This is a genomic window from Actinoplanes sp. NPDC089786, from assembly GCF_040684855.1.
Taxonomy (GTDB): domain Bacteria; phylum Actinomycetota; class Actinomycetes; order Mycobacteriales; family Micromonosporaceae; genus Actinoplanes.
Map to the genome: position 1 here is coordinate 1,694,743 of NZ_JBFBGU010000001.1, position 112,395 is coordinate 1,807,137.

The following is a 112,395-nucleotide window of genomic DNA, read 5'->3' on the forward strand; positions in this document are numbered from 1 at the left end:
AGCCGCCTCACAGTTCTGGCTCAACCCTGGTCCTCAGTTGTCAGCTACGGTCGATCGTCGGGATCTTGAGCTCCGACGTGTCGTTCTTGCCGGCGGTGTCGTCCCACGCCTTCTTGTACGCACCGTCCTGGAACGCCTTCTCCAGGGTGTCGTTGATGAAGGTCTTGAAGGCGGTGTCGCCCTTCTTGAGGCCGATGCCGTACGGCTCCTCGGTGAAGGTCTTACCGGCCAGCTTGAAGGCGCCTTCGTTGGTGGCGACGAAGCCGGACAGGATCACGTTGTCGGTGGTGACCGCGTCGACCTGACCGCCCTTCAGGGCGTCCACGCACTTCTGGTAGATGTCGAACAGCACCAGCTGCTTGGTCTTGTCACCGAGGTACTTCTCGATGTTGGTAGCCGGCGTGGAGTTGGTCACCGAGCAGACCTTCTTGGTGCCGTCCTTGAAGGAGTCGGGCCCGGTGATCGAGGCGTCGTCGGCCTTCACCAGGATCGACTGACCGGCGATGTAGTACGGCCCGGCGAAGTCGATGACGGCCTTGCGCTTGTCGTTGATCGTGTACGTCGCCACCACGATGTCGACCTTGTCCTGCTGGAGCACCTGCTCGCGGACGGTCGACGGGGTCTCGGTGTACTCGATCTTGTCCTCGGGGACGTCGAGCGCCTTGGCGACCAGCTTGGCGATCTCCACGTCGAAGCCCTCGGGCTTGCCGCTGAGGCCCTTGAGGCCGAAGCCGGGCTGGTCGAACTTGGTGCCGACCCGGATCTTCTTGGCCTTGTTCAGCTTCTCCATCGTCGAGCCCGCGGCGAAGTTGCTGGTGCCGGACCCGCCGCCATCGCTGTCATCCCCGCCACAGGCGGTGAGAGTCAGCGCGAGGGTGATAGCCCCCAGCGCCGCCACAATGCGGGTTTTGCGCATCCTTGCTCCTTGATTGCTCCGAAATGGACGGTCAGGTCAGTGCGTCAGAATCTTGGACAGGAAGTCCTTGGCCCGATCCGACTTCGGGTTCGCGAAGAACTCCGTCGGCGCCGCCTCTTCGACCAGCTGGCCGTCGGCCATGAACACCACGCGGTTCGCGGCGTGCCGGGCGAAGCCCATCTCGTGCGTCACCACCACCATCGTCATGCCGTCCCGGGCCAGCGAGGTCATCACGTCGAGCACCTCGCCCACCATCTCGGGGTCGAGCGCGCTGGTCGGCTCGTCGAAGAGCAGGGCCTTGGGCTGCATGGCCAGCGCCCGGGCGATCGCCACCCGCTGCTGCTGACCGCCGGAGAGCTGGGCCGGGTACTTCTCGGCCTGGCTGGCGATGCCCACCCGGTCGAGCAGGCTCATCGCCCGGTCGCGGGCCACCCCGGCCTTCTCGCGCCGCACCTTGAGCGGCCCGAGCATGACGTTCTGCAGGATGGTCTTGTGGGCGAAGAGGTTGAACGACTGGAACACCATCCCGACCTCGCTGCGCAGCTTGGCCAGCCCCTTGCCCTCGGCCGGCAGCAGCCGGCCGTCGAAGACGATGGAACCCGAGTTGATCGGCTCCAGCCGGTTGATCGCCCGGCACAGGGTCGACTTGCCCGACCCGGACGGTCCGATCACGACGACGACCTCGCCCCGGCCGACCGACAGGTTCACGTCCTGAAGAACGTGCAGCGGCCCGAACCACTTGTTGACCTTGTCAAGGACGATGAGAGCCTTGTCGTCAGCCACTAGCGGACACCGTCCTGTTCGTCGGTTCACTCGGATGGGGCCACTCTAGGGGCGCTGGTGTATCGGTTCGCCCCGAGAATGGTCACGGAGAGGTAACACAGGGAGATGCAGGTCGGGAGTGTTGTCCACGATGAGCGGTATGGCGGACGTTGACCCGGTGGGCGGCATCTGGAACTGGTCCGTAGCCGGTCGGATCGATGAGGCCTTGGTCCGGTCTGTGATCTCTGACGTCCTCGGCCGCCCGGTGACCGGAATGGACGAGGACGCGGATGATTCTGCCGTCCTGGTCGACGTCTACCACGTCGGTGGCGATTTCCCGACAATGATTGATCTTTACCTCGTCCCGTCCGTTGCACCGGAGATCGAGGTCGCGGCGGCCGTCGCGGCCGGGCTGGGTGCGGCGGTCCTGCTGCCCGACGACACCCTCAACCCCACGCGGTACGTCCTGAGCGAGCCGGACGAGAGCCCACGGATCGTGCATGTCGACGAGGTCGAGACCGACGAGGGCACCGAGCGGCGCAACATGCGCCCGTGCACCGGATCCGATCCGGCCTGCGCGGTGGCCTCCGAGCGCAACGCCGCCTAGAGAAGGACTACCCTTTACCTCGCCATGACCAGTAATCCACGCACCTACGACGTGCGCACGTACGGCTGTCAGATGAACGTGCACGACAGCGAACGCATCTCCGGGCTGATGGAAGATGCGGGCTACGTGCGTGCCACCGACGCGGACGCGGCCGACGTGGTCGTGTTCAACACCTGCGCGGTCCGGGAGAACGCGGACAACCGCCTCTACGGCAACCTCGGCCACCTCCGGCCGACCAAGCTGAAGAACCCCGAGATGCAGATCGCCGTCGGCGGCTGCCTCGCGCAGAAGGACCGCGGCGACATCGTCAAGAAGGCGCCGTGGGTCGACGTGGTCTTCGGCACCCACAACATCGGCTCGCTGCCCACGCTGCTCGAGCGCGCCCGCCACAACGCCGCCGCCGAGGTGGAGATCCTCGAGGCGCTCGAGGTGTTCCCCTCCACGCTGCCCACGCGCCGCGAGTCGACGTACGCGGGATGGGTCTCGATCTCGGTCGGCTGCAACAACACCTGCACCTTCTGCATCGTCCCGTCGCTGCGCGGCAAGGAGAAGGACCGCCGGCCGGGCGAGATCCTGGCCGAGGTCGAGGCGCTGACCAGCCAGGGCGTGCTCGAGGTCACGCTGCTCGGGCAGAACGTGAACTCCTACGGCGTCGAGTTCGGCGACAAGCTGGCCTTCGGCAAGCTGCTGCGGGCGACCGGCGGCGTCGAGGGGCTGGAGCGGGTGCGGTTCACCAGCCCCCACCCGAAGGACTTCACCGACGACGTGATCGCCGCGATGGCCGAGACGCCGAACGTCTGCCCGTCGCTGCACATGCCGTTGCAGTCCGGTTCCGACGCGACGCTCAAGGCGATGCGCCGCAGCTACCGGTGCGACAAATACCTCGGCATCATCGACAAGGTGCGCGCCGCGATGCCCGACGCCGCGATCACCACCGACATCATCGTCGGCTTCCCCGGCGAGACCGAGGCCGACTTCGAGCAGACGCTCGAGGTGGTGCGCGAGGCGCGGTTCGCCAGCGCGTTCACCTTCCAGTACTCGATCCGCCCCGGCACCCCGGCCGCGACCATGGCCGATCAGGTGCCCAAGAAGGTGGTGCAGGAACGCTACGAGCGGTTGATCGCCGAGCTCGAGGACATCACCTGGGCCGAGAACAAGAAGCAGGTCGGCCGTACGGTCGAGGTGCTGGTCGCGGTCGGTGAGGGTCGCAAGGACACGCGTACGGGCCGGCTCAGCGGCCGCGCCCGCGACGGCCGGCTGGTGCACTTCGCCACCGGCGAGGTGACGCCCCGCCCGGGCGACATCGTGGAGACCGTGGTCACCTACGCCGCGCCCCACCACCTGAACGCCGACGGCGCCCCGGTCAGCCACCGCCGCACCCGCGCCGGCGACGCCTGGGAGGCCGGCCACACCCCGAAGATGCCCGGCGTCAGCCTGGGCCTCCCCACGATCGGCGTCCCCGCCCCGCTGCCCGCCACCACCGGCGGCTGCGCGGTCAACTAAGGCCCGCCACCACCGGCGGCTGCGCGGTCAACTAAGGCCCGCCACCACCGGCGGCTGCGCGGTCAACCAAGGCGCGGTCAACTGGTGAAGGTCGCCCCGGTTCGCGCGGCGCGCTCGACACCCCAGTCGTAGAGCGCCTGCAACACCGGGGCCAGGCTGCGTCCCTCGTCGGTCAGCTCGTACTCGACGTGGGGCGGGTTCGTGCCGAGGTCGCGGCGGCACACCAGGCCGTCCGCCTCCAGCTCGCGGAGCCGCTGGGTGAGCATCTTCTCGCTCACCCCGGGCACCAGCCGGCGGAGTTCGCCGTAGCGGTGCACGCCCTCCTTGAGCCGGGACAGGATGACGGTGCGCCAGCGGCCGCCCACCACGTCGACGGTGAGTTCGACCGGGCACGAGAAGGTCTTGGGCACGAACCATTATGTGCGTACTTGTGCTTCGGGCCGCCCCGGTGCTGGGCTGATCGACATGACGACACCCAGCCTGTACGAGTGGGCCGGCGGCACCGACGCGTTCGTGCGGCTGACCGACGCCTTCTACGCCAAGGTGGTCGAGGACGAGTTGCTGGCCCCGCTGTTCGCGCGGATGGACGCCCAGCACGCCCGGCACGTGGCGACCTGGCTGGCCGAGGTGTTCGGCGGCCCGGCGGCCTACACCGACCAGCACGGCGGATACCCGCACATGGTGGCCAAGCACATCGGCATGGCCATCACCGAGCCGCAGCGGCGGCGCTGGGTGAACCTGATCCAGGACGCCGCCGACGAGGCCGGCCTGCCCGACGACCCCGAGTTCCGGGCCGCGTTCCTCGGCTACGTCGAGTGGGGCACCCGCCTGGCCCGCCAGAACTCGCAACCCGGCGCCGACGTGTTCCGGAAGGCGCCGGTCCCCCGTTGGGGCTGGGGTGTGGCCCCGCCCTACCAACCGGGATGACGCGGAAGCAAGAAGCGGCCCGGACCATCTACGGTCCGGGCCACTGAGGTCGTGCAGGTGTTGCGCGCGTACCTGAAAATGCTCTTGATCTTTACGAAGCCTGCTCGGCCAGGGCCAGGAACTGACGCTTCGAGTCGAGCGCCTGCTGGGCCTCTTTGATGCGGCGCTTGTCGCCGGCCGCCTCGGCGCGGGCGAGACGCTGCTCGGCCTCGGCGACCTGCTCGCGCATCTGTTGGAGCAGCGGGTTTTCCTGCGGGGAGGTCTTGCGCCAGGCGGAATCCATGGCCACCCGGATGCGTTCCTCGGCGGCCCGCCAGCGACGGTCGAGGCCGGCCTGCGACTCGCGCGGCACCCGACCGGCGTCGTGCCAGGAGGCCTGGGCGTCGCGAAGCTTGTTCTGGGCCTGGCGCGGGTCGGCGTCGACGTCGAGCGCCTCGATCTCGGCCAGGATCGCCTGCTTGCGCTCGAGGTTGCCCTTGAACTCGGCGTCCCGGGCCGAGAAGACCTCGCTCCGCCGGGTGAAGAAGGCGTCCTGCGCGGCGCGGAAGCGTTCCCAGAGGCGCTGCTCGGCCTCCTTGGCGGCGCGCGGCGCGGCCTTCCACTCGGTCATCAGCTCTTTGAGCCGGTTCGCGGTCGGGCCCCACTCGGACGACTCGGACAGTGTCTCGGCCTCGGTGACCAGGTCTTCCTTGGCCGTCTGGGCCTGCTTGCGCTGACCGTCGAGGGTCGCGAAGTGGGCGCCGCGGCGGCGGGTGAAGCCGTCCCGGGCGGCCGCGAACCGCTTCCACAGCTCGCCGTCGGTCTTCTTGTCGACGCCGCGGATCGTCTTCCACTCGTCGAGGATCTCCTTGAGCCGGTCGCCGGCCGTCTTCCAGCCGGTGGCGTCGGCGGCGATCTTCTCCGCCTCCTCGACCAGCGCGGTCTTGCGGGCGATGGCCTCGCCCCGGGCCGCCTCGCGCGCCACCCGGGCCTCGCCCGCCTTCTCGTCGGCGAGCGTGGAGAGCCGGTCGAGGCGGGCGGCCAGGCCGTCGATGTCACCGACGACGTGTGCCTCGTCGAGCTGCGTGCGCAGCCGCTTGACGCTGGACAACGAGTGGGCGGCGTCGGCCGCGCCGGACTTGAGCCGGGCCTCGATCAGGTCGACCTCGGTCACCAGATCGGCGAACCGGCGGGCGAAGTGGGCCAGACCCTCTTCGGGTGTGCCCGCCTGCCACGAGCCGACCACCCGGTCGCCCTCGGCGGTCTTGACGTAGACCGTGCCGTCGGCGTCGACTCGCCCGAAGGTTGTCCAGTCGTTCATCAGCCCATCCTCGTTCATCCCGGCCCGCGTGAGCCCCTTCGCTCACACCCACCGCCACAGCGCAGTCAAGAATGCCGTACATCCCTTGACATTCTTTCTCGCGCATTGTCACAGGTCCAACCCGGTTACGACCAAGTGCCCGCCGATGACCGTGACCATACGGTGTCCTACCGTTGCTCCGTGCCGAACCACCCCCATCCCCGGGTGATCGCCGTCGTCGGTCCCACCGCCGCCGGCAAGTCGGCGCTGAGCATCGGTCTGGCCCAGGCCCTCAGCGGGGAGATCGTCAATGCCGACTCGATGCAGCTGTACCGCGGGATGGACATCGGCACCGCCAAGATACCGGTCGCGGAGCGGGCCGGCGTGCCCCATCACCTGCTCGACATCTGGGACGTGACGGAACCGGCCAGCGTCGCCGAATACCAGCGGCTGGCCCGCGCGGCGGCCGACCGGATCGTCACCCCGATCCTGGTCGGCGGTTCGGGACTCTACATCCGCGCGGTGCTCGAGGACTTCGAGTTCCCGGGCACCGACCCGGCGATCCGGTCCCGCCTGGAGGCCGAATGGTCGGACGGCGCCCCGCTGTTCGAGCGGCTCCGGGCGCTCGACCCGGCCGCCGCCGCCAAGATCCTTCCGTCCAACGGGCGGCGGATCGTGCGCGCGCTCGAGGTGATCGAGCTGACCGGGCGCCCGTTCACCGCATCCCTGCCGTCGCCTACGCCGGTGTACGACTCCGTTCAGATCGGTATCGACCGGGACGATCTGGACTCCCGCGTGGACCTCCGGGTGGATCTGATGTGGGAGGCCGGGCTGGTCGACGAGGTGGCCGGGCTCGACGGGCTCCGGGACGGGCTGACCGCGAGCCGGGCGCTCGGCTACCAGCAGGCGCTGGCCCAGCTCGACGGCCGGCTCACCGCCGCCGAGGCGCGCGAGGAGACGAAGCGGGCCACCCGGCGGTTCGTCCGGCGGCAGCGGTCGTGGTTCCGTCGTGACCCACGGATCCACTGGCTGGACGGGTCGTCGGACACGTTGTTGACGGACGCCCTCGCGCTTACGCGATGATGGACGGCGTGTTGTTCACCAAGGGCCATGGCACCGGCAACGACTTCGTGATCCTGCCCGATCCGGATGGCGCCCTCGACCTCCCGGCCGACCTCGTCCGCGAGCTCTGCGACCGCCACTTCGGCCTGGGCGCCGACGGCGTGCTGCGGGTGGTCCGCAGCGCCAAGCACCCCGACGCCGCCGATCTCGCGGCCGACGCCGAGTGGTTCATGGACTACCGCAACGCCGACGGCTCGGTCGCCGAGATGTGCGGCAACGGGGTCCGGGTCTTCACCCGCTACCTGGTCGACCAGGGCTGGGCGTCGTTCCCGGTCCCGGTGGCGACGCGATCCGGGGTGGTGCGCGCGGTGGCCGAGGCGGACACGATCTCGGTGCGGATGAAACCCCCGCGGGTGTACGCGGTCAGCACGGCGACCACCGGCGGTTTCACCCTGCCCGGCGTGGCCGTCGACTGCGGCAACCCCCACCTGGTCTGCGGGCTGTCCGCCCCGCTCGACTCGCTCGACCTGACCGTGGCCCCCGACCACGACGAGACGCTGTTCCCCCACGGCGTGAACGTCGAGTTCGTGACGCCGGTCGCCGACCTCCATGTCCGGATGCGCGTCCACGAGCGCGGCTCCGGCGAGACGCTGTCCTGCGGCTCGGGCGCCCTGGCCGTCGGCGCCGTGACCCTGCGCGACGCGAAACTGTCCGCCGGCCGGGTGACCGTCGAGGTGCTCGGCGGCACGCTCACGGTGACCGCCACCGAGTCGGGGGAGTGGTGGCTCGCGGGACCGGCGGTGCTCGTGGCGACGGGAGAGGTCACGCTCTGATGCACCGGGTGGCCCACCGCGGGTACTCCGCCGTGGCACCTGAGAACACGCTGCCCGCCCTGGCCGCGGCGGTGTCCGCGGGGGCGACCCATGTCGAGTTCGACGTCCGCACGACCGCCGACGACGTGCCCGTGGTCATCCACGACCGCACCGTCGACCGCACCACGAACGGGACCGGCCACGTCTGGGACCTGACCGTCGACGAGATCCGCGCGCTGGACGCCGGGTCCTGGTTCTCGCCGGCCTTCGCGGGGTTGAAGGTGCCGCTGCTCAGCGAGGTGCTGGCGCTGCCGCTGGCCGACGCCTCGCTGCTGCTCGAGATCAAGCCGCCGACCAACGCCGACCAGGTGAAGCGGATCCTCACCATGCTGGGTGACCTGGCCGGCCGCACGATCGTGCAGAGTTTCGACCCGTCGGTGGTCCGGCTGGTGCGCGAGGTCGCTCCCGACATCCGGCGCGGGCTGCTGCGCCTGCGCTTCGAGGCCGACACGGTCGCCCTGGTCAGGGATCTCGGCGTGGTCTGCTGCAACCCGTCGGTGGCCGATGTGGTCGGCGCCCCGGAGATGGTCGCCGAACTGGCCGCCGAGGGCGTCGAGGTGATGCCGTGGACGGCCAACGACATCACCGAGTGGCGCGCGCTGGCCGCCGCCGGCGTGGCCGGTCTGATCACCGACCATGCCGGCGAACTGACCGGCTGGGCGGCCAGTTAGAACGTCTCCTCGGGGGCCTCGTCGACCTCGATCGCGGCCGCGTTGGCCGGGGGTGGCGTGCCCTTGACGACCGCGCGGATCGCGGCCGCCACCGCCGGGGTGACCCGCGGGTCGAAGACGCTCGGGACGATCACCGTCGGGTTCAGCTTGTCCTCGCCCACCACGTCGGCGATCGCGCGGGCCGCGGCCAGCGCCATCTCCTCGGTGAACTCCGAGGCGGCGGCGTCCAGCATGCCGCGGAAGACGCCCGGGAAGGCGAGCACGTTGTTGATCTGGTTGGGCTGGTCGGAGCGACCGGTGGCGACCACCGCGGCGTGCTGCCGGGCCTCCCGCGGGTCGACCTCGGGGTCGGGGTTGGCCAGCGCGAACACGATCGACTTCTCGGCCATCCGGGCGATGTCGGCGCCGGCCAGCAGGTTGGGGGCGGAGACGCCGATGAAGACGTCGGCGCCCACGATGGCGCCGGCCAGGTCACCGGAGTAGTTGTCCTTGTTGGTGTTGTCGGCCAGCCACTGCCACGTCTCGTTCAGGCCGGCCATGCCGCGGTGGAGAGCGCCCTGCCGGTCGTACGCGACGATGTCGCCCACGCCCTGACGCAGCAGCAGCTTCATGATCGCCGTGCCCGCCGCGCCCGAGCCGGACACCACCACCTTGACGTCGGCCATGTTCTTGCCGACCACCCGCAGCGCGTTGGTCAGCGCGGCCAGCACGCAGATGGCGGTGCCGTGCTGGTCGTCGTGGAACACCGGGATGTCCAGCAGCTCACGCAGCCGGGCCTCGATCTCGAAGCATCGCGGCGCCGCGATGTCCTCCAGGTTGATGCCGCCGTAGGCCGGGGCGATCGCCCGGACGATGTTGACGATCTCGTCGGTGTCCTGGGTGTCCAGCACGACCGGCCAGGCGTCCACCCCGCCGAACCGCTTGAACAGCGCCGCCTTGCCCTCCATCACCGGCATCGCCGCGGCCGGGCCGATGTTGCCCAGCCCCAGCACCGCCGACCCGTCGCTGACCACGGCGACCGTGTTGCGCTTGATGGTCAGCCGGCGCGCGTCGTCCGGGTTCTCGGCGATCGCCATGCAGACCCGCGCCACGCCCGGCGTGTAGGCCCGGCTGAGCTCGTCCCGGTTGCGCAGCGCGACCTTCGAGCTCACCTCGATCTTGCCGCCCAGGTGCAGCAGGAAGGTGCGGTCGGAGACCTTGCGGACGTCGACGCCGTCCAGCTCCTCCAGCGTCTTGACGACCTGGTCGGCGTGGCCGGAGTCGGCGGTGTCGCAGGTGAGGTCGACGAGCACGCGTGAGGAGTCCGAGTCCACCACGTCGAGGGCCGTCACGATGGCGCCGGCCTCGCCGACACAGGTGGTGAGGCGACCGATGGACGACGCGTCGGCCGTCACGGCGATCCGGATCGTGATCGAGAATCCTGCGCTGGGCAGGCGGGTGGTCACCACGGTGGTCCCTCCGTCGTTGGCGGGTGAGTCACCGCATTCTTGCGCGTCCGGAATAGGAACTTCCAATTCGGTGGTTACAGATGCGTCAGGCACTGTCATTACAACTTCCGGACCGGTTATGTGGATGCGCTCGGTGCGCGGGTCTGCCACGATCGGTGCCGAGGAGGTCACACTTTTGCAGACTCAATTCTCTGAACCCGACGTCACCACCGGTGATCTTGAACTCGAGGAGCGCCACTCGCTACGGCGGGTCGCCGGCCTCTCCACCGAGCTCACCGATGTCACCGAGGTCGAGTACCGGCAGCTCCGGCTGGAACGGGTCGTCCTGGCCGGCGTGTGGACCGAGGGCGGCGTCACCGACGCGGAGAATTCGCTGGCCGAGCTCGCCCTCCTCGCCGAGACCGCCGGGTCCGAGGTCCTCGAGGGCCTGATCCAGCGCCGCAGCCGGCCCGACCCGGCCACGTTCATCGGCCGCGGCAAGGTCGACGAGCTGCGCGACGTGGTGCTCTCCACCGGCGCCGACACGATCATCTGCGACGGCGAGCTGTCCCCGTCCCAGCTCCGCAACCTGGAGCAGCAGATCAAGGTCAAGGTCGTCGACCGTACGGCGCTGATCCTCGACATCTTCGCCCAGCACGCGAAGAGCAAAGAGGGCAAGGCCCAGGTCGAGCTGGCCCAGCTGCAATACCTGCTGCCGCGACTCCGTGGCTGGGGCGAGACGCTCTCCCGGCAGAGCGGCGGTCGTGCCGGTGGCGCGGGCGGCGGCGTCGGCCTGCGCGGTCCCGGTGAGACCAAGCTCGAGACCGACCGCCGCCGGATCAACACCCGCATCGCCAAACTGCGTCGAGAGATCAAGGCGATGCGTACGGTGCGGCAGACCAAGCGTGCCCGCCGGTCGCGCAACGGCGTGCCCGCCGTGGCCATCGCCGGCTACACCAACGCCGGCAAGTCCAGCCTGCTCAACCGGCTGACCCAGGCCGGCGTGCTGGTGGAGGACGCGCTGTTCGCCACGCTCGACCCGACCACCCGCCGGGCCGCCGCCGAGGACGGCCGGGTCTACACGCTCTCCGACACCGTCGGCTTCGTCCGGCACCTTCCGCACCACATCGTCGAGGCGTTCCGCTCGACGCTGGAAGAGGTGGCCTTCGCCGACGTCGTCCTGCACGTGGTGGACGGCTCGCACGCCGACCCCGAGGGTCAGGTGAGCGCGGTCCGTGAGGTGCTGGCCGAGGTGGGCGCCGACAAGCTGCCCGAGCTGCTGGTCATCAACAAGGTCGACGCGGCCGACGAAGAGACCCTGCTGCGCCTCAAGCGCACCTGGCCCGACGCCGTCCTCGTGTCGGCCAGGTCCGGCCGGGGCATCGACGAGCTGCGGCAGGCGATCGAGGCGAACCTGCCCAAGCCCGCGCTCGAGCTCACCGTTCTGGTGCCGTACGACCGGGGCGACCTGATCGCCAAGATTCACCGCACCGGCCAGGTCCTCACCACCCGCCACACCGAGGACGGCACCGAGATGCGGGTCCGCGTCGACGAGCGACTCGGCGCTGAACTGTCCGCATTCGCGTCGTGATCGATGGGACTGATCGGACGCCTGAGCTGTGGTGATCCACGCGTAACAACAGCACGGGACGCCGCATGCGACACTGATCGGATGCGGCGTCTCGTGGTGTCGGTTCTCTGTGCCTCCGGGCTCGTGCTGACCGGCGCCGGCACCGCCTTCGCGGAGGAGGCCCCCGGGGGCACCGCGCAGGCTCAGGCCGGCAAGAAGGTGTGCAAGATCACCGATGAAAAGCTTCCCGGCCTGTCGGGTCTCGTGGCGACCGACGACGGGTTCGTCGTCATCAACGACAGCAACCCGCAGAACAGCCGCAAGCGTGTTTTCTTCCTCGACGCCAAGTGCAAGGTGAAGGACTCCGTCGCCTACAGCGGCCAGGGTCCGCTGGACACCGAGGACATGGTCCTCTCGCCGGACGGCAAGACGCTCTGGATCGCCGACATCGGCGACAACGACAGCAAGCGCCCCACCGTCGCCCTCTGGTCGATGCCGCTCACCGGCAAACAACAGCCGAAGATCCACCGGCTGAAGTACCCCGACGGCGGGCACGACGCCGAGGCGCTGCTGATCAACGGCGACGGCACCCCGATCATCGTCACCAAGGTGGTCGGGGTCGGCAAGGCCGCGGGCGTCTACACGCCGGCCGCCAAGCTCAAGACGAACAACTCGGCCGAGGACGCCGTCCCGCTCAAACGCGTGGGCGAGGTCGCGGTTCCGGCCAGCGAGACCCCGGCCAACCAGATCGCCTCGCTCGGCAGCCGCTCGATCGACGGCGGCGCGGTGGCGCTGAACGCGACCAAGGTGGCGCTGCGGACGTACACCGACGCCCTGGAATGGGATGTCACCGGCGGCGACGTGCTGGCCGCGCTCAAGGGCAAGCCACGGGTGACCCCGCTGCCCAACGAGCCGTTCGGCGAGGCGATCAGTTTCAGCCCCGACGGCAAGTACTTCTACACGGTCTCCGACATGGAGAACACGCCTGAGCAGGGTGCGGCCAACTACATCCTCCGCTACACCCCGTCCACGGCCGGGGCGCCGGTCGTGAAGAGCGCCGCGGGCTCCGAGACCGAGAAGAAGACCGGCCCGTCCTGGTTCCAGAGCCTCGACCTGAACGACATCACCTACCTGGTCGCCGGCGTCGGCGTCCTTGGCCTGATCCTGGTCGGTGTCGGCATCTTCGGCATCCGCCGGCACCGCAAGAACGCCCCGGCCGAACCGGTCGCCCTGAAGAAGTCCGACCCGGACGACGGCCCCAAGCCGTCCGACGCGGCCACCGAGTTGCTGGCGGTCGGCGGCGCGCCGTCCGGCCCCGGCGTCTACGGAGCCGGTGGCGCCGCCCGTGGTGGTGGCGCTCCCGCCGGTCCGGGCGTCTACAGCGGCAAGCCCGCGGCCGGTGGCCCGGGTGTCTACGGCGGCGGTCGTCCGCCGGCCGGCGCCGGGGCGGGTCGTCCGCCCGCCGGTGCCGGCGCCGGTGGCCGGCCCGCGGCGGGTCCTCGTCCGCCGGGTGGCGGGCGTCCGCCGGTGGTCAACGGCCGGCCGGGTGCCGGACGCCCGCCGGTGAGCGGCGCGCCCGGTGCTGGTGGTCGTCCTCCGGTCAGTGGTGCTCCCAGTGGTGGTGGTCGCCCTCCGGTCAGTGGCGCGCCGGCCGGCGGCGGTCGTCCGCCGCAGGGCGGTGGCCGCCCACCGCAAGGTGGCCGTCCGGCCCAGGGTGGTGGCCGTCCTCCGCAGGGTGGCCAGCCGAGGCCGCCGCAAGGTGGTCAGCCCCGTCCGGCTCAGGGTGGTCAGCCCCGTCCGGCTCAGGGTGGTCAGCCCCGTCCGGCTCAGGGTGGTCAGCCCCGGCCGCCTCAGGGTGGTCAGCCTCGCCCGGCTCAGGGTGGTCAGCCCCGGCCGCCTCAGGGTGGCCAGCCGAAACCGCCCCAGGGCGGCCAGCCCAGGCCCCCGCAGGGTGCGGCTGGTCGTCCCGGCGGTGGTGTCTACGGCGCTCCGCCGCCCGCCGGTGGTGGTCGTTCCCGTGACCTGGACGACGATCAGAACTACGGCCGCACGTACGGCCGCTGACCCCTACCGAAAGCCCGAACGGTCGGCTTCCCCGCGAGGGAAGCCGACCGTTTGATTGTCGCCCCCCGCAAGCGGGCGCCGTCGGACCACGGGTCCGGTCTCAGACCCGGCGCAGCACCGCCACCACACGGCCCATGATCGTCGCGTCGTCACCGGGGATCGGGTCGAACGCCTGGTTCGCCGGCATCAGCCAGACATGCCCGTCCCGCTGCCGGTAGGACTTGACCGTCGCCTCGCCCTCGATCATCGCGGCCACGATGTCGCCCGACGTCGCGGTCGGCTGCTGGCGGACCACCACCCAGTCGCCGTTGCAGATCGCCGCGTCGATCATCGAGTCGCCCTTGACCTCGAGCATGAACACGTCGCCCTCGCCGACCAGCTCGCGCGGCAGCGGGAAGAAGTCTTCGACCGCCTGCTCGGCCAGGATCGGCCCACCGGCGGCGATCCGCCCGACCAGCGGCACGTACGCCGGTGTCGGCCGGGCCTGGCGCAGCGTCTCGTCGTCGACCATCTCGCTGGGCGAGCGCACGTCGACCGCGCGCGGCCGGTTGGGGTCGCGGCGCAGGAAGCCCTTGGTCTCGAGCGCCTTCAACTGGTAGGCCACGCTGGACGGCGAGACCAGCCCGACCGCCTCGCCGATCTCACGCACGCTCGGCGGGTAGCCGTACCGCTCCACCCAGTCGCGGATGAACTCGAGGATCCGCCGTTGCCGCGCGGTCAGGTCGGCGGTCACCACCTCGGGGAACTGGCTGACCGACGCCGGTGTCACCGCCCGCAGCTGGGGCGCCTCGGCGCTGCGCGAACGGGCCGGCGACCGCCGCCGCATGCCGCCCGCGGGATTCTGCTGGTGCTGCCGGCTCGTTCGGTCGTCGGTCGACACGCCTGCCCTCCCAAATTCGTTGGCCATGTCTGTGGCCCAGTGCCGTTCCGGCGGCACGCGCTGCTTCACCGGGTCATCCGAAAACGACCCCTTCTGAGGAAAGACCTTATGTTCGCGGTACGACAGTTTCAAACATCTGTACGACTTTCCTGTCGGCGTGTCGCCCGGAAGTGCTCGACTTCCGTACACGTGTTCTGATAAACCGTCGTACGGGCGTTCGATAGAACAGCCGTACGAGGAAGGTGAAACCCATGGTCACGACCTCTTACCCCCGGCCGCCGCTCCGTCTGACGCGGCGCGGACGCGCCGTGGTCCTGGCTTTCTTCGTCGGGACGTCCACGATCGCGAGCGCGTTCCTGTTGTCGACCGCCTCGCGTGCCGATCAGCCCGCGCAGGGGCCGGCGGCGACCGTCATCGTCCAGCCGCACGACACCCTCTGGTCGATCGCGACCCGCACCGCGCCGCGCCGTGACCCCTACGCCGCCGTGGCCGACCTCAAGAAAATCAACCACATCGATGGGTACGTCGTGCACCCGGGCCAGACCCTCCAGCTTCCGAGGGACTAGTCCGCGGGCGTCGCGAACGTGACGACGACCACCCGTCCGGGTCGCACCGGCGGAAACACGACATTCCAAGGACGGCAAATCGGGCGCGGCCGACGCGCCAAGTGATCTCCTGTATACGGCTCGTGGTTGCACGAAATTCCCGGCGCGCCGACCCGCCGTCTGGCTTGCGTCGCGGTCGGCATCGGCCTAACTTTGACCCCAACATCTAGTAGTTACATGGCTGTAAGTCATCCACAGGTTGGGGTCACAGTCCCCAAGTTCTCCACACGTTATCCACAGCGCCGCGCTCTCGTGGGGCTTATTTGGCGTGTCCGGGGAGCCAGGAGAGGAATGGTTTCCGGTGCGCTGTCCGTATTGCCGCCACGCTGATTCGCGCGTGGTCGACTCGCGTGAGGCCGACGACGGCAAACTGATCCGTCGCCGTCGCTCGTGCACCGAGTGTGGCAAGCGGTTCACCACGGTCGAGGAGGCGGTTCTCGCGGTGGTCAAGCGCAACGGGGTGACCGAGCCGTTCTCACGCACCAAGATCATGAGCGGCGTCCGCAAGGCGTGTCAGGGCCGGCCGGTGGATGAAGACTCGATCGCGCTGCTGGCGCAGAAGGTCGAGGAGTCGGTCCGGGCGAAGGGCGCGGCGGAGATACCGAGTCACGACGTGGGACTCGCGATCCTCGGGCCGCTGCGCGAGCTCGACCAGGTGGCCTACCTCCGGTTCGCCAGCGTCTACAAGTCGTTCGACTCGCTGGACGAATTCGAGAAGGAGATCGCCGAGCTGCGCTCGGCGGCGACCGGCCGGGATTCGGCGGCCCGACACACCGTGACCCATACCCGGGCGGGCCGGCCGCCCAAGATCAATCAGTAGGGGACTGCCACAGCGACGGGCAGCGTTCAATCAGTAGTGGCACCAAATGAGGGGGAGCACCATGGCCGGGGACGGCATTACAGCAGGTCGGCAGCGCAGCCGCAGCAACGGCTCCAGCGCGCCCGCGGGGGGTCTGCGCGTTGAGCGGGTGTGGACGACCGAGGGCGTCCACCCGTACGACGAGGTGGAGTGGGAGCGCCGCGACGTCGTCATGACGAACTGGCGGGACGGCTCGATCAACTTCGAGCAGCGTGGCGTGGAGTTCCCGGTTTCGTGGAGCGTGAACGCGGCGAACATCGTGACCACCAAGTACTTCCGCGGAGCGGTCGGCACCGACCAGCGCGAGTGGTCGCTCAAGCAGCTCATCGACCGCGTGGTGCAGACGTACCGCAAGGCGGGGGAGAAGTTCGGCTACTTCACCACCAAGGACGACGCCGAGCTGTTCGACCACGAGCTGACCTGGATGCTGCTGCACCAGGTGTTCAGCTTCAACTCGCCGGTCTGGTTCAACGTCGGCACGGCGTCGCCACAGCAGGTCAGCGCCTGTTTCATCCTGTCGGTCGACGACTCGATGGACTCGATCCTGGACTGGTACAAGGAGGAGGGGCTGATCTTCAAGGGCGGCTCCGGCTCCGGGGTCAACCTGTCCCGCATCCGCTCCAGCCGCGAGCTGCTCTCGTCCGGCGGCACGGCCAGCGGCCCGGTCAGCTTCATGCGCGGCGCCGACGCCAGCGCGGGCACGATCAAGTCCGGTGGCGCCACCCGGCGCGCGGCCAAGATGGTCATCCTCGACGTCGACCACCCCGACATCGAGGAGTTCGTCTACACCAAGGCGCGCGAAGAGAACAAGATCCGCGCCCTGCGTGACGCCGGCTTCGACATGGACCTCGGCGGCTCCGACATCGTCTCGGTGCAGTACCAGAACGCCAACAACTCGGTGCGGGTCAGCGACGAGTTCATGCGCGCGGTGGAAGAGGGCACGACCTTCGACCTGCGCGGCCGGCTGCACGGCGAGGTCATCGACTCGATCGACGCCAAGAAGCTGTTCCGCGACATCGCCCAGGCCGCGTGGGAGTGCGCCGACCCGGGCCTGCAGTACGACGACACCATCAACGACTGGCACACCAACCCCGAGACCGGCCGGATCACCGCGTCCAACCCCTGCTCGGAGTACATGTCGCTGGACGACTCGTCCTGCAACCTGGCCTCGCTCAACCTGATGAAGTTCCTCAAGGCCGACGGCGGCTTCGAGGTGCAGAAGTTCGTCAAGAGCGTCGAGTTCATCATCACCGCGATGGACATCTCGATCTGCTTCGCCGACTTCCCGACCCCGCGGATCGGCGAGACCACGCGGGCCTACCGCCAGCTCGGCATCGGGTACGCCAACCTGGGCGCCCTGCTGATGGCGACCGGGCACCCGTACGACTCCGAGTCGGGCCGCGGCGTCGCCGGGGCGATCACCTCGCTGATGACCGGCACGGCGTACCGCCGCTCGGCCGAGATGGCCGGCGTGGTCGGCGCGTACGAGGGCTATGCCCGCAACGCCGAGGCCCACCAGCGCGTCATGCGCAAGCACGCCGCCGCCAACGACGGCATCCGCCCGCAGGGCGTCGTCGCCACCGAGATCGTCCGCGAGGCCACCAAGCAGTGGCAGGACGGCAACAAGCTCGGCGCGAAGAACGGCTGGCGCAACGCGCAGGCCTCGGTGCTGGCCCCGACCGGCACCATCGGCCTGATGATGGACTGCGACACCACCGGCATCGAGCCCGACCTGGCCCTGGTGAAGTTCAAGAAGCTGGTCGGCGGCGGCTCGATGCAGATCGTCAACCAGACGGTCCCGCGGGCGCTGCGCAGCCTGGGCTACCCCGAGGAGCAGGTCGAGGCGATCGTCGAGCACATCGCCGACCACGGCCACGTGGTGGACGCGCCGGGCCTCAAGCCCGAGCACTACAGCGTCTTCGACTGCGCCATGGGCGAGCGGTCGATCGCGCCGATGGGCCATGTCCGGATGATGGCGGCGGCCCAGCCGTTCCTGTCCGGCGCCATCTCCAAGACGGTCAACATGCCCGAGTCGGCGACCATCGAGGAGATCGAGGAGATCCACTTCCAGGGCTGGAAGCTGGGCCTCAAGGCGCTGGCCATCTACCGCGACAACTGCAAGGTGGGCCAGCCGCTCTCGGTGGCCAAGCCGGCCAAGGGCACGACCGAGGAGGCGCCGGCCGCGCAGGCCGAGAAGGCCGTCGAGAAGGTCATCGAGTACCGCCCGGTCCGCAAGCGGCTGCCGAAGAAGCGCCCCTCCGAGACGGTGTCCTTCTCGGTCGGCGGCGCCGAGGGTTACCTGACCGCGTCGTCCTACCCCGACGACGGCCTCGGCGAGGTCTTCCTCAAGATGTCGAAGCAGGGCTCCACCCTGGCCGGCGTGATGGACGCCTTCTCGGTGGCCATCTCGATCGGCCTGCAGTACGGCGTGCCGCTGGAGACCTTCGTCAGCAAGTTCACCAACATGCGCTTCGAGCCGGCCGGCATGACCGACGACCCGGACATCCGCATGGCGGCGTCGGTGATGGACTACATCTTCCGTCGCCTGGCGCTCGACTTCCTGCCCTACGACACCCGCGCCGAGCTGGGCATCTTCACCGCCAAGGAGCGGGCCGCCCAGATCCAGGCCGAGATGGCGGCCGAGGCGGCGGCGGCCGACCTGACCGCGACGTCGATGGCGGAGTCCGCTCCGGTCTCGGCCCCGGTCGGCGCCGTGGCCGCTCCGCTCGCCGAGGTGCCCAAGGTGGAGGCTCCGAAGACGGAGGCGCCGAAGGTGGCGCACTCGTCGACCGAGCTGCTCGAGGCGGTGACCGGCCACGCCTCGGACGCGCCGCTCTGCTTCACCTGCGGCACGAAGATGCGCCCCGCCGGTAGCTGCTACGTCTGCGAGGGCTGCGGCTCGACCTCCGGCTGCAGCTGACCTCAGGGTTGGCTGAGAAGGCCTCCTACCCGGCAACGGGTGGGAGGCCTTTGCCGTTTGTCGCATGACCGATAGGGCCGGCCCGACCCGACCGGGCTGGTCGCGGCGGTCCGGTCAACCCTCCGGGTCAGTGATGCATCACGCATCAAGCGGCGCCCGGCTGATCTACTTTAACGGTTAAGTTGAGATGGTGACCGCCACGCTCGAACCTGTCCGGCTCAACGCCGCCAAGATCGCCGTCGGCGTCACCTTCGCGGTCAACGGCCTCGCCTACGCCGGCTGGCTCGCGCGCGCCCCCGCCGTCCGGGACGACCTCGGGCTGACCGCGGCCGGCTTCGGGCTCCTCCTGCTCTGCATGTCCGGCGCCGCGATCGCCGCGATCCCGCTGGCCGGCCCGCTCGTGCAGCGTCTCGGCCCGGCCCGGGCGGTGCTGCTCGGCAGCATGTCGGTGGTGCTCGGGCTGATCGCCCTGGCCGCCGGCACGGCCACCGGCACCATCTGGCTGGCCGGCCTCGGGCTGGTCCTGGCCGGCATGGGCAACAGCACCTGGGACGTCTCCATGAACGTCGAGGGCGCCGATGTCGAACGCCGCCTCGGCCGCACCATCCTGCCGCGCTTCCACGCCGGCTTCAGCCTGGGCACAGTGCTCGGCGCCGGGGTGAGCGCCCTGCTGGCCGCGGTCGGCGTGCCGGTGTCCGTGCAGCTCACGCTGACCGCGGTGCTCGCCGCCGCCGTGATGGCGTTGGCGGTGCGCCGCTTCACACCGTGGTCGCCGCTGCCCGCGGGCGAGAAGCCGGCGATGAGCGTACGCGAAGCCTGGCGCGAACCGCGCACCATCATGATCGGCTTGATCCTGCTGGGTTTCGGCTTCACCGAGGGCGTGGCCAACGACTGGCTGGCGATCGCGCTGGTCGACGCCTACCACGCCAGCGAGACCATCGGCGCCGTAGGCTTCGGCGCCTTCGTCACCGCCATGACGGTGTCCCGCCTGTTCGGCGGCGTGGCCATCGAGCGCTGGGGCCGCGTCCGGACCCTGCGCGGCACGGTGGTCCTGGGCGTCGCCGGCGTGCTGCTGGTGGTCACGAACATCGGCGTGCCGGTCGCCCTGGTCGGCGCCCTGCTGTGGGGCGCGGGCGCGTCCCTCGGCTTCCCGGTCGGCATGAGCGCCGCCGCCGACGATCCCGTCCGGGCCGCGCTGAGATTGTCGGTCGCGGGCTCCATCGGGTACGGCGCCTTCCTGGCCGGCCCGCCCCTGATCGGCCTGGTCGCCGAGGATCTCGGCGTCCTCCAGGCCATCCTCTGCGTCTTCGTCGCCCTGGGCATCGGCCTGTTCGCCAGCCGGGCCGCAAAGCCGTTGGCTGAGATCCGCTGACCCGGTTTTTTCAAGATCGCGCGCGGCCCCGCCGCCTCCCCCACCCCTGTTGGGTGGGCAGGAATGTAGCGCGCCGGTATGACAGTCTCGCGAACTGTCCACAGCTCGTGGCGCTGGGCCGGCGACGCTAGGCCGCGGCCAGGAAGTCCGAGATCAGCCCGGCCAGCAGGTCGGGCTGCTCGATGACCATCGCGTGCGAGGCGCCGGCCAGCTGCACGTACCGCACCCCACTGTCCTCGGCCTGCTCCCGCACGAAGCGGCGGTGCGCCTCGTACAGCTCCGCAAACCCCTCCTGCTCCGGCAGGTCGCGCGTCGGCAGCACCACCAGCTCTGGGCACCGCGTGGCGCGATAGACCGGACCAAGATCAAGATCCTCCATCAGCGTACGCAGTGACGACGCCGTCTCGGCCGAAGGCCGGATCGACGTCTCCCCGTTCGCCTGGACCAGGTTCCGCCGGAACCCCTCGATCCACACCTTCTCGTTGGCCCCCATGGCATGGGCCGCCGCCTTCTGCCGCTCGACCAGCTCGGGCAACTGCTCGGCCGGGACGGTCTGGCCCATCTCGGCGCCCATCCGGTCGAAGATCGCCCGCAGCTCGGCCAGCTCGGCCGCCGCCTTCTTGAGATCCATCCCGGGCAGATGTTCGGTCCGGGTCGGGGGCGGGTTGCCGTCGAGGCTGACCACCCCGGGCGTCTCCGGATGCCGCTCGCCCCACAGCGCCGCGATCATCCCGCCCAGCGAATGTCCGACCACCGCCGGCCGCGCCAGCTCGAGCTGCACCACCACGGCCGCCACGTCGGCGAGCGCCGCGTCCCAGCTCCACGGCCCGTCGCCGGACCGGCCGTGGCCACGCAGATCCATCGTGATCACCCGATGGCGCGGCCGGAGCGCCCGCGCCAGCGTCGTCATGTGGGCCAGGTTCGCGCCGGCGCCGTGCAGCAACACCAGCGGCGGCGCCGAACCGCCGAAGTCGCGCACCGCGATCGGAAGGTCCCCGGCATCAACCAGTCGGTCATTGATCACGCCGTCCATCTTCCCAGGGGCGCCCGCCCACCCGTGCGGCGCCGCCACCGCCCAGAACGATCTTGAAATTTCGCGCGCGCGCCGCCGCCACCCCCACCCCTGTACTGGGTGGGTCTGAACGTAGCGCTCGAAAACGACAGACCTGAGAACTATCCACAGTTACCCAGCGTGTCCCACCGGTTTCAGAGTTCGGGCTTTCGTGACCCGCATCCGACCAAGTACGGTGTGCCCCGAATTCGTCGGGAGGACCCCACTGTGCGTTCGCGTCTGCTGACCCTCGGTGTGGTCGTTGCCACCCTGGCGGTAACCGGCTGTAACGCCAAGGATGACGCCCGGGTGGTCCTGCCTCCGATCGAGGTGGTCGAGCCGCCGGCCGCTTCGGGTGGTGGCGCCTGCATCCTGTGGGACTACGCGTTCATCGAGGAGATGATCGGCGTCCGGTTCACGGTGGCGGCCGGCTCCCAGGTCGACAACACCGCCACCTGCGTGGTGCAGACCGAGGAGGGGCCGGAGCCGTCGCTTCTGCTCACGGTCAGCGACTCGTCGGCCACCGCCGAGTTGTTCAACGACGACCTGATCCCGGACAAGGCGACCAAGCTCAAGGGCCTGGGCGTGGCCGCCTACAAGCAGGAGATCAAGGCGTCGAAGACGGCCGGGCCGTCGTACGAGATCGGCTGGCTCAGTGAGGGCCACCAGCTGCAGTCGTTGCGGTTCACGTTCACCAAGGCGGCGAAACCGGCCGCGGTCGCCGACATGGGCGCCAAGCTGCTCGCCATGGCCAAGACCATGACGAGCACCACCGGGACCGACCCGAAAAAGAAGACCGACGCGAAGAAGAGCTGACGGTCAGTGCGCGTCGACGAACACGCGTGACGCCACCTCGCGAGGCAGCCTGATCTTGTCACCGGACCGGTCGACGGTCACCGCGTCGCGTTCCTGCGCCACGGTCACGGTCACGCCCGGGTCGATGCCGGCCGCGTGGAGCTGGCGCAGCACGTCGGCGTTGGTCTGGACGCTCTCGCAGATGCGCCGCACCACGACGCTGCCGGTGAGACCGGGGAACGCCAGGTTGCGTTCGCCGGTGTCGAGCTGTTCACCGAACGCCGTGGTGCTGTCGAGCACCTCGAGGCCGGGGATCGGGTTGCCGTACGGCGACCGGGTCGGCTTGTTGAGCAGCTCGTAGACCCGCTTCTCGACCGAGTCGCTCATCACGTGTTCCCACCGGCAGGCCTCGTCGTGCGCCTCCTCGTAGGGCATGCCGATGACGTTGACCAGGAGCAGTTCGGCGAGGCGGTGTTTGCGCATGACCGAGATGGCGACCATGCGACCCTCCTCGGTGAGCAGGAGGTGTCGATCGTTCTCGACGGTGAGCAGGCCGTCGCGCTCCATCCGGGCGACGGTCTGGCTGACGGTGGGGCCGCTCTGGTGGAGTCGCTCAGCGATCCGGGCGCGCAGTGGAGGCACGCCCTCCTCCTCGAGCTCCAGGACGGTACGCAGGTACATCTCGGTGGTGTCGACAAGATCGTGCTTGTGCGCGTGGGCACCACTCGTCGTGTTGTGGGTCCTGGTTGCCATCGTCCTAACCCTCCGGAGCCGCAGCTGTCGACCAAGACTAGTCGGTGCCGCACCGGGCGACGAATCATCTCTGGTCAGAGCGTCGCGAATGCCGCACGATCGACATATTCGCCGTTCCTGGTGAACGTGAAGCCGCTCGGCCCCTGCTCGATCCGCAGTGTGCCGGATTCCAGCCCGCGCACGTACTTCCCGATCAGATCTCCGACACCGGCCGCGATGACCCGGTCGCCGAGGACGAGTCCCCGGTCGGTGAGGAGGAGCGGGTCGCCGTTGCGGGTGCGGGCGATCGCCACCTGCCCGTCCGGCCCGGGGGCCAGCTGGTCGATGGTGAGCAGGCTGATCTCCTCGGGCGGGAAGGTGATCAGCGATGGGTCGACCTCGTTGCCGGTCAGCTGGAGCAGCAGCGCGTAGTCGTCCGGCACGGGAAAGCCGAGCGCCTCGATCTGGGCGGGGGAGGCGCCCTCGCCGAAGGGGGAATCCGTCATTCCGGTCTGCGAGACCAGGAGCATCCCGAACCGTTCGTAGAGCGCGGAATAGTCGGTCACCCCGACATTGTGGGCACGGCCGGTCCGGCCTGACAACGTGCGACGATGGCGGCATGGACGGCTCTGCGGCGGTGGTGTGGGACAAGGCCCTGCTCGGGTACGACATGGGCGATCACCCGCTCAACCCGGTGCGGGTCGAGTTGACCATCGCGCTGGCCCGTGAGCTGGGCGTGCTCGACCGTCCGGGGGTCCGCATGATCACCCCCGAGGCGGCCGGCGAGGCCGCGCTGACCCGGGTGCACCGCGCCGATTACCTGGACGCGGTCCGACATGCGCCGATGGATCCGTTCTTCTCCGGCTGGGGCCTGAACACGCCGGACAACCCGGTCTTCGAGGGGATGCACGAGGCGAGCGCCCGGATCTGCGGCGCCACGCTGGCCGCGGCCGAGGCGGTGTGGAGCGGCGATGTGACCCGGGCGGTGAACGTGGCCGGCGGCCTGCACCACGCGATGGCGGCCCGGGCGGCCGGGTTCTGTGTCTACAACGACCCGGCGGTGGCCATCGCGCGGCTGCTCGACCAGGGTGCGGAGCGCGTCGCGTACGTGGACATCGACGTGCACCACGGCGACGGTGTCCAGGCGGCGTTCTGGGACGACCCGCGCGTCCTCACGATCAGCCTGCACGAGACGCCGCTGGCGCTGTTCCCGTGGGCGTCCGGCTTCCCCGAGGAGGTGGGTGGCAAGGACGCCGAGGGAACGGCGGTGAACATCGCCCTGCCGCCGGGCACCGACGACGCCGGGTGGCAGCGGGCCTTCGACGCGGTGGTGCCGTCGGTGCTGCGCGCGTTCCGGCCGCAACTGCTGTTCAGTCAGTGTGGCGCCGACGCCCACCGGCTCGACCCGCTGGCCGACCTGCGCCTGTCGGTGGACGGGCAGCGGGTGGCGTACATCAAGATGCGCGCGCTCGCCGACGAACTGTGCGAGGGCCGCTGGGTGGCCACCGGCGGCGGTGGGTACGCGCTGGTCGAGGTCGTGCCCCGGGCCTGGACCCATCTGCTCGCCGTGGCCACCGGCGACCCGCTCGACCCGCACACCCCGACCCCGCAGGCCTGGCGCGACCTGGCCGCCGAACGGTGCCCGGGCACGGAGATCCCCGACGATCTGACCGATTCCGTGGAGATCACGAGCAAGAAGTGGGAACCGACCGCGGACCCGGTCGACAAGGCGGTCCTGGCGACGCGGATGGCGGTCTTCCCGCTGCACGGCCTCGACCCCCACGACCCCCGGGACTGATCAGCCATGGCATCGGACGTCCTGCTCTCCGACGGCAGCACCGTCCACCTGCGCCCGATCAGGAAGGAGGACGCGCCGGCCATCGTGGACTTCCACGGCCGGATGAGCGAGCGCACCCGCTATCTGCGGTACTTCTCGCCGTACCCGAGAATCCCCGACCGCGACCTGGAACGTTTCGTCAACGTCGACCACGCCGACCGCGAGGCGTTCGTGATCGTCGCGGAGAAACGGATCATGGCGGTCGGCCGGTACGAGCGGCTGAGGCACGACAGCAACGAGGCCGAGGTCGCCTTCGTGGTCGAGGACGCGCACCAGGGCCGGGGCATCGGCTCGGTGCTGCTGGAACACCTGGCCGAGGCGGCCCGCGCCAACGGCATCGAGCGTTTCGTCGCCGAGGTGCTGCCCCAGAACGCCGGCATGCTGCGCGTCTTCGGCGACACCGGCTACCCGGTGCAGCGCCGCTACGAGGACGGCACGGTGCACCTGAGCTTCCCGATCGCGCCGACCGAGAAGTCCCGGGCCGTGCAGGAGGACCGCGAGCACCGCACCGAGTCCCGCTCGATCGCCCGGCTGCTCAGCCCGCGCGGGGTCGCGGTGTACGGCGCCAGCGCGAGTGGTCAGGGCATCGGCGCGGCGCTGCTCGGCCACCTGCGGGACGGCGGCTTCACCGGCGCGATCATCCCGGTGCACCGCAGTGCGGACCGCGTCGCCGGGCTCCCGGCGTACCCCTCGGCCGTTGATGCTCGCGTCGACGTCGATCTCGCGTTGATCGCCCTGCCTCCCGCCTCGGTCGCGGATGCCGTCACGGACGCGGCCGCGGCCGGCGCGGGCGGCCTGGTGGTGATCTCGGCCGGCTTCGCCGAGGCCGGGGCCGAGGGCCAGGCCGCACAGCGTGCGCTGATCGAGAGCGCCCACCGGGCCGGACTCCGGGTGGTGGGGCCGGTCAGCATGGGGGTGGCCAACACCGATCCGGGGGTACGCCTGAACGCCACGCTCGCCCCGCGGCTGCCGGCGGCGGGCCGGGTCGGCTTCTTCAGCCAGTCCGGCGCGCTCGGTGTGGCGCTGCTGACCGAGGCCGACCGGCGCGGGCTGGGCCTGTCGACGTTCGTGTCGGCGGGCAACCGGGCCGACGTCTCCGGCAACGACCTGCTCCAGTTCTGGCAGGACGACCCGGGCACCGACGTGGTCCTGCTCTACCTGGAGACGTTCGGCAACCCGCGCAAGTTCGCCCGGCTGGCCCGCCGGATGAGCCGCGTCAAGCCGGTGGTGGCGGTGGCCTCCGCGACCCGTCCGCCCGGGCTGGCGGGCGAGCTGCCCGGTCCCGACGAGCGCGCGGTGACGGCGTTGTTCGCGCGGTCCGGCGTGATCCGGGTCGACACCGTGGCCGAGCTCTTCGACGTCGGCCTGCTGCTGGCCCACCAGCCGTTTCCGGCCGGCCGGCGCGTCGCGGTGGTCGGCAACTCGTCGGCGCTGTCCGGCCTGGCGATCGCCGCCGCCCGCGCGAACGGGCTGGTCGTGGCCCCCGGCTACCCACGTGACATCAGCCCGCAGGCCGGCGCGCACGACTTCGCCGACGCGCTCGCCGAGGCGGCCGTGGACGAGGGTGTGGACGCGATGGTCGTGGTCTTCGCGCCGCCGCTGCCCGGCCAGCTCGCCGACGAGGACGCCGATTTCGCCGCGGCCCTGGCGAGCGTGGCCCTGGCCGGCGAGAAGCCGACCGTGGCGACCTTCCTCCTCGGACAGTCACCGGCCCGCGTGCCGTCCTACCCGTCGGTCGAGGAGGCCGTGCGGGCGCTGGGCCGGGTCGCGTCCTACGCCGACTGGTTGCGCCGCCCACCCGGCGTTCTCCCCGAGTTCACCATCGACCAGGAGAGAACGAACGTTCTTTCTCGCTACGGCATCGACGTCGTACCGTCGATCGCGGCCGGCGACGAGGAAGCCGTGCTGGCGGCGGCGGAGCAGGTCGGCTACCCGGTGGCGATCAAGGCCGCCGGCCGCGCGTTGCGTCATCGCATCGACCTGGGCGCCGTCCGCCTCGCGCTGGCCGGCCCCGACGCCGTGCGCGCGGCCTACGCCGAACTGCTGGGCGCCTTCGGCCCCGAGGTCCTGGTGCAGTCGATGGTCCCGCCCGGCGTGGCGTGCACGATCGAGGTGGTGGAAGATCCGGCGTTCGGCCCGGTGGTCGGCTTCGGACTGGGCGGGGTGGCCAGCGAGCTGCTGGGCGACCTGGCCTGGCGGGCCGCGCCGCTGACCGACCGGGCCGCCGAGGCGCTGGTCGACGAGCCGCGCGCCGCGCCCCTGCTGCACGGATACCGGGGTTCCCAGCCGGTTGACCGGGCCGCCCTGATCGACCTGCTGCTCCGCGTGGGCCGGCTCGCCGACGACCACCCGGAGATCCGCTCGCTCTCCCTGAACCCGGTGCTGGCCCGTCCCGACGGTTACTCGGTGCTGCACGCCCAGACGGAAATCGGCGAGGCCCGCCCCCGACCGGACACCGGACCTCGCCGCCTACAAACCCCCTAGTGGTAGGCGAGCGCGCCATCCGCGGAGCGGATGCCGCGCTGCGCTACCACCGAGGAAACCTCAGCCCGCGTACGCCTCCAGGCGACCGGCCCGCTCCGGCGCCCGCAGCTTGGACATCGTGACCTTCTCGATCTGGCGGATGCGCTCGCGGCTCAGACCGAACTCGCGGCCCACCTCGTCGAGGGTGCGCTGCCGGCCGTCGTCCAGGCCGAAGCGCAGCCGGATCACCGCCGACTCCCGCTCGGAGAGGGTGGCCAGCACGATCTCGACCTCGCTGCGCAGCTCGCCCTGGGCCAGCGAGTTGCCCGGCTCGGCGTTGGGGTCGACCGCGGCGACGAAGTCGCCCAGTGCGCTCTCGCCGTCCTCGCCGACCGCCTGGTCGAGGCTGACCGGCTCCCGGTCGTACGAGATCAGCTCGATGACCTGGAAATCGGGCACGTCCATGGCCTTGGCGATCTCGGCGATGCTGGGCTCGCGGCCGAGCTGGGCGGAGAGGTCGCGCCGGGCCCGGACCATGCGGTTGACCTGCTCGACCATGTGCACCGGGATGCGGATGGTGCGGGCCTGGTCGGCCATGGCGCGGGTGATGGCCTGGCGGATCCACCAGGTGGCGTACGTGGAGAACTTGTAGCCCTTGGTGTAGTCGAACTTCTCGACGGCGCGGATCAGGCCGAGGTTGCCTTCCTGGATCAGGTCGAGGAAGGCCATGCCGCGACCGGTGTAGCGCTTCGCGATGCTCACGACCAGGCGGAGGTTGGCCTCCAGCAGGTGGTTCTTGGCCTCGCGGCCCTCGGCCACGATGATCGCGAAGAGCGGCCGGAGGTCGTCGGAGGCGTCCCGCAGCTTCTCCTCGGCGTACAGGCCGGCCTCGATCCGCTTGGAGAGGTCGACCTCCTGGACCGCGGTGAGCAGCTTGGTCCGGCCGATGCCGTTCAGGTACGCCCGGACCAGGTCTGCCGACACCCCACGCTCGTCCGTCGCGTCCAGGTCGATCATGTGCTCGACACCATCGGTCATGATGTTCTCGTCAGCCCCTGCCACCGTGGACTCCGCCTTCAGCGTCTGCGCGACCATCCCGAGTCCCTCCCCGCGTTCCCGAATGTCCCTACGTCGTTTCCCAGCCGCATTCGTGCCGGTGATCACAAGCTTGGACCGGTGGGCGTTAAGCGGAGGTGAGGCAAGCGTCCGGGTGGCATGAATCCGGGAGAACCCTGAGGTCGCGAACCCGACACCTTGCCCGGATTGGTGGGACATATGACGAGAGCGGCGCAATTCCGTACGGGCTGGTAAGTGGCCGATAATCTGGACTCCAGGAATCCGAGAAAGGGAAGCCGACGTGGTCTTCAAGCGGTTGATGCAGGCGATGGGCGTCGGGGGCCCTTCCGTCGAGACGGTGCTCACGAACCCCAACTGCCGTCCCGGCGGTTATCTGGAGGGCAACGTCCACGTGATCGGTGGCGAGCATCCCACCGACATCGAGTACGTCGCGGTCGGCCTGATCACGCGGGTCGAGGTGGAGAGCGGCGACAGTGAGTACCACTCCGATCAGGAGTTCCACCGCCAGCGGCTCACCGGCTCGTTCCGGCTCGACCCGGGCGCGCGCCACGACGTCCCGTTCCGGTTCGACGTGCCGTGGGAAACCCCGATCACCGAGGTGTACGGGCAACATCTGCACGGCATGACGATGGGCCTGACCACCGAGCTCGAGGTCGCCCGCGCGGTGGACAAGAGCGACCTCGACGCGGTGGCGGTACACCCGCTGCCGGCCCAGGAGAAGATCCTCGAGGCGCTGCTGCGGCTCGGCTTCCGGTTCAGCCGCGCCGACGTGGAGCGGGGCCGGGTCTACGGCGTCCAGCAGGAGCTGCCGTTCTACCAGGAGATCGAGTTCTACCCGCCGTCGGCGTACGCGAGCGGCATCAACCAGCTCGAGCTGACCTTCATCGCCAATCCGCGCACCCTCCAGGTGGTGCTCGAGCTGGACAAGCGCGGCGGCGTGTTCACCGAGGGCCACGACTCGTTCGGCAGCTTCACCGTCGACTACCAGACCCTCGACCACACCGACTGGGCCCGCGAGCTGGACACCTGGCTCCGGCAGTCGGCGTCCCGCCGGGGCCTGTTCTTCTAGATCTCGATCAACAGCGTGTGCGGGCCCTCGTTCACGCTCTCGACCCGCATCATGGTCCGGAAGCGTCCGGTCTCGACGGTCGCGCCCCGCGCACGCAGGGCGTCCACGAAGGCCAGGAACAGCGGTTCCGCGACCTCCGCCGGGGCGGCGGCCGACCACGTCGGCCGCCGCCCTTTGCGTGCGTCGCCGTAGAGCGTGAACTGGCTGACCACGAGCAGGGGAGCGGCCACATCGGAGGCGGACCTCTCGTCGGGCAGCAGCCGCACCTCGTGCACCTTGCGGGCCAGCGTCGCCGCCTTCTCCTTGGTGTCGTCGTGCGTGACACCGACCAGCACCAGCAGACCGGCGTCGATCGCGCCGACCACCTCGTCACCCACCGTCACGCTGGCCCGGCTCACCGTCTGCACCAGTGCCCGCATCAGCTCACTCCTCGCAACCTGGTCAAGGCCGGCGGCGGAAGATCGTCGACCTTCAGCTGCCTCTTGCGTACGGCCACCGCGTCGTCCAGCAGCCGGAACGGGTCGCCGGGCGCCGCCGCCAGGAAGGCATCGAGAAAGACCCCGGCCGGCGCCGACCAGACGTGTTGGTCATCGGTCGCCACCATCGCCAGGATCAACGACGACAGGGCCACGTCCAGATCGGGCTCGCCGTGGCGGGCGTTCACCCAGTCGATCACCACCGGACCGCGGCCGGTGATCATGATGTTCTCCGGGTGCAGGTCGAGATGCAGGATCCGGCCCGTGTTCCCCGGCATCGGCGGCAGATCGTGCAGCCGGCTCAGGAGGCCGGCCAGCATCGTCGCGCCCTCGGCCGCCGTGACGTCGCCCGAGACCAGGGCCAGCGCCATGGTCGGACCGTGCAGGCGTTCCATCTCCATCTCGCCGCCACGGACGTCGTACACCGCGGGCACGGGATAGTCCAGCCCGCCGACGTACGCCATCACCTCGGCCTCGCCACTGACGTCGGTCATGTGACGGTGCCGGCGCACCACCCGGTGCTCGTCCAGGGCGTACACGTCGGCCTCGTTGCCGGAGGCCAGCAGCTCGAGGTCGCCAGTCACCCCGGCGAGGCTACCCGCCGGCCTTTGCTCTGAGCGCGTATAGGCAACACCTGGATACCGGCATCATCGAGGTGGTGCCTATACGCGCTCAGAGCAGAGGGGCTCCATGATGGTCCGATGGCCCGGAGACTGCGTTACGCCGATGCCGTTCGGCTGCTCGGTGGGAGCGGTCCGCTCGCGGCCGCCGTGGACAACCTGCTCGGCACGGCGTTGTCGCTGGCCACGGCCGGTGGGAGCGACGTCGCGCTGAGCCTGTTCGACGCCAAGACGGAGACGGTCCGGCTGGGCCGGCTGGCCGCCGGGCAGTTGCGGGAGCGATGGACCGGGTACGGCCGGTACGAGCGCAACCTGCGGCTCGAGGCGGCGCACGGTGTGCTGGTGGTGGTCGCGTTCTTCGAGGCGTTCGACGAGATCGTCCGGGTGGCCGAGTTCCCGGCGCCCGAGCTGAGCCGCGACGACCAGGTGCTGCTCGCCGGGGGCACCCCGCTGCACGGCGACTGGCTGCACGCCCTGCTCGACGCGCCGTTGCCGGTCCCGGCGGCCGAACGCGGCTACCACCGGCTGCTGGCCGAGCTCACCGACTGGTACACCACGGCCGGCGACTGGTTCCGCGGCTACCTCGAAGGGCTGACCGAGTGGGACCGGGCCGACGACCGGGCCCGCGCGGCGGTCGCCCGGCTGCTGTGCGAACGGCTGCCGCAGCTGGCCGTCCAGCACTACGAGGAAGGCCACCGGCGGCTGGCCGTGGATGTCCCCGAGTTCGCGATCTGGGTCGACCGGGCCGAGTCCCGGGCCGTCGGCCGGGGCCTGACCGAGCTGGAGGCGACGCTTCGGCGGACCACGGCCGGTCGCGACCCGGACCGGCATCGGGCCGCGCTGGCCGCGGCGTACCGGGCCGAGCTGGACCGGCCCATCCTCGGCGGCGACACCAGCGAGCTGACCATCCCGCTGCTCGGCGAGGCGTACGTGGACGCGCTGTTCCGGGCGCGGGAGTGTGGCCCGGGCTCCCGGCCCGGTGCGGAGGACTGGTGGGACGCCGCGCCGCTGCGCCGTGACCTGTCCGGCTTCCTGGTCCGCCACCTGATCACGGCGCGGGCCGCGGTTGCCCCGATGCTGCTGCTCGGGCACCCGGGGGCGGGCAAGTCGGCGCTGACCCGGATCCTCGCCGCGCGGCTGCCGGCCACCGACTTCCTGGCCGTGCGGGTGGTGCTGCGCGAGGTGCCGGCCGAGGCGGCGGTGCAGGACCAGATCGAGTACGCGCTGCGTGCCGCGATCCACGAGTCGGTGGCCTGGGCCGACCTGTCCCGGGCGGCCGATGGCGCGCTGCCGGTGGTCATGCTCGACGGCTTCGACGAGCTGCTCCAGGCCACCGGCGTGCACCGCTCCGACTACCTGGAACGGGTCGCCCGGTTCCAGCGCACCGAGGCCGTGCAGGGCCGGCCGGTCGCGGTGATCGTGACCAGCCGGGTGGCGGTCGCCGACCGGGCCCGGCTGCCCGAGGACTGCGTGGCGGTGCGGCTGGAGCCGTTCGACGACGCGCAGGTGGGGCGCTGGCTGGAGACGTGGAACGCGGCCAACCGGGGTTCGCTGGGGCGGCGCGGTCTGCGTACCCTGCCGAAAGAGGTCGTGGCCCGCTTCCCGGACCTGGCCCGGCAGCCCTTGCTGCTGCTCATGCTGGCGCTCTACGACGCGGGCGAGAACGCGCTGCAGGACGCCGGCGGCACCTTCGGCACCGTGCAGCTCTACGACCGGCTGCTGCACGGCTTCGCGCTGCGTGAGGTGCGCCGGTGGCACGAGGGCCGGCCCGAGGACGAGCTGCCGGAGCTGGTCGCCGACGAGCTGATGCGGCTGTCCATCGTGGCGTTCGCGATGTTCAACCGTGGCCGGCAGTGGGTGACCGAGCGTGAGCTGGACGACGACCTCACCGGCCTGGGCATCGAGCCGGTGCGTCCCGGCCGGACCGAGGAGTTCCGCAGCCCGCTGACCGTCGGCCAGGAGATCGTCGGGCGGTTCTTCTTCATCCAGCGGGCGCAGGCCACGCAGGACGGCCGGGCCCTGCAGACGTACGAGTTCCTGCACGCGACGTTCGGCGAGTACCTGGTCGCCCGGCTGCTGGCCGGCATCCTGCGGGAGAACGCCGGCCGGGAGCCGAGCCGGGTGGTCCGGCTGGGCGCCGGCGGTGGCGAGGACGAGTTGCTGCGCGGGCTGCTCGGCTACCTGCCGCTGACCGCCCGCCAGACCGTGCTGCCCTTCCTGGCCGAACTGCTCGCCCCCGTCGCCACCGGGGTGCGGTCCTGGCTGGTCGGCCGGCTCCGGGCCGCGGTGTTCCGGCCCGAGGCTTCGCAGCGGGCGTACGGGACCATGCCGAAGCGTGCCGACCACTGGATGGCTCTCTACTCCCTGAACCTGGTCCTGCTCGCCCTGGCCTGCGGCGAGCCGCTGCGCGGGAGCGACATCTGGGCCCACGCGCAGGAGCCGGGGCGCTGGTTGCAGGGCCTGTCACTGGGGTGGCAGGCCGCGGTCCCGCCGTCGATCTGGTTCGAGGTGACGGCCCACCTCGAGGTGCGGCGGACCTACACGCCCGACGGCCGCCCCGACGTGGAGCTGCGGCGCGACGCCGGTGCCCCGGCCGAGCGGGTGGACCCGTTGTGGTCGTTCCGGCAGGACGGCTCGCGGCCGTTCCGGACGGCGTACCGGATGGACGAGGCCCTGCGCTCGATGCACCTGAGCAACCACCGCAGCGAGGACGTCCTCCGGCACCTGGCCGAGCCGCTGCTCGACGCCATCCCCTCGGCGGTCACCCGGTTCACCGTGCACGGGCCGGGCGACGCCGAGTCGGCCGCCCACAGCCTGCTGACCCTGCAGATGAAATCGCTGGCCGACGACGACGATCTGCCCGGGTTGCGCCGGGCCTACGATCGCGCGGTCACCGCCACGGCCGAGCTGGCGGGCGAGATCACCATGGCCGAACTGGAGTCCACCGGCGCCGCGGCGGAGTGGTTGTTGCGCATGCTCGCGCACGACGCCGGGCGGCTCGGACCGGACGCTGTCGCCGGTTACTGCCGGTCGGTGGTGGCCGCCGGCTGGTTTCCCCGAGGCGCGCTCGACCGGTGTCTCGATGCCGCCGGCATCACCGGGCCCCTGCGCGCCGAGCTCCGGGCGGGTTGACCAGCAGGGCAGACTGTTCGCATGACCATGTCGCTGCCGATCGACGCCGCGGCCAACGAGCTGCTCTCCACCGACGCGCTGGCGCTCCTGATCGGGATGACCCTCGACCAGCAGGACAAGCTGGAGAAGGCGTTCAGCTCGCCGTACGTGCTGTCCCAGCGGCTCGGGCACGTGCCGACCGCCGAGGAGCTGGCCGGGTTCGACACCGATGAGCTGATCGCGGTGTTCGCGACGCCGCCGGCGCTGCACCGGTTCCCCAAGGCGATGGCCGGCCGGGTTCAGGAGGTGGCCCGGGTGCTGGTCGAGCGGTACGACGGGGACGCGGCCAACCTGTGGAAGGACGCCGACAGCGGGGTCGAGCTGGTCAAGCGGGTGGCGTCGCTGCCGGGGTTCGGCAAGCAGAAGTCGCAGATCTTCGCGGCGCTGCTCGGCAAGCAGTTCGGCGTGCGGCCGGCCGGGTGGCGTGCGGCGGCCGGACACTACGGCGAGGACGGGTCGTTCCGGTCGGTGGCGGACATCGTCGACCAGAGCTCGCTGGAGAAGGTCCGGGAGTACAAGAAGGCGATGAAAGCGGCCGCCAAGGCCTGACCCGCTCACGACCGGCCGAACCGGGCCGATCGGACCGGGGGTGAGCGACGCCGACGCCGCGCTCTACCGCGCCAAGGGCACGGTCGAACTCAGCCGGCAGTGACCCGGACGACCGGGTGAGAAGTGGGCAGTGGGGTGCGCACGGTGCAAGGATGAGGAGTCGATCGGAGAACAAAGCGTGAAGAAGCAGCCGGAGCGGCCGGTGGTGATCACCGACGCCGCCCGCAGCCAGGGCGACCAGCTCCGCAGCCGCGAGATCCGCTATGTGTCGATGATGGCCCTGCGCGCGGCCTGCCTGATCACCGGCGCCGTGCTGATCAGCGTCAAGCCCCCGCTGCTGCCGTTGTGGCTGGCCCTGTGTGCCGCCGGCATGGTCCTGCTGCCGTGGATGGCCGTGCTGATCGCCAACGACCGCCCGGCCAAGACCAAGGCCGAGCGCGCCGCCAGCCGGCACCAGCCGCCCGCCCAGCCGATGATCGAACCCACGGCGGCCGCTGAGAAGCCGCGCGTCATCGACGCCGACGACTGATCAACCCAGGGGCCGAGCGCCGATCTTCGTCACGGCGGCCGCACCCAGGGCCGCACCGGCGGCCAGCGACGCCTCCGGCGCAGCACCGCCCGTCCAGGCCTCGAGCAGCCCGGCCGCGAAGGCGTCCCCCGCCCCGGTCGGATCCACGACCACCACCGAGGCCGGCGGCGGCGCCTGCACCACTCCGTCCGGCCCGGCCCAGACCGCCCCGGCCCGGCCCAGCTTGACGACCACGTTGCGCGCGTGACCGGTGAGGCGGACGGCCTGCTCCAGCGGCGTGGACGGCCCCGCCAGCACCGTCGCCTCGTCGGCGTTGCAGAGCAGCAGATCGATCCGGCCGAGCCGGTCCAGGAACGACGGGTTCCGCCGGAGCGGCGCCGCCGACGACGCGTCCACGCTCACGGTGAGCCCACGGTCCCGGGCGGCCGCCAGAGCCGCCAGCCCGCCTGCCCGGGACCCCTCGTTGAGCAGGACATAGCCGGAAAGGTGCAGGTGAACCGCGTCCGTGGCGGCACCGACGGCAGTGGTGACGTCGTCGGGGGCGAGCCGGAGGGAGGCGCCCGGGTCGGTGATCAGCGTCCGCTCCTCCGGTGTGACGAGCACCACAACCGTGCCCGTGGCCGCGTCCGGATGGGCGCGCACCGCGCAGGTCACCCCGGCCGCCGCCAGCTCGGCGACGCGCGCGTGGCCGGCCACGTCGTCGCCCACCGAGGCGATCAGCGTGACCGGCGCGCCGGCGTGGGCCAGCCAGGCGGCCGTGTTCGCGCCCTGCCCGCCGCCGGACGGCGTGATCGTGGCCGTCGTGTCGGTGCCGTGCTCGATCGCGCCCGCCGGCACCACCACGACGTCGGTGACCAGGTCACCCACGACGAGGATGCGGCTCATGCGGGTACGGAGAAGCCCAGCTGGGCGGGGGCGGGCGAGGCCGCGGCGGCGATCTGGGCGGCGAGGGCCGCGTTGCGGAGGATGATGCGTACGTTGACCGCCAGGCTCTTGCCCTGCGTGCTGGTGTGGAAGTGGGCCAGCAGGAACGGCGTGACCGCCTTGCCGGTGACCCCCTCGGCGGCCAGCCGGGTCAGGCCCTCGGCCAGCGTGCGGTCGTGCAGGTCGAGGTCGAGCTGCTCGTCGACCGGCAGCGGGTTGGCCACGATCAGCGCGCCCCGGCTGACCTCCTGCTCGTCGCGGGCCCGCATGGCCGCCGCGATCTGCGCCGGCGACTCCAGCCGCCAGTCCAGGTCGAAGCCGCCGTCGGTGATGAAGAAGCCCGGGAACCGTCCGCTCCGATAGCCCGCCACGGCCACGCCGAGCGTCTCCAGCCGCTCCAGGGTCGCGCCCACGTCGAGGATCGACTTGACCCCGGCGCAGACCACGACGATGGGCGTACGCGCCAGAGTGGTCAGGTCGGCCGACTCGTCGAACGTGCTGCTCGCCTCGCGATGCACCCCGCCCAGCCCGCCGGTGGCGAACACCCCGATGCGCGCCGCGGCGGCCACGGCGCTGGTCGCGGCCACGGTCGTGGCGCCGTCGGCCCCGGTGGCGGCGGCCAGCGCCAGGTCACGTACCGACAGCTTCGCGGTATCGCCGGGCTGAGCCAGGTGGTCGATCTGCTCGGCGGACAGCCCGACGATCAGTTCGCCGGCGATCATCCCGATGGTGGCGGGAACGGCGCCGTTGTCCCGTACGGCCTGCTCGATCTCGTGGGCCACCCGCACGTTGTCGGGGTGCGGCAGGCCGTGCGAGATGATCGTGCTCTCGAGGGCCACCACCGGCCGTCCGTCGCGGCGCGCCCGGGTCACGTGCTCGCCGTACTGAATCGCGAAGTCGGTCACGAGGGCAACGGTACGGTGCCCCGATGTGCGCTGGTCGTTGGACCGACCAGGCGAGAGGTGTCAGACTTGTCGTTTGGAGCTTCGTCCCGCCGATCGGGGGCCCCGCTGCGCGCGGGCCGGCGGCACGCCAAAGCGATTGACCGTTACGAGAGGCAGATACCGTGAGCACGCAGATCCTGGAGCGCCCGGAGACCAAGGATGCGGACACCGGGCCGGAGATGTTCCACTATGTGCGCAAGGAGAAGATCGCCGAGAGTGCCGTGATGGGCACCTACGTGGTCGCGCTGTGCGGGGACAAATTCCCGGTGACGAAGACCCCCAAGCCAGGTTCGCCCGTGTGCCCGGCGTGCAAAGAGATCTACGACGCCATGAAGCACTGACCAGGGACGACCCGCGCGGCGGTTGCACGCTCGATCCATGATCGGGCGGCGCCGCCGTTCGTGTGTACAAGGGCACACCGCACGCAACAACCCGCACACACGGGTCACTCTCGTTATGCTGGGTTCCGCCTCCGCCGGGTTCTCCGCGGGGGCGGTTTTGTGAGAAGGGAACGTCGCAGCTTGAGCCCGCCGCCACCGGACCTGGAGACCTTCCCGCCCCTGCGGGCCTGGCAGCGCAAGGCACTGGTGGAATACCTGCGCCGGCGCTCCCCGGACTTCATGGCGGTCGCCACACCCGGTGCCGGCAAGACCACGTTCGCGCTGCGCATCGCGGCCGAGCTGCTGGCCGACGGCACCGTCGAGGCGGTCACCGTGGTCTGCCCGACCGAACACCTGAAGACGCAGTGGGCGGTGGCCGCGGCCCGGGTCGGCATCCAGCTCGACCACTCGTTCCGCAACGCCGACGTGCACTCGTCCCGCGACTTCCACGGGGCGGTCATCACGTACGCGCAGGTCGGCATGGCGCCGGCGGTGCACCGGCGGCGGACGATGACCCGGTCGACCTTCGTCATCCTGGACGAGATCCACCACGCCGGCGACTCCCGCACCTGGGGCGACGGGGTGAAGAACGCCTTCGACGAGGCCGAGCGGCGGCTGATGCTGACCGGGACCCCGTTCCGGTCGGACGAGAACCCGATCCCCTTCGTGCTCTACGAACGGGGCCAGGACGGCCTCCAGCGCTCCCGGGCCGACTCGATCTACGGCTACTCCGACGCGCTCCGCGACGGCGTCGTGCGGCCGGTGCTGTTCATGGCCTACTCGGGGGAGACCCGGTGGCGGACCAACGCCGGCGACGAGCTGGCGGCCCGGCTGGGCGAGCCGATGACCAAGGACCTGATCGCGCAGGCCTGGCGTACCGCCCTGGACCACCGGGGCGACTGGATGCCCCAGGTGATGCGGGCGGCCGACGCGCGGCTCACCAAACTCCGAAGTCATGGCATCCCGGACGCCGGCGGCCTGGTCATCGCCAGCGACCAGCAGACCGCCCGGGCGTACGCGAAACTTCTGGAGACCATCACCGGCGAGAAGGCCGTCGTGGTCCTCTCCGACGACGCGGGAGCCCCGGAGCGGATCGCCACCTTCGCGCTCTCCGAGCAGCGCTGGATGGTCGCGGTGCGGATGGTGTCCGAGGGCGTGGACATCCCGCGGCTGGCCGTCGGCGTGTACGCCACCAGCGCCTCCACCCCGCTCTACTTTGCCCAGGCGATCGGCCGCTTCGTGCGGGCCCGCCGCCAGGGTGAGACCGCGACGGTGTTCCTGCCCAGCGTCCCCCACCTGCTCGGCCTGGCCAGCGAGATGGAGGCCCAGCGCGACCACATCCTGGGCGCGCCGAAGGACCCGGACGGCCTGGACGACGACCTGCTCGAGCGCGCGCAGCGCGAGGAGAAGGCCGACGGCGACCTCGAGAAGCAGTTCGAGGCGCTGTCCGCGACGGCCGAGCTCGACCAGGTGATCTTCGACGGCACGTCGTTCGGCATGGGCGCGCTGACCGGTACGCCCGAGGAGGAGGAATACCTCGGCCTGCCCGGTCTGCTCACCCCCGACCAGGTCACCACGCTGCTGAACCGCCGGCAGACCGAGCAGCTGAACGCCGAGAAGAAGGCGAAGCGCAACGCCCCGGCAGCCGAGGTGCCGGCGCCGCGCGAGCCGGTGATCCTGAGCGCGGGGGAGAAGCGGGTCAGCCTGCGCCGTCAGCTGAACACCCTGGTCGCGGCCCACCACCACCGCACCGGCCTGCCGCACGGCAAGATCCACGCCGAGCTGCGCCGGATCTGTGGCGGCCCACCGAGCGCCCAGGCCACGATCGAGCAGCTCGAGGAGCGCATCGCCACCGTGCAGACGCTCTAGCTTTCGCCAGGGCACGGCAAAAGGGGCGCCCACACCGAGGCGCCCCTTTGTGAAGCTCGCTTGACCGGGATTGTCAGTTGGAACTCGAGGACATCTTGTCCGCGCCACGCCAGTCGAACTCGGGATCAGCCTTGTACTGAACCGCGATCTTTACCAGGTCCTCGGCGTAGCGGTTGGCGTGGTGCCCGCAGAACACCAGTTCGCCACCACCAGCGAGGGTCAAACGGAGCTTCCCTGCTGCATTGCAGCGGTCGCACCGTTCATCGGCAGCTGTGCCGGCCAAACTTCCCGCCGGCGGCGTGAGAGTCGGGGTCATCGCCTTCCTCCTCTGGTCGTCACCGATGAACTTGTTCCTCGGTTAGTGCTCACCCATGGTGCAACATCGGTGCTCGTCGGCGCCTTCCCACTGTGCCCCGGGGGGACCCAAGTCACACGTGGTCCGGCAAGTGTTCCGTCCTCCAAGGGTGCCACGTCAACGATCTCGTCTGTACAACGGTCTGATCACCACCATGTGTTGTACGTGTGGTGACCATTCCGACACGAAAGGTTGACTAAGAACCCTAGTCCAGGTAATCCCGCAGAACCTGCGAACGGGAGGGGTGACGCAGCTTCGACATCGTCTTGGACTCGATCTGCCGGATCCGCTCGCGCGTCACGCCGTAGACCTGCCCGATCTCGTCCAGCGTACGGGGCTGGCCGTCGGTCAGGCCGAAGCGGAGCCGGACCACGCCCGCCTCGCGCTCGGACAGCGTCTGCAGGACCTGCTGGAGCTGGTCCTGCAGCAGCGAGAAGGACACCGCGTCGACCGCGACGACGGCTTCCGAGTCTTCGATGAAGTCGCCGAGCTGGCTGTCGCCCTCGTCGCCGATGGTCTGGTCGAGCGAAATGGGCTCCCGCGCGTACTGCTGGATCTCCAGCACCTTTTCCGGCGTGATGTCCATCTCTTTGGCCAGCTCTTCCGGCGTGGGCTCGCGGCCCAGGTCTTGGAGCAGCTCACGCTGTATGCGGCCGAGCTTGTTGATGACCTCCACCATGTGCACCGGGATGCGGATGGTGCGGGCCTGGTCGGCCATGGCGCGGGTGATGGCCTGGCGGATCCACCAGGTGGCGTACGTGGAGAACTTGTAGCCCTTGGTGTAGTCGAACTTCTCGACGGCGCGGATCAGGCCGAGGTTGCCTTCCTGGATCAGGTCGAGGAAGGCCATGCCGCGGCCGGTGTAGCGCTTGGCCAGCGAGACCACGAGCCGGAGGTTGGCCTCGAGCAGGTGGTTCTTGGCCCGCTCGCCGTCGCGGCCGATCCAGCGCAGGTCGCGCTCCATCGTCCGCTCGAGCTTCTCCTCGCCCTCGTCGAAGCCGCGCAGCCGCTCGGCCGCGTAGAGCCCGGCCTCGATCCGCTTGGCCAGCTCGACCTCCTGCTCGGCGTTCAGCAGGGGGACCTTGCCGATCTGCTTGAGGTAGGCCCGGACGGAGTCGGCGGAGGCGGTCAGCTCGGCGTCACGCCGGGCCTGCTTGAGCGCCTCGGACTCTTCGTCGTCCCACTCGAAGTCGCCGTCGGTGGCCGAACTGGCGGCGTCCTTGGCGGCGGCGGTGACCAGCGCGGCCGGCTCTTCGACGACGACATCCTCGATGTCGGCGGCGAGCTCCTCGGGGTCGATCTCCTCGCCCTCGGCGGGCGGCTCGCCGTCGGCGCCCTTGGCGCCGGGAGCGGCCTTCTTGGCGGGCACGCCCTTCTTGGCCGGCGCCTTCTTGGCGGCGGCCTTCTTGGCCGGGGCGGACGCGTCGCCCTCGGCGGCGGGCGCGGCGGCCGGCGCCGCCTTCTTGGCCGGTGCGGCCTTGGCGGTGGTGGCCTTCGACGCGGGCGTCGCGGCCCGGGCGGCGGCGACCTTGCGGCGCGGCGCGGCGGCGGAGCCGTCGACGACGACCGTGACGCCGGCGTCGACCAGCGCCCGGACGATCTTCTTCGCCTGGAGCGGGGTCACCTCTGCGGACTCAACAGTCTTCGCGACCTGGGATGCCGTGATCTGCCCGCCCGCGCCCTGAGCATGGGCGATCAGGGCCTCGGTGAGGGAGCGAACGTCGGCACCGGTCTGGTGGGCTTCTGTCACGAATGACCTTCCGGAGGGCGAGAAACGGCCTGGTGCCCAGCACAGCGCACGGCGAAGAGGCTGGCCGGTGGTTGGTGGGAGCCCCCGAAATCCCGGACCCGGCCCGTCGCTGGGAGCCCGTTCATCGGTGGCAGGGGTGAATTGTAGCGCCGTCGGACGAGATCCTCCCGTCGCCGCACGCCACCGGCCCGTCGCGAGGGGTCTTGCTCCGTGCCGGCGGCAGAATGGTAATGCCAAATCACGCTCGAGGGGGCCGACATTCCCGGGACATCGACATCTGACGAGCTTTTGTCACTCGCGGTGCGGATCGCGCGCGACGCCGCCGCGACCGCGCGGCGGATGCGCGCCGAGGCGATCACCGACGTGCAGACCAAGAGCACCGACACCGATGTGGTCACCGCGGCCGACCGCGCGGTGGAACGCCAGGTGGTCGAGGCGCTGCGGGCCGAGCGGCCCGGCGACAGCGTGCTGGGCGAGGAGTACGGCGACAGCGCCGAGCCGGTGGCCGGTGCGGTCCGCTGGATCCTCGACCCGATCGACGGCACCGTGAACTACCTCTACGGGCTGCCCTCCTGGGCCGTGTCGCTGGCGGCCGAGGTGGACGGTGCCGTGGTGGCCGGCGTGGTGCACAACGCGGCCACGGGTGAGGAGTGGACGGCCACGCTGGGGGGCGGTGCCTGGCGTGTCGTAGCCGAAACCGGTCGGGCTCGGCGGCTCAGCGGCTCGGTGCGTACCGAACTGGGTCAGGCCCTGGTTGGGACCGGCTTCGGCTACGACGCGGCTCGACGGGCCCATCAGGGGGCGGTGGTGGCCGGTCTGATCACCCGGGTGCGCGACATCCGGCGGATCGGCGCCGCCTCGGTCGACCTGTGCATGGCCGCCGAGGGGATGCTGGACGCGTACTTCGAGAAGGGCCTGAACCCGTGGGACCACGCCGCGGGCGGGCTGGTCGCCACCGAGGCCGGTCTGCTGGTGTCCGGACTCGCCGGGGCACCGGCGGGCCCGGAGATGCTCATCGCCGCGCCACCGGCGCTCTGGGGGCCGCTGCACGACGCCCTCAGCGACCTGGACGCGGCCGGCGGCCCCTGATCGGCGAGGACGCCTACTTGGCGTCCTCGTCCTCCTTCTTCTTCGGGGGCGGCGGGGCGGGGCAGGCGCCCGGCGGCAGCTCGGGCTCGCTGAGCTCGACCAGCGACTGGTTGACCTCGGTGCTGGTGGCCAGCTGGCGGTACTGGTCGCCGATGATCACGTCGATCACGTCGGTGGTCCGCTTGGCGCTGTACTCCGTCTTGGCCTGGCCCAGGAAGTACGCCCGGATCAGCTGGGCGTTGCCGACCGCCTTCGGTCCGTACTGAATGATCGCGACGCGCGGGAACTTGGTCTTGCTCTCGCGCGGCGGCTGCACCTGGAAGCCGCGGTTCTTGAAGTCGTCGCTGACCCGGTCGGCCACGCCGGCGGTCTTCGTGCCGTTGAGCACCCGAATCTTGACCTCGTCGGTGTCGTCGGGGAGCGTGATGTTGGCCAGCGGCGCCCCCTTGGGACAACCGCCGTCGGCCGAGGCACCGCCCTGGGTGTCACGTACCAGCGCGACCACGACGAAAACGATCGCGGCCACGCCGAGGACGCCGATGACGACGAACGCTCGGACGCGCGCAAAGCTCATGCTGCCGGCTCCAGTAGGTATGCCTCGACGGGGAACGAGGTGAGGTTAGCGTCTGCCCGCCAACCCTGCGGAAACAGGAGATACTTCCGGCGCGCCGACGATGATCCACCCGCCCGGGACCCTACTTTGATGTCGCCTCAGTCACATCGGGAACAATGAGCCGCCTGCGTGCGTACAACCGTCCTACGGGAGCGGTAAGGTACCGCGCTCGCCGGGGCATAACCACGAGGGGGTGGAAGCGTCCCGGCGGCAGTCGCTCTCCACTGAACGGATGAGTAAGAAAAGTCCGCGCGAACCGGGAACCAGGAAGACGTCACCGGCGTTACTAACGCCAAGTGACACATCGATACAGGAGAGTGAAAACCGATGGCCACCGACTACGACGCCCCGCGTCGCGACGAGGTCGACCTCGGCGAGGACAGCCTCGAGGAGCTCAAGTCCCGCCGGGCCGACTCGCAGTCGGGCGCAGTGGACGTCGACGAGGTCGAGGTCGCGGAGAGCTTCGAGCTCCCGGGCGCTGACCTGGCCGACGAGGAACTCACCGTGAAGGTCCTGCCCATGCAGACCGACGAGTTCCGCTGTTCCCGTTGTTTCCTCGTGCATCACCGCAGCCAGCTGGCCGCGGAACGCAACGGGGATCTGATCTGCCGTGAGTGCGCCTGACCCAACGGTTTGGCGCAGGCCTGTTTGACCGGGTCTGTGCGCGGTGAAGTAGAGGACGGGGAGGACAACAATGACCACACCCGAGACCGGAGCCATGAGTCCGGACCCGTCCGAGACGCCCGCGCAGCCCGACCAGCTCGACGACGGCATCGGCAAGACGGTCGCTGAACTCGCCCGCAGCGACCTCGAGCCGGCCGGTCGCCGGCGACTGCTCGGCCGGCTCGTGGACGATGTCCGCGGTCGCGGGCTGGGCAAGGTGTTCCGGCCCAAGGCGGCGTTGCGCTGGATGGCCGACGTGGTGGGCGACATCGCTCAGCACGTGCCCATCCGGGACATCGACACGCTGCGGGCACACTTCGACGGGCTGGACGGCGACGAACTCGCCGACCGCCTGATCCGCAACGCCGCGCGATCCACCGCCGGGATCGGCGCGGCCGGTGGCGGCGTCGCGTCGCTGCAGTGGGCTGTCACGCCGACCCTGCTGTCGGCGCCGGTGCTGCTGACCGCCGAGACGATCGCGGTCGTGTCGATCGAGCTGAAGCTGATCGGCGAGCTGCACGAGATCTACCGCCGGCCGATCACCGGGCCGGGCCCCCAGCGCGCCACCGCCCTGCTCCAGGCCTGGGCCGGTCAGCGCGGCGTCAACCCGCTGCTGCCCGGGGTCGGGGTGGCCTCGGTGCTGGGCACGGCCGCCCGCAAGGAGCTCCAGACCACCCTGCTGAAGCGCTTCGGACGCAACCTGACCACCCTGGGACCGTTGCTGACCGGCGCCGCGGTGGCCGGCTACCTCAACCGCCGGGCCACCAACAAGCTGGGCGAGGAGCTGAAGAAAGACCTGCGCAAGGGCCGCAAGGCGTTACCGGGCGGCTGATTCCCGCAGCGCGGTGGCCAGCTCGACCGGGTGCCGCGAGCTGATCACCCAGAACGGCGTCGGGTCGGCCGGGTCGTCGAGCACGACCTGCACCGCCCCGCCGATCCAGGGGCGCTGGATCACGAAGGCCAGCGGGTGCGAGCCGACCCCGAGGGCCTCCCGTTTGCCGGCCGCGTCGAGGGCGACCACCTCACCGATCGCCGACAGCGGGAGCCGGGCGTCGTCGACCTGGAACTCGGAGCCGGTGACGGCCACCCGGAGCCGGCCCACCCAGAACATCAGGGCGAGGGTCAGCGGCAGGATCACGGCGAACGGCGCCCAGGCGCGGACGCCGCCGGCGCCCATCCAGATCTCCACGCCGACCAGCCCGCCCCCGGCCAGCCCGAGCGGCCAGGCCCACCAGGGGATGGTCAGGCGCTCGGCGTAGGTGACCGTGGCCGCGTCGGTTGTCACCCGGTGAGGGTACGGCGCGTCTTCGCTCCGGAGTGCGGCAGGATGGCATGGTAAACGCCGCTCACCCACCGACGAGAGGCCTGACGCTGTGGACGTGATGGTCCGCCGGCTCGATCCGGACCTGCCGCTGCCCGCGTACGCACACCCCGGCGACGCCGGCGCCGACCTGGTCGCCGCCGAGGACGTGGTGCTCGCGCCGGGCGAGCGCCGCCTGGTGCCGACCGGCATCGCGATCGCGCTCCCGGAGGGTTATGTCGGGCTGGTCCACCCGCGTTCCGGTCTGGCACACCGCCTCGGCGTCACGGTGCTCAACGCGCCCGGTACGGTCGACTCCGGATATCGCGGCGAGATCCTCGTGAACCTGGTCAACCATGACCCGGCCGCCACGGTCAAGATCTCCCGTGGTGACCGCATCGCCCAGTTGCTGGTGCAGCGGGTCGAGCGCGTCGCCTTCCACGTCGTCGACGAGCTGCCGGACACGGTTCGCGGCGCGGGCGGGCACGGCTCGACCGGCGGCCACCAGGCTTTCGTCACGCCCCGGCGTGCAGAGAGGTGAACCACCGATGTTCTCCCGTAAGCGGCCCCGGCACGTCCGGCAGGACGACGCCCCGCAGTCCGACGCGCTGGCGTACAGCATGACCGCCGGCGACCCGCAGAAGCCCGAGTTCGGTCCCTGGGACGAGCAGTGGGCGCCGGAGGGCGTGGCCCGGCTCGACCTGGGCAGCATGCAGATCCCGGCGGTCGAGGGCGTCGAGGTGCGGGTGCAGGCCGGTCAGGACGGCAGCGTCGAGCACGTGGTGCTGGTGTCCGGTGCGGGCGCGGTGGAGTTCGGCGTGTTCGCCGCCCCGCGTACCGACGGGATCTGGGACGAGGTCCGCGCCGAGATGCTCCAGGAGATGAAGGCGGGCGGGCTGACCGTGCGCGAGGAGCACGGGCGGTACGGCACCGAGCTGGTCGCCCAGCTGCCCGACCCGCAGGGCCAACTGGTCGACGTGCGGTACGTCGGGGTGGACGGGCCGCGCTGGTTCGTCCGGGCCACCTTCCAGGGTCCGGTGGCGACCGACAGCGCCGTCTCGCCGGTGCTCTGGGAGTGCCTGGAGGGCCTGGTGGTGGCCCGCGACGACGAGCCGCGGCCGGTGCGTGAGCCTCTGCCCGTGCGTCTTCCGGCCGAGATGGCCGACCAGGCTCAGCAGCAGCAACCGGACTGAACTTCAAGAGCGTGAACGGCGTACCGTGAGATGATGTCGACCGAACGGACCACCGGCCTGCGCCGGTTCTTCGAGCGCCTCACGGCCTCGGAGGACGAACTGCAGGCGGAGGAGCTGCAACGGGAGAGCGCCAAGTGCGGCGCGATCCCGGCGGGTCAGTGCACCCGCGGCCAGGTGGTGTCGGTCTCCGGCCGGCTCAAGACGGTCGCCTACACGCCGCGTACCAATCTGCCGACGCTCGAGGCCGACCTCTACGACGGCAGCGACGTGGTGACCCTGGTCTTCCTCGGCCGGCGTTCGATCGCCGGGGTCGAGCCCGGGCGGCAACTCACCGCCCGCGGGCGGATAGCGATCCGGGATGAGCGCAAAGTGATCTACAACCCGTTCTACGAGCTGGAGGCGCCGCGTTGACTTCCGGGAGCGAGCCCCGACACGTCGCGCCGCCGGACGAGGGCATGGACCGGGTCGCCGAGGAGATCGTCGAGGCCCAGGACCTGCATCCGGTGTCACCCGACCAGGCGAAGGCGGACGACGAGGAGGAACCGCTCCCGTCCATGTCCGAGATGCTCTCGGAGCAGCTCGGCGGGGTGCGCGGGCTGATCGAGTCGGGCGTCCCGGTGGCGGCCTTCGTGCTGCTCAACGTCATTCTCGGCGAGAACGCGGCCGGGCTCGACAAGCGCACCGCGCTGTACTGGGCGATCGGCGGCGCGGTCGGCACGGCGGTGCTGATCGGCGTCTACCGGATCATCCGCAAGGAGCCGATCCGCCACGCGATCAACGGCATCTTCGGCATTGCCCTGGGCGCCTGGCTGGCCTGGCGGTCCGGCGAGGCCAAAGACTTCTACCTGCCCGGCATCCTGCTCAGCCTGGGCCAGGTGGTGGTGCTGATCGCCTCCGTGGTGATCCGCAAACCCATCATCGGGTACGTCTGGGGCGTGCTGGTCAACAAGGGCAGGCACGACTGGTTCGACAACCGTGAGCTGTTCCGCGCGTTCCAGTGGCTGACCCTGGTCTGGGCCGGCTCGCTGTTCATCCGGGCCGGCATCCAGGGCTGGCTCTACCTGGCCGATCAGGCCACCGCGCTGGGCGTGACCCGGGTCGTGATCAGCTGGCCGATGTACGCCGCCACGTTCGCGTTCACCGCCTGGTACATCCACCGGATCACCCGGCGCCAGGCGACCGAGGCCGACCCGGTCAGTCCGTGAGGTCGTCGGTGCCGAGGATGACCGCGCGAACCTGATCTTCCACCTCGGCGGTGCAGACGAAGATCAGCTCGTCGGCCGCCTCGAGCGGGTCGTCCGGCGTCGGCACCAGCACCCGCTTGCCGCGCAGGATCGTCACCAGGGCCGAGTCGCGGGGCAGCGGCACGTCGCGGACCGGCAGGCCCACGTAGGGCGCGTCGGCGGGCAGGGTGATCTCGACCAGGTTGGCCTCACCCTGCCGGAAGGTCATCAGCCGGACCAGGTCGCCGACCGTGACCGCCTCCTCGACCAGGGCGGCCATCAGGCGCGGCTTGCTGACCGCCACGTCCACGCCCCACTGCTCGTTGAAGAGCCACTCGTTCTCGGCCCGGTTCACCCGGGCCACCACCCGCCCGACCGCGAACTCGGTCTTGGCCAGCAGCGACACCACCAGGTTGGCCTTGTCGTCGCCGGTGGCGGCCACCACCACGTCGCAGCCGGCCAGGTCGGCCTCCTCGAGGCTGCTCACCTCGCAGGCGTCGGCGAGGACCCATTCGGCGTCCGGCACCCGTTCCGGGCGCAGCTGGCGCGGCTGGCGCTCGATGAGCATCACCTGATGCCCGTTGCCGATCAGCTCCTGGGCGATGGACCGGCCCACGTTGCCGGCCCCGGCGATGGCGATCCGCATGTCACTGGCCTCCCTGGGCGGCGGAGGAGGCGATTCCCAGCACCGATCCGACGGTGTCGTCGGTGACCAGCACGAAGACCTGGTCGCCGTCCTGGAGCACGGTGGAGGTGGTGGGCAACGAGCCGATGCCGAAGCGCATCAGGTAGGCCACCCGGGCCCCGGTGGCGTCCTCGAACCGGCCCACGGTGATGCCGACCCAGTCCCGGTGCAGCGGGGTCTCGACGATCGAGATGGAGCTGGTCGGGTCGCGGAACACCTCGACGGTGCCCTCGGGGACCAGGTGCCGGACCATCCGGTCGGCGGCCCAGCGGATGGTCGCCACGGTCGGGATGCCGAGGCGTTCGTAGACCAGGGCCCGGCGGGAGTCGTAGATCCGGGCGACGACCCGGGACACGCCGTACGTCTCGCGGGCCAGCCGGGCCGAGATGATGTTCGAGTTGTCGCCGCTGGAGACGGCGGCGAAGGCGTCGGCGCGCTCGATGTCGGCCTGGCGGAGGACGTCGCGGTCGAAGCCGATGCCGGTGACCGTGGTGCCGCTGAACTCGGCGCCCAGCCGGCGGAAGGCGTCGGCGTTCTGGTCGATCACCACCACGGTGTGTCCGCGCGCGTCGAGCTTGTGCGCGAGGGTGGACCCGAGGCGGCCACACCCCATGATCACCACGTACAACGTCGTTGCCTTCCGAAGACCCGTCCGAGCTGTCCTGGGTAGCTTGGCACGGCCCCGCCAAGCGTGTGGGCCGGGGCGGCCGACGACGCGTTCGATACCGCCGTACGCTTTGCGCTTGTGGTCAGTCCCACCTCCATCGTCAAGCGGCTGCTGGTCGGCCGGCCGTTCCGATCCGACCGGCTCCAGCACACGCTGCTGCCCAAGCGGATCGCGCTGCCGGTGTTCGCCAGCGACGCGCTCTCCAGCGTCGCCTACGCCCCGGACGAGATCCTGCTGACCCTCTCCATCGCCGGCGCGGGGGCCTATCTCTATTCACCCTGGGTGACGCTGGCGGTGGCCGTGGTGATGGTCACGGTGGTGGCCAGCTACCGGCAGAACGTGCACGCCTACCCGTCCGGCGGCGGCGACTACGAGGTCGCCACGGTCAACCTCGGTCCCCGGTTCGGCGTCGCGGTGGCCTCGGCGCTGCTGGTCGACTACATCCTCACGGTGTCGGTGTCGATCAGCGCCGGCGTGAGCAACCTGGGCTCGGTCGTGCCGTTCGTGGCCGAGCACAAGATCGGCATCGCGCTGGTCGCGGTCACCGTGCTGACCGCGCTGAACCTCCGCGGCCTGCGCGAGTCGGGCACCGCGTTCGCCGTCCCGACCTACGCGTTCATCATCGTCATGGTCGGCATGGTGCTCACCGGGCTGGTCCGGGTCTTCGTGCTCGGCCAGGACCTCCAGGCGCCCAGCGCCACGCTGCGGATCGCGGCCGAGGAGAGCCACCTCACCAGCTTCGCCTTCGTCTTCCTGCTGTTGCGAACCTTCTCGTCCGGCTGCGCGGCGCTGACCGGGGTCGAGGCGATCTCCAACGGCGTGCCGGCGTTCAAGGCGCCGAAGAGCAAGAACGCGGCGACCACGCTGCTGCTCCTGGGCAGCCTCGCGATCCTCATGCTGGTCGGCATCATCGTGCTGGCCCAGGCCACCCACCTGCAGTTCGTCGAGGACCCGACGACGCAGATCGTCGGCGGCCCGGCCGGCTACGTGCAGAAGACCGTGACCACCCAGCTCGGCGAGACCGTCTTCGGTAGCGGCTCGGTCCTGCTCTACCTGGTCGGCGCGGTGACCGCGCTGATCCTGTTCCTGGCCGCGAACACCGCCTTCAACGGCTTCCCGGTGCTCGGCTCGATCCTGGCCCAGGACCGCTACCTGCCGCGCCAGCTGCACACCCGCGGTGACCGGCTGGCCTTCAGCAACGGCATCATCTTCCTGGCGATCGTCGCGATGGTGCTGATCGTGGCGTTCGAGGCCGAGGTCACCCGGCTGATCCAGCTCTACATCGTGGGCGTGTTCGTGTCCTTCACGCTGTCCCAGGCGGGCATGATCCGGCACTGGAACCGGCTGCTGCGGACCCAGCGTGATCCGACCCGCCGGCGGCAGATGGTCCGCTCCCGGGCCATCAACTCGTTCGGCATGGTGCTCACCGGCGCGGTGCTGATCGTCGTGCTGATCACCAAGTTCCTGCTCGGCGCGTGGATCGCGATCGCGGCGATGCTGGTCATCTACGCGACCATGCTGGCCATCCGGAAGCACTACGACCGGGTCTCGGCCGAGCTCGAGCCGACCGACGAGCGTCCGGTCCTGCCGTCCCGCAACCACGCCGTCGTCCTGGTCAGCAAGGTTCACCTGCCGACGCTGCGGGCCATCGCGTACGCCCAGGCGACCCGCCCCGACACGCTGACCGCGGTCACCGTGAACGTGGACGACAAGGACACCCGCAAGATCCAGGACGAGTGGGAGCGCCGCCAGGTGCCGGTGCCGCTGGCCGTGGTCGACTCGCCGTACCGGGAGATCACCCGGCCGATCATCGACTTCGTGAAGAGCGTGCGCCGCGGCTCGCCGCGCGACGTGGTGACCGTGTTCGTGCCCGAGTACGTGGTCGGCCGGTGGTGGGAGAACCTGTTGCACAACCAGAGCGCGCTGCGGATCAAGGGGCGGCTGCTGTTCGAGCCGGGCGTGATGGTGACCAGCGTGCCCTGGCAGTTGCAGTCCAGCCAGGACAAGGACCTGGAGCGCTTCGACCGCGGGCTGAGCCAGGCGCCGCAGCGGGGCCCGCGCAGCCGCCCGCTGCCGCCGCCACCGGAACAGGATCCGGAGCCGCAGCACGAGGACGTGAAGGCGTGAATCCGGTGACCGACGACCTGGTCGAGGGCGACACCGTCGAGGTGACCGTGGGCAGCCCGGCGCACGGCGGGCACTGTGTCGCGCGGCTGGGTGGCGAGCACGGCCGGGTGGTGTTCGTCCGGCACGCGCTGCCCGGCGAGCGGGTGACCGCGGCGGTCACCGAGGTGCATCGCGGCTATCTGCGCGCCGACGCGGTCGAGGTGCACGAGCCCTCGAAGGATCGGGTGACGGCGCCGTGCGCGTACGCGAAGCCCGATCTTTGTGGTGGTTGTGATCTGCAACACGTGAGCGACACCGGGCAGCTCGACTGGAAGACCGCCGTGGTGCACGAGCAGCTCACCCGGCTGGGTGGGATGACCCCGGAGCAGATCGCCGGGGTACGCGTGGAGCGCCTGCCCGGCGGCCTGCTGGGGTGGCGGTCCCGGGTGCGCTACTCGGTGGACGCCGCCGACCGGCCGGGGCTGCTCAAGCACCGGTCGCACGAGGTGGTGGCGATCGACCGCTGCCTGATCGCGCATCCGCACATCCAGGAGCTGGATGTGCTGTCGCACCCCTGGCCGGCCGCCGAGGAGATCGACGTGGTGGCCCCGGGCATCGGGCCGGCGGTCGTCGTGGACGGCGAGGGCGAGGTGCGCGAGGCGGCGGCCGGGCGAACCTGGACGCTGCCCGCCGACGGCTTCTGGCAGGTGCACCCGGCGGCGGCCGAGACGCTGGTCGCCACGGTGCTGGAGATGCTCGACCCGCGGCCGGGGGAGACCGCCTGGGACCTCTACGGCGGGGCGGGACTGTTCGCGGCCGCGCTGGCCGGGCGGACCGGCGCCCGGGTGAGCCTGATCGAGTCGGCCCCCGAGGGCGCGGCGGCGGCCCGGACCAACCTGGCCGACCTGCCGGTGGAGGTCGTCGAGGCGAAGGTGGAGCGGGCGCTGCGCCGGCGCCGGGTCACCGGACCGGTCGACCTGGTGGTGCTCGACCCGCCGCGGTCCGGGGCGGGCGCCGAGGTGGTGCACGCGGTGGCCGCCGCCGGTCCGCGGGCGATCGCCTACGTGGCCTGCGACCCGGCGGCGCTCGGCCGGGACATCGGAACGTTCGCGGAGCTCGGCTGGACGGCAACCGAGATCCGCGCGTACGACTGCTTCCCGATGACCCGGCACATCGAATGCGTGGCCCTGCTGACCCCTACGCGCTGACCGGCTCGTCGCGCTTGGGCGGCGCCGGCGGCTCCTCCCCGCCCGGCGCTTCGTCCCCGCTGTGCGCCTCGTCCGAGAACGTCGACTCGTCGAACGGGTCCTCGCCGCTGAACACGCGTTCCGCCTGCACCGGGTCGAACTCGCCGGTCCACTTGCCGACCAGCACCGTGGCGACCGAGTTGCCGGCGAAGTTGGTCAGCGCCCGGGCCTCGGACATCAGCCGGTCGATGCCGACGATCAGGCCGACGCCGGGCACCAGGTCGGGGCGGTGGCTCTGCAGGCCGCCGGCCAGCGTGGCCAGGCCCGCGCCGGTGACGCCGGCCGCGCCCTTGGAGGCGATGATCATGAAGGCGAGCAGGCCGATCTGCTGACCGATGGACATCGGCTTGTCCATCGCGTCGGCGATGAACAGCGAGGCCATGGTCAGGTAGATGGCCGTGCCGTCCAGGTTGAACGAGTACCCGGTCGGCACCACGATGCCCGCCACCGGCCGGCTGACGCCCAGATGGCCCATCTTCGCGATCAGCCGCGGCAGGGCCGACTCGGACGACGACGTGGACAGGATCAGCAGGAACTCCCGGGCCAGGTACTTGAACAGCCGGAACACGTTCATCTGGGCGACCAGCCGGAGCAGCAGGCCGAGGATCACGAACACGAAGATCGCGCAGGTGATGTAGAAGCCGACCATGATCGTGAAGAGGCTCTTCAGCGCGTCGAAGCCGGTCGCGCCGACCACCGCGGCCATCGCGCCGAACGCCCCGATCGGGGCCAGCCACATGATCATCGCGAGGATCTTGAAGACCACCCGCTGGACGGCCTGGATGCCGCGGATGACCGGTTCGCCCCGCGCGCCGAGCGCCTGCACGGCGAAGCCGACCAGGAGCGCCACCAGCAGGGCCTGGAGCACCTCGCCGGAGGTCAGTGACGAGAACAGGGTGTCGGGGATGATGCCGAGGATGAAGTCGGTGGTGCCCTTGGCGTCCTCGGCCACCTGGGCCTTGCCGGTCTCGGCCAGCGCGTCGGTCAGGTGCAGGCCGGCGCCCGGCTTGAGGATGTTGCCGACGACCAGACCGATGGCCAGGGCGACCGTCGACATGATCAGGAAGTAGCCCAGGGCCAGGCCACCCACCTTGCCGACCTGCGCCGCCCGGCGGATGGAACCGACACCGAGGACGATCGTGCAGAAGATGACCGGGGCGATCATCATTTTGATCAGGTTGACGAAACCGGTACCGAGGGGACGGAGTTCCTTGCCGAATTCCGGGAAGAGAAAGCCGACCGCGATGCCCAGGGCCATCGCGATGAGCACCGCGATGTAGAGCCAGTGGGAGCGGTCACGACGGCGCGGTGGCGCCGTTGATTCGACGGTCATCCACGGTTTCTAACGTATTACTCGACCCCGGTCCATGTGTAGATCGTGTGCAGGTTCAGGTGACCATGGTTGTCGGGCGGATGCGGGCGGGCGCAGCGCCGATAGACTCGGGTGTCATGAGCGAAGCCCTCCCCACTCCGTACGGCCTGCTCGGCTCGATCACCGCTCCGGGCGATCTCAAGCGCCTCAGCGGTGAGCAGTTGACCCTGCTCGCGGCCGAGATCCGTGACTTCCTGGTGGCCAAGGTGTCCCGCACCGGCGGCCACCTCGGTCCCAACCTGGGCGTGGTGGAGCTGACGCTCGCGCTGCACCGGGTCTTCGACTCGCCCCGCGACCGCATCCTGTTCGACACCGGCCACCAGGCCTACGTGCACAAGATGGTGACCGGCCGGCAGGGCGGCTTCGACCTGCTCCGCCAGCGCGGTGGCCTGTCCGGCTACCCGAGCCAGGCCGAGAGCGAGCACGACCTGATCGAGAACTCGCACGCGTCCACCGCGCTGTCGTACGCGGACGGCATCTCCAAGGCGTTCGCGTTGCGCGGCGAAGAACGGCACACGGTGGCCGTGGTCGGCGACGGCGCGCTGACCGGCGGCATGTGCTGGGAGGCGCTCAACAACATCGCGGCGGCCAAGAACCGCCTGGTCATCGTGGTCAACGACAACGGCCGCTCGTACGCGCCGACGATCGGCGGCCTGGCCGACCACCTGGCCACGCTGCGCCTCAACCCCGGCTACGAGCGGGTTCTCGACCTGGTCAAGGACGCGCTGGGGTCGACGCCGATCGTGGGTCGCCCGGCCTACGAGGTGCTGCACGCGGTCAAGCGCGGCATCAAGGACGCGGTCAGCCCGCAGCCGATGTTCGAGGATCTCGGGCTCAAGTACGTCGGCCCGGTCGACGGCCACGACCAGCAGGCCATGGAGTCGGCCCTGCGCAAGGCCAAGGGCTTCAACCAGCCGGTCATCGTGCACGCGGTGACCCGCAAGGGCTACGGCTACCGCCCGGCCGAGCAGGACGAGGCCGACTGCCTGCACGGTCCGGGCGCGTTCGACCCGCAGACCGGCGCGCTCACCGCCAAGCCCTCGGTGAAGTGGACCAACGTCTTCGCCGAGGAGCTGGTCGCGATCGCCGACGAGCGGCCGGACATCGTCGGCATCACCGCCGCCATGGCCGAGCCGACCGGCATCGCCAAGCTGGCCGCCAAACACCCGGAGCGGGTCTACGACGTCGGCATCGCCGAGCAGCACGCGATCACCAGCGCGGCCGGTCTGGCGATGGGCGGTATGCACCCGGTCGTCGCGGTCTACGCCACGTTCCTCAACCGGGCCTTCGACCAGGTGCTGCTCGACGTGGCGATGCACCGGCTGCCGGTGACGATCGTGCTCGACCGGGCCGGCGTCACCGGGCCGGACGGGCCGAGCCACTACGGCATCTGGGACCTGAGCGTCTTCGGCGTGGTGCCGGGCCTGCGGATCGCCGCGCCCCGCGACGCCGCCACCCTGCGTGAGGAGGTGCGCGAGGCGGTCGCCGTCGAGGACGGCCCGACGATCGTGCGCTTCCCGACCGGCTCGGTGGCCGCCGACCTGCCCGCGCTGCGCCGGGTCGGCCCGGTCGACGTGCTCCGCGAAGACGATCGCAAGGACGTGCTGCTGGTCGCCGTGGGCGCGTTCGCCGCGCTGGGCATGCAGGCGGCCGAGCGGATCGCCGAGCAGGGGTACGGCGTGACGGTGGTCGACCCGCGCTGGGTCCGCCCGGTCCCGATCGAGATCGCCGGCCTGGCCCGCGCCCACCGCATGGTCGTGACGCTGGAAGACGGCGTGCGCGCCGGTGGCGTCGGTGACGCGGTGGCGGCCGCCCTGCGCGACGCCGGCGTGCGGGCGCCGCTGCGCGACTTCGCGGTGCCGCCGGGCTTCCACCCGCACGGCACCCGGTCCGAGATCTTGGCCGCGCTGGGCCTCACCCCGCAGGAGATCGCGCTCGCGGTGACCGAGTCGGTCTCCCAGCTGGAGGCCGAGCACGCCCCGCTCTGATCGGAAAGTCCCGACGGGCGGTTTCGTTATCCAGCCGTTACCTTTATGGCATGGCGGTTGAGACCTTCGGCGAGAACACGATTGTCATCGATCTTGGCCTGGACCGCGGCGAGCCGGAGACCTACCGCCGGCCGACCCGGTCCACGGTGGCGCCGTGGTTCGCGCCGCTGATGGTGGCGCTGGCCGTGCTGGCGGTGGCCGGCCCGTCCGCGCCGCCGTCCCCGTCGCCGCTCTCGCCGGTGCTCAGCCTGCGGGTCGCGCCCGCCGACACGTACGCGCTGACCGACAACAACGAGCTCCTCGCGCAGACCCAGGGCACCCTGGCCGCCTATGACCTGGCGACCGGGGCGCGGCGCTGGCAGATCGCGTCCGACCGGCCCACCTACCGGCTGCGGACCGCCAACGGGCTGGTGCTCATGCGGCCGTGGACCTCGTACGGTCCCGGTCAGCCCAACACCACCGCGCTCTCGCTGGCCACCGGGCTCACCCGCTGGAAGCACGACGGCACCGTGATGAACCTGGCCGGCAGCGAGGCCATGCTCGGCGTGTACGCGGTGCGCAGCGGCGGCACCAACCGCCGGGTCCAGGGCCCGGTCCAATCCCTCCAGCCGGTCGACGGCACCGTGCTCTGGGAGGTCGACGTGCCCGGCACCGCGGTGCTGCTGGGCGTGCCCGGCCCCGGCGACGCGGGCACCCGGATGCTGCTCGTGCACGACGACCGCACGGCCGTCGTGCACGACCTCGCCACCGGCGAGAAGCTCGCCTCGGCCGAGCTGCCCGCGGCCAACTACGGCCCGGAGAACCCGGCCGTCTCCGGCGGCCTCGTCCTGCTGCGGCACCTCGGCCGGTACGGCGCCGTGGTCTCCGCCTACGACCCGGTCACCCTGCAACGGCTCTGGCAACGGTCCGCCGACAAGGTCTACGAGGTGCGCGACTGCGGCCCGGTGGCCTGCCTGAACTCCCCGGAGGGCATCCGCGGCATCGACCCGGCCACCGGCCAGGAACGCTGGTTCCAGGCCGGCTGGCGCAGCGTCGAGCAGCGGGGGGCGCTGACCCTGGCCTACGGGACGGCCGACGGCGGCGCCGACCCGGCCGGCATCATCGACCCGGCGACCGGGCGGGTCCTCACCGACCTGCACGGCTGGCGGGTGGTCGGCGGGAGCGCCGGCGGCCACCTGCTGGTGACGCGGGACGTCGAAGCCGGTGCACGTACGATGGTCGCCGTCGCGGAGCCGGGACTGTCCAGTCCGCGACCGCTGGCCGATCTGCCGCCGGGCACCGGTGACTGTCAGGCCGCGCCCGGCCGGCTGGTGTGCCGGTCGACCTCGGGCGAGCTGGTCGTCTGGGCGTACCAGTTGAAGGAGTGACCCCGGTGGCGGTGATCGAGCTCGATCCGTCGCCCGAGACGCCGCTCACCCCGGCCCGCCCCCCGCTGCACATCTTCCGCCCGGCCGGTCTCGTCGTCGCCGCCGTGCTGCTGCTCGCCCTGGGCGGCGCCGCGCCCGCGGCCACGACCATGTGGCGGTCGATCGGCTCGATCCCGCTGGCCACCGAGGGCACCTTCACGCCGGCCGGCGACCGCATCGTCACGCTGGCCGACACCGACCAGGCCCGGGTGCTCACCGCCTGGCAGCAGGATCCCCCACGCCGCCTCTGGACCGCCTCGCTGCCCGCGAGCGAGCCGCCGGACGGTGTCGTGCTCACCGCCGGCAACTGGCTCTTCGCCGAGGGCGACACCCTGATGGTGCCGCAGTCCGACTACAGCACCGTCGCGGTCGACCTCCGGTCCGGGCAGACCCGCTACACCCTGCGCAACCGGGTCGAGCCCGCGCTGCCGGGGGTCGGCCTGATCCGCCGGACGATCTTCCGGCCCGGCGCCGCCAACGACCCCGGCTCCGACGCGGACGGCATGCTGCACATCGGCGACGACGGCCGGCCCTACCACGAGCCGCCCCAGCGCACCGAGGTGAGCGGCATCGATCTGGGGACGGGACGCGCGCTGTGGCGGCTGCCCGTCCGCGGCGCCGCCGTCACCCGGATGGTCGGCGCCTCGTTGCTGGTCGTCTCGGACGACCGGCTCCAGGAGGTCGACGCGACGACCGGGCGGGTGCTCCGGGAACAGGAGTCGGCCGGGGGCGGCTGGGTCGACATCGTCGGTGGTCTCGCGGTGGTCTTCGGCGCCCGGACGACCACGGCCTACGACCTCGCGACCCTCACGCCACGCTGGCACACGCCGACCGGGCCGCTGAGCGACACCGCCACCGGCGCCCGCTGCGACGGCGTGGTCTGCCGCCGCTCGGAGACCGGGGCCGAGGTGATCGACCCGGCCACCGGCGCCACCCGCTGGCGGACCGGACGCGAGGCCAGCCTGCGCCCGCAGGGCTCGTCGCTGATCGAGTACGACAGCGTCTCCCAGCGTCCGCTGCGCGTGGTCGACGCCGCCTCCGGCCGGCCGGCCGCCGACCTGCGGAGCTGGCAGACGCTCAGCTCGCTCGGCACCCTCGAGACATTGCTCTCCCGGGTCGAGCCGGGCGGGAAACGGATGAGCTTCGCGGTGGTCCGGGCCGGGCAGATCCAGCCCCTCGGGTACGCTGACGTCATCGTCCGCGACTGCCGGGCCGGCGACGGTCTCGTGGTCTGCCGCCACGACGAGGGCATCGAGCTGTTCGCCTACCGCGCCTAGCGCCGGTCGAGCCCAGCGCCCATCGCTCCCAGCGCCTATCGCCCGGGTCGCCCTGAGCGCACAATCGAGCCGTGGGCGAGACGCTGATCGATCTCGGGATGGTGACGCGGACCGTGCGGGTGGCGGCCGCGCCCGACCCGCTGCGCCTCCGGCGGCCCCTCGGCGCCCTGATCGCCCTGATCCTGGTCGCGCTCTGCACCGGGGCCGCGCACCGCGAGCCGCCGCCCCCACCGCGGGTGGTGGCGGCCGGGCTCGGCGACATGACCTTCGTCTCGGCCGACCGGCTCTTCGTGGTCGAGGCCGGCCCGTTCCCGCCCGGCGCCCCGGCCACCGACCGGGTCATCAACGAGTACGCGCTGCCCGCCGGCCGGCTGATCTCCCGCACCACGGCCTCGGTCACCGGGGCGATCATCAGCGTGCTCGCCGCCGGGCCGCTGATCCTGATCTCGTACCAGGTGGACAGCCTGGACACGGACGCGACGGTGGCGCTCGAGGCCGGCACCCACCGGGCCCTCTGGCGGCGGCCGGCCCGGCTGCTCAGCATGTCGCCGGACGACGGGATCGTGCTGCTCCGCGAGAACAACCCGCGGCCCGGGCCACGCGCCTGGTACGGCGTCGACCTGGCCACCGGCAACCTCCGGTGGACCGTCGAGGAACCGCGGCGCGGCTTCACCGTCGCGTCCGGGCTGGGGCCGGGCGGCTTCCCGGCCATGCTGGTGTCGGCCACCGACACGGGTGAGCTGAGCGTCCGGGACACCCGTACCGGAGACCTCACCGCGCGGGCGACCACCCGCGTGCGGGACCGGCCCGCGGGGGCCGACGTGCCGATCTGGCCCGCCGGCGACCTGGTCCTGGTCGGCGAGCCGCGCGGGACCACCGCCTACCGCCTGCCCGGCCTGAGCGAGGCGTGGCACAGCGACGTCGACCTCTCCGGGCGCTGGGTGCAGAACGACTGCGACACCGGCATCTGCTCGCTGAGCTGGCAGGGCGGGCTCTGGTGGCTGGATCGAGAGACCGGGGTGCGGCGCTGGATCGCCGACCGGTGGAACTACGCCGACCAGGCCGGGCACTACCTGCTGGCCACCGGCAACGAACCGGGGGAGCGTGGCCGGGTGGTGTCCGTGCTCGACCCGGACACCGGTCAGGTCCGCGGTGACTTCGGCCGGTGGCACTCGGTCGGCGCGGCGGACGCCGACGGGATGGTGGTCGGGCTGCGCGAGCACCTGATCGACGACACCGTCTACTACGCCCGGCTCGACCCGGCCACCATGCGGATCCACGTGCTGGGCACGGCCGACCACGTGTCCGGCGACTGCCACACCACGATCGAGGTGCTGGTGTGCCGCCGGATCGACGCGTCGGTCGGGCTTTGGTCGCTGAAGTAGCCTGCACTTGGTCAGCGGGTTTCGCTGGTGAACGGCGGATCGGGAGGCGCGGACGTGCGCGTGCTGGTGGTGGAGGACGAGCGGAACCTGTGCGACGCGATCGCGCGTGGGTTGCGGCGCAAGGGGATGGCGGTCGACGTCGCGTACGACGGGCTGACCGGCCATGAGATGGCCTACGTGACCCGGTACGACGTGGTCGTGCTGGACCGGGACCTGCCCGGGATGCACGGCGACGAGATCTGCAAGGCGCTGGTCGCCTCCGGGGCGCTGACCCGGGTGCTGATGCTGACCGCCAGCGGCACGGTCACCGACAAGGTCGAGGGCCTGCAGCTCGGCGCCGACGACTACCTGCCCAAGCCGTTCGCCTTCGACGAGCTGGTCGCCCGGGTGCAGGCGCTCGGCCGCCGGGCCACGCCGGTCGCGCCGCCGGTGCTCACGGTGGGCAACCTGGTGCTCGACCAGACCCGCCGGGTGGTCTCCCGCGGCGGCGCCCCGATCGACCTCACCAACAAGGAGTTCGGGGTGCTCGAGGAGCTGCTCAAGGCCCGCGGCGGCGTGGTGTCCAGCGAGGAGTTGCTGGAACGGGTCTGGGACGCCAACACCGACCCGTTCACCACCACGGTGCGGGTGACCATGATGACGTTGCGGAAGAAGGTCGGCGACCCGCCGCTGATCGAGACCGTGGTCGGCGCCGGCTACCGGGTGCCCGAACCGGTCGTGGTCACCCCCGGCGGCTCGGCGTGACCGTCTACCTGGGTCGCAACCAGCCGCGGAACTGGCTGCGGCCGACCCTGCGGCTCCGGCTCACGCTGCTCAACGGCATCCTGCTGGTCGGTGCCGGCGCGATCCTGGTGCTGCTGGCCTGGCTGCTGGTCGGTGACGCGCTGCACCCGGCCGACGAGCTCAAGGCCGGCACCCAGGTGGTGCTCAACGACGGCCGTACCCTCGACGCCCTCTACTGGCAGCGTGAGCTGGTCGACCGGGCGTCGCAGGAGCTGCTGGTCAAGGGGCTGGTCGCGCTGTTCGCGATCGGCATGATCGGCATCGCCGGGGCGTACGCGGTGGCCGGTCGGGCCCTGCGCCCGCTGCACAATGTCACCGCGACCGCCCAGCGGCTCGGCGAGGAGACCCTCGACCAGCGGATCCGCTACGCCGGCGCGGACGACGAGGTGGCCGAGCTGGCCCGCACCTTCGACGCGATGCTGGACCGGCTGGCCGGCGCGTTCGAGTCACAGAAGCGGTTCGTGGCCAACGCGTCGCATGAGTTGCGTACCCCACTCGCCGTGATGCGCACCGAGATCGACGTGACCCTCAGCGACGACGAGGCCGACGTGGCCGAGTACCGGCGGATGGCCAAGGTCGTCCGCAACGCCTCGGAACGGGCCAACGGCCTGGTCGACGCCCTCCTGGTGCTCGCACGCAGCGAGGCGCAGTCCGGCCGCCGCCTGGTCCGCAAGGTCCCGGCCGACCTGGCGACCTCGGTCTACAACGCGCTGTCCGCGGTGAAGGCCGAGGCCGAGCGCATGAAGCTCCAGGTCGAGACCGATCTGCAGGCGGCGCCGGTTGTCGGCGACCCGAGCCTGCTCGACCGCCTGGCCGGCAACCTGATCGAGAACGCGATCCGCTACAACCACCTGATGGGCAAGCTCTGGCTGCGCACCACGACGGTGGACGGCCAGGCCCGGCTGGTCGTCGGCAACACCGGGTACGAGGTGGAGCCGGTCGACGTGCCGGGCCTGTTCGAGCCGTTCCGCCGGGGCGGCTGGGAGCGCACCGGGTCGCGCGGTTCCGGGCTGGGCCTGTCGATCGTCCGGGCGGTGTGCGACGCCCACGGCGGGACCGTGTCGGCGGTCGCCCAGCAGGGCGGTGGCCTGGAGATCACCGTGTCCCTGCCGGGCGCCGACAAGACCCCGGTGGTCGCCGCCACCGCGTCCGTACCCAAGCCCAAGGTTTCTTCTTCCTAGGCCGGATCGAAACCTAGAGCAGGCGGTCCAGGGTCAGCGGGAGTTCGCGGACCCGGACCCCGGTCGCGTGGTGCACGGCGTTGGCCACCGCCGCGGCCACCCCGGTGATGCCGACCTCGCCGACGCCCAGCAGGCCCAGCGGGGTGGTCGGGTCGGGCTCGTCGATGAAGCCGATGTCGATCCGGGGCACGTCGGCGTGCACCGGGACGTGGTATTCGCCCAGGCCCGGGTTCATGATGCGGCCGGAGCGCGGGTCGACCAGCGTCTCCTCGGTCAGGGCGGCGCCGATGCCCATGACCACGCCGCCGCGCAGCTGGCTGGACGCGAGCTTCGGGTTGAGCACCCGGCCCACGTCGAAGACGCCCAGCCAGCGGGTCACCCGTACCTCGGCGGTGTCGGGATCGACCCGCACCTCGCAGAAGTGGGCGCCGGTGGCCGGGTGCACCCAGCGCCGCCGGTCGGCCAGGAACCGGGTCATCATGCGGACCTGACCGGCCGCCTGGCCGAGGCGGGAGTCGGAGCCGGTGCGAGCCTCGATCGACGGGAGACCGGCGTCGCCGAGGATCTCCGAGTACGACCGCCCGGCGCCGTCGGCCCGGAACAGCCCGCCGTCGGTGAACGTCGCATCCCGAAGCGGCGGCGACGAGCGGCGGACGAGGCCCAGCATCGACCGTTTGAGCTGCTCGCACGCCTGGAGGACGGCCGCCGTGGCCGACGACGTCTGTGTCGACCCGGCGGCGCCGGGCGCGGTCGGCTGCTCGCTGTCGCCCAGCTCCACCGTGACCGCGCCGACCGGCACGCCGAGCGCGTCCGCGGTGACCTGCGCGACCACGGTCGCGACGCCGACGCCGATCTCCTGCAGGCCGCTGCGGACCAGCACCGTGCCGTCCGCCCGCAGCCGGACCAGGACGTCGCCGCCCAGATGGACCGGGAGGTGCAGCGCCGCGGCGACGCCCCAGCCGACCAGCCACCGGCCGTCGCGCATGGAACGTGGCTTCGGATCGCGGCCGGACCAGCCGAACTCGCGGGCGCCCCGGGCGTACACCGCACGGAGGTCGCGCCGGGAGAACCGCTGCCGGCCCGTCGGGTTGCGCTCGGGCTCGTTGCGGGCCCGCAGCTCGAGCGGGTCCAGGCCGAGCTCGACGGCCAGCTCGTCGATCGCCGACTCCAGCGCGAACGAGCCCATCGCCTCACCGGGCGCGCGCATGTACGTGTTGGGCAGCGCGTCCACCTCGGCGGTGCTGTGCCGGACCAGGATGGCCGGCGCCGCGTAGAGGTACTGGGACTGCGAGGCCACCGGTTCGACGCCGCCGCCGGCCCGGCCGACCTGGGAGACGCCGGTGTGTACGAGCGCGGTCAGCGTCCCGTCCCGCTGGGCGCCCAGCGCCACCCGCTGCACCGTGGGAGCGCGGCCGCCGACGGTCCGGTTGACCGCCTCGCGGGTCAGCGCCATCCGCACCGGGCGGCCGGTCACCTTGGCCGCGAGCGCGGTCAGCACCGTACCCGCCCAGACCGAGCCCTTCCCGCCGAAGCCGCCGCCGATGAACTCGGCGATCACCCGGACCCCGGCGACCGGTACGCCGAACCGGCGGGCCAGGTGCTTGCGAACCCAGTCGATGTTCTGGGTGGCGTCGTGCACGGTCAGCCGGTCGCCGTCCCACGCCGCCGTGGTCGCGTGCGGCTCGAGCGCGTTGTGGTTCTGACCGGGCGTGGTGTAACGGAGGTCGACGGCCACCGGGGCGGCGGCCAGCGCCTGCTCGGCGTCGCCGGTCTTCACCTCGCCGACCTCGATCAGGCTGCCCTTGACCGGCTTCGGGTGGTCCTGCGCGACGGCGAAGTCGGTGACCGCCGGCCGCGACTCGTAGGAGACCTCGACCAGCCGGGCCGCGGCATGCGCGGCCTCCAGGGTCTCGGCGACCACGACGGCCACCGGCTGGCCGTTCCAGTGCACCTCGTCGGTGTTCAGGTAGTTGATCGGCGTGCCCGGGGCCATCGTGCTCAGGTCCATGATGCTGGGCTTGGCCGACGGGATCATCTTGGGCGCGTTCTGGTGGGTCAAGACTTTGAGCACGCCCGGAACCGCCTCGGCCGCCGTGGTGTCGATCCCGGTGACCCGGCCGCGCGGGATGCTCGCGTGGACCAGGGCGGCATGGGCGATGTCCGCGTACGGGACCTCGGCCGAGAACCGCGCGCCGCCCGAGACCTTGGCGATGCCGTCGACCCGGTCGATCGACCGTCCGACATTCTTGGTGGGTGCCGGGGCGGTCCGGTTCTTCTCCAGCGCCGTGGTCATTCGGGAACCCCCAGTCCTCTGAGAACCGCGACGATCGTGCGCTTGGCCAGCTCGATCTTGAACTCGTTGCCGGGCAGCCCGGTCGCGTGCGCCAGTTCGGCCTCGGCCGCCCGCCGGAAGGTCTCCTCGGTGGCCGGCGCCCCGGTCAGCACCCGCTCGGCCTCGATCGCCCGCCACGGCTTGGCCGCGACCCCGCCGAGGGCGACCCGGGCCGCGGTCACCACGCCGTCCCGGACCTCCAGCGCCGCCGCCACCGACACCAGGGCGAACGCGAACGATGCCCGGTCCCGGACCTTCCGGTACGCCGACCGCCCGGCGATCGGCGCCGGGAGCTCGACCGCCACGATCAGCTCGCCCGGCTCCAGCACGGTCTCCCGCTCGGGGCGGTCGCCGGGCAGCCGGTGGAACTCGACCAGCGGGATCGTCCGGGAGCCGCGCACGCTGTGCACCTCGACCGTGGCGTCCAGCGCGGCCAGGGCCACCGCCATGTCCGACGGGTGCGTCGCGACGCAGTGCTCGCTCGCGCCCAGCACGGCGGCGGCGCGGTGGAAGCCGCCGGCCGCGTCGCAGCCGCTGCCCGGCTCACGCTTGTTGCAGGCCGCGGTGGCGTCCACGAAGTACAGGCAGCGGGTGCGCTGGAGCAGGTTGCCGCCGACCGTGGCCATGTTGCGGATCTGGCCGGAGGCGCCGGACAGCAGGGCCTGGGCCAGCACCGGGTAGCGGGTGCGGACCGCCGGGTGGGCGGCCAGGTGGCTGTTGCGGACGAGCGCGCCGATGCGGAGGCCGCCGTCGGGGAGGACCTCGACCTCGGTCAGCGGCAGCGTGGAGATGTCGACCACGGTGGCCGGGCGCTCGACATCCTGGCGCATCAGGTCGACCAGGTTGGTGCCGCCGGCCAGCGGCTTGGCCCCCGGCTGGTCGGCCAGCGCGCGGACGGCGGTGTCCACGTCGGGCGCGCTGACGTAGGCGAACGACCTCATGACGCCACCTCCCGGATGGCGGTGGCGATCCCGTCGTACGCGCCGCACCGGCACAGGTTGCCGCTCATCCGCTCCTTGATCTCGGCCTCGGTGAGCGGGATGTCGGTCGCGGTCAGGTCCTCGGTGACCGCGCTCGGCGCCCCGGCCCGGTGTTCGGCCAGCATGCCCAGCGCCGAGCAGACCTGGCCCGGGGTGCAGTAGCCGCACTGGAACCCGTCGGCCGCGATGAACGCCCGCTGCAGCGGATGCTCGATGCCCTCGATCGTGGTGATCTCCCGGCCGCCGTACTGCACCGCCAGCGCCAGGCAGGAGGCGATGCGCTCGCCGTCGACCAGCACCGTGCAGGCACCGCAGGCCCCCTGGTCGCAGCCCTTCTTGGTGCCGGTCAGCCCGAGCTCCTCGCGGAGCGCGTCGAGAAGGCTGACCCGCGGGTCGAACTCGACCCGGTGGACCTCGTTGTTCACTCGTAGTTCCACATCGACCATGCCGCCAGGTTAGGGCAACACCGTTCGCTTAACAAGACAACACCGTTGACTTATAGCCGCCGAGATCGGCCGCCACGCTAAAGTCAGCAGGTGAGCGGTTTCGTGCGGGCCCGACGGCCCGAGCAGAAGGAGCAGCGGGCGACCGAGATCCTCGACGCCGCCCGCGAGCTCGCCATCCGCGACGGCGTCGGCCTGGTCAGCCTGGCCGCCATCGCCGCCGAGGTCGGCCTGCACAAGTCGGCGCTGCTCAAATACTTCGGCACCCGTGAGGAGATCTTCCTGCGGCTCTCCGAGGCCGAATGGTCGACCTGGGCCGACGCGGTGATCAAAGACCTCGATGGGGTACGCGACGGAGCCGCCGGCCTGGCCGACGTGCTCGCCCGGTCCATGGCCGACCGGCCGCTGTTCTGCCAGCTGCTGACCCACTCGTCGCTGACCCTCGAACGCAACGTCTCGCTCGACGCGCTGCGCCGGTCGAAGGTCGCGGCCATCGGCGGCACCGAGGCCGTGGTCGACGTGGTCCACCGGCTGCTACCGGACGTTCCGCGGGAGTCCTGCTTCGAGCTGGTGGCGGCGACGGCGCTGATCGCGGCCGGGCTGTGGCAGTCGGCGCACCCGCCGCCGGTGGTCCTCGCCCTCTACGCCGAGCAGGGGGCGTCGAACGGCTTCGCCCGGATCGCCCGGATCGACCTGTTCAGCGAGCTGAGCCGGTTCGTCCGGGTCTTCCTGGCCGGCCTGCGGTGCGAGGCCGACCGCCCGGAGTGATGCGGATAGGTGCGCAGAGCTAGCGATTTCGTTGGCTCTGCGCACTCATACGCAACGAGGCGGCTGTCAGGCGGAGTGATGCGGATAGGTGCGCAGAGCTAGCGATTTCGTTGGCTCTGCGCACTCATATGCAACAGGCCGGGTGTCAGGCGGCGAGGCTGTGGTCGGGGGACTCGCGGCGGATGGTGCGCCAGCGGTTGGTGCTGATGCCCAGGGCGGCGGCCAGGTCGGAGTCGGTGATCTCGGGGCGGTTCTGCCGGATGCGGTTCGCCTCGGCCACGGTCTCGGCCGGGGTGCGGCGGCCCTTCGCGGCCGGGCGGGACTGCTTGGTCGCCTCCGGCGTCAGCTCGGGGATGCGTGCGCCGGGCGGGGTGGCGTGGCCGGCGGGGGTGGTGCGGCCGCCCGTCGTGGCGCGTCCGGCTGGCGTCGTGCGTCCGGCTGTCGTGGCGTGCCCGGCCGGAGTGGCGTGCCCGGTCGGAGTGGCGCGCCCGGCTGTGCTGGTGCGGCCGGCTGTGGTGGCGCGGCCGGAGGTGGTGGCGCGGCCGGAGGTGGTGGGCCGGCTCGTCGGGGTGGGTCGGGGCGCGGGGTCCGGTTGGGGCCTCGGGGACAGCAGGCCGGCGATCTCCGCGGCGGCCTGGGGAGGCAGGGCGCCCGAGACGACCGCACGCTCGACGGTGGCCGAGGTGGTGGACGAGGTGGTGGCCGACGCCGTCGCGGGTGCCAGGTGTGCGGGTGCCGGGTGGGCCGGCGCGGGTGTCACGTGTGCCGCGGCGGGCGCGGGTGCGGCGGCGGGCGCCGACGAAGTGGGTGCGGCGGCGGGGGTCGGCTCGGCCGGGTGTTCCAGGGTGGCGATGCGGCCGGCCAGTTCGACCAGGCAGATGCTGGCCACCACGATCAGGCCGTCGACCGAGAGGGGCAGCAGGTAGGGCGACGCGCCGGTCTCGCCGTAGCGGGCGGCCACCCCGGCCATGTGCCAGTAGGACACCCAGGCGGCGATGCCGGCGATGGTCGCGGTGGCCACCAGGCGGGCGGCGGCCAGCGACCGGCGGTGCACCGGCACCCGGGAGATCAGCTCGACCGTGAGGAGCAGGGCCAGCGGCGGCCAGGCGGCGATGGACTGGCTGATCGGGTTGTCCTGGGCGTGCAGGACGTTTGCCACCACTGATGCGGCCACCCCGAGGAGCAGGGTCGCCCGGACGGCCCAGCGGACGCGGCGAAGCTGCGGGAGGTGCACGGATACTCCTTCACTCGGTGATGGCTGATCAGCGGACCATCCTGACCGGTGAAGATGACGACGCGGCCCTCCGAGGAGAACCGCGTCGTGTTCGTATCTTGATCGATAGACGTATGTGACCGTGTCGGCGGGAGTGTCAGCTTGACTTCTCGATCTCGCCGCGCAGCTTGACGAACTCCTTCTTCGCCGTGGTGATCGACTTGAAGTACCAGATGATCCAGCCCACGCTGCCCTCATCGGCCCAGCCGCAGAGCACCATGTCCACCCCGGACGCATCCGCCTTGCCGCACTTGGCGACGCCACCGAGCGGCCCGGCCGCGACCGACGTGATTCCGGTCACCTTGAGGCCGCCGACCCCGGCGCCGAGGAACGTGCCGTTCAGTTCCTGGGACGGGTTGTCGACGTCCGCCTCGACCCCGGCGATCACCACGATGTTCTGCTTGGCGACCGTTCCGTACAGCGCGCCGACGGTGTTGCGGGCGTTGGGAATGTCGGCCAGGTCGGATTTGAGCTGCTCGGCGACGTCCTTGAACTGGTCGTCGGTCAGCTTCGGCCGGCCGCCCAGGGTGCGCGGTTCGACGATGGAGATCGTCTTGGCCGGCGGCTCGGTGGTCGGCGGCGGGTCGAGCGGCTCGACGCTGGGCAGCGGCGGCGGGGTGTAGTTGTCGACGGCCTCGTCGACGGTGCCGGCGGTGTTCCGCGCGACCAGCACGATCGCCGTGGTGCCGCCGACGCAGAGGACCAGGAAGACGGCGATCGAGACCAGCGTGATCGGCACCGCCCGGGACTTCTTCTTCGGGGCCGGCGTCATCACCGGGTAGCCGGGCGGCGCGTACTGCTGCTGCCCGTAGTCCGGCGGCGGAGGACCGTAGTCCGGCAGTGGTGGGTAGCCGCCCTGCTGCTGCGGCGGCGGGCCCGGATAGGGCTGCGCCGGCTGGTACGGCTGGGTCGGCGGGTACTGCGGCTGCGGCTGCCCGGGGTAGGGCTGGCCGGACGCCGGCTGCCCCGGATAGGGCTGGCCGGGCTGCGGCTGCCCCGGGTAGGGCTGCCCCGACGACGGCGGCGGCCCCGGCTGGGGCGGCTGCGCGTACGGGTCGGAGGCGGGCTGGCCGGACGACCAGGGATCGGGCGGGCCTGGGTACGGCGGCTGCGACATCAAAGCTCCATCGATGTGGGTAACACGCGGAACTCTAGTGCCGTGATCAGGGCATGTCGTCCCCCATCGGCGGGGAGAGATCGCACCGACCGGGCGATACGGCGCGGATCAGGCATGAGATCCGCGCCGCACCGCCGATGCCGGTCAGGCCTTCTTCTCGACCTCGCCGCGGAGGGTGACGAACTCCTTCTCGAGCTGGGCCTTGGTCTTGAAGAACATCGCGAACATGCCGGTGCTGCCGTTGTCCGACCACACGCAGACGGCCATCTTGACGTCCTGCTGGGTGGTGTCGCCGCACTTGGCGATGCCGCCGAGCGGGCCCGGGTCGGTGTCGGTCATGTTCTGGGCGGACATGCCGCCGGAGGCCATCCCGGCGGTGAACTCGTCGAACCGGGCCTGCGCCGAGCCGGAGACCGTGGAGGCCGCGGCCACCATGACGATGTCCTGCTTCTGCACGTTGCCGTACATGGCGCCGACCGAGCTGGTCGCGCCGCCGACCTTGCCGAGCTCCTTGTCGAGCTCGTCGGCCGCGGAGGCCACCGTCGGGTCGGTGATCTTGGCGCGACCGCCCAGGGTGGCCGGCGCGGCCACGGTGATCTTGGCGCCGTCGACGACCTCTTCGACCTTGTCCTTGGCGAAGAACACGACGGCGCCGATGCCGACCGCGCAGAGCACGGCGACGACGGCGACCACGATCAGCGTGATCTTGAGGGCGGAGGACTTCTTCTTGGGCGGCGGGCCACCGGCGGGCGGGCCACCGAACTGCGGCGCGCCACCCTCCGGCGGGAGCGGCGGGTAGCCGCCACCACCGGGCGGCGGGTAGCCCTGGGGCGCGCCCGAGGACTGGCCCGGCGGCGGGTAGCCCTGCGGCGCGCCCGAGGACGGCTGGGCGTACGGGTCGCCGGACTGCGGCTGCCCGTAGGCGCCGCCCTGCGACGGCTGCCCGTAGGTGCCGCCCTGTGACGGCTGGCCATAGCCACCGTCCTGCGACGGCTGGCCGTACGGCTGGCCGTAGGGCTCCTGCGGCTGGGGCGGGTATGGCGGCTGTGACATCTGCTTCTCCAGGGACTACGGCAACCTCGGGCCGACACGGCTTTCCTCGGCGCGCCGGAGCCTACCTATCGCAGGCCATCTGCGCAGACACCCCCGCGCCATTTCGGACACGGGGGCGTCGGATACCGGACATCAGGCGCGAAGGCCGGCCACCCCGCGGGGCAGGAAGCGCTTGCCGGTCACCCGTTCGGCGATGCCGCTGCGGTCCAGGTAAGGGGTCACGCCACCGAGGTGGAACGGCCACCCGGCGCCGAGGACCATGCACAGGTCGATGTCCTGCGCCTCGGCCACCACGCCCTCGTCGAGCATGACGCGGATCTCATCGGCCAGGGCGCCGAGTGCTTTCTCGCGTACCTGATCACCGGTCAACGGCTCGGAACCGGTCTCCAGCAGCGCGCCCAGCTCGGGGTTGATCTCGTCGTCGACGATCAGCGGCAGGCCGGCCTCGACGATCCGGTGCAGGTTCGGGCTGTCGCCGTAACGATCCGGGAACGCTTCGTGAAGTTGCTCACCGACGTGCAGGCCGACGGCCGGTCCGACCAGGTGGAGCAGCTGGATCGGCCGCATCGGCAGGCCCAGCGGGTCGAGCGCGGTGTTCACCGTCTCCAGCGGCGTGCCGGCGTCGATCGCGGCGAACACCTCGCTGGTGAAGCGGGTGAGCAGCCGGTTGACCACGAACGCCGGAGCATCCTTGACCAGCACGCAGGACTTGCGCAGCTCCTTGCCGACCGCGAAGGCGGTGGCCAGGGTGGCGTCGTCGGTGCGCCCGCCGCGGATGATCTCGAGCAGCGGCAGCACGGCGACCGGGTTGAAGAAGTGGAAGCCGACCACCCGCTCGGGGTGCTCCAGGTCGGCGGCCATCGCGGTCACCGACAGCGAGCTGGTGTTGGTGGCCAGCACCGCCTCGGGCGAGACGATCTTCTCCAGCTCGGCCCAGACCTGCTTCTTCACGTCGAGGTTCTCGAAGACCGCCTCGATCACGAAGTCGGCGTCGGCGAACACCGACTTGTCGACCGAGCCGCTGACCAGGCCGAGCAGCTTGGCCGCGTCACCGGGGGAGAGGCGGCCCTTGCCGGCCAGCTTCTCGATCTCGGCGTGCACGTACCCGACGCCCTTGTCGACCCGGGTCTGGTCGAGGTCGGTCAGCACCACCGGCACCTGCAACCGGCGGGCGAACAGCAGCGCCAGCTGGGAGGCCATCAGGCCGGCGCCGACGATGCCGACCTTGGTGACCTTGCGCGCCAGTTCCTGGCCGGGCGCGCCGACCGGCCGCTTCGCCCGGCGCTGGACCAGGTCGAACGCGTACAGGCTGGCCCGCGACTCGTCGCCCATGATCAGGTCGGCCAGCGCCTCGGTCTCGGCCGCCGTGCCGTCGGCGAACGAGGCCTCCTTGGCCAGGGCGAGCAACTCGAGGGCCTTGTTGGCCGACGGCACCGCGCCGTGCAGCCGCTCGTCGAGCTGCTGCTTGGCGAAGAACAGCACGCCGTCCCACATGTCCTTGTCGACCTCGGGCCGCTGCACGGTGATCTCCCCGCGCACCACCCCGGCCGCCCACTCCAGCGACCGCTCCAGGAAGTCGGCCGGTTCCAGCAGCACGTCGGCCACGCCCAGCTCGGCCGCCTGCTTCGGGCGCAGCACCTTCTGGGTGAGCGGGTTCTGCAGGATCACCTGGGCCGCGCCGGGCGCGCCGATCAGGTTGGGCAGCAACTGGCTGCCGCCCCAGCCGGGGATCAGGCCGATCGCGACCTCGGGCAGGCCGAGCGCGGCGGCGCCACCGGAGACCGTGCGGTAGTGGCAGTGCAGGGCCACCTCGAGGCCGCCACCGAGCGCCGCGCCGTTGATGAAGGCGAACGTCGGAATGTCGGAATCCTTGAGCCGTGCGAACACGCGGTGACCCAGCTCGCCCAGCTCGAGCGCCTGCTCCCGGGACGTGATCAGCGGCATGCCGGTGATGTCGGCGCCGACACAGAAGATGTACGGCTTGCCGGTGATCGCCACGAAGGCCGGTTCGGCGTCGAGGGCCGTGGTGATCGCCGCGTCCAGCGACGCCAGGCCGGCCGGCCCGAAGCTGTTCGGCTTCTTGTGGTCGAAGCCGTTGTCCAGGGTGATCAGCGCGACGGGCCGGTCGAGGCCGGGTGTGCTGAAGACACGGACGAGCGCTTTGGTCACGACCTCGTTCGGGTTCTCGATCACTTGCCCTCCCAGGCCGGGTTCTCCCAGATCACGGTGCCGCCCATGCCGATGCCGATGCACATGGCGGTGAGGCCGTAGCGGACCTCGGGGTGCTCGGCGAACTGGCGCGCGAGCTGCGTCATCAGCCGGACGCCGGAGGAGGCCAGCGGGTGGCCCACGGCGATCGCGCCGCCCCACGGGTTGACCCGCGGGTCGTCGTCGGCGATGCCGAAGTGGTCGAGGAAGGCGAGCACCTGCACGGCGAACGCCTCGTTGAGCTCGAACAGCCCGATGTCGGAGATGGTCAGCCCGGCCAGCCGGAGCGCCTTCTCGGTGGACGGGATCGGGCCGTATCCCATGACCTCGGGCTCGACGCCGACGAAGCCGTACGACACCAGCCGCATCGCGACCGGCAGGCCCAGCTCGCGGGCGGTCGCCTCGTCGGCCAGCAGGGCCGCGGTGGCGCCGTCGTTGAGGCCGGCCGCGTTGCCCGCGGTCACCCGGCCGTGCGGGCGGAACGGGGTCTTGAGCGTGGCCAGCTTCTCCATCGAGGTCTGGCGGGGCGCCTCGTCGGCCGCGGCCAGGCCCCAGCCCGCCTCGGCGCTGCGGGTGGCCACGGTGACCAGGTCGGGCTGGAGCTTGCCGTTGGCGTACGCCTTGGCCGTCTTCTCCTGCGAGGCCAGCCCGAAGGCGTCGGCCCGCTCCTTGGTGATGCCGGGCAGGCGGTCGTGCAGGTTCTCCGCCGTCGAGCCCATCACCAGCGCGGACGGGTCGACCAGCTTCTCGGCCAGGATGCGCGGGTTGGGGTCGACGCCCTCGCCCATCGGGTGGCGGCCCATGTGTTCGACGCCGCCGGCGATGGCGATGTCCATCTGGCCCATCGCGATGCCGCCGGCCACCGTGGTGACGGCCGTCATGGCGCCGGCGCACATGCGGTCGATCGCGTACCCCGGCACGGTCTTGGGCAGGCCGGACAGCAGGGCCGCGGTGCGGCCGATGGTCAGGCCCTGGTCGCCGGTCTGGGTGGTGGCCGCGATCGCGACCTCCTCCACCCGCTCGGGTGGCAGCTGCGGGTTGCGGCGCAGCAGCTCTCGGATACAGCGGATCACCAGGTCGTCGGCACGGGTCTCGGCGTACATGCCGCCGGCCTTGCCGAACGGGGTGCGGACGCCGTCGACAAAGACGACCTCCCGGACTTCACGGGGCACAGCAAGCCTCCTGACAAGCGGGGTCAGGCGAATGCTACCCGCGAGTAACTACGCCTCGCCAGCGCCCGCCGCAGAAGGATCCGGCAACACCTCGGCCAGTCCTTCGGCGATCAGCCCGATCTGCCAGGCCCGGGCGCCGAAACCGCGCAGCGTGTCGCCCACGGTCTGCGGGCTGACCTCGTCCGGCGGCGCCCAGGCCAGCCGGCGGATGAAGTCGGGGCTGATCAGGTTCTCCGGCGGGAGCGTGTGTGCCTCGGCGGTGCCGACCACCACCTGGCGGCAGCGCTGCAGGCGGGCGGCGGCCACCGGGTCGCGCTCGGCCCAGCGGTGGGGCGGGGGCGGGCCCTCGACCGGCTGGTTCACCGGCAGAGCCTCGTCCGGCAGGGCCCGGGCCTCGTCCAGCGCGTCGAGCCAGACCCGGGCCAGCCGGCGCACCGAGCGGCCGCCGAAGCCGGGCAGGCCGAGCAGGGTTTTCTCGTCCTTCGGGTCGAGTTCGGCCGCCGCGATGATCGCCGAGTCGGGCAGCACCCGGCCGGGCGCCGAGTCGCGACGGGCGGCGACACCGTCCCGGGCGTACCAGAGGGAGCGGACCCGGGACTGGGCGCGGGCGCCGCGGACGCGGTGTATTCCGGAGGTGCGGCGCCAGGGGTCGGGGCGGACCCGGGGCGGGCGGTCGGCCGTGGCCACCAGGGCGGCGAACTCCTCGGCGGCCCAGGCCGCCTTGCCCTGCCGCTCCAGCTCGGCGGCCAGGTGGTCGCGCAGGTCGGTGAGCATCTCGACGTCCAGGGCGGCGTACGTCAGCCAGGACTCCGGCAGCGGCCGGGTCGACCAGTCGGCGGCCGAGTGGTGCTTCTCCAGCGTGAAGCCGAGCAGGTTCTCGGTCAGCGCGGCCAGCCCGACCCGCTCGAAGCCGGCCAGGCGTGCCGCCAGCTCGGTGTCGAACAGCCGCCGCGGCCGCATGCCCAGCTCGGCCAGGCAGGCCAGGTCCTGGCTGGCCGCGTGCAGCACCCACTCGCTGTCGGCCAGGGCGGCGTCGAGCGTACGCAGGTCGGCCAGCGGCATCGGGTCGATCAGCACGGTCCCGGCGCCCTGCCGGCGCAGCTGCACCAGGTAGGCCCGCTGGGTGTAGCGGTAGCCCGAGGCGCGCTCGGCGTCCACCGCCACCGGCCCGGTGCCGCCCGCCATCCGGGCGACCACCTCGGCCAGCTCGTCGGTGGATTCCACCGGGCGTGGGGTGCCGTCACGGGGGGCGGTCAGCGGGACGGGACCATCGGGCTCAGACGGGTCGGGCACGTCAAGCGGTCCGTCTCCGGCAACCTCCGGGGCGTCCCGACGGCGCACGGGTGCTTCGTCGGTCACACCGTAACCGTACGGGGGTACCCACTCTCCCGTGTGCAGCGGTCCCGGCGCGTCGATCCACACGGCGTCCACGGCGCGGAAATTCTCCGTTCGAAACACATCCGTATCGGCGCTCCGGTGCGTATTACCCGCCGGAGCGCCGAGAGCCCGGGGAGGCCGCACCGCGATGACCGCCATGCACGAGCCGTACGGACAGCGCGGCATGCCCGGACCACGACGGCCCGAGGACCTGCGACCCGCCGTCGACCCCTGGGAGACCGGCGAGCACATCTTCCGGTCCCAGTGGGACACCGGCGAGCAGCGCGCCCTGGACGTCGAGTGGGAGCTGGGGCAGCAGACGCGGTTCCCGCAGCGGCCGTCGCACGTCGGTCATCCCCGGCCGGCCCGGGCGCAGCATGCTGCGCCCGTACCCCACCGATCGTTCTCGGAACCGGGGCCGAAGAACCGGGGCCGCGGCCGGGGCGGGATGATCGCGATCGTGCTGGCCGTCGTGCTGGTGATCTTCGGCGCGTTGGTGGTGTGGCGGCTGGAGAGCGGCAACAGCAAGCTGTCGGCCGAGCTGGCCACCGAGCGCGACCGGGCCGTCGCCTTGAACAACCGCACCGAGAAGCTGGAGAAGCGGCTGGCGGGCGTCCTCGACCCGGAGGCGGTCTCGTCCGGCGTGCTGCCGAGCGTGTTCCGGGTGCGGGCGGGCGACTTCACCGGCACCGCGTTCTCGATCGGCGACAGGGCGGCCAAGGGCAAGGCCAACATGCTGACCAACTACCACGTGGTCGAGTCGGTCTGGGCGGCCGGCGACAAGAAGGTCTTCCTGGAGCGGGGCAAGGACGAGGTCAGCGCCACGATCGTCAAGGTCGACAAGGACAAGGACCTGGCGTTGCTGCGCGCGGACCGGGCGATCAAGGGGCTCGAGCCGGCCCCGGCCGAGGTCAAGCCCGGTCAGCAGATCGTCGTGGTGGGCGCGCCGCTGGGCCTGGAGGACTCGGTCACCACCGGCGTGGTCAGCGCCTACCGGCCGAGCGAGCAGGACGCGCAGAGCATCCAGTTCGACGCGCCGATCAACCCGGGCAACTCCGGTGGGCCGGTGGTGAACGCCGGTCAGCAGGTCGTCGGCCTGGCCACGGCCAAGGCGCGGGACGCCGAGGGCATCGGCCTGGCAGTGTCGATCAAGGACGCCTGCGCGGCCTTCAAGGTCTGCTAGGCGTTTCCCGCGTCGTTCTTCCTACGTCGTCGCTCGATGCCGGTCGGCGATCGCCGAGACCCCGGGCGGCGGCAGGCCGGCGGTCGACGCCAGCATCGCGCACCAGCCCTCGAGGTGGGCCGCCAGCTCGACCGAGGTGGGCGTCCACGATGCCCGGATCTCCAGGTCGGCGGTGGGTTCGGGGCCGGCCAGCTCGCCGAAGCGGGTGGAGGTGGTCTGCGTGATGGTGCCGCCGATCGCGGTGTACGCGGCCGCGTGCTGCTCGAGGCCGTCGGTCAGCCAGGTCCAGGCCACGGCGGGCAGCAGCGGGTCGCCGGCCATGTCCGACTCGAGCTCCGCCGTGATCAGCGTGACCAGGCGCAGGTCGCCCTGCCAGGCCTCGTGACCGGCCGGCTCGTGCAGCAGGATCAGCCGGCCGCTGGCCACCTCGTCGCCGGCCCGCAGCACGGTGGCGCTGAGCGCGAAGGCGTACGTGGCCAGGCGCTGCGGCGCGGCGATCTCCTCGAGCAGAATCTCGTCTCGCGGGGCGGCCGCCCGGAGCCCGGCGACGGCGCGGGTGAACGCCTCGGGAGCCGCGGGGGTGGGCGTCATGCGGTGAAGCGTATGCCGATCACCCCTGTCCGTCGTCGATCGCCGCGCCGCGTGGCACACACAGTGGGCAAGGTAATCCCGCCCTTATGCCACATGGCACCATGGGGCGAGTGACCACGACACCCCGAGATTCGGCATTCGTCCGTGCCTGCCGTGGCCTGCCGGTGCCGCACACGCCGGTCTGGTTCATGCGACAGGCCGGCCGGTCACTGCCGGAATACCGCAAGATCCGCGAGGGCATCGGCATGCTCGACTCCTGCCGCCGACCGGATCTGGTCACGGAGATCACCCTGCAGCCGGTACGCCGGCACGGGGTGGACGCCGCGATCGTGTTCAGCGACATCGTGGTGCCGCTGGCCGCGGCCGGCGTCTCGCTGGACATCGTGGCCGGCACGGGTCCGGTGATCGCCTCGCCGATTCGGTCCGCCGCCGATCTCGCTCAGCTCGGCCGCCCGGTCGATGTCGGATTTGTCGGTGAGGCCGTCCGGCTGCTCGTCGCCGAGCTCGGGCCGACGCCGTTGATCGGCTTCGCGGGGGCGCCGTTCACGTTGGCCAGCTACCTCATCGAGGGTGGGCCGTCGAAGAACTACCTGCGGACAAAAGCCATGATGTACGGCGATCCGGATCTGTGGCATGAGCTGCTCGGTCGCCTCGCCACGATCACCCTCGAGTTCCTGCGCGTCCAGGCGGCCGCCGGGGTCAGCGCCGTCCAGCTCTTCGACTCCTGGGCCGGGGCGCTCTCGCAGGCCGACTACCGGCGCTTCGTGCTGCCCCACTCGGCCGCGGTGCTCAGTGGCCTGGCCGAGTTCGACATCCCCCGGATCCACTTCGGCGTCGGCACGTCGGTGCTGCTGGGCGCGATGGGCGAGGCGGGCGCGGACGTGGTCGGGGTCGATTGGCGTACGCCGCTGAGCACCGCCACCCACCAGATCGGCCCGGACCGCGCCGTGCAGGGCAACCTCGACCCGGCGGTGCTGTTCGCGCCCTGGCCGGCGGTCGAGGCCGAGGCGCTGCGGGTGCTGGCCGAGGGCCGGGCCGCGCCGGGTCACGTCTTCAACCTCGGCCACGGTGTGCTGCCGGACACCGACCCCGACGTCCTGACCCGGCTCGTCGACCTGATTCATCGCTCGTAGGCTTTGTCTCGTGCGGAAGCGGGTTGCGATCGTCGGCGGAGGCATCGCCGGGCTCGCGGCCGCCCTCAAGGTGCGTGATCTGGCGCCGCCCGAGACCGAGATCATCGTGTACGAGCAGAGCGGCGTCCTCGGCGGCAAGCTGCGGACCGGCCGGCTGGCCGGCGTCACGGTGGAACGCGGGGCCGAGTCCTTCCTGATGAGCGCCCCGACCGGCGGGCCGTCCGCGGCCGCCCGCCTCGCCGCCCGGCTCGGCCTCCCCATCGTCCACCCCGCCGCGGTGCCCGCCGCCGTCGCCGCCTCCGCTCCCCCCAGTGGTGGCCCAGCGCGGCATCCGGCGCTCGGAAGCCGGGCTGAGCCACCACTGTCTCCGCTGCCGGCGGGAACGCTGATGGGCATCCCTCGCGAGTCGCCCGAGGTCCCCACGGCCGATCCGCTGCTGGCCCCCGGCGCGGACATCTCGGTCGGCGATCTGGTGTCCGCCCGCCTCGGGCCCGAGGTCGTCGACCGGCTGGTCGACCCGCTGCTCGGCGGGGTCTACGCCGGCCGGGCATCCGATCTGTCCCTGGCCACCACGATTCCCGCCCTGGCCGCCGCGGCCCGGTCGGCCCACACCCTGTCCGAGGCGGTCCGCGCGGCCCAGGCGGCCTCGAAGCGTGCGCCCGGCACACCGGTCTTCGGCGCGGTCGACGGCGGCATGACCCAGCTGGTGGCGGCGGTCGCGGCGGCCTGCGGCGCCCGGATCAGCCTGGGCCTGCCGGTCCGCGAGCTGGCGCCGGCCGCGACCGGCTGGCGGCTGCGGCTCGGCCCGGTCCCGGCCACCCAGACCGACGACGTCGACGCGGTCGTCCTGGCCGTGCCCGCCCGGGCCGCCGCCCGCCTGCTCGACGGCGTCGACCCGCTCGCCGCGGCCACCGTCGGCCGGCTCGACTACGCCAGCGTGGCCCTGGCCGGCTTCGCGCTGCCGCCGGGCACGACGCTGCCCGTTCTCTCCGGCTTCCTCGTTCCGCCCAGCCGCGGCACGCTGGTCAAGGCGGCCACCTTCCTCACCCGCAAGTGGACCCATCTGACCGGCGAGGACGGCCCGGTCATCGTGCGCGCCTCGCTCGGCCGGTACGGCGAGGAGGCCCGGCTCCAGCCCGACGACCGGACGCTGCTGGCCACCGCCCACGCCGAACTGGCCGAGCTGATCGGCGCGCCGCTGCCCGACCCGGCCGAGGCCTGGGTGCAACGCTGGGGTGGCGGACTACCGCAGTACGCCCCCGGCCACCTCGATCGGGTTGCCGCGGTGCGGGCCGCGATCGCCGGGCGGCCCAGTCTGGCGCTGGCCGGCGCGGCCTACGACGGCGTCGGCATCCCGGCCTGCGTGGCCAGCGGGGAAGCCGCCGCCGAGACCGTCTGCAAGACCCTGGAGGACTGAGGAGAGCATGAGCGACCAGCAGAGCAACGCCGCCCGGATCAACGAGCTGAACTCGACCATCCGCTACACGATGTGGTCGGTGTTCCGGTCCTCGTCGCCGTTGCCGGCCCTCCGGGACGAGGTGGCGGGTGAGGTCGACGCGCTGTTCGAGCAGCTCGCCGGCAAGGACGTGACGGTGCGGGGCACGTACGACGTGGCCGGGCTGCGCGCCGACGCCGACGTGCTGATCTGGTGGCACTCGGCGTCGCCGGACGCCCTTCAGGAGGCGTACTCGCTGTTCCGCCGGACCGCGCTGGGCCGGCATCTCGACCCGGTGTGGTCGCAGATGGCCCTGCACCGGCCGGCCGAGTTCAACAAGAGCCACCTGCCGGCGTTCCTGGCCGGCGAGGAGCCCCGGCCGTACATCTGCGTCTATCCGTTCGTCCGCTCCTACGAGTGGTATCTGCTTCCGGACGAGGAGCGCCGGGCGATGCTGGCCGAGCACGGGCGGATGGCCCGCGGCTACCCGGACGTGCGGGCCAACACGGTGGCGTCGTTCGCGCTCGGCGACTACGAGTGGATGCTCGCCTTCGAGGCGGACGAGCTGCACCGGATCGTCGATCTCATGCGCGACCTGCGGGCGTCCGGCGCGCGCCGGCACGTACGCGAGGAAGTGCCCTTCTACACCGGCCGCCGGCGCTCGCTCACCGAGCTGGTGGCCGCGCTTCCCTGAGCGTCCCTCGCCATCGGGATGTGGGGGATGCCGTCCTCGACGTAGTCCGGGCCGGTCGGCCGATAGCCGAAGCCGCCGTAGAAACCGGCGAGATGCGCCTGGGCGTCCAGCACGCTCGGGCGGTGGCCGACGATCGTGATCGCCTCGTCCATGATCTTCTTGCCCAGCCCGCGGCCGCGGGCCTCCGGCGCGGTGAGCACGCGGCCGATCCGGAGCGCGTCGCCGTCGTCCAGAATGCGGAGATACGCGAGGATCCGATCGCCCTCGGTCAGGTATACATGCCGCGTTCCGGGCTCGGTGTCCCGGCCGTCCAGCTCCGGGTACGGGCACTTCTGCTCAACCACGAAGACGTCCACGCGCAGCCTCAGGATCGCGTAGAGCGTGGTGGTGTCGAGGTCGGCGAACGAGGCGGCTCGTGTTTCCAGCGGGGGCTCGGGTCGCATTCCGCCAGGTTACGGGCGGCGCGTCGGCACACCCAACGCGACTGCGCGTTGTCAGCATAGGAACCCGGATCCGTGTTGGAGGGACATCATGATCAAGCGCAGCAAGCTCTTCGGAAACAAGACCCGGGTCACCTTCTGTCTGCCCGCCGACCAGCCGGCCGGCCCGGTCAGCGTGGTCGGCTCGTTCAACGACTGGCAGCCCGGCGAGCACGAGCTCAAGGTGCGGCGGGACGGGACCCGGACGATCAGCCTGCGGCTCGACCCCGGCCACTACGCGTTTCGCTACCTGGGCACCGGCGGCAACTGGTTCGATGACGAGAACGGTTCGGAACTCAGGCTCTAGGCGTTACCGGGGGCCGTTCCTGGGCACGCCGAGGACGTGACCTGGGCCGACGCGGTGCTCTTCGGCTCGCCCACCCGGTACGGCAACATCGCCAGCCAGCTCAAGCAGTTCCTCGACACGCTCGGCCCGCAGTGGGGCCAGGGGCTGCTCGCCGACAAGGCGTACGCCGGCTTCACCTCGACCATGACCAAGCACGGCGGCCAGGAATCCACCCTCCTGGCCCTGTACAACACCATCCACCACTTCGGCGGCATCCTCGTGGCGCCCGGCTACACCGACCCGGTCAAGTTCGGCGACGGGAACCCGTACGGCGTCTCGCACGTCACCGGCGGCAACAACGACGCCCCGCTGACCGACGAGGTCTACGCCGCCCTCGACCACATGGCCGAGCGGATCGTCCGCATCGCGGGCAAGCTCAGCGCGTGACGCCGCTTTTCCCCGGTTCAAACCGAAAATGACTCATTTCTGGCTAACCTGTGGGCATGACTGTTCACGATGGTGCCGAACTGCACAAGCGGGTTGAGCGTTACGAGGCCGCGATCGACGAACTGCGTGCCTCCCACCAGGACATCAAGGACGTCCTGACCGACCAGGTCCTGTTCGAGCGCTGGCGGCAGGTGGGCGCGGAACTCGGCTTCTCCGCGACCACCACGCCGCCGCGCGAGACCACCCCGGCCGGCATGCAGATCCCGGAGATGAGCGAAGCCTGGAGCTGACGCCGCCGTCGGCCACGAGGTCGCTCAGGCGACCGACTGCCACCAGCCGTCGACCGGGGGCGGGGCGTCGACCTCGACGCGTTCGCCGGGGCGGGGGATCGCCAGCCGGACGTCGCGGGCCTTGGCCTCGGCCCAGACGCGGTCGGCCGGCTCGGCCCAGTCGTGCATGGCCAGGTTGAAGGTGGCCCAGTGGACCGGGATCATCAGGCCGCCCTGGACGTCGACGTGGGTCGCCACGCCGTCCTCCGGGAGCATGTGGATGTCGGGCCACTGATCGCCGTACGCGCCGATCTGCACCAGGGTGACGTCGAACGGGCCGTGCTCGCGGCCGATCTCGGCGAAGCCGTCGAAGTAGCCGGTGTCGCCGGAGTAGAACGCCTTCCGGGCCGGGCCGGCGATCACCCAGGACGCCCACAGCGTCTCGTCGCGGCTGAGGCCGCGGCCGGAGAAGTGGCGCGCGGGGGTGGCGATGAACTCGACGCCGGCCACCGAGTGGCGCTCGTTCCAGTCGAGCTCGACGATGCGGGTCGGCGGGACACCCCAGCGTTCCAGGTGGGCGCCGACGCCCAGCGGCACCAGGAACGGCGCCGCCTGCAGGTCGACCAGGTTGCGGATGGACTCCATGTCCAGGTGGTCGTAGTGGTCGTGGGAGATCAGGATCGCGTCGAGCGGCGGCAGCTCGCGGAGGGCCACCGGCGGCTCGTGCAGGCGCCGCGGGCCGGCCACCCGGGACGGCGAGCAGCGGTCGCTCCACACCGGGTCGATCAGGATCCGGCGGCCCTCGATCTCGATCAGCGCGGACGAGTGGCCGTACCAGATCACCGAGAGGTCGGACGACGCCGGCGCCGGAGTGACCACCGGGATCGGCGCGTGCGGGTGCCGGCGGTCCCGGTCGCGGAGCGACGCGACGATCATCGCGGGCATGGCGCCGGGGGTCAGCAGCTCGGTGGCGGGGACGGTGTTGCGGAACTTGCCGTCCCGGAACTGGGGTGAGCGCCGCATCCGCTCGAGCCGGGCGCCGGACGCGCGGCGAGCCCCCATCTGCCCGGGAAGGTCCTTCACAAGCCAGGCCAATGCCGCGCCCGCACCCAACGCCACCAGTGCGCCGGTCCGTCCTCTGTTAGCCATTACCCATACCTTCCGGTTGCCCCTGACGATCCCCAGCATGACCGGGACCGGGCCCAGGATGCCACCGGGCCTCTCAGCCCCATCTCAGCTTCCCTAGGATTTGTTTCATGACAGATCCCCGCGCCCGACGGATGTTCGGCGACGGCCTGGTGGCGCCGGGCGATCTGGCCCTGAGCCCGTACCGGGTCGACCGGGACCGCATCGTGAGCAGCCCGTTCTTCGCCCGGCTGGGCGGTGTGACCCAGGTCATCAGTCCGGGCGGGATGGGCCTGCTGGTGCACAACCGGCTCACCCACAGCCTCAAGGTGGCCCAGGTGGCCCGGGCCATCGCCGAACGGCTGGCCGGCGGCGACCACGGCGCGCTGCTGGAGAAGCTGGGCGGCTGCGACCCGGACGTGGTGGAGGCGGCGGCGCTGGCCCACGACCTGGGGCACCCCCCGTTCGGGCACCTGGGCGAGCGGACCCTCGACCAGCTGGCCCGGCAGCGGCTCCGGCTGCGGGACGGGTTCGAGGGGAACGCGCAGTCGTACCGGATCGTGACCAGCACCGAGATCCGCGGGCAGGCCACGATCGGGCTGAACCTGACCGCCGCGACCCGGGCCGCGATCCTCAAGTACCCCTGGACCCGGCGCTCGCATCCGGTGCCACACCCGCGCTTCCTCGACCCGGCGCCGCGCGGGGCGGCGGCGCCGGTGGACGACCCGGACGGCGGGTCGCTGAAGTTCGGCGCGTACTCCACCGAGGTGGACGACATGACGCAGGCCCGGGCGCCGTTCGCCGGGCGGGTCGCGGACTGGCAGCAGACGGTCGAGGCCTCGGTCATGGACACGGCCGACGACATCGCGTACGCGATCCATGATCTCGAGGATGTGCATCGGGTCGGCGTGCTCCAGCCGGGGGCGGTGGCGGCCGAGCTGACCGCCTGGCAGCGGCATTCCGCGTCGGAGACCGGACCGGGCAGCGCGATCGAGTCGCTGCGCCGCCAGCTGCACCGCAAGGACGCCTGGATGGCCGACGACGAGGCGTTCGCGGCGGCGGTCGAGAAGGTCCGGGCCGAGCTGGTGGACGGGCTGCTGGCCGCGCCGTTCGACGGTTCGCTGCGGGCCGAGGCCCAGGTCGCGGCGTTCTCGGCGACGTGGACCCAGCGGCTGGTCGAGTCGGTGACGGCGACCGATCAGCCGGCCGTCCGCTCCGGGCACGTGCTGCTGGCCCCGGCCCAGTGGCACGAGGTGCAGATCCTCAAGTTCGTCCAGAACCGGTTCGTGCTGGCCCGCCCCGACCTGGCCCTGCACCAGCGTGGTCAGGCCCGCCTGCTGGCCACCCTGGTGGAGGCGCTGCTGGCCTGGCTGACCGACCCCGACGAGACCGACCGGCTGCCGACCCGGCTGCGTGACCTGGTCGAGCTGGCCGAGGCCGAGCTTCCGGAGGGTACGCCGGACCGCACGTCCCGGGCGCGCGGCCGGGCGGTCATCGACTTCGTGGCGGCCCTGACCGACAACCAGGCGATCGGCCTGATGGACGCGCTGACCGGCCGGACCCGCCAGCTCTGGACCGACGCGTTCGTGCTCTGAGGCCGGTGACCGGGCCGAAGGTCAGGCGGTGCGGCCGCGGGGGCGGTTGCGGGCCGGGCCCTGGGGGCCGCGGCTGACCGGGCTGGCCGGCGCCGGGGGCTCGTCGGCCAGGCGCCGGCCGACGCGGATGAGCGCGTCGCCGATCCGGTGCCGCAGCTGGTGCGGATCACGGACCTGGGCGACCAGCCTCGACTGCTCGGCCTGGCGCAGCAGGTCGTCGCGGCGCAGGTCGGCGGCCGTGTTGATCGGGTAGGGATACATGATGTCGCCTCTCCGATATCATCTTTTGCCCGCAAATCGGGACGACCTGGACTCTACCCAGGGCTCCGGCCCGGCCGCTCGCGCCTGACGAAATCAGAGCGGTCGCTTCATGCCGACATGGGTGGCCTCGAAGCCCAGAGACGCGTAGAAGCGGTGGGCCGCGGTGCGGTTGTTGTCGGTGGTGAGCTGGGCCAGCGCGGCGCCCCGGGCCCGGCCCCGGTCGAGCGCCCAGGTCATCATCGTGCGGCCGAGGCCACCGCCCCGGCGGTCCGAGCGGACCCGCACCGCCTCGATCGTCATCCGGGAGGCGCCGCCCCGGCTCAGCGACGGCGTGAAGGTCAGCTGGAACGTCCCGGCGATCTCGTCACCGTCGAGGGCGACGATCAGCTCGTTGGCGGGATCGGCGTCGATGGCCTCGAAGGCCGCCCAGTGCGCCGCGTCCGCCGCCTCGGACACGGCCCCGTCGCGGGCCCGGCTCACGTCGTCGTCGGCGTAGAGGGCGAGAATCTCGGGTACGTCGGCGCGTTCGGCCAGGCGAAAGGTCAACACGCGGCCATCCTGACACGCCCTGTCGGATGAGCCGCACCCTGGCACCGACCGGGCACGATGGCCGGATGCGAACCGTGCTGGTGCCTTTTCACAGGGCGTACCGGGGGCTGGTCTGGCTCGCCAACTCGCCCCGGATGCTGATCGTCGCGTACGGAATCCTGATTGTGATCTGCGGATCCCTGTACCCCGTCTTCGAGGATGACGTCTCGTTCGGCGACGGGCTCTGGTGGGCGGTCGTCACGGCCACCACGGTCGGCTACGGCGACATCTCACCCGACTCGTGGGAGGCGCGGCTGATGGCCGGGCTGCTGATCTCGCTCATGGTGCTGGGCGTCGTGCCGCTGATCACGGCACACTTCGCCAGCAAGCTGATCGTCGATCAGGACGCCTTCCGCCACGACGAGCAGGAGGAGCTGAAGAACAACCTCCGCCTGGTGCGGACCCTGCTCGAGGAGCTGGCCGAGCGTCAGGGCGTCAACGTGCCGGGCAGCGCAGGCCCTCCTTCGGCACCGCCAGATCGATGAGGTAGCGGTCGACCGCGTTGGTGATGCAGGTGGTGCTCGGGTACGCCGTGTGCCCCTCGCCCTCCCAGGTCAGCACGTGCCCGGTGCCGAGCATGCCGGCCAGCTCGGCGGTGTTCTCGTACGGCGTGGCCGGGTCGCCGGTGGTGCCCACGACCACGATCGGCGGGGCCCCGGTGGCCGGACCGGCCGGGTAGGGGTCGCGCTTGCCCGGCCAGAACGTGCACGGCAGCATCCCGATCGCCAGCGCGCCGCCGAACAGCGGGTACTTCGTCCGCCACTCGCTCTGCAGCCGGCGGATGCGGTTGACCGGCGGCGCCTCGTCGGTGTCGGCGCAGTTCACCGTGAGGTTGGCGTCGAACAGGTTGGAGTAGGTGCCGTCCGGCTTGCGGTCGGCGTACTGGTCGGCCAGGTCGAAGACGCCCTTGGCGTTGCCCGCCTGGAGGTCGTCGATCGCCTTGGCCAGCGACTTCCAGCCCGACTCGGTGTAGAGCGACGAGATCACCGCGACGAAGATCCAGCCGGCCGTGGCGTCCCGCCCGTCGTCGCCCTTGACCGGCGACGCCTTGGCCTTGGCCAGCGCGTCGGTGACGGCGCCACGGGCGTCGGCCGCGATCGGGCACTGGGCCGGTGTCGCCTTGCACCAGGTGGTGAAGTTGGTGAACGCCCGCTCGAAGCCCTTGGCCTGGGCCTCCGAGCCGGCCACGTAGTCCTGCTCGGGGTTGACCGCGCCGTCCAGCACCAGGCCGCGGATGTTCTGCGGGAACAGCTGGGCGTAGGTGGCGCCGAGCAGGGTGCCGTACGAGTAGCCCAGGTAGGTCAGCTTCTGGTCGCCGACGGCCGAACGGATCGCGTCCATGTCCTTGGCCGCCTGCTCGGTCGAGAAGAGCGGCAGCTGGTCGCCGTACTTCTTGCCGCAGCCCTCGGCGATCTTCTTGTTCAGCGCCACGACCTCGTCGAACGCGGCCTGGTCGACCGGGTCGGGTTCGAACGCGAACGACGCGTCCTGGTCGGTGTTGTCGATGCACTTCACCGGGTTGCTGCGGCCGACCCCGCGCGGGTCGAAGCCGACGATGTCGAACCGGTCGGTGATCTCGGTCGGCAGGCCGCCGAGCTGCTGGCCGAAGGACAGGTAGACCGAGGTGTCGATGCCGGAGGCGCCGGGGCCGCCCGGGTTGAGCACGAGCGATCCGATCCGCTCCTTCTGGTTCCGCGACCGGATGCGGATCATCTGGATCTCGTACGTCTCACCGGACTTCGGCGACGCCCAGTTCCGCGGCACGGCGACCGACGCGCAGTCGTACCGCATGTTGTTGGCGCCTCGCCCGACCAGTTGCTGGGGCACCTCGGGGCAGGATCGCCAGGAGGCGACCGTGCCGGGCACCGCGGGCGCCTGGGGCGACGCGCCGGGATCGGCCGCGTCGCTGCCGGACTCGTCCGGGGCGATCACCGGCAGCGTGCAGCCCGCGGTCGCGACCACGGCAACGAGCAGGGCGACGACCAGGCGGGGGTGACGCGGCACGAGGCTGACCCTTCCACGGAAACCGACGGTGCAGCCACGAAGGCTAGCCGGTGAGTCTGACAGGCGCGGCTACCGGCTGGTGAGGACCTCGGCCAGGTCGAATCGCACCGGGCGTTCCAGCTGGTCGTAGGTGCAGGTGCGCGGGTCGCGGTCGGGCCGCCAGCGCTCGAACTGGGCGGTGTGCCGGAACCGGACACCCTCCATGTAGTCGTACCGCACCTCGACCACCCGCTCGGGGCGCAGCGGCGTGAACGACAGATCCTTGCCCGCGTTCCACCGGCTGACCTCGTTCTTGCGCGGCGTCCGCTCGCCGGACAGGTGGGCCTCCCAGTTCCACGGGTGACCCTCGAACGTGGTCACCAGCGGCTGCATCTGTTCGAACAGCTCCTCGCGGACGGCCATCGGGAACGCGCCGATCACGCCGACCGAGACCAGCTTGTCGTCCTCGCCGTAGAGGCCCAGCAGCAGCGAGCCGATCCGGTTCTCGGCGCTCTTGTGCACCCGGTAGCCGGCCACCACGCAGTCGGCGGTGCGCTTGTGCTTGACCTTGAACATCACGCGCTTGTCGGGCTCGTACCCGAGGTCGCGGGGTTTGGCGATGAGGCCGTCCAGGCCGGCGCCCTCGAACTCGGCGAACCACCGCCGGGCCGTCTCCAGATCTTCGGTGGCCGGGGTGGTGTAGACCGGCGGCTCGGCGTCCTTCAGGCACTCCATCAGGCGGGCCCGTCGCTCGGCGAACGGAAGCTGGGTCAGATCTTCCGAACCCAGGGCGAGCAGATCGAAAGCCACGAACCCCGCCGGCGTCTGTTCGCTGAGCAGCTTGACCCGGCTGGCCGCGGGATGGATGCGCTGCTGGAGCGCCTCGAAGTCGAGGGTGTTGCGGGAGGTGTCGGCGACGATCACCTCGCCGTCGATCACCGCGCGCTCCGGGAAGTTGGCCAGGATCGCCTCGACCACCTCGGGGAAGTAGCGCGTCATCGGCTTCTCGTTGCGGCTGCCGATCTCGACCTCGGCGCCGTCCCGGAAGACGATCGAGCGGAAGCCGTCCCACTTCGGTTCGTAGATCTGGCCCGGGGGGATGTCCGCGACGGGTTTGGCCAGCATCGGCTTCACGGGCGGGTTGATCGGCAGGTCCATCGCCACAGTCTGCCCTGATCAACGGGGAGGTGAAGCCCGCCCTGTTCGCTGTGAGCGAACGAATTCCGCGAGCAGGTAAGCCTTGTAACGGTGTAATCATGTAAGCATGCGATTCCGTCCGACTCCTCCGGGAGCACGCACCGAACCACCGCCCACCGACGACGCCGCCGCCTGGATCGCCGGGTCGGTCAACGACACCTGGTTCACCGAGCCGCCCGAGGTCGTCATCGACCGCGACGAGATCATCATCTGGGGCCGGGTGAACCAGCCCGAGCTGGGCGCCGACGCCTCCGACGCCGACCGGGCCGCCGCCCAGGCCGGCCGGATCAACCAGTTCCGCGAAGACACCCGCGACGACCGGATCCGGGTCGCCCGCCAGGTCGAACACCGCTACCAGCGCAAGGTCGCCTGGGGTGTGCGCTGCGGCGACACCAGCGAGCTGTTCACACACCTCTCGGCGCCGGTGATGACCCGGCTGCGCCAGCCCGAGCGCCAGGTGCTCGACACGCTGGTCGACGCCGGCGTGGCCCGCTCCCGCTCCGAGGCGCTGGCCTGGTGCGTCAAGCTCACCGGCGAACACTCCGAGGAGTGGCTGGGCGAGCTGCGGTCGGCGATGGCCAAGGTCGACGAGGTACGCCGGCAGGGTCCCGCCTAAGGTAAGCGGGTGCTGCGCGAGGTCACCGCCACCCGTTACGTCACCCCGCTGCGCGAGGGCGGCTCGCTCCCGGGCGTCGTCGAGGCTGACGACGAGGGCACCTACGTGGTGAAGTTCCGCGGCGCCGGGCAGGGTCCGAAGGCGCTGGTCGCCGAGATCATCGCCGGTGAGCTGGCCCGGCGCCTCACCCTCCCGGTCCCCGACCTGGTGGTGGTCGGCCTCGACCCGGTGGTCGCCCGGGCCGAGCCCGACCAGGAGGTGCAGGAGCTGATCAAGGCCAGCGCCGGCGCCAACCTGGGGATGGACTTCCTGCCCGGATCCTTGGGGTACGAGCCGACGGCACACCCGGTCGAGCCCGGTCTGGCCGGGCGGATCCTCGCGTTCGACGCCTTCGTCGAGAACGTCGACCGCAGCTGGCGCAACCCGAACATGCTGATCTGGCACCGCGAGCTGTGGCTCATCGACCACGGCGCCAGCCTGTTCTTCCATCACGACTGGGACCGCGCCGCGGGCAAGGTGCTGCGACCCTTCAAGGCCGACGATCACGTGCTCCGGCCGTACGCGACAGAAGCCCTTGAACCTCCGCCCGTGACCCCCGAGCTGCTGGCCGAGGTGGTCGCGCTGGTGCCGGCGGAGTGGCTGGACGTGCCGCCCGAGCGCTACGTCGACCATCTGACCGCCCGTGCCGCCCGCCCCGAGGCGTGGTTGCCATGAGAATCCCCTACGAGTACGCCACCATCCAGGCCTGCCCGCGGATCGAGCGCGGCGAGCTGATCAACGTGGGCGTGCTGCTCTACTGCCACCGGACCGACTTCCTCGAGGCGGGCATCCTGCTGGTGCCGGAGCGGCTGCTCGCCCTCGATCCGGCGGCCGACGTGCACGCCGTGCGGACCGCCCTCGGCGCCTGGGTGGCCGCGTGCGCGGGCGGCGGCCAGGCCCAGGGCATGTCCCTGGGCGAGCGTTTCCGCTGGATGGTGGCCCCGCGCAGCACGATCCTGCGGGCCGGCGCGGTCCATATGGGACTGGCGGCCGACCCGTCCGAGGAACTCGACCGCCTGGTCGACAAACTGGTCCGGATCGACACCCCGTAAGTTACGGAGTAATCCCGGAATTGTCGGTTGTCCGACACCCGTGAACCAAGCATGGTCAGCGCGAGTACTTCCTTTCATGCGAAGGAAACCGAGATCCATTCGCTCAAAGATCATGCTGGCTCTGCTCGTTCCCGTGCTCGCGCTGATGGCACTGTGGACGCTGGACGTGAGCGCGGCGGTCACCGACGCCACCGCGTTCCGCGACAGCTACAACAGCCGCGACAACGTGAGCCTGCCCTGCGACCGGATGGTGGCGGCGCTGCAGGCCGAACGCCGCGGATCGGTCGTGGCGCTGGCCATCGGCGGGGACCCCACGACAGTGCGGGCCCTGCGGGCGGCCACCGACGCGAAGATCACCGAGTTTCAGGAGCTGTCCCGAAACTATCGGGGCGAGGGCATCTCGGCCGACATCACCCGGGACCGGATCGCCGGCCTGAGCGGCGCCTTCGACTCCCTGGCCCTGCTGCGGAAGCGGGTCGACACCGGTGACGTCACCCGGGCCGAGGTGGTGAGCGGGTACGCCGGCATCATCAGCTACGCCTTCACCGTCTACAACGCGGCCGCGGTGTCCAGCGACCCGCTGGTGGAACGGGTCATCCGGACCGGGGTCGCTCTGCGCCGGTCCGGTGAACTGCTCCACCAGGAGAACGCCCTGCTGAGCGGGGTGACGATCGCGGGCCGGTTCGACGGCGGGGAATACCGGCAGCTGATCGAGATCGTCGGCGCGGTGCGGTTCCAGATCCCCACCTCCGGCGCCACCCTGCCCGGGCCGGACCAGGCCGACTTCAAGAGCATGCTCAGCGGCCCGGCCTTCACCGCCCTGCGGGGCGCCGAAGACCAGCTCATCCGCTCCGGCACCGCCGGGGAAGAGGTCGCGACGACACCCGACGTCTGGGCCGCCACCTTCACCCCGGCCGTCCGCGAGTTCTACCGCTTCCTCGCCAACGGCTACGACAAGGCCGCCGAGTTCGCGAAGGCGGAACGCGACCGGATCCTGTGGCGATTCGGCGTCTCCGGCCTCCTCGGCCTGCTCGCCATCGTGGCGTCGCTGCTGCTGGCCGTCCACATCGGCGGCTCCGTGGTGCGGCGGCTGTCCGTGCTGCGCGCGGCGGCGACCGACCTGGCCCATCGACGCCTGCCTGACACCGTCCGGGCGCTGCGGGCCGGCGAGCGCGTCGCCGGCGACGTCGACCCGTTGCGGCTGTCCCTCGGCGACGACGAGATCGCCGAGGTCGGCGCGGCCCTGAGCGAGGTGCAGCGCAGCGCCATCGACTCCGCCGCCGGCGAGGCCACCCTGCGCTACGACATGAAACGAGTCCTGGTCAACATCGCCCGGCGCAACCAGACCCTGATCGACCGGCAGCTCGAAGCCCTCGCCCAGGGCACCGGCGAACGGGCCGCGGCCCGGGCCGGACAACTCGCCGCCCAGATGCGGCGGCAGGCCGACCACCTGGTGATCCTCGCCGGCTCGGCCCGCACCGGGCGCCGGCTCGGCCCCCAGCCGCTGGCCGGGATCGTCACCCGGGTGGCGGGCGAGGTGGAGCACGCCGAGCGGATCGAGATCGGCACGATCGCCGACGCCGAGGTGCCCGGGGCGGCCGTCACCGACATCGGTCACCTGCTCGCCGAACTGCTGGCCAACGGCACCACCTTCTCCCCGCCGGAGAGCACGGTGCGGGTGTCGGCCCACCCGGTCCCGGCCGGCATCGTGGTCGAGGTCGAGGACCACGGCCTGGGCATGTCGGCGGCGGCGCTGGACGAGACGAACCGCCGGCTGGCCCAGCAGCAGGAGTTCGACCCGGCCACCAGCTCACGGCTCGGCCTGCTGGTGGTCGCCCAGCTGGCCGCCCAGCACGGGATCAGCGTGGTGCTCCGGCCGGCCGCCGCCGGGGGCATCACCGCCGAGGTGACGATCCCGGCCGAGCTGGCGGCACCGATCTCCCCGGCCCCGGCCCCGGCCCCGGCGGCCGTGACCGTCGCCGGGCCGCGGTCGTCCGGGGGCGGCCGCCGCTCCGACGCGTCCCGGCTGGTGGGCATGGCGTCGCGGGCCGGCCGCGGCACCGCCGCTCCCCGGCACGCCGCCGAGGACCGAACCTAGCGCCGGCGGCGGCCGGCCGTTTGATCGGAGCCGGGTCGGTGACCCGCCGTCAGGGTTCGTCGGTCCAGTTGGCGGCGTTCTTGCGGCTGGGCTGGACCCGGGGTGGTTCGCCGGGCATTTTCGGGTGGTCGGGTGGGTAGGGCATCTCGCCCTGGCCGTTGACCTCGTCTCGCTTCGACCACTCGAGCAGCGGGGTGATGTCGTAGGCGTTGGCGTCGATCTCGGCGTGTGCGTCGCCCTTCTCGGCGATGCGCTTCGGGACCGTGCGCAGGTCGAAGTCGTCCGGTTCGACGTCGGGCAGCTCGTCCCAGGTGACCGGGGTCGAGGCGGTGGCGCGGGCGTTGGCCCGCAGGGAGTAGGCGCAGGCGATCGTGCGGTCGCGGGCCATCTGGTTGTAGTCGATGAACACCCGCTCGCCGCGCTCCTCCTTCCACCACGCCGTGGTGATGAGGTCGGGGCGGCGCCGTTCCGCCTCGCGGGCCAGGGCGATCGCCGCGCGGCGTACCTCGACGAAGGTGAACTCGGGTTTGATCCTGAGGTAGACGTGCACGCCGCGGCCGCCGGACGTCTTGGGGAAGCCCTGCCAGCCCAGGTCGGCGAGCACCTCGCGGAACACCCCGGCGGTCGCGATCACGTCGCCGAAGTCGGTGCCGGGCTGCGGGTCGAGGTCGATGCGCAGCTCGTCGGGGTTGTCGGTGTGGTCGCGGCGGACCGGCCACGGGTGGAACACGACGGTGCCCATCTGGGCGGCCCAGGCGACGTGGGCGAGGTCGGCGGGGCAGAGCTCGTCGGCCGTACGCATCGACGGGAACTTGATCTTCGCCGTCTGGATCCAGGGCGGGACGCCGCGGGTGGAGATGCGCTTCTGGAAGAACATCTCGCCCTCGATGCCGTCCGGGAAGCGCTGCAGCGTCGTCGGCCGGTGGCCCAGCGCGCGCATGATGCCGTCGCCGACGGCCAGGTAGTACTCGAAGACGTCTCGTTTGGTGTAGCCGGGACGCGGGAAGACCACCTTGTCGGGGCTGGTCAGCCGCACGGTGTGCCCGGCCACCTCGATCTCTTCCGCCTGCGCCTTCGCCGCCATGCGCCCGACCCTACGACAGAACCGCCCGGCCGGTGGGCCAGGCGGTTCGGTGTCGATCGGGTAACTCAGGCCTCGCGGCGGCGGCGGGTGTACCAGACCGCCGCGGCGCCGCCGGCCACCAGCAGCGCGCCGAGGCCGATCGTGGCGCCCATCGGCGCACCGGTCAGCGGCAGCGTCCCGGCGTTCACGCCACCGGTCGGCGGCGTGGTCCCCGGCGCGGTCGGCGGCACGGTCTCGGGCAGCTCGCCACCCGGCGGGACGGTGTCGGTGCCACCGGACGGCGTGGTCTCGCTCGGCGACGGGGTCGGGCTCTCCGAGCCGTACCCGTAGCCCTTGTTGCCGCGGTCGTCGTCGTTGCCGCCGGCGGTCGCGTTGTCGTTGGGGACGGCGGTCGTGGCCGCGGCCGCGCCGCCGCCGTAGCCGTCGCTGTCCGCGCTCGAGTCGCACTTGGTCCGCTCGTCGCTCGAGCACGGGGTCGCCATCACGGCCGGCTGTCCGGCGCGCGCCGAACCGTCGCCGGTGGCGTAGGCGGGCGACCCGGCGAAGGCCAGGGCAGCGAGGGCGGTGACGCCGACCGCGGGGAGTCCAGCGGTCAACCGGCGCGTCAAGCTCATGAGGGAAAGTCCGTTCTGTTGCCGTAGGTCCGATTCAGTCCCGAGGAGTTTAACCACTAATGTCCGTATTGGGGAAAACCGCCCCCCGCGAGTCGGCCCTCAGCAGGGAACGCCGCCGATGCTGTGACTGCGCCACAGGTGCGAAAGGGTGGAGACCTTGAGGTCGAACTGCGGGTCCTCGGCGAGCAGGCCGTCACCGCTGTACGGCGCGGCCAGCTGCAGGCTCGCGCCCGAGACGAGATAGACCGAGACGACGGTACGCGCGCCGCGCCGTTCCGCCCGCAGATCGACCACGTGGTCCCAGGGCTCGTGCCCCCACGCGGTCCGGATGCCCCGGGCGTCGATCCGGGTGCCGCGCCGTCCCGCCAGCAGGCCACCGGTCATCCCCGCGGCCAGCGAGCAGCCCGCCACCGCGGCCCACAGCACACCCGGCACCGGCGCGGTCAGCAGGACACCGGCCGTGCCCGCGAGGGCGACCAGAACACCGAGGAGGATTCCGTACCGGAGGGCTTGCTGCCGCGTGGGCGTGAACGCTGCTTCCATGGGGTGACCAACGAACGGTCGCTCCCGGCAGGCCGCACGGCACGTGCGACCGACGTACGGTTGACACATGGCATCCGACGAGCCCACCACCCTGCCCACCACCGAGGACGAGTGGCGCGTACGCCTCACTCCGGCCGAGTTCCGGGTGCTCCGCCAGGCCGGCACCGAGCCGGCGTGGCAAGGGGAGTACGTGGACACCAAGACCGCCGGCACCTACGAGTGCCGGGCCTGCGGCGCGCAGCTCTACCAGAGCAACGACAAGTTCGACAGCCACTGCGGCTGGCCGTCCTTCGACGACGCCATCCCCGGCGCCATCAAGGAGATCGACGACGTCAGCCTCGGCATGGTCCGCACCGAGATCCGCTGCGCCCGCTGCGACAGCCACCTCGGCCACGTCTTCCGCGGCGAGATGATGACCGCGAAGAACACCCGCCACTGCGTCAACAGCCTGTCCATCAAGCTCGACCCCGCCGCCGGCTGACGAGACCCCGCCGCCGGCTGAGGTCGTCAGCGCCGGCGGGCGCTGACCGCGACCGTCGTGTACGCGGCGGTGAAGTCGCCGATGCGGGTGGCCAGGTCGGCCAGCAGCGCGTCGCGGGTCTCGGGCGGCACCCGGGTCAGGCCGCCCGTGGTCGGCAGCAGGTCGAGCCATTCGGCTCGGGTGTAGTGGCGCGACCAGGCCGTCCGCCATTCCTCGGGGGCGTGGAAGGCGTCGGCCCGGATGATGCCCTGGCCGGCGTTGTCGATCATGTGCTGGTAGAGGTCGAGGGCCGGCCGGTCGTAGAAGGCGGGCGCCTCGGGGAAGAAGCGGCGGAACGCGTCGGCCAGGATCGTGGCCAGCTCGGGCGGGGGCTGGAAGACGTTCCAGAACACGGTCAGCCGGCTCCCGGGGCGCAGCACCTCGGCCGCGGTGACCGCGCCGGCCAGCGGGTCGACCCAGTGCCAGGCCTGGGCCGCGACGACGGCGTCGAAGACGCGCCCGCGCGGCTCCCACTTCTCGAACGTCGCCACCTCGACCTCGGTCCCGCCGGCCCGGGCCAGGCCGGCCATCCGTTCGTCGGGTTCGACGCCGAGCACGGTGCAGCCGGCCGCCGCGAACTGGCGGGCCGCGATGCCGGTGCCGGTGCCCACGTCGAGCAGGCGCGGGCCGGGTGCGGCCTCGACGATGCGGGTGATCAGCCCGGCCGGGTAGTCGGGGCGGGCCCGGTCGTAGCGGCCGGCGTCGGTGCCGAAGGACTCGGCCACCTCGCGGTGCTGGTGCGGCTCGGGGTTTAGAGTGGGCATGCGCCCACCTTAGTGGGCACGCGCCCACTCAAGCCAGGGGAAGGGTGCGCCCGATGCCGACCGGGGTGGCGATTCGAGACGTCCGCGAACATCTGTTCGGCGCGGCCGAGCGGGTGCTCGTGCGGTCCGGGGTCAACGCGCTGACCAGCCGCGCCGTCACCACCGAGGCTGGCGTGGCCAAGGGGGTGCTGCACCGGCACTTCGCCGACTTCGACGCGTTCCTGGCCGAGCTGGTGATCGACCGCATCGCCCGGCTGGCCGCCCGGCGCGACGACCTGCTGGCCCGCGTCGGCCAGGGGACCGTCGAGGGCAACCTGGCGTCGGCCCTGCGCGACCTCTTCGGCTCGGTGGCCGGGGCGATGCTGAGCCTGATCATCGCCCGCGACGAGTTGCGGGCCCGGCTCCGGGCCGCGGGTCTCTCCGGCATCCCGATGGCCGCCGACGCGATGCGGATGATCCGCGACTATCTGGCCGCCGAACAGCGGGCGGGCCGGATCGAGGCCGGCGCCGACGTGGACGCGATGGCGCTGCTGCTGGTCGGCTCGGGCCACCTGATCGCCGCCGCGGCGGACGACAACTTCGACCGGGTCATCGCGGCAACCCTCCGCTAATACCTATTACCAAATGCGATCCTCTTGACGACCGTGTCAACGGCTGGTCACGATGCTCCGCAAGGCTTTACTAATACGCATTAGGGAGCGTTGTGGGGCGGGTTACGCAACAGGACATCGCTCGGATGACCGGGGTCAGCCAGGCGACGGTCTCGCTCGTGCTGAACGGGCGGGCCGACGCCGAGGTGCGGATCGCGCCCGAGACGCGGGAGCGGGTGCTCAAGGCCATCCGCAGCACAGGCTACGTGGCCGACCCGATCGCCCGGCGGCTGGCCAGCCGGCACAACCGGATCCTGGGCGTGTTCACCTACGAGTCGGTCTTCCCGGCCGGGCTCGGCGACTTCTACCACCCGTTCCTGGTCGGCATCGAGGAGTGCGCCGAGCGGATCGGCTGCGATCTGCTCCTGCTGACCAGCGCCCCGGTCGTCGACGGGCGGCGGCGGATCTTCCACCAGGACAACCGGCTGCGGCTCGCCGACGGCTGCGTGCTGCTGGGCCGGTCGCTCGATCCGGCCGAGCTGGAGCGCCTGCTCGGCGAGGGGTTGCCGTTCGTCAGCGTGGGCCGGCGGGACGACGCGGGCGGGCCGGTGCCGTACGTCGGCGCGGACTACCCGGGCGCCACGGCGGCCCAGGTGCGCAAGGCCCGGGAGCTGGGCCACGAGCGGATGGTCTACGTCGGCCAGGGCGCGGGGCCGGAGTCACACGCCGACCGGTTCAAAGGGTTCGCCGCGGAGGCCGCGGACGGCGTACACATCCGGGAAGTTGATCTTGACGTGATCATCAGAACCGGCGCGACGTGTGTGTTCGTCGAGGAGTACGCGGACGGCGTCGCCCTCGTGCGTCAAGCCGAAGACAACGGGTTGCGCGTACCCGAAGATCTGTCCTTCGTGGCCCTGGGTGATCCCACCCGGCCGGCGGTGACCGACCGTGAGTTCACCGGCTATCGCATTCCGCGACGGGAGATGGGCTGGCAGGCCGTCGAGTTGCTGAGCGAGATCCTCGAAGGACGACCGAAGGGCACCCAGCGGCTGCTGCCCTGCGAGCCGGTGCCGGGTGTGACGCTGGCGGTGGCCCGTGGCTGAGCGGGAGATGCGCGCCGACGTCGTGGTGATCGGCGGCGGGCTGGGCGGGGTGGCCGCGGCGCTGGGCGCGCTGCGGGCCGGGCGGTCGGTGCTGATGACCGAGGAGTACGCCTGGCTGGGCGGCCAGCTGACCAGTCAGGCGGTGCCGCCGGACGAGCACACCTGGGTCGAGCGGTTCGGGGTGACGGCGTCCTACCGCCGGCTGCGCGAGGGGATCCGCGACTACTACCGGGCGCACTACCCGCTCACCGAGCGCGCCCGCGCGACCCGGGACCTGAACCCCGGGGCCGGGCACGTGAGCCGGCTGTGCCACGAGCCGCGGGTCGCCGTCGCCGTGATCGAGAGCATGCTGGCGCCGTACCGGAGCAGTGGTCTTCTGACGGTCCTCCAGCCGGCCACGGTAAGGAGCGCGACGACCGACGGCGATCGCGTCACCTCGGTGACCGTGACCCACGAGGGCGACGAGATCGTGCTGACCGGGCCGTACGTGCTGGACGCGACCGAGACCGGCGAGCTGCTGCCGCTGACCGGCACCGAGTTCGTCACCGGCTTCGAGTCGCAGGACGAGACCGGCGAACCCGGCGCGCCGGCCGAGCCACAGCCGGACAACATGCAGGCGTTCTCGGTCTGCTTCGCGGTCGACCACGTGGCCGGCGACCACACCATCGACCGGCCGGCGAGCTACCACCGGTGGCGCGAATACCAGCCCGCGTTCTGGGGCGACAAGATGCTTTCCTGGCGTACGCCCAACCCGCGCACCCTGGAGACCTCGACCCGCGGCTTCACGCCGAACCCGGACGACGACCCGTGGCTGGTCGACGCCGACCAGCGGGCCGACCCGGGCGACGGCAACCTGTGGACGTTCCGGCGGATCGCGGCGCGGCGGCAGTTCGAGCCGGGCTTCTACTCGAGCGACATCTGCCTGGTGAACTGGCCGATGATCGACTACTTCGAGGAGCCGCTGATCGGCGCGGCCGATCCCGGCGCCGTCGTGGCCCGAGCCGAAGACCTCAGTAGAAGTGTCATGTACTGGCTGCAGACCGAGGCGCCACGCCCGGACGGCGGCGCCGGTTGGCCGGGGCTGCGGTTGCGTGGCGACGTCACCGGGAGCACGGACGGGCTGGCGATGGCGCCCTACATCCGGGAGTCGCGGCGGATCCGGGCCGAGTACACGATCGTCGAGCAGGACCTGTCGCTGGCCGTCCGCGGTGACAAGGGCGCGGTGTCGCACGCCGACTCGATCGGGGTCGGCATGTACCGGATCGACCTGCACCCGTCGACCGGCGGCGACAACTACATCGACGTGGCCTCCTGCCCGTTCGAGGTGCCGCTGGGGGCGTTGATCCCGCGGCGGATCGAGAACCTGCTGCCGGCCGGCAAGAACATCGGCACCACGCACATCACCAACGGATCGCACCGGCTCCACCCCACCGAGTGGAACGCCGGGGAGGTGGCCGGCGCGCTGGCCGCCTTCTGCCTGGACCGCGCCGTCACCCCGCGCGCGGTCCGCAACACCCCGGCCCTGCTGGCCGACTTCCAGGAACGTCTGACCGCCGAGGGCGTCGAGCTGCGCTGGCCCGACGTCAGCGGTTACTAGAAAAGGACCCTCCCGATGAAGGTACGAGCGACGCTGGCGGCCCTGACGCTGCTCGCCGGGCTGGCCGCGTGTGGCGGTGGCGGCGGCGAAGCGGACGACGGCCCGATCACGCTGCGGATGACGACGTGGTCGAACAACGAGGCGCACGTCAAGCTGTTCAACGAGATCGCGGCCGCCTACCAGCAGACCCACCCGGACGTGACGGTGCGGTTCGACGCGCTGCCGTTCGACAACTACACGACGACCGTGACCACCCAGATCGCCGGGGGCAACCCGCCCGACCTGGCCTGGATCCTGGAGAACTCGGCACCCGACTTCGTCTCGTCGGGCGCCCTGGAACCGCTGGACGGCACGATCGAGAACGAGCCGGAGCTGACCGAGGCGGCCACCACGTTGTGGCGCCAGGACGGAAAGCTCATCGCGTACCCCTTCAGCACCTCGCCCTTCGGCGTCTTCGTGAACATCGACCTGGTCAAGACCATCCCGCAGCCGTGGACCTGGGAGAACGCGATGGCGGCGGCCGCGGCGAGCAAGGGCCTGGTGATCCGGGACTTCGACTACAAGTCGTGGGACAACCTCGCCACCGTCTTCCAGGGCTGGGGCGCCGAGGCGTGGAGCGCGGACGGGAAGACCTGCGGCTTCAACCAGCCGGCGATGGTCGACGCGATGACCTTCATCCACAAGTCGATCTTCACCGACAAGGCGATGCCGGGTCCGGGGACGTCGGCCGACTTCTTCGCCGGTGAGGCCGCGATGACCGTCACCCAGATCTCGCGGGCCTCGCTGCTCAAGGACGCCACGTTCAAGTGGACCCTGGTGCCGCTGCCGGCCGGGCCGAAGGGCGAGTACTCGGTGATCGGGCAGGGCGGCGTCGGCGTCCTCAAGAAGGGCAAGCACGCCGACGCGGCCAAGGACTTCCTGGCCTTCTTCACCAACACCGCCAACTCGGCCAAGCTGGCGCAGTTCTTCCCGCCGCCGCGCAAGTCGCAACTCACCACCGACACGCTGGCCAAGGCCAACCCGCTGCTGAAGCCCGAGCAGCTGCGGGACGTGGTGATCAACGGGATCGAGACCGGCGTGGTCAAACCGTCGCACACCAGGAACGCCGAGATCTCGCAGACCGTGCGGAGCGCCCTGGACCCGCTGTGGAAGCCCGACGCCGATGTGCCCGCGGTGCTCAACCAGGTGTGCACAGCGGTGCAGCCACTGCTGTGAAGGTCGACAGGTCGGACCGGCTGACCGCGTACCTGTTCATCGCGCCGCAACTGGCCGGGACCGTGCTCTTCGTGCTGGTCCCGCTGGTGCTGGTGGTCTGGTACAGCCTGCACGAGTGGAACGTGCTGGCCGACACCTTCGACTTCGTCGGCGGCGAGAACTATCGGCAGCTCGCCGCCGACCCGAAGCTGCCGGGTGTGCTCGGGGCGACCGCGCTCTTCTCGATCGGGCTGGTGATCCTCAACCTGTCCCTGGCGCTGCTGCTCGCGGTGCTGCTCAACCAGCGCCTGCGCGGGACGACCTTCTTCCGGATCGTGTTCTTCTCGCCGGTGGTGGTGTCGCTGGTGGCCTGGACCATCGTGTGGGGCTTCATGCTCCAGCAGAACGGCGGCATCAACAGCCTGCTGGGCGGCGCCGGCCCGAACTGGCTCCGTGAAGGCGGCACCGCGATGGTGTCGGTGATCGTGGTTCAGGTCGTCAAGAACGTCGGCCTCAACATGGTGCTGTTCCTGGCCGCCCTGCAGGGCGTACCGCACGATCTGTACGAAGCCGCGCGGATCGACGGAGCCCGGCCGACGACGATCTTCGCCCGGATCACGCTGCCGCTGATCAGCCCGACCATCCTGCTCACGTCGATCATCACGGTGGTCGGGTCGCTGCAGGTCTTCGCGCAGATCGCGGTGCTGACCCAGGGCGGCCCGGGAACGTCGACCACGGTCCTCGTCTACTACCTCTACCAGCAGGCGTTCCAGTTCCACGCGTTCGGTTACGGCGCCACCCTCTCGGTGCTGCTCTTCCTGATCGTGCTGGCGCTGACCGTGGTCCAGTGGCAGCTGCGCAAGAAATGGGTCTTTCATGAAAGCTAGGGTCATTTCGTACGGTCTGCTGTGCCTGTTGTGCGTACCCTTCGTCTTCCCGACCTGGTGGATGGTCACCTCGTCGCTCAAGCCGAACGCCGACATCTTCGCCTTCCAGCTCTGGCCGGAACGGCCGTCACCGCAGGCGTGGCGCGACGTCTTCACCCTGCAGCCGTTCGCCGAGCAGTACGTCAACTCGGCCTACATCGCCCTGGTGGTCACGCTCGGCACGCTCGTGGTGTCGTCGATGGCCGGGTACGCGTTCGCCCGCATCCGGTTCCGCGGCCAGAACCCGCTCTTCCTGGTCGTGCTGACCGGCCTGCTCATCCCCAGCGAGGTGACCATCGTCCCGCTGTTCCGGATGTTCAACGCGGCCGGCCTGGTCGACACCCACTGGCCGCTGATCCTGGTGCCGATCTTCGGCGCGCCGAGCGTGCTGGCCACGTTCATCATGCGGCAGTTCTTCGTCACGCTGCCGGGCGAGCTGGAGGAGGCGGCGCGGATGGACGGCCTCGGCCGGCCCGCCATCTTCCGTCGCATCGCGTTGCCCCTGGCACGCCCGGCGCTCGGCGCGGTGGCCGTCTTCACCTTCCTGCACAGCTGGAACCTGTACCTCGAGCCGATCGTGTTCATCAGTTCCAAGAACCGCTACACGCTCCCGCAGGCCCTGACCCAGTTCACCGACGCGTACCAGGGTCCGTTGTGGAACGTGCAGCTCTCCGCGGCCTCGATGACCGCGATCCCGGTGCTGATCGTGTTCGTGATCGCTCAGCGCCAGTTCATCGAGGGACTGGCGCACACCGGGTTGAAGGGGTGATCACACCGCGGCGGCGAGTGTGACGATCAGGGCGGCGGTGCCCAGGACGAGGACGGCGGTGTGCCGCCAGGCCGTCCGGCGGGTGGTCTTGACCGCGCGCCGGACGTCGCGGTGTTCCCGCCAGGCCGCATGGGTGCGGCCGGCTCGATAGCCGAGGACCAGCACGGTCGCGACGGTGATCAGAGATGCGAGGCTCACTGCGGAACTCTGGTGGTGCGGCATGGCCAACCCCCTTGAGACGCGTAGCGGCTTTCGAGTCAGTGTGAGGTCTGCCCGTGGCCATTACCAGGGGATTGATCGTTCTAAAAGGCCATAAAAACCCCGCTCGGGTACGACCGTTATGTCGCTAATCTGACTCGTCGCCGCCGCGGCAGCCGGCCGGGGTGGCCGGCCGGGGTGGCCGGCCGGGGTCTGCCGGCCGGGCCGGTCGGAGCCTCAGTCGGCGGTCGGGGGCTGGGCCGGGACGCAGATCTCGACCGCCTCGGGGACGACCTTGACCGTCAGGTGCTTGGCCTTCTCGCGGGCGCCACCGTCGAGCTCGTACTCGAGCTTGCCGGCCAGCTTGATGTCGACCTTGCGGGCCCGGGTCATCCGGACGAACGGGGACGAGTCGGAGCGGCCGACGGCCATCGTGCCCAGCGCCCGGGCCCACTGCAGCGCGCCCTGGGCGGTGGCCACGCCGACGTCGAGCCAGCCGTCGTCCGGCTTGGCGTCGTCGAAGGCGTGGATGCCGCCGGTGATCGTGCCGACGTTGCCGATCAGGACGCAGGACGCCTCGTCGTCGAACCAGGGCGTGCCGTCCACGGTCACCGTGGCCCGCGGGGCCGCGCCGTTGACGTGGCGGAGGCCGGTCCAGACGTAGGCCAGCTTGCCGAGCCGGTCCTTCAGGTTGCGGTCGGCGTCGCGGATCATCGCGCCGTCGAAGCCGACGCCGGCCATCACCGCGAAGTGTTCGCCGTTCAGCTTGCCGAGGTCGACCTTGCGCCGGTGGCCGGTGAACGCCACCTCGACCGCGCCGGGCAGGTCGGCCGGCACGCCCAGGTTGGTGGCCAGCAGGTTGCCGGTGCCGGCCGGGATGATCGCGAGCGGCGTGGACGAGCCGGCCACCACGTCGATGGTCCGCTGCACCATGCCGTCGCCACCCCAGACGACCAGTAGGTCGACGTCTTCCTTCAGGGCCTCGCGGACCCGCTTCGGCGCCTTCTTGCTCTTCGGCACCTCGTACCAGAGCAGCTCGTCGACGCCCTGGTCGGTGATCCGCCGCCGCAACTCGTCGAGGCCGCCGCCCAGGGTCTTGCGGGCATGGGCGACAACCGCGACCTTTCGTGGTGTTCGCATGGGACGGCCGTTTACCCCGGAACGGTGGAACCTACTCAGCTCACCGTCTGGCGCATGCGCTGCTCGGCGGCGGCGCTGCGGATCACCATGAGGCGGAGCTCCAGCTCGTCGGAGACCATCTGGGCCAGATGTTCCAGCGCGCGGAGCTGCCTCGGCGAGGCGTCGCGCGGCCGGTTGTCGATGACGTTGACGGTGCCCAGGCGGTAGCCGTCCTGGGTACGGATCGGCGCGGCGGCGTAGAAGCGCAGGCCGAGCTCGCCACGGACCAGCGGGTGCTCGAGGGTGCGCGGGTCGACGGCCGCGTTGTTGATCACATAGACGCCGTCCCGCTGGACGACCGACGCGCACAGGCCGGGCTCGTTGCCCACCTGGCGTACGCCGACCAGCCCGTGACACGCGGCCAGCCACACCCGGTCCTGCTCGACCAGGGACACCGTGGCGATGGGGGTGTCGAAGATGGCGCCGGCCACGAACGCGATCCGGTCGTACGCGTCCTCCACCGGCTGATCGACCAGCCGGTAGCGCCGGACGGCGGCCAGCCGGGCCTTCTCCTCCGGGCCGACGGCGTCGAGGTACTCATAGGCACTCGAGGACACCGGGCTGCTGTTGGTCATTCGGTGCACCCCCTACGCAAAGGTCTCTCCTGGTCACCGTGAGCTTAGTGACTGTGCGGGGGAGGATCGCAATGCCCTCGACCGGCCGAATCGGCCCGGATCGGCCCCGGCCGGGGGAAAGTCGCACAGCGAGTGAGTTCTGTCCGATCCGGGTGGTGGGCAGATCGGCCGTCAGCCGCTACCGTCGGGCACGCCCGTTCCGTCGCCCCGGGACGCGGTGCAGCGCAGCGCGACGCTGCGGCGACACAGCGGTACTCAGCTAACGCCGCGCGTCAAGAAGTGAGTAGTATTCGCCTGCCCCGCCGCGCATATCGGTGCAGATGGATGATTAGCGATCATTCACCTGCGGGACCCAATGCCCCCCACGGCCCCGACTTCCGCCCCCCCGGAGGAACGTTGCTCGTCGCCACTGCCGAACCTTTAGAAATTCTTGTGTCCGCGTTGATCCCTGCTGGGCGCCCCACCCGTAAAGAGGGTGAAGGGGAAAGCACCGGCAGGAGGAATCGATGCATGCGTCAGTCATGGAGCGACGTGCGCCGAGCGAGGTGCACGGCATGACGGGACGGGGTTCCGGTGGTCGGTGGCAGGCTCTCGACGGAGGTCGTGGTGCGGAGAATGATGGTTCGGTGATTCCCCGACAGGCACCCCGGCACGAGGCGGCGGCCGGCGCGGATCATGAGGACACGCTGGTCCGGATGCTCTACGAAGAGCATGCCGGCCCGCTCCTGATGTTCGTGCTGAGGCTCACCGGCGGCGACCGGCAACGCGCCGAGGACATCGTGCAGGAAACCCTGCTGCGGGCCTGGCGCAACGCACACCGGCTCGGCGCCCAAGGACAGCAGTCCCTGCGGCCCTGGCTGGTCACGGTGGCGCGGCGGATCGCGATCGACGATCACCGCAGCACCAGCGCCCGCCCCCCGGAGACGTACGACCGCGAGCTGGAGAGCTTTCCGAGCACCGCGGACGACACGGATCGGGTGCTGCAACTGATGACGGTCACCGACGCGCTGAAGACGCTCAGCCAGTCGCATCGGGAGATCCTCGTCGAGACGTATTTCCGCGGCCGGACCGTTCCGGAAGCGGCGGAGGTGCTTGGCCTGCCGTTGGGGACGGCCAAGTCACGCGTGTACTACGCACTGCGGGCTCTGCGTACGGCCCTGCAGCAGCGGGGGGTGACGGAATGACACAGGAACAACACTTCGACGTGGCGGCGTACGCGCTCGGGGTGCTCGACGAGCACGACGCCAGCCGCTTCGAGGACCATCTCATCGACTGCCCGGCCTGCGCGGTCGAACTGGAGTCCTTTCTCCAGGTCGCCGACATCCTGGCCGACGTCGACGCCGACTCGCTGGTGGCCACCGAGGAGTCCCGCAAGGACGGCCTCGTCCTGAAGAAGATGATCCGCACGGTCAGCGGCGAGCGGCGCAAGGCGAACAGCCGGCGGCTCTTCTCGCTGGCCGCGGCGGTGGTCATCTTCGCGATGCTGTCGGTCGGCGCGCTGTTCGCCGGCGCCCGGTGGCTGGCGCCCGACAAGGGGCAGAATCCGGCCGTCACCGCCGGTGGCCCGAGCAAGCTCGACCCGCTTCCGCTGAGCCAGGGTGGCGGCGGCATCGGCGGCACACCCCTGGCCGGCGACCTGATCGGCAGCACCGACGCCCGCAGCGGCGTACGGCTGGACGCCGGTCTCGAGACCAAGGACCTGGGCACCCAGGTGCAGTTCGCGGTCTCCAACATCAAGGGGCCGAAGATCTGCCAGCTGGTCGCGATCAAGACCGACGGCAGCCCCGAGGTCCTCTCCAGCTGGAAGGTCGGCGAGAAGGGCTGGGGTACGGCCGAGCGCCAGGAGCCGCTGCTGATGACCGCGGTCACCGCGCTGCCCAAGGAGTCGATCGCGCACCTCCAGGTGCAGGAGGTCGCCGCCAACGGCGCCCCGACCAAACTGGTCACCGCTCCGTAACACCACGCAGTTCCACGAGGCCCGGCCGTCCATTCGGCCGGGCCTCGCTGCATTTCCGCGAGGCCGGACCGGCGCTATACGGATGCGATGGCAGTTCGGTTCAAACAAAAAACAAAGAAAAATGAGCCACCGGAGTTCAACCTCTCGCGGGCGCCCCGCGTACTACTGCGCGGAAAAGGCAGTCAGAACACAGACGGTGGAGGACCCCCGTGACACCGGAGAAGCGAAAGTTTATGGTCGTCGGCGCTGCGATGGCAGCGGCGCTCACGCTCCCAGGCTGCGCCCCGGCCGGTTACAACTCGTCGGCCACCGACGGCAGTGGCCTGCAGCCGGCGGCCAACGCGGTCGACGCGACGCCGGAGCCGACCGGAGAGCCCACGGGCGAGCCGACCGGCGAGCCGACCGCGGAGCCCACGTCGACCGCGGACAAGGCGGGCAAGCTGGCCGGCGACGACGTCACCAGCGAGCTGACCGGCACCTCGGTCAAGCGCATGGGCAAGGTCGTGGTGAACCAGGAGGGCATGGTCCTCTACCGCTTCGACGACGACAAGAACAAGCCGGCCGCGAAGACCAACTGCGAGGGCGACTGCGCCGCCATCTGGCCGCCGGCCATCACCGAGGACGGCAAGCCCGAGATCAAGGGCGTCGACTCCAAGCTCGTCGGCACGGTCACCCGCAAGGACGGCAGCAAGCAGCTGACCATCGACAAGTGGCCGGTCTACACCTACATCGGCGACAAGAAGGCCGGGCAGTGGAAGGGCCAGAACGTCGGTGGCAAGTGGTTCGTGATCGAGCCCACCGGCAAGAAGAACCTCACCTGCCTCCCGCCGGTCTCCAAGCCGGTCGCACCGCCGTCCTCGGACGACAAGGGCGATGCGGGAGCCGCGGACGGTGGCGCCGGATCGAGTGATTACAGCTACTGAGCGTGACAATCGGGCATCGTCCGAACGGATGATGCCCGAGGGTTCAAAAGAGATTCATAAATCTTTTTTAGGCCGCACCTAAGTGTTCCGCATTTCTCCTCATCGGGATTGCGAAACATCGATCAGAACTCATAACGTTCTCCCCGGAATTCCAATCGGAGGTGTTTCAGAGATGATTGCCGCACGCTTGCCCCGCCGGCTCGTTCGCTGGCTCGTGAGCATTTCGGCAATGGTCCTGGCGCTACTGTCGGTGCCCGTCACGGCACAGGCCGCGGACGCGCCGATTCCGATCCCGTCGAGCAGCGGACTGTCGGACAAGGGCACCGGCGAGGTCTCGGCCGCTGACCGTGACTTCGTCGTCAAGGTGCGGCTGGCGGGCCTCTGGGAGATCCCGGCCGGGAACATGGCGGTCGAGAAGTCGAAGGACAAGCGGGTGCAGGCGGTCGGCAAGGCGATCGCCGCCCAGCACGTCACCCTCGACAAGCTGGACATCTCGGTGGCGAAGAAGCTGGGCCTGGCCCTGCCGGCGGTGCCGAACGACCAGCAGCAGGGCTGGCTGGCCGAGATGGAATCCGCCAACAGCACCACGTTCGACCAGATCTTCATCGACCGGCTGCGGGCCGCACACGGAAACATCTTCCCGGCGATCGGGACGATCCGCTCCAGCACCCGTAACGACTCGGTGCGAAAGCTGGCACAGGAGGCCAACCAGTTCGTCATGACCCACATGACGCTGCTGGAGAGCAGTGGGCTCGTGCAGTACGGCGCGCTGCCCACAGCGCCCCCGCCGGCGGCACAGAAGGGCCCGGTCCCGGTGGATCAGCAGATGCTGGTCGCCGCGGGCTCCGGAGGCGTCACCGGCGTGAACACGTCAGTGATCTTGATGGTTCTGGCGGTGGCCCTAGTCGCCGGTGTCATCACCACGATGCGCATCCTCCGAGCCAGGTAGGAGCGTTCAGCGGTACCCGACCTGGCCAGCCGACCAGGCCGCACGTATCACCCCTCGGCCGGCACCCACCGCCGCCACGTGTGTTGAAGAAAGGTGTTCCTCAGATGCGAAGGTCTCAGTACCGGCGCGCAACCAAGGGCCCGAAGTGGCTCAACGGGAAGCGGCGCCTGATCGCTGCGGCCGCCACCATCGTGGCGTTCGGTGCAATCGTCACGGTCACCCAGGTGTCGGACGCGTCCACCAAGAAGTCCACCGACCGGGCCCTCGCCGCCTGCGACCGGATCCAGGCCCCGCGGCCGTCGAAGCTCTCCACGACGGGAAAGAAGGGCACCTACAAGGACAAGAACGGTGTGACGCAGCACGCTGACGACGGCAGTGAGGCGCCCAGCACCCAGACGCTGCGCGACAAGTGCCGTAAATGGGTGATGCAGAACGCCGGCAACAACAACGGCGGTGGCAACAACAACGGTGGCGGCGCCCAGCCCTCGCCGGGCCAGAGCGGCCAGCCCAACGCCGGTAACGGCGGCAACAACGGTGGCGGCGGCAACAACGGCGGCAACAACGGCGGCGGCCAGACCCCGCCGAACAACGGCCTCGACGTCCTGGCTCAGAACTGCGACAACAGCCAGCTCCAGCCGCACACCGGTTTCCAGGAGGGCAACCGCTGCATCTCCACCGCGTTCGGTGAGGTCGGCACGGAGGGGAACAACCCGACCCTGCTGATCGTCGATCACCCCGACCAGGTGGAAGTCGGCCAGCCGTTCACCATCAAGGTGAGCACCCGCAACCTGATCCGCGACCGGTTCCTCGGTGCCGCCGCGGGTGGTTACTACCTCGAGAGCTCGGTCCTGCAGAACGGCCTCCAGCGCGGCCACTTCCACACCGCCTGCCGCAGCCTCGCGAACGAGACAGAGGCTCCGGACCCGGCGCCGGCGCCCGAGTTCTTCGTGGCGACCGAGGACAAGAAGGGCGGCGCGACTCCGGACGTGGTCGACATCAACGTCCCGGGCCTGCCCAAGGCCGGCGTCACCCAGTGCTCCTCGTGGTCCGGTGACGGTTCGCACCGCATCCCGATGATGCAGCGCGCCAACCAGACTCCCAGCTTCGACTCCTTCCGGATCCAGGTGGGTGGCAACGGCGGCGGCAACGGTGGCGACCAGGGTGACCAGGGCGGCGACCAGGGTGACCAGGCCGGCGACCAAGGTGACCAGGCGGGCGACCAGCAGGCCGCCGACCAGGGTCAGCAGCAGCAGAACGGCCGTCGGCGCGGCTGAGGCCGGGCCTGACCACAACTGAACACGCGGAGCGCTGTCGCAACCCCGGGACTACGAACCCTGCGGCCGGACGTGGCCTTGAGCAAGCCTCGTCCACCGCTGCGGGGACCCCCCATCGGAACCCCGGACCGCCGTCCACCCCCCTGAGGACGGCACCTGCGGCAGTCGGCCCGGACAAGGAAACGGCTGACGAAAGGAGGCGCGGGACCAAGGTCGGGCCGAGCACTCAGCTCCGGCACCGGCGACGCGGACCAACTCGGGTGTTCGCGCTCGCCCCCCGATGGCCCTGACTGGGAGCGCAGTCAGGGCCATCGGCATATCCGGAGGGGTGTGGCACAGTGTCTCGGGTGAGCGCACAGGTGACCCGGCGGCTGGCTCTGCCGGAGCGGTACCACCTGGCCGGCACGCTGTCGTCACTGATCGCGACCAAGGGCGATTCCTGCGTACGCCTGGAGGGCAGCGAGTTCTGGCTTGCCGCGCGTACCCCCGAGGGAAGCGCGACCCTCCACCTGGCCCGCACCGGCGCCGAGCTGAACGCGACCGGCCACGGGCCGGGAGCGGCCTGGATCGTCGATCGCGCCGACGCCATCGCCGGACTGCGCGACGAGGTGGACGAGTTCACGGCCCTGGCGGCGCGCCACCCGCTGATCGCGCGGCTGGCCAAGACCTTCGCCGGGGTACGCATGCCGGCCAGCGGCCTGCTCTTCCACCGGGCGCTCCGGGCCGTGCTCGAGCAGAAGGTCACCGGCAAGGAGGCCCACCGGGCCTACCGCGCCATGGTCCGGCACTTCGGCGAGCCGGCGCCGGGACCGGGCGGGCTGACCCTGCCGCCCGAGGCGGCCGCGGTGGCGGCCACGCCCTACTGGGTCTTCCATCCGTTCGGCGTCGAGCAGCGGCGCACCCAGGCCCTGCTGCGCGTCGCGGCGGTCGCCGACCGGCTCGAACGATGCGCGGACAGCGCCGAGGCCACGCGACGGATGATGGCCTTGCCCGGCATCGGGGTCTGGACGGCGGCCGAGACGGTGCGTACGACGTACGGCGACGCGGACGCGGTGAGCGTCGGCGACTACCACATCCCCAACACGGTGGCCTGGGCGCTGGCCGGCGAGGCGCGTGGCACCGACGACCGGATGCTGGAGCTGCTCGAACCCTTCCGCGGCCACCGCGCCCGGGTCTGCGACCTGCTCGCCTCCGGTGGCATCGGCGCGCCCCGCTTCGGCCCGCGCATGCCGGTCCGCTCCTTCGCCCGCTTCTGACGCTCGCCGCGCGGCGGGCGGGTTTGGCGACCTTCGAGATACGGCTTCGGTACGGTGTGCCCTTCGTGACCCTCTTTCGCGGGATGTGTGTCTGATGGGTGGAACGGGCGGCGAGATCGTCCTGGTGCTCGTGCTGGTGCTGGTCAACGCCGCGTTCTCGGGCAGCGAGATGGCCCTGGTCCAGCTCCGCGAGAGCCAGATCCAGCGGCTCGAGCGGCAGTCCCGGCGCGGCCGGGTGCTGGCCCGGCTCTCCCGCGACCCCAACCGGTTCCTGGCCACCATCCAGATCGGCATCACGCTGGCCGGCTTCCTGGCGTCGGCGGCCGCCGCGGTCTCCCTCTCCCAGCCGCTGGTCGAGCCGCTCGGCTTCCTCGGCGACGCCGCCCAGCCGACCGCGATCGTGCTGGTCACCATCGTGCTGACCTTCATCACGCTGGTGTTCGGCGAGCTGGCGCCCAAGCGCATCGCGATGCAGCGGGCCGAGGGCTGGGCGATGCTGGTCGCGCGTCCGCTGGACGTGCTGTCGGCGGTTTCCCGCCCGGTCGTGTGGCTGCTCGGCATCACCACCGACCTGGTGGTCCGGCTGGCCGGCGGCGACCCGAAGGCCAAGCGCGAGGAGGTCAGCACCGAGGAGATCCGCGACATGGTCGCCGCCCAGCAGGAGTTCTCGGCCGAGCAGCGGACCATCATCAGCGGCGCCTTCGAGATCGCCGACCGGATCCTCCGGGAGATCCTGGTGCCCCGCCGCGACGTGCTCAGCCTGCCCACCGGCACGCCGGCCAACGAGGCGCTGAAGCTGCTGATGGGCAGCGGCCACTCCCGGGCGCCGGTGGTCGGCCCGGCCGGGCTGGACGACGTGATCGGCGTGGTCCACCTGCGCGACCTGGTCGAGGCCACCGGCCCGGTGGACGGGGTGGCCCGGCCCGGCCTCTTCCTGCCCGAGACGCTGCGGGTCTCCGACGCGCTGCGTCAGATGAGGGGGGAACGCCAGCAACTGGCCATGGTGGTCGACGAGCGGGGCGCCATCGACGGCATCATCACGATGGAGGACCTGGTCGAGGAGATCGTCGGCGAGATCTACGACGAGACCGACCGGGACGTGGAGGCGGTGGTCCGCGAGGACGACGGCGCCCTGCTGATGGCCGGCTCGTTCCCGATCCACGACCTGCCCGACCTCGGGTTCGACGGCGGCTCCCACGAGGACGCCGACTACACCACGATCGCCGGCATGGTGCTGGCCGCGCTCGGCCACATCCCGACCGCGCCGGGCGAGGTGGTCGACCTGCCCGAGTTCACCGCCGAGGTGGTCGAGGTGACCGGCCGGGCGATCACCCAGGTGCGGCTCCGCGCGGTCGAGCGCCCGGCCGAGGACGATGACGATTAGGGCCGTGCGCCCGTTCTGAGGAGCCGGAACTCGCGGCGCCGGAGCAGCCTGAGCACCAGGGCGGCCGGGTTGCCGAAGGCGCGCAGGCCGGCGTCGGCCGGGAAGTCCTCGATGGCGGTGATCTCGTGCTCGGCCCCGCGGTCGAGCACCACGCAGCGGCCGGCCGCGACGACGTTGCGGTACCAGGCGACCTCGGGACCGTAGGTCAGCTCGGCGACGAAGTCGTCACCGGCGCGGGCCAGGATCAGCGGGGTCTCGTACACCTTGCCGGTCTTCCGGCCCACGTGCCGGACGATCGAGAAGGGACCGACGCCGGCTCGGGCCATCCGCGACGTACCCCGGTTGAGGGTGTTCTTGAGGATCGTCAGCCAGACTCGCTGTGCCTTGCCCGTCACGGTGGCCTCCTCGAACTCAACGTTCGATGAATTCGCCTAGCGGGATCAGCCTAGCGCCGGCCGGCCGCCGTGGACAGGGCCAGAGCGCGGTGCAGGACGCGGGCGTCGCCGAGCATCCCGCGGAGGCGACGTTCCAGGCCGGCGATCGGGATCAGGTTCTGCGGCGCCCGGGGGTCCTTGTAGGCCGACGAGGCGAACCGGGGGACGGTCACGGCGGCCACGGCGGCCAGCTCGATCGCCTCCTCCACGGTCAGGTCGGGCGAGCACTCCAGGCGGACGATGCCGCCCCACGGCGCGCCGCTGCCGCCGGGCAGGCGGAGGTACCAGGTCCAGGCGCCCCACATCGAGCCGAGCTTGAACAACGGCGTGCGCCGGCCGGGCAGCAGGCTGGTCACCACGCCGGTGAGCTGGGCCGACAGGTATTGGCGCTGCTGGGTCTTGACGTACCCGACGGTCCGCGGAAGCTGGCGGCGGCTGCGCAGCGGGCCGTCGACCACCAGCAGGTCATCGTCCTCGCGGGCGGCCGACGAGATCTCGATCTCCAGCTCGGTGAGCGGCGCCTGCACGGCCGCGGGCAGCTTGCTGACCTCGCCGGCGCCGCTGATCCGGCGGACCGTGTAGCTGACCGAGCCGGCCTGCACATCGGACGCGGACGGGCTGGCCGTGAACAGGCCGCGGCCGACCCGGGCGCCGGGCAGCAGCGTGGCGACGCCGTTGGCCAGGTCGCAGCGGACCACCCCGGCGCCGTACGAGGCGGCCAGGCCGGCGTACGACGTGCCGTCCTCCTCCCGGGTCCAGAGCAGGGCGTCGTTGCGCCGGACGCCGTCGACCAGCAGCACCACGGCCGGCCGGCGCGCGCCCCGGTCGGGGTCGATCGGGGCCCACTGGTCGTCGGGCACCTCGTGGTGGGTCTCGACCTGGGCGGTGCTGGGTGAGGCCGGGCCGTCCCCGCCGTCGCCCTCGAACGCGGCGCCGTAGGACGGATCCCACGAGTCGACGTACATCGTGGTCAATGGCCGACCCTTTCCACGTACGCGGTTCGCGCGTCCTTGTGCACCTCGAACCGCACCGGGATCCGTTCGGCCAGCGCCTGCACGTGGGTGACCACCCCGACCATCCGGTCGCCCCGCGCGGCCAGATTTTCCAGGGTCGCCGCGACCACGTCGAGGGTGGCGGCGTCGAGCGTGCCGAAGCCCTCGTCGAGCATGATCGACTCGAGGCTGGCGGCGGTAGCCGACATGCCCGCGAGCTGCTCGGACAGGGCCAGCGCGAGGGCCAGCGAGGCCTGGAACGTCTCGCCGCCGGAGAGCGTGCGCACGCCGCGGCGCAGGTCGGCGTCGAAGTGGTCGACCACCCAGAAGTCGCCCTTCTCGTGCATCAGGTCGTACTGCCCGCCGGTCAGGTCGCGCAGGATCCCCGAGGCGCCGTCGACCAGCAGGTCGAGCGCCTCCTCGAGCAGCCAGCGCTCGAAGTTGTTGGCCCGCAGGTGCCCGGCCAGGGACTTGGCCACCCGGGACTCGCGGGCCAGGCCGGCCCGCTGCTCGGTGAGCTCGCGGGCCTGTTCCCGCCGGTCGACCAGCCGCTGCCAGGCCGCCCCGGCCCGCTCGGCCGCCACCGCGGCCGAGCGGATCAGATCGGAGTCGTCGCCGCGGGGCGCAGGGACACCCGCCTCGACGAACAGCGCGGCGATGGCGTCGAACGAGGCCTGCACGGCGTCGTGGGCCGAGGCGACGGCCTCTTCG

Annotated in this window: 110 protein-coding genes and 1 pseudogene (1 of these 111 only partly in view); 64 read left to right on the forward strand and 47 right to left on the reverse strand. The window is 71.3% G+C overall.

Features of this window, described 5'->3' with window-relative positions; all coding sequences use genetic code 11:
- Positions 1-40 precede the first annotated feature (40 nt).
- Positions 41-916, reverse strand: a complete 876-nt coding sequence (locus AB0O15_RS08170; protein ID WP_364315638.1) for a glutamate ABC transporter substrate-binding protein — start codon at positions 914-916, stop codon at positions 41-43.
- A gap of 36 nt (positions 917-952) precedes the next feature.
- Complete coding sequence (locus AB0O15_RS08175; RefSeq protein ID WP_364315640.1) at positions 953-1,699, reverse strand: amino acid ABC transporter ATP-binding protein; 747 nt, start codon at positions 1,697-1,699, stop codon at positions 953-955.
- A 217-nt stretch (positions 1,700-1,916) separates the two neighbouring features.
- Here AB0O15_RS08175 and AB0O15_RS08180 point away from each other — a divergent pair, with 217 nt between their 5' ends.
- A complete protein-coding gene (locus tag AB0O15_RS08180; protein WP_364315643.1) occupies positions 1,917-2,285 on the forward strand; it encodes a hypothetical protein in 369 nt (122 codons plus the stop codon).
- Positions 2,286-2,309: 24 nt separating this feature from the next.
- Positions 2,310-3,788 (forward strand): tRNA (N6-isopentenyl adenosine(37)-C2)-methylthiotransferase MiaB, encoded by a 1,479-nt coding sequence (gene miaB, locus AB0O15_RS08185; protein WP_364315645.1) that lies wholly within the window; start codon positions 2,310-2,312, stop codon positions 3,786-3,788.
- 77 nt (positions 3,789-3,865) lie between these two features.
- On the opposite strand, the gene AB0O15_RS08190 is transcribed toward miaB, so the two are convergent.
- Positions 3,866-4,198, reverse strand: a complete 333-nt coding sequence (locus AB0O15_RS08190) for a helix-turn-helix domain-containing protein (RefSeq protein WP_364315648.1) — start codon at positions 4,196-4,198, stop codon at positions 3,866-3,868.
- Positions 4,199-4,253: 55 nt separating this feature from the next.
- On the opposite strand from AB0O15_RS08190, the gene AB0O15_RS08195 reads away from it, so the two are divergent.
- Positions 4,254-4,715: a group II truncated hemoglobin gene (locus AB0O15_RS08195; RefSeq protein WP_364315651.1), complete on the forward strand. Its 462-nt coding sequence runs from the start codon at positions 4,254-4,256 to the stop codon at positions 4,713-4,715.
- 91 nt (positions 4,716-4,806) lie between these two features.
- On the opposite strand, the gene AB0O15_RS08200 is transcribed toward AB0O15_RS08195, so the two are convergent.
- A complete protein-coding gene (locus AB0O15_RS08200) occupies positions 4,807-6,015 on the reverse strand; it encodes a DUF349 domain-containing protein (RefSeq protein ID WP_364315654.1) in 1,209 nt (402 codons plus the stop codon).
- A 180-nt stretch (positions 6,016-6,195) separates the two neighbouring features.
- Here AB0O15_RS08200 and miaA point away from each other — a divergent pair, with 180 nt between their 5' ends.
- From miaA to AB0O15_RS08215, 3 genes are read left to right on the forward strand one after another with little or no spacing between them, the layout of a single operon-like run.
- A complete protein-coding gene (gene miaA / locus AB0O15_RS08205) occupies positions 6,196-7,077 on the forward strand; it encodes a tRNA (adenosine(37)-N6)-dimethylallyltransferase MiaA (RefSeq protein WP_364315657.1) in 882 nt (293 codons plus the stop codon).
- A gap of 8 nt (positions 7,078-7,085) precedes the next feature.
- Entirely contained in the window at positions 7,086-7,889 is an 804-nt protein-coding gene (gene dapF, locus AB0O15_RS08210; RefSeq protein ID WP_364315660.1) for a diaminopimelate epimerase, read from the forward strand.
- The gene (locus AB0O15_RS08215; protein WP_364315662.1) at positions 7,889-8,599 is read left to right on the forward strand and encodes a glycerophosphodiester phosphodiesterase family protein; all 711 of its coding nucleotides are present in this window, start codon (positions 7,889-7,891) and stop codon (positions 8,597-8,599) included. Before dapF ends, AB0O15_RS08215 begins: the two co-directional genes overlap by 1 nt.
- Here the strand turns inward: AB0O15_RS08215 and AB0O15_RS08220 are convergent.
- A complete protein-coding gene (locus tag AB0O15_RS08220; RefSeq protein WP_364315664.1) occupies positions 8,596-10,047 on the reverse strand; it encodes an NAD-dependent malic enzyme in 1,452 nt (483 codons plus the stop codon). The two genes, AB0O15_RS08215 and AB0O15_RS08220, sit on opposite strands and share 4 nt — an antisense overlap.
- A 175-nt stretch (positions 10,048-10,222) precedes the next feature.
- Between AB0O15_RS08220 and hflX the strand changes: the two genes are divergently transcribed.
- Both hflX and AB0O15_RS08230 read left to right on the forward strand, forming a co-directional pair.
- Positions 10,223-11,617: a GTPase HflX gene (hflX, locus tag AB0O15_RS08225; RefSeq protein WP_364315666.1), complete on the forward strand. Its 1,395-nt coding sequence runs from the start codon at positions 10,223-10,225 to the stop codon at positions 11,615-11,617.
- Positions 11,618-11,698: 81 nt separating this feature from the next.
- Positions 11,699-13,660 (forward strand): hypothetical protein, encoded by a 1,962-nt coding sequence (locus tag AB0O15_RS08230; protein ID WP_364315669.1) that lies wholly within the window; start codon positions 11,699-11,701, stop codon positions 13,658-13,660.
- Positions 13,661-13,760: 100 nt separating this feature from the next.
- Here the strand turns inward: AB0O15_RS08230 and lexA are convergent, their stop codons facing one another.
- Positions 13,761-14,486, reverse strand: coding sequence for a transcriptional repressor LexA (gene lexA, locus AB0O15_RS08235; protein WP_364317130.1), 726 nt, complete (start codon positions 14,484-14,486; stop codon positions 13,761-13,763).
- Between the two features lie 305 nt (positions 14,487-14,791).
- On the opposite strand from lexA, the gene AB0O15_RS08240 reads away from it, so the two are divergent.
- From AB0O15_RS08240 to AB0O15_RS08255, 4 genes are all read left to right on the forward strand, one after another.
- Positions 14,792-15,106 (forward strand): LysM domain-containing protein, encoded by a 315-nt coding sequence (locus AB0O15_RS08240; RefSeq protein WP_364315670.1) that lies wholly within the window; start codon positions 14,792-14,794, stop codon positions 15,104-15,106.
- Positions 15,107-15,446: 340 nt separating this feature from the next.
- Complete coding sequence (nrdR, locus tag AB0O15_RS08245; RefSeq protein WP_364315673.1) at positions 15,447-15,965, forward strand: transcriptional regulator NrdR; 519 nt, start codon at positions 15,447-15,449, stop codon at positions 15,963-15,965.
- A 61-nt stretch (positions 15,966-16,026) separates the two neighbouring features.
- Positions 16,027-18,924, forward strand: a complete 2,898-nt coding sequence (locus AB0O15_RS08250) for a vitamin B12-dependent ribonucleotide reductase (RefSeq protein ID WP_364317132.1) — start codon at positions 16,027-16,029, stop codon at positions 18,922-18,924.
- Positions 18,925-19,114: 190 nt separating this feature from the next.
- Entirely contained in the window at positions 19,115-20,296 is a 1,182-nt protein-coding gene (locus AB0O15_RS08255; protein WP_364315675.1) for an MFS transporter, read from the forward strand.
- 127 nt (positions 20,297-20,423) lie between these two features.
- Here the strand turns inward: AB0O15_RS08255 and AB0O15_RS08260 are convergent, their stop codons facing one another.
- On the reverse strand, positions 20,424-21,329 hold the full coding sequence (locus AB0O15_RS08260) for an alpha/beta hydrolase (RefSeq protein ID WP_364317134.1): 906 nt from the start codon (positions 21,327-21,329) through the stop codon (positions 20,424-20,426).
- A 246-nt stretch (positions 21,330-21,575) separates the two neighbouring features.
- On the opposite strand from AB0O15_RS08260, the gene AB0O15_RS08265 reads away from it, so the two are divergent.
- On the forward strand, positions 21,576-22,163 hold the full coding sequence (locus AB0O15_RS08265; RefSeq protein ID WP_364315677.1) for a hypothetical protein: 588 nt from the start codon (positions 21,576-21,578) through the stop codon (positions 22,161-22,163).
- A gap of 3 nt (positions 22,164-22,166) precedes the next feature.
- Here AB0O15_RS08265 and AB0O15_RS08270 read toward each other — a convergent pair whose 3' ends face one another.
- Positions 22,167-22,895: a metal-dependent transcriptional regulator gene (locus AB0O15_RS08270; RefSeq protein WP_364315679.1), complete on the reverse strand. Its 729-nt coding sequence runs from the start codon at positions 22,893-22,895 to the stop codon at positions 22,167-22,169.
- Positions 22,896-22,969: 74 nt separating this feature from the next.
- On the reverse strand, positions 22,970-23,440 hold the full coding sequence (locus AB0O15_RS08275) for a hypothetical protein (protein ID WP_364315681.1): 471 nt from the start codon (positions 23,438-23,440) through the stop codon (positions 22,970-22,972).
- 53 nt (positions 23,441-23,493) lie between these two features.
- Between AB0O15_RS08275 and AB0O15_RS08280 the strand changes: the two genes are divergently transcribed.
- Together AB0O15_RS08280 and AB0O15_RS08285 are read left to right on the forward strand one after the other, a co-directional pair.
- Entirely contained in the window at positions 23,494-24,672 is a 1,179-nt protein-coding gene (locus AB0O15_RS08280; RefSeq protein WP_364315683.1) for an acetoin utilization protein AcuC, read from the forward strand.
- Between the two features lie 6 nt (positions 24,673-24,678).
- Entirely contained in the window at positions 24,679-27,195 is a 2,517-nt protein-coding gene (locus tag AB0O15_RS08285) for a GNAT family N-acetyltransferase (protein WP_364315686.1), read from the forward strand.
- Positions 27,196-27,255: 60 nt separating this feature from the next.
- On the opposite strand, the gene sigB is transcribed toward AB0O15_RS08285, so the two are convergent.
- Positions 27,256-28,212: an RNA polymerase sigma factor SigB gene (gene sigB / locus AB0O15_RS08290; RefSeq protein WP_364315689.1), complete on the reverse strand. Its 957-nt coding sequence runs from the start codon at positions 28,210-28,212 to the stop codon at positions 27,256-27,258.
- A gap of 319 nt (positions 28,213-28,531) precedes the next feature.
- On the opposite strand from sigB, the gene AB0O15_RS08295 reads away from it, so the two are divergent.
- Positions 28,532-29,320 carry a sporulation protein gene (locus AB0O15_RS08295; protein WP_364315691.1) on the forward strand — a complete coding sequence of 263 codons (789 nt, stop codon included), beginning with the start codon at positions 28,532-28,534 and terminating at the stop codon, positions 29,318-29,320.
- Here the strand turns inward: AB0O15_RS08295 and dtd are convergent.
- Together dtd and AB0O15_RS08305 are read right to left on the reverse strand one after the other, a co-directional pair.
- The gene (dtd, locus tag AB0O15_RS08300; protein ID WP_364315694.1) at positions 29,317-29,739 is read right to left on the reverse strand and encodes a D-aminoacyl-tRNA deacylase; all 423 of its coding nucleotides are present in this window, start codon (positions 29,737-29,739) and stop codon (positions 29,317-29,319) included. The genes AB0O15_RS08295 and dtd overlap by 4 nt on opposite strands.
- The gene (locus AB0O15_RS08305) at positions 29,739-30,380 is read right to left on the reverse strand and encodes a phosphotransferase (protein ID WP_364315697.1); all 642 of its coding nucleotides are present in this window, start codon (positions 30,378-30,380) and stop codon (positions 29,739-29,741) included. Before AB0O15_RS08305 ends, dtd begins: the two co-directional genes overlap by 1 nt.
- 117 nt (positions 30,381-30,497) lie before the next feature.
- Here AB0O15_RS08305 and AB0O15_RS08310 point away from each other — a divergent pair, with 117 nt between their 5' ends.
- The 3 genes from AB0O15_RS08310 (at position 30,498) to AB0O15_RS08320 (ending at position 34,665) form a co-directional block, all read left to right on the forward strand.
- Positions 30,498-33,548: a hypothetical protein gene (locus tag AB0O15_RS08310; protein WP_364315700.1), complete on the forward strand. Its 3,051-nt coding sequence runs from the start codon at positions 30,498-30,500 to the stop codon at positions 33,546-33,548.
- 21 nt (positions 33,549-33,569) lie between these two features.
- On the forward strand, positions 33,570-34,136 hold the full coding sequence (locus AB0O15_RS08315) for an HhH-GPD-type base excision DNA repair protein (RefSeq protein WP_364315702.1): 567 nt from the start codon (positions 33,570-33,572) through the stop codon (positions 34,134-34,136).
- 178 nt (positions 34,137-34,314) lie between these two features.
- Positions 34,315-34,665, forward strand: coding sequence for a DUF3099 domain-containing protein (locus tag AB0O15_RS08320; protein ID WP_364315705.1), 351 nt, complete (start codon positions 34,315-34,317; stop codon positions 34,663-34,665).
- Here the strand turns inward: AB0O15_RS08320 and AB0O15_RS08325 are convergent, their stop codons facing one another.
- Positions 34,666-35,550: a carbohydrate kinase family protein gene (locus tag AB0O15_RS08325; RefSeq protein ID WP_364315708.1), complete on the reverse strand. Its 885-nt coding sequence runs from the start codon at positions 35,548-35,550 to the stop codon at positions 34,666-34,668. It lies immediately after the preceding gene.
- On the reverse strand, positions 35,547-36,494 hold the full coding sequence (locus AB0O15_RS08330) for a pseudouridine-5'-phosphate glycosidase (RefSeq protein WP_364315710.1): 948 nt from the start codon (positions 36,492-36,494) through the stop codon (positions 35,547-35,549). Before AB0O15_RS08330 ends, AB0O15_RS08325 begins: the two co-directional genes overlap by 4 nt.
- Positions 36,495-36,655: 161 nt before the next feature.
- Between AB0O15_RS08330 and AB0O15_RS08335 the strand changes: the two genes are divergently transcribed.
- Entirely contained in the window at positions 36,656-36,874 is a 219-nt protein-coding gene (locus AB0O15_RS08335) for a DUF3039 domain-containing protein (protein ID WP_364315712.1), read from the forward strand.
- A gap of 180 nt (positions 36,875-37,054) precedes the next feature.
- Positions 37,055-38,782: a DEAD/DEAH box helicase gene (locus tag AB0O15_RS08340; RefSeq protein WP_364315714.1), complete on the forward strand. Its 1,728-nt coding sequence runs from the start codon at positions 37,055-37,057 to the stop codon at positions 38,780-38,782.
- Positions 38,783-38,855: 73 nt separating this feature from the next.
- Here the strand turns inward: AB0O15_RS08340 and AB0O15_RS08345 are convergent, their stop codons facing one another.
- The gene (locus AB0O15_RS08345) at positions 38,856-39,098 is read right to left on the reverse strand and encodes a hypothetical protein (RefSeq protein WP_364315716.1); all 243 of its coding nucleotides are present in this window, start codon (positions 39,096-39,098) and stop codon (positions 38,856-38,858) included.
- A 244-nt stretch (positions 39,099-39,342) separates the two neighbouring features.
- Complete coding sequence (locus AB0O15_RS08350) at positions 39,343-40,887, reverse strand: RNA polymerase sigma factor (RefSeq protein WP_364315718.1); 1,545 nt, start codon at positions 40,885-40,887, stop codon at positions 39,343-39,345.
- Positions 40,888-41,145: 258 nt separating this feature from the next.
- Here AB0O15_RS08350 and AB0O15_RS08355 point away from each other — a divergent pair, with 258 nt between their 5' ends.
- Positions 41,146-41,976: an inositol monophosphatase family protein gene (locus AB0O15_RS08355; RefSeq protein ID WP_364317136.1), complete on the forward strand. Its 831-nt coding sequence runs from the start codon at positions 41,146-41,148 to the stop codon at positions 41,974-41,976.
- Positions 41,977-41,989: 13 nt separating this feature from the next.
- On the opposite strand, the gene AB0O15_RS08360 is transcribed toward AB0O15_RS08355, so the two are convergent.
- Positions 41,990-42,550: a LytR C-terminal domain-containing protein gene (locus tag AB0O15_RS08360; RefSeq protein ID WP_364315721.1), complete on the reverse strand. Its 561-nt coding sequence runs from the start codon at positions 42,548-42,550 to the stop codon at positions 41,990-41,992.
- 366 nt (positions 42,551-42,916) lie between these two features.
- On the opposite strand from AB0O15_RS08360, the gene AB0O15_RS08365 reads away from it, so the two are divergent.
- Both AB0O15_RS08365 and AB0O15_RS08370 read left to right on the forward strand, forming a co-directional pair.
- On the forward strand, positions 42,917-43,213 hold the full coding sequence (locus AB0O15_RS08365) for a DUF4193 domain-containing protein (protein WP_285683063.1): 297 nt from the start codon (positions 42,917-42,919) through the stop codon (positions 43,211-43,213).
- Between the two features lie 94 nt (positions 43,214-43,307).
- A complete protein-coding gene (locus AB0O15_RS08370; protein ID WP_364317137.1) occupies positions 43,308-44,084 on the forward strand; it encodes a hypothetical protein in 777 nt (258 codons plus the stop codon).
- On the opposite strand, the gene AB0O15_RS08375 is transcribed toward AB0O15_RS08370, so the two are convergent.
- On the reverse strand, positions 44,070-44,537 hold the full coding sequence (locus tag AB0O15_RS08375; protein ID WP_364315723.1) for a DUF3093 domain-containing protein: 468 nt from the start codon (positions 44,535-44,537) through the stop codon (positions 44,070-44,072). The genes AB0O15_RS08370 and AB0O15_RS08375 overlap by 15 nt on opposite strands.
- Before the next feature lie 97 nt (positions 44,538-44,634).
- On the opposite strand from AB0O15_RS08375, the gene dut reads away from it, so the two are divergent.
- The 4 genes from dut to AB0O15_RS08395 are packed head-to-tail and all read left to right on the forward strand — an operon-like array spanning position 44,635 to position 46,950.
- Positions 44,635-45,093, forward strand: a complete 459-nt coding sequence (gene dut / locus AB0O15_RS08380) for a dUTP diphosphatase (protein WP_364317138.1) — start codon at positions 44,635-44,637, stop codon at positions 45,091-45,093.
- 7 nt (positions 45,094-45,100) lie between these two features.
- Positions 45,101-45,745, forward strand: coding sequence for a DUF3710 domain-containing protein (locus tag AB0O15_RS08385; protein ID WP_364315726.1), 645 nt, complete (start codon positions 45,101-45,103; stop codon positions 45,743-45,745).
- Positions 45,746-45,775: 30 nt separating this feature from the next.
- Positions 45,776-46,156, forward strand: coding sequence for an OB-fold nucleic acid binding domain-containing protein (locus AB0O15_RS08390; protein WP_364315728.1), 381 nt, complete (start codon positions 45,776-45,778; stop codon positions 46,154-46,156).
- Positions 46,153-46,950 carry a DUF3159 domain-containing protein gene (locus AB0O15_RS08395; RefSeq protein ID WP_364315731.1) on the forward strand — a complete coding sequence of 266 codons (798 nt, stop codon included), beginning with the start codon at positions 46,153-46,155 and terminating at the stop codon, positions 46,948-46,950. Before AB0O15_RS08390 ends, AB0O15_RS08395 begins: the two co-directional genes overlap by 4 nt.
- On the opposite strand, the gene AB0O15_RS08400 is transcribed toward AB0O15_RS08395, so the two are convergent.
- A complete protein-coding gene (locus AB0O15_RS08400) occupies positions 46,940-47,614 on the reverse strand; it encodes a TrkA family potassium uptake protein (protein ID WP_364315734.1) in 675 nt (224 codons plus the stop codon). The two genes, AB0O15_RS08395 and AB0O15_RS08400, sit on opposite strands and share 11 nt — an antisense overlap.
- A 1-nt stretch (position 47,615) precedes the next feature.
- Positions 47,616-48,281 carry a TrkA family potassium uptake protein gene (locus AB0O15_RS08405; RefSeq protein ID WP_364315737.1) on the reverse strand — a complete coding sequence of 222 codons (666 nt, stop codon included), beginning with the start codon at positions 48,279-48,281 and terminating at the stop codon, positions 47,616-47,618.
- 117 nt (positions 48,282-48,398) lie between these two features.
- Between AB0O15_RS08405 and AB0O15_RS08410 the strand changes: the two genes are divergently transcribed.
- Both AB0O15_RS08410 and AB0O15_RS08415 read left to right on the forward strand, forming a co-directional pair.
- Positions 48,399-50,447: an APC family permease gene (locus AB0O15_RS08410; RefSeq protein WP_364315739.1), complete on the forward strand. Its 2,049-nt coding sequence runs from the start codon at positions 48,399-48,401 to the stop codon at positions 50,445-50,447.
- Positions 50,448-50,452: 5 nt separating this feature from the next.
- A complete protein-coding gene (locus tag AB0O15_RS08415; protein WP_364317139.1) occupies positions 50,453-51,634 on the forward strand; it encodes a TRAM domain-containing protein in 1,182 nt (393 codons plus the stop codon).
- On the opposite strand, the gene AB0O15_RS08420 is transcribed toward AB0O15_RS08415, so the two are convergent.
- Entirely contained in the window at positions 51,624-53,006 is a 1,383-nt protein-coding gene (locus AB0O15_RS08420) for a cation:dicarboxylase symporter family transporter (RefSeq protein WP_364315741.1), read from the reverse strand. The genes AB0O15_RS08415 and AB0O15_RS08420 overlap by 11 nt on opposite strands.
- 116 nt (positions 53,007-53,122) lie before the next feature.
- On the opposite strand from AB0O15_RS08420, the gene dxs reads away from it, so the two are divergent.
- From dxs to AB0O15_RS08450, 6 genes are all read left to right on the forward strand, one after another.
- Entirely contained in the window at positions 53,123-55,033 is a 1,911-nt protein-coding gene (dxs, locus tag AB0O15_RS08425) for a 1-deoxy-D-xylulose-5-phosphate synthase (RefSeq protein ID WP_364315744.1), read from the forward strand.
- 50 nt (positions 55,034-55,083) lie between these two features.
- Positions 55,084-56,400: a PQQ-binding-like beta-propeller repeat protein gene (locus AB0O15_RS08430; protein WP_364315747.1), complete on the forward strand. Its 1,317-nt coding sequence runs from the start codon at positions 55,084-55,086 to the stop codon at positions 56,398-56,400.
- Positions 56,401-56,405: 5 nt separating this feature from the next.
- The gene (locus AB0O15_RS08435) at positions 56,406-57,716 is read left to right on the forward strand and encodes a PQQ-binding-like beta-propeller repeat protein (RefSeq protein ID WP_364315749.1); all 1,311 of its coding nucleotides are present in this window, start codon (positions 56,406-56,408) and stop codon (positions 57,714-57,716) included.
- 71 nt (positions 57,717-57,787) lie between these two features.
- Complete coding sequence (locus AB0O15_RS08440) at positions 57,788-59,101, forward strand: hypothetical protein (protein ID WP_364315752.1); 1,314 nt, start codon at positions 57,788-57,790, stop codon at positions 59,099-59,101.
- 54 nt (positions 59,102-59,155) lie between these two features.
- Entirely contained in the window at positions 59,156-59,845 is a 690-nt protein-coding gene (locus AB0O15_RS08445; protein ID WP_364315755.1) for a response regulator transcription factor, read from the forward strand.
- The gene (locus AB0O15_RS08450) at positions 59,842-61,065 is read left to right on the forward strand and encodes a HAMP domain-containing sensor histidine kinase (protein WP_364315757.1); all 1,224 of its coding nucleotides are present in this window, start codon (positions 59,842-59,844) and stop codon (positions 61,063-61,065) included. Before AB0O15_RS08445 ends, AB0O15_RS08450 begins: the two co-directional genes overlap by 4 nt.
- A gap of 13 nt (positions 61,066-61,078) precedes the next feature.
- Here the strand turns inward: AB0O15_RS08450 and AB0O15_RS08455 are convergent, their stop codons facing one another.
- The 3 genes from AB0O15_RS08455 to AB0O15_RS08465 are packed head-to-tail and all read right to left on the reverse strand — an operon-like array spanning position 61,079 to position 64,823.
- On the reverse strand, positions 61,079-63,358 hold the full coding sequence (locus AB0O15_RS08455) for a xanthine dehydrogenase family protein molybdopterin-binding subunit (RefSeq protein ID WP_364315759.1): 2,280 nt from the start codon (positions 63,356-63,358) through the stop codon (positions 61,079-61,081).
- Complete coding sequence (locus AB0O15_RS08460; protein ID WP_364315761.1) at positions 63,355-64,338, reverse strand: xanthine dehydrogenase family protein subunit M; 984 nt, start codon at positions 64,336-64,338, stop codon at positions 63,355-63,357. The genes AB0O15_RS08455 and AB0O15_RS08460 overlap by 4 nt, the downstream gene beginning before the upstream one ends.
- Complete coding sequence (locus AB0O15_RS08465) at positions 64,335-64,823, reverse strand: 2Fe-2S iron-sulfur cluster-binding protein (protein ID WP_364315763.1); 489 nt, start codon at positions 64,821-64,823, stop codon at positions 64,335-64,337. The genes AB0O15_RS08460 and AB0O15_RS08465 overlap by 4 nt, the downstream gene beginning before the upstream one ends.
- A 90-nt stretch (positions 64,824-64,913) precedes the next feature.
- Here AB0O15_RS08465 and AB0O15_RS08470 point away from each other — a divergent pair, with 90 nt between their 5' ends.
- Positions 64,914-65,588, forward strand: coding sequence for a TetR family transcriptional regulator (locus tag AB0O15_RS08470; RefSeq protein WP_364315766.1), 675 nt, complete (start codon positions 64,914-64,916; stop codon positions 65,586-65,588).
- Between the two features lie 145 nt (positions 65,589-65,733).
- Here AB0O15_RS08470 and AB0O15_RS08475 read toward each other — a convergent pair whose 3' ends face one another.
- From AB0O15_RS08475 to AB0O15_RS08500, 6 genes are all read right to left on the reverse strand, one after another.
- Positions 65,734-66,822, reverse strand: coding sequence for a DUF2637 domain-containing protein (locus tag AB0O15_RS08475; RefSeq protein ID WP_364315768.1), 1,089 nt, complete (start codon positions 66,820-66,822; stop codon positions 65,734-65,736).
- 136 nt (positions 66,823-66,958) lie between these two features.
- Entirely contained in the window at positions 66,959-67,978 is a 1,020-nt protein-coding gene (locus AB0O15_RS08480; protein ID WP_364315771.1) for a hypothetical protein, read from the reverse strand.
- Positions 67,979-68,122: 144 nt separating this feature from the next.
- Complete coding sequence (locus tag AB0O15_RS08485; protein ID WP_364315773.1) at positions 68,123-69,031, reverse strand: hypothetical protein; 909 nt, start codon at positions 69,029-69,031, stop codon at positions 68,123-68,125.
- 132 nt (positions 69,032-69,163) lie between these two features.
- On the reverse strand, positions 69,164-71,224 hold the full coding sequence (locus AB0O15_RS08490; RefSeq protein ID WP_364315775.1) for a 3-hydroxyacyl-CoA dehydrogenase NAD-binding domain-containing protein: 2,061 nt from the start codon (positions 71,222-71,224) through the stop codon (positions 69,164-69,166).
- Positions 71,221-72,411 carry a thiolase family protein gene (locus AB0O15_RS08495; protein WP_364315778.1) on the reverse strand — a complete coding sequence of 397 codons (1,191 nt, stop codon included), beginning with the start codon at positions 72,409-72,411 and terminating at the stop codon, positions 71,221-71,223. The genes AB0O15_RS08490 and AB0O15_RS08495 overlap by 4 nt, the downstream gene beginning before the upstream one ends.
- Positions 72,412-72,459: 48 nt before the next feature.
- Positions 72,460-73,704, reverse strand: a complete 1,245-nt coding sequence (locus AB0O15_RS08500; RefSeq protein ID WP_364315781.1) for a ribonuclease D — start codon at positions 73,702-73,704, stop codon at positions 72,460-72,462.
- 232 nt (positions 73,705-73,936) lie between these two features.
- Here AB0O15_RS08500 and AB0O15_RS08505 point away from each other — a divergent pair, with 232 nt between their 5' ends.
- The gene (locus tag AB0O15_RS08505; protein WP_364315784.1) at positions 73,937-74,971 is read left to right on the forward strand and encodes a S1C family serine protease; all 1,035 of its coding nucleotides are present in this window, start codon (positions 73,937-73,939) and stop codon (positions 74,969-74,971) included.
- Between the two features lie 21 nt (positions 74,972-74,992).
- On the opposite strand, the gene AB0O15_RS08510 is transcribed toward AB0O15_RS08505, so the two are convergent.
- The gene (locus AB0O15_RS08510; protein ID WP_364315786.1) at positions 74,993-75,562 is read right to left on the reverse strand and encodes a DUF3000 domain-containing protein; all 570 of its coding nucleotides are present in this window, start codon (positions 75,560-75,562) and stop codon (positions 74,993-74,995) included.
- A gap of 110 nt (positions 75,563-75,672) precedes the next feature.
- Between AB0O15_RS08510 and hemE the strand changes: the two genes are divergently transcribed.
- From hemE to hemQ, 3 genes are read left to right on the forward strand one after another with little or no spacing between them, the layout of a single operon-like run.
- Complete coding sequence (hemE, locus tag AB0O15_RS08515) at positions 75,673-76,695, forward strand: uroporphyrinogen decarboxylase (protein WP_364315789.1); 1,023 nt, start codon at positions 75,673-75,675, stop codon at positions 76,693-76,695.
- Between the two features lie 10 nt (positions 76,696-76,705).
- Positions 76,706-78,112, forward strand: coding sequence for a protoporphyrinogen oxidase (gene hemG, locus AB0O15_RS08520; protein WP_364315792.1), 1,407 nt, complete (start codon positions 76,706-76,708; stop codon positions 78,110-78,112).
- Positions 78,113-78,119: 7 nt separating this feature from the next.
- Complete coding sequence (gene hemQ, locus AB0O15_RS08525; protein WP_364315794.1) at positions 78,120-78,824, forward strand: hydrogen peroxide-dependent heme synthase; 705 nt, start codon at positions 78,120-78,122, stop codon at positions 78,822-78,824.
- Here hemQ and AB0O15_RS08530 read toward each other — a convergent pair.
- On the reverse strand, positions 78,773-79,267 hold the full coding sequence (locus AB0O15_RS08530; protein ID WP_364315797.1) for a GNAT family N-acetyltransferase: 495 nt from the start codon (positions 79,265-79,267) through the stop codon (positions 78,773-78,775). The genes hemQ and AB0O15_RS08530 overlap by 52 nt on opposite strands.
- 88 nt (positions 79,268-79,355) lie before the next feature.
- Between AB0O15_RS08530 and AB0O15_RS08535 the strand changes: the two genes are divergently transcribed.
- The 3 genes and pseudogenes from AB0O15_RS08535 to AB0O15_RS08545 all read left to right on the forward strand — a co-directional run bounded on the left by AB0O15_RS08535 (position 79,356) and on the right by AB0O15_RS08545 (position 80,326).
- A complete protein-coding gene (locus AB0O15_RS08535) occupies positions 79,356-79,610 on the forward strand; it encodes an isoamylase early set domain-containing protein (protein WP_364315799.1) in 255 nt (84 codons plus the stop codon).
- A 30-nt stretch (positions 79,611-79,640) separates the two neighbouring features.
- A pseudogene (locus tag AB0O15_RS08540) lies at positions 79,641-80,036 on the forward strand (NAD(P)H-dependent oxidoreductase); the annotation flags it as partial.
- 56 nt (positions 80,037-80,092) lie between these two features.
- On the forward strand, positions 80,093-80,326 hold the full coding sequence (locus tag AB0O15_RS08545) for a hypothetical protein (protein ID WP_364315802.1): 234 nt from the start codon (positions 80,093-80,095) through the stop codon (positions 80,324-80,326).
- Between the two features lie 24 nt (positions 80,327-80,350).
- Here the strand turns inward: AB0O15_RS08545 and AB0O15_RS08550 are convergent, their stop codons facing one another.
- Entirely contained in the window at positions 80,351-81,454 is a 1,104-nt protein-coding gene (locus AB0O15_RS08550; protein WP_364315804.1) for an MBL fold metallo-hydrolase, read from the reverse strand.
- A 107-nt stretch (positions 81,455-81,561) separates the two neighbouring features.
- On the opposite strand from AB0O15_RS08550, the gene dgt reads away from it, so the two are divergent.
- Positions 81,562-83,025 (forward strand): dGTP triphosphohydrolase, encoded by a 1,464-nt coding sequence (gene dgt / locus AB0O15_RS08555; RefSeq protein ID WP_364315807.1) that lies wholly within the window; start codon positions 81,562-81,564, stop codon positions 83,023-83,025.
- A 21-nt stretch (positions 83,026-83,046) separates the two neighbouring features.
- Here dgt and AB0O15_RS08560 read toward each other — a convergent pair whose 3' ends face one another.
- Both AB0O15_RS08560 and AB0O15_RS08565 read right to left on the reverse strand, forming a co-directional pair.
- Entirely contained in the window at positions 83,047-83,286 is a 240-nt protein-coding gene (locus AB0O15_RS08560) for a hypothetical protein (RefSeq protein WP_364315810.1), read from the reverse strand.
- Positions 83,287-83,379: 93 nt separating this feature from the next.
- The gene (locus tag AB0O15_RS08565) at positions 83,380-83,832 is read right to left on the reverse strand and encodes a GNAT family N-acetyltransferase (protein ID WP_364317140.1); all 453 of its coding nucleotides are present in this window, start codon (positions 83,830-83,832) and stop codon (positions 83,380-83,382) included.
- Positions 83,833-83,900: 68 nt separating this feature from the next.
- Between AB0O15_RS08565 and AB0O15_RS08570 the strand changes: the two genes are divergently transcribed.
- The gene (locus tag AB0O15_RS08570; RefSeq protein ID WP_364315812.1) at positions 83,901-84,359 is read left to right on the forward strand and encodes a potassium channel family protein; all 459 of its coding nucleotides are present in this window, start codon (positions 83,901-83,903) and stop codon (positions 84,357-84,359) included.
- On the opposite strand, the gene AB0O15_RS08575 is transcribed toward AB0O15_RS08570, so the two are convergent.
- Positions 84,310-85,806 carry an alpha/beta hydrolase gene (locus AB0O15_RS08575; protein ID WP_364317142.1) on the reverse strand — a complete coding sequence of 499 codons (1,497 nt, stop codon included), beginning with the start codon at positions 85,804-85,806 and terminating at the stop codon, positions 84,310-84,312. The two genes, AB0O15_RS08570 and AB0O15_RS08575, sit on opposite strands and share 50 nt — an antisense overlap.
- Before the next feature lie 141 nt (positions 85,807-85,947).
- Positions 85,948-87,015 carry an ATP-dependent DNA ligase gene (locus tag AB0O15_RS08580; RefSeq protein ID WP_364315815.1) on the reverse strand — a complete coding sequence of 356 codons (1,068 nt, stop codon included), beginning with the start codon at positions 87,013-87,015 and terminating at the stop codon, positions 85,948-85,950.
- Positions 87,016-87,121: 106 nt separating this feature from the next.
- Between AB0O15_RS08580 and AB0O15_RS08585 the strand changes: the two genes are divergently transcribed.
- The 4 genes from AB0O15_RS08585 to AB0O15_RS08600 all read left to right on the forward strand — a co-directional run bounded on the left by AB0O15_RS08585 (position 87,122) and on the right by AB0O15_RS08600 (position 90,859).
- Positions 87,122-87,670 carry a hypothetical protein gene (locus AB0O15_RS08585; protein ID WP_364315817.1) on the forward strand — a complete coding sequence of 183 codons (549 nt, stop codon included), beginning with the start codon at positions 87,122-87,124 and terminating at the stop codon, positions 87,668-87,670.
- Between the two features lie 9 nt (positions 87,671-87,679).
- Positions 87,680-88,384, forward strand: coding sequence for a HipA family kinase (locus AB0O15_RS08590; protein ID WP_364315820.1), 705 nt, complete (start codon positions 87,680-87,682; stop codon positions 88,382-88,384).
- A complete protein-coding gene (locus tag AB0O15_RS08595) occupies positions 88,381-88,761 on the forward strand; it encodes a DUF3037 domain-containing protein (protein WP_364315823.1) in 381 nt (126 codons plus the stop codon). The genes AB0O15_RS08590 and AB0O15_RS08595 overlap by 4 nt, the downstream gene beginning before the upstream one ends.
- A gap of 112 nt (positions 88,762-88,873) precedes the next feature.
- Positions 88,874-90,859 carry a nitrate- and nitrite sensing domain-containing protein gene (locus tag AB0O15_RS08600; RefSeq protein ID WP_364315825.1) on the forward strand — a complete coding sequence of 662 codons (1,986 nt, stop codon included), beginning with the start codon at positions 88,874-88,876 and terminating at the stop codon, positions 90,857-90,859.
- A 49-nt stretch (positions 90,860-90,908) separates the two neighbouring features.
- Here the strand turns inward: AB0O15_RS08600 and ligD are convergent, their stop codons facing one another.
- The 3 genes from ligD to AB0O15_RS08615 form a co-directional block, all read right to left on the reverse strand.
- Complete coding sequence (gene ligD, locus AB0O15_RS08605) at positions 90,909-91,943, reverse strand: non-homologous end-joining DNA ligase (protein ID WP_364315828.1); 1,035 nt, start codon at positions 91,941-91,943, stop codon at positions 90,909-90,911.
- A gap of 65 nt (positions 91,944-92,008) precedes the next feature.
- The gene (locus AB0O15_RS08610) at positions 92,009-92,557 is read right to left on the reverse strand and encodes an LPXTG cell wall anchor domain-containing protein (RefSeq protein WP_364315830.1); all 549 of its coding nucleotides are present in this window, start codon (positions 92,555-92,557) and stop codon (positions 92,009-92,011) included.
- A 99-nt stretch (positions 92,558-92,656) separates the two neighbouring features.
- Positions 92,657-93,100 carry a hypothetical protein gene (locus AB0O15_RS08615; RefSeq protein ID WP_364315833.1) on the reverse strand — a complete coding sequence of 148 codons (444 nt, stop codon included), beginning with the start codon at positions 93,098-93,100 and terminating at the stop codon, positions 92,657-92,659.
- 67 nt (positions 93,101-93,167) lie between these two features.
- Between AB0O15_RS08615 and msrB the strand changes: the two genes are divergently transcribed.
- Entirely contained in the window at positions 93,168-93,581 is a 414-nt protein-coding gene (gene msrB / locus AB0O15_RS08620) for a peptide-methionine (R)-S-oxide reductase MsrB (protein ID WP_364315835.1), read from the forward strand.
- 26 nt (positions 93,582-93,607) lie between these two features.
- Here msrB and AB0O15_RS08625 read toward each other — a convergent pair whose 3' ends face one another.
- Positions 93,608-94,384, reverse strand: a complete 777-nt coding sequence (locus tag AB0O15_RS08625) for a class I SAM-dependent methyltransferase (protein ID WP_364315838.1) — start codon at positions 94,382-94,384, stop codon at positions 93,608-93,610.
- A gap of 53 nt (positions 94,385-94,437) precedes the next feature.
- On the opposite strand from AB0O15_RS08625, the gene AB0O15_RS08630 reads away from it, so the two are divergent.
- The 6 genes from AB0O15_RS08630 to AB0O15_RS08655 all read left to right on the forward strand — a co-directional run bounded on the left by AB0O15_RS08630 (position 94,438) and on the right by AB0O15_RS08655 (position 100,563).
- A complete protein-coding gene (locus AB0O15_RS08630) occupies positions 94,438-94,995 on the forward strand; it encodes a TetR family transcriptional regulator (RefSeq protein WP_364315841.1) in 558 nt (185 codons plus the stop codon).
- A gap of 92 nt (positions 94,996-95,087) precedes the next feature.
- Positions 95,088-96,077 carry a LacI family DNA-binding transcriptional regulator gene (locus AB0O15_RS08635; protein WP_364315844.1) on the forward strand — a complete coding sequence of 330 codons (990 nt, stop codon included), beginning with the start codon at positions 95,088-95,090 and terminating at the stop codon, positions 96,075-96,077.
- Positions 96,070-97,674, forward strand: coding sequence for an FAD-dependent oxidoreductase (locus AB0O15_RS08640; RefSeq protein ID WP_364315845.1), 1,605 nt, complete (start codon positions 96,070-96,072; stop codon positions 97,672-97,674). The genes AB0O15_RS08635 and AB0O15_RS08640 overlap by 8 nt, the downstream gene beginning before the upstream one ends.
- Before the next feature lie 15 nt (positions 97,675-97,689).
- On the forward strand, positions 97,690-98,889 hold the full coding sequence (locus tag AB0O15_RS08645; protein ID WP_364315847.1) for a sugar ABC transporter substrate-binding protein: 1,200 nt from the start codon (positions 97,690-97,692) through the stop codon (positions 98,887-98,889).
- Complete coding sequence (locus AB0O15_RS08650) at positions 98,886-99,755, forward strand: sugar ABC transporter permease (RefSeq protein ID WP_364315849.1); 870 nt, start codon at positions 98,886-98,888, stop codon at positions 99,753-99,755. The genes AB0O15_RS08645 and AB0O15_RS08650 overlap by 4 nt, the downstream gene beginning before the upstream one ends.
- Positions 99,745-100,563 carry a carbohydrate ABC transporter permease gene (locus AB0O15_RS08655; RefSeq protein WP_364315852.1) on the forward strand — a complete coding sequence of 273 codons (819 nt, stop codon included), beginning with the start codon at positions 99,745-99,747 and terminating at the stop codon, positions 100,561-100,563. The genes AB0O15_RS08650 and AB0O15_RS08655 overlap by 11 nt, the downstream gene beginning before the upstream one ends.
- Here the strand turns inward: AB0O15_RS08655 and AB0O15_RS08660 are convergent, their stop codons facing one another.
- The 3 genes from AB0O15_RS08660 to AB0O15_RS08670 form a co-directional block, all read right to left on the reverse strand.
- The gene (locus tag AB0O15_RS08660; RefSeq protein WP_364315854.1) at positions 100,564-100,761 is read right to left on the reverse strand and encodes a hypothetical protein; all 198 of its coding nucleotides are present in this window, start codon (positions 100,759-100,761) and stop codon (positions 100,564-100,566) included. It lies immediately after the preceding gene.
- A 237-nt stretch (positions 100,762-100,998) separates the two neighbouring features.
- Positions 100,999-101,901 carry a YegS/Rv2252/BmrU family lipid kinase gene (locus tag AB0O15_RS08665; protein WP_364315857.1) on the reverse strand — a complete coding sequence of 301 codons (903 nt, stop codon included), beginning with the start codon at positions 101,899-101,901 and terminating at the stop codon, positions 100,999-101,001.
- Positions 101,902-101,936: 35 nt separating this feature from the next.
- Positions 101,937-102,515: a GAF domain-containing protein gene (locus AB0O15_RS08670; RefSeq protein ID WP_364315859.1), complete on the reverse strand. Its 579-nt coding sequence runs from the start codon at positions 102,513-102,515 to the stop codon at positions 101,937-101,939.
- Positions 102,516-103,021: 506 nt separating this feature from the next.
- Between AB0O15_RS08670 and AB0O15_RS08675 the strand changes: the two genes are divergently transcribed.
- The 7 genes from AB0O15_RS08675 to AB0O15_RS08705 all read left to right on the forward strand — a co-directional run bounded on the left by AB0O15_RS08675 (position 103,022) and on the right by AB0O15_RS08705 (position 110,258).
- Positions 103,022-103,699 (forward strand): sigma-70 family RNA polymerase sigma factor, encoded by a 678-nt coding sequence (locus AB0O15_RS08675; RefSeq protein WP_364315862.1) that lies wholly within the window; start codon positions 103,022-103,024, stop codon positions 103,697-103,699.
- On the forward strand, positions 103,696-104,472 hold the full coding sequence (locus AB0O15_RS08680) for a zf-HC2 domain-containing protein (RefSeq protein WP_364315865.1): 777 nt from the start codon (positions 103,696-103,698) through the stop codon (positions 104,470-104,472). Before AB0O15_RS08675 ends, AB0O15_RS08680 begins: the two co-directional genes overlap by 4 nt.
- A 251-nt stretch (positions 104,473-104,723) precedes the next feature.
- On the forward strand, positions 104,724-105,395 hold the full coding sequence (locus AB0O15_RS08685) for a hypothetical protein (RefSeq protein ID WP_364315866.1): 672 nt from the start codon (positions 104,724-104,726) through the stop codon (positions 105,393-105,395).
- A 229-nt stretch (positions 105,396-105,624) separates the two neighbouring features.
- Positions 105,625-106,344, forward strand: a complete 720-nt coding sequence (locus AB0O15_RS08690) for a DUF4142 domain-containing protein (RefSeq protein ID WP_364315868.1) — start codon at positions 105,625-105,627, stop codon at positions 106,342-106,344.
- Between the two features lie 104 nt (positions 106,345-106,448).
- Complete coding sequence (locus AB0O15_RS08695) at positions 106,449-107,618, forward strand: Pecanex-like protein 1 (protein WP_364315871.1); 1,170 nt, start codon at positions 106,449-106,451, stop codon at positions 107,616-107,618.
- Between the two features lie 407 nt (positions 107,619-108,025).
- Positions 108,026-108,874, forward strand: a complete 849-nt coding sequence (locus tag AB0O15_RS08700) for a DNA-3-methyladenine glycosylase 2 family protein (RefSeq protein WP_364317144.1) — start codon at positions 108,026-108,028, stop codon at positions 108,872-108,874.
- Positions 108,875-108,968: 94 nt separating this feature from the next.
- Positions 108,969-110,258: a hemolysin family protein gene (locus AB0O15_RS08705; protein ID WP_364315874.1), complete on the forward strand. Its 1,290-nt coding sequence runs from the start codon at positions 108,969-108,971 to the stop codon at positions 110,256-110,258.
- Here AB0O15_RS08705 and AB0O15_RS08710 read toward each other — a convergent pair.
- The 3 genes in view from AB0O15_RS08710 to AB0O15_RS08720 are tightly spaced (at most 50 nt apart) and all read right to left on the reverse strand, a layout consistent with a single transcriptional unit that may run on beyond the window.
- A complete protein-coding gene (locus AB0O15_RS08710; protein WP_364315877.1) occupies positions 110,255-110,653 on the reverse strand; it encodes a nitroreductase family deazaflavin-dependent oxidoreductase in 399 nt (132 codons plus the stop codon). The genes AB0O15_RS08705 and AB0O15_RS08710 overlap by 4 nt on opposite strands.
- Before the next feature lie 50 nt (positions 110,654-110,703).
- Positions 110,704-111,666, reverse strand: a complete 963-nt coding sequence (locus AB0O15_RS08715; protein WP_364315879.1) for a hypothetical protein — start codon at positions 111,664-111,666, stop codon at positions 110,704-110,706.
- Positions 111,663-112,395: the 3' portion of an SMC family ATPase gene (locus AB0O15_RS08720; protein ID WP_364315881.1), read on the reverse strand. The gene runs 1,754 nt beyond the window's last position; the window shows 733 of its 2,487 coding nt (coding positions 1,755-2,487); its start codon lies off the right edge, out of view; the stop codon is at positions 111,663-111,665. The genes AB0O15_RS08715 and AB0O15_RS08720 overlap by 4 nt, the downstream gene beginning before the upstream one ends.

What these genes read in the sequence shown, in the direction of transcription:
- AB0O15_RS08170 (WP_364315638.1), bottom strand. Translation starts at nt 916, where the DNA reads ATGCGCAAAACCCGCATTGTGGCGGCGCTGGGGGCTATCACCCTCGCG.
- miaB (WP_364315645.1), top strand. Translation starts at nt 2,310, where the DNA reads ATGACCAGTAATCCACGCACCTACGACGTGCGCACGTACGGCTGTCAG.
- AB0O15_RS08195 (WP_364315651.1), top strand. Translation starts at nt 4,254, where the DNA reads ATGACGACACCCAGCCTGTACGAGTGGGCCGGCGGCACCGACGCGTTC.
- AB0O15_RS08200 (WP_364315654.1), bottom strand. Translation starts at nt 6,015, where the DNA reads ATGAACGACTGGACAACCTTCGGGCGAGTCGACGCCGACGGCACGGTC.
- AB0O15_RS08215 (WP_364315662.1), top strand. Translation starts at nt 7,889, where the DNA reads ATGCACCGGGTGGCCCACCGCGGGTACTCCGCCGTGGCACCTGAGAAC.
- AB0O15_RS08230 (WP_364315669.1), top strand. Translation starts at nt 11,699, where the DNA reads ATGCGGCGTCTCGTGGTGTCGGTTCTCTGTGCCTCCGGGCTCGTGCTG.
- lexA (WP_364317130.1), bottom strand. Translation starts at nt 14,486, where the DNA reads ATGCGGCGGCGGTCGCCGGCCCGTTCGCGCAGCGCCGAGGCGCCCCAG.
- AB0O15_RS08240 (WP_364315670.1), top strand. Translation starts at nt 14,792, where the DNA reads ATGGTCACGACCTCTTACCCCCGGCCGCCGCTCCGTCTGACGCGGCGC.
- AB0O15_RS08250 (WP_364317132.1), top strand. Translation starts at nt 16,027, where the DNA reads ATGGCCGGGGACGGCATTACAGCAGGTCGGCAGCGCAGCCGCAGCAAC.
- AB0O15_RS08260 (WP_364317134.1), bottom strand. Translation starts at nt 21,329, where the DNA reads ATGGACGGCGTGATCAATGACCGACTGGTTGATGCCGGGGACCTTCCG.
- AB0O15_RS08270 (WP_364315679.1), bottom strand. Translation starts at nt 22,895, where the DNA reads ATGGCAACCAGGACCCACAACACGACGAGTGGTGCCCACGCGCACAAG.
- AB0O15_RS08280 (WP_364315683.1), top strand. Translation starts at nt 23,494, where the DNA reads ATGGACGGCTCTGCGGCGGTGGTGTGGGACAAGGCCCTGCTCGGGTAC.
- AB0O15_RS08285 (WP_364315686.1), top strand. Translation starts at nt 24,679, where the DNA reads ATGGCATCGGACGTCCTGCTCTCCGACGGCAGCACCGTCCACCTGCGC.
- sigB (WP_364315689.1), bottom strand. Translation starts at nt 28,212, where the DNA reads ATGACCGATGGTGTCGAGCACATGATCGACCTGGACGCGACGGACGAG.
- dtd (WP_364315694.1), bottom strand. Translation starts at nt 29,739, where the DNA reads ATGCGGGCACTGGTGCAGACGGTGAGCCGGGCCAGCGTGACGGTGGGT.
- AB0O15_RS08310 (WP_364315700.1), top strand. Translation starts at nt 30,498, where the DNA reads ATGGCCCGGAGACTGCGTTACGCCGATGCCGTTCGGCTGCTCGGTGGG.
- AB0O15_RS08315 (WP_364315702.1), top strand. Translation starts at nt 33,570, where the DNA reads ATGACCATGTCGCTGCCGATCGACGCCGCGGCCAACGAGCTGCTCTCC.
- AB0O15_RS08325 (WP_364315708.1), bottom strand. Translation starts at nt 35,550, where the DNA reads ATGAGCCGCATCCTCGTCGTGGGTGACCTGGTCACCGACGTCGTGGTG.
- AB0O15_RS08345 (WP_364315716.1), bottom strand. Translation starts at nt 39,098, where the DNA reads ATGACCCCGACTCTCACGCCGCCGGCGGGAAGTTTGGCCGGCACAGCT.
- AB0O15_RS08360 (WP_364315721.1), bottom strand. Translation starts at nt 42,550, where the DNA reads ATGAGCTTTGCGCGCGTCCGAGCGTTCGTCGTCATCGGCGTCCTCGGC.
- AB0O15_RS08365 (WP_285683063.1), top strand. Translation starts at nt 42,917, where the DNA reads ATGGCCACCGACTACGACGCCCCGCGTCGCGACGAGGTCGACCTCGGC.
- AB0O15_RS08370 (WP_364317137.1), top strand. Translation starts at nt 43,308, where the DNA reads ATGAGTCCGGACCCGTCCGAGACGCCCGCGCAGCCCGACCAGCTCGAC.
- dut (WP_364317138.1), top strand. Translation starts at nt 44,635, where the DNA reads ATGGTCCGCCGGCTCGATCCGGACCTGCCGCTGCCCGCGTACGCACAC.
- AB0O15_RS08385 (WP_364315726.1), top strand. Translation starts at nt 45,101, where the DNA reads ATGTTCTCCCGTAAGCGGCCCCGGCACGTCCGGCAGGACGACGCCCCG.
- AB0O15_RS08390 (WP_364315728.1), top strand. Translation starts at nt 45,776, where the DNA reads ATGATGTCGACCGAACGGACCACCGGCCTGCGCCGGTTCTTCGAGCGC.
- AB0O15_RS08400 (WP_364315734.1), bottom strand. Translation starts at nt 47,614, where the DNA reads ATGCGGATCGCCATCGCCGGGGCCGGCAACGTGGGCCGGTCCATCGCC.
- AB0O15_RS08420 (WP_364315741.1), bottom strand. Translation starts at nt 53,006, where the DNA reads ATGACCGTCGAATCAACGGCGCCACCGCGCCGTCGTGACCGCTCCCAC.
- dxs (WP_364315744.1), top strand. Translation starts at nt 53,123, where the DNA reads ATGAGCGAAGCCCTCCCCACTCCGTACGGCCTGCTCGGCTCGATCACC.
- AB0O15_RS08430 (WP_364315747.1), top strand. Translation starts at nt 55,084, where the DNA reads ATGGCGGTTGAGACCTTCGGCGAGAACACGATTGTCATCGATCTTGGC.
- AB0O15_RS08455 (WP_364315759.1), bottom strand. Translation starts at nt 63,358, where the DNA reads ATGACCACGGCGCTGGAGAAGAACCGGACCGCCCCGGCACCCACCAAG.
- AB0O15_RS08460 (WP_364315761.1), bottom strand. Translation starts at nt 64,338, where the DNA reads ATGAGGTCGTTCGCCTACGTCAGCGCGCCCGACGTGGACACCGCCGTC.
- AB0O15_RS08465 (WP_364315763.1), bottom strand. Translation starts at nt 64,823, where the DNA reads ATGGTCGATGTGGAACTACGAGTGAACAACGAGGTCCACCGGGTCGAG.
- AB0O15_RS08480 (WP_364315771.1), bottom strand. Translation starts at nt 67,978, where the DNA reads ATGTCGCAGCCGCCGTACCCAGGCCCGCCCGATCCCTGGTCGTCCGGC.
- AB0O15_RS08485 (WP_364315773.1), bottom strand. Translation starts at nt 69,031, where the DNA reads ATGTCACAGCCGCCATACCCGCCCCAGCCGCAGGAGCCCTACGGCCAG.
- AB0O15_RS08505 (WP_364315784.1), top strand. Translation starts at nt 73,937, where the DNA reads ATGACCGCCATGCACGAGCCGTACGGACAGCGCGGCATGCCCGGACCA.
- AB0O15_RS08510 (WP_364315786.1), bottom strand. Translation starts at nt 75,562, where the DNA reads ATGACGCCCACCCCCGCGGCTCCCGAGGCGTTCACCCGCGCCGTCGCC.
- hemQ (WP_364315794.1), top strand. Translation starts at nt 78,120, where the DNA reads ATGAGCGACCAGCAGAGCAACGCCGCCCGGATCAACGAGCTGAACTCG.
- AB0O15_RS08530 (WP_364315797.1), bottom strand. Translation starts at nt 79,267, where the DNA reads ATGCGACCCGAGCCCCCGCTGGAAACACGAGCCGCCTCGTTCGCCGAC.
- AB0O15_RS08535 (WP_364315799.1), top strand. Translation starts at nt 79,356, where the DNA reads ATGATCAAGCGCAGCAAGCTCTTCGGAAACAAGACCCGGGTCACCTTC.
- AB0O15_RS08545 (WP_364315802.1), top strand. Translation starts at nt 80,093, where the DNA reads ATGACTGTTCACGATGGTGCCGAACTGCACAAGCGGGTTGAGCGTTAC.
- AB0O15_RS08550 (WP_364315804.1), bottom strand. Translation starts at nt 81,454, where the DNA reads ATGGCTAACAGAGGACGGACCGGCGCACTGGTGGCGTTGGGTGCGGGC.
- dgt (WP_364315807.1), top strand. Translation starts at nt 81,562, where the DNA reads ATGACAGATCCCCGCGCCCGACGGATGTTCGGCGACGGCCTGGTGGCG.
- AB0O15_RS08560 (WP_364315810.1), bottom strand. Translation starts at nt 83,286, where the DNA reads ATGTATCCCTACCCGATCAACACGGCCGCCGACCTGCGCCGCGACGAC.
- AB0O15_RS08570 (WP_364315812.1), top strand. Translation starts at nt 83,901, where the DNA reads ATGCGAACCGTGCTGGTGCCTTTTCACAGGGCGTACCGGGGGCTGGTC.
- AB0O15_RS08580 (WP_364315815.1), bottom strand. Translation starts at nt 87,015, where the DNA reads ATGGACCTGCCGATCAACCCGCCCGTGAAGCCGATGCTGGCCAAACCC.
- AB0O15_RS08585 (WP_364315817.1), top strand. Translation starts at nt 87,122, where the DNA reads ATGCGATTCCGTCCGACTCCTCCGGGAGCACGCACCGAACCACCGCCC.
- AB0O15_RS08595 (WP_364315823.1), top strand. Translation starts at nt 88,381, where the DNA reads ATGAGAATCCCCTACGAGTACGCCACCATCCAGGCCTGCCCGCGGATC.
- AB0O15_RS08600 (WP_364315825.1), top strand. Translation starts at nt 88,874, where the DNA reads ATGCTGGCTCTGCTCGTTCCCGTGCTCGCGCTGATGGCACTGTGGACG.
- ligD (WP_364315828.1), bottom strand. Translation starts at nt 91,943, where the DNA reads ATGGCGGCGAAGGCGCAGGCGGAAGAGATCGAGGTGGCCGGGCACACC.
- AB0O15_RS08610 (WP_364315830.1), bottom strand. Translation starts at nt 92,557, where the DNA reads ATGAGCTTGACGCGCCGGTTGACCGCTGGACTCCCCGCGGTCGGCGTC.
- AB0O15_RS08615 (WP_364315833.1), bottom strand. Translation starts at nt 93,100, where the DNA reads ATGGAAGCAGCGTTCACGCCCACGCGGCAGCAAGCCCTCCGGTACGGA.
- msrB (WP_364315835.1), top strand. Translation starts at nt 93,168, where the DNA reads ATGGCATCCGACGAGCCCACCACCCTGCCCACCACCGAGGACGAGTGG.
- AB0O15_RS08625 (WP_364315838.1), bottom strand. Translation starts at nt 94,384, where the DNA reads ATGCCCACTCTAAACCCCGAGCCGCACCAGCACCGCGAGGTGGCCGAG.
- AB0O15_RS08630 (WP_364315841.1), top strand. Translation starts at nt 94,438, where the DNA reads ATGCCGACCGGGGTGGCGATTCGAGACGTCCGCGAACATCTGTTCGGC.
- AB0O15_RS08645 (WP_364315847.1), top strand. Translation starts at nt 97,690, where the DNA reads ATGAAGGTACGAGCGACGCTGGCGGCCCTGACGCTGCTCGCCGGGCTG.
- AB0O15_RS08655 (WP_364315852.1), top strand. Translation starts at nt 99,745, where the DNA reads ATGAAAGCTAGGGTCATTTCGTACGGTCTGCTGTGCCTGTTGTGCGTA.
- AB0O15_RS08665 (WP_364315857.1), bottom strand. Translation starts at nt 101,901, where the DNA reads ATGCGAACACCACGAAAGGTCGCGGTTGTCGCCCATGCCCGCAAGACC.
- AB0O15_RS08670 (WP_364315859.1), bottom strand. Translation starts at nt 102,515, where the DNA reads ATGACCAACAGCAGCCCGGTGTCCTCGAGTGCCTATGAGTACCTCGAC.
- AB0O15_RS08675 (WP_364315862.1), top strand. Translation starts at nt 103,022, where the DNA reads ATGCATGCGTCAGTCATGGAGCGACGTGCGCCGAGCGAGGTGCACGGC.
- AB0O15_RS08680 (WP_364315865.1), top strand. Translation starts at nt 103,696, where the DNA reads ATGACACAGGAACAACACTTCGACGTGGCGGCGTACGCGCTCGGGGTG.
- AB0O15_RS08685 (WP_364315866.1), top strand. Translation starts at nt 104,724, where the DNA reads ATGGCAGCGGCGCTCACGCTCCCAGGCTGCGCCCCGGCCGGTTACAAC.
- AB0O15_RS08690 (WP_364315868.1), top strand. Translation starts at nt 105,625, where the DNA reads ATGGTCCTGGCGCTACTGTCGGTGCCCGTCACGGCACAGGCCGCGGAC.
- AB0O15_RS08695 (WP_364315871.1), top strand. Translation starts at nt 106,449, where the DNA reads ATGCGAAGGTCTCAGTACCGGCGCGCAACCAAGGGCCCGAAGTGGCTC.
- AB0O15_RS08705 (WP_364315874.1), top strand. Translation starts at nt 108,969, where the DNA reads ATGGGTGGAACGGGCGGCGAGATCGTCCTGGTGCTCGTGCTGGTGCTG.